Origin of the sequence: Roseomonas elaeocarpi, assembly GCF_042433915.1 — a bacterium.
Lineage (GTDB): Bacteria > Pseudomonadota > Alphaproteobacteria > Acetobacterales > Acetobacteraceae > Roseomonas > Roseomonas elaeocarpi.
In genome coordinates, this window is sequence record NZ_JBHLUN010000005.1 from 56,245 (window position 1) to 169,226 (window position 112,982).

96 protein-coding genes and 1 tRNA gene (2 of these 97 only partly in view) are annotated in these 112,982 nt (G+C 71.2%); 47 read left to right on the plus strand and 50 right to left on the minus strand.

The genetic code is table 11. From position 1 onward, the window contains the following. The 11 genes from ACFFGY_RS05780 to ACFFGY_RS05830 all read right to left on the minus strand — a co-directional run. On the minus strand, positions 1-196 hold the start of the coding sequence (locus ACFFGY_RS05780; protein ID WP_377043479.1) for an LLM class flavin-dependent oxidoreductase. 935 nt of this gene lie to the left of the window's left edge; 196 of the gene's 1,131 nt are visible here — the first part of the coding sequence; its start codon is at positions 194-196; the stop codon falls past the left edge of the window. 37 nt (positions 197-233) lie between these two features. Then, the gene (locus tag ACFFGY_RS05785) at positions 234-1,001 is read right to left on the minus strand and encodes an alpha/beta fold hydrolase (RefSeq protein ID WP_377043480.1); all 768 of its coding nucleotides are present in this window, start codon (positions 999-1,001) and stop codon (positions 234-236) included. 241 nt (positions 1,002-1,242) lie between these two features. Next, positions 1,243-2,166: a LysR family transcriptional regulator gene (locus tag ACFFGY_RS05790; protein ID WP_377043481.1), complete on the minus strand. Its 924-nt coding sequence runs from the start codon at positions 2,164-2,166 to the stop codon at positions 1,243-1,245. A gap of 268 nt (positions 2,167-2,434) precedes the next feature. Next, positions 2,435-3,598 carry an ABC transporter substrate-binding protein gene (locus ACFFGY_RS05795; protein WP_377043482.1) on the minus strand — a complete coding sequence of 388 codons (1,164 nt, stop codon included), beginning with the start codon at positions 3,596-3,598 and terminating at the stop codon, positions 2,435-2,437. Between the two features lie 147 nt (positions 3,599-3,745). After that, a complete protein-coding gene (locus ACFFGY_RS05800; protein ID WP_377043483.1) occupies positions 3,746-4,867 on the minus strand; it encodes an ABC transporter ATP-binding protein in 1,122 nt (373 codons plus the stop codon). A gap of 57 nt (positions 4,868-4,924) precedes the next feature. Next, positions 4,925-6,682 (minus strand): ABC transporter permease, encoded by a 1,758-nt coding sequence (locus ACFFGY_RS05805; RefSeq protein ID WP_377043484.1) that lies wholly within the window; start codon positions 6,680-6,682, stop codon positions 4,925-4,927. Positions 6,683-7,091: 409 nt separating this feature from the next. Next, the gene (locus ACFFGY_RS05810) at positions 7,092-7,838 is read right to left on the minus strand and encodes an ABC transporter permease (protein ID WP_377043485.1); all 747 of its coding nucleotides are present in this window, start codon (positions 7,836-7,838) and stop codon (positions 7,092-7,094) included. Next, the gene (locus ACFFGY_RS05815; protein ID WP_377043486.1) at positions 7,835-8,584 is read right to left on the minus strand and encodes an ABC transporter permease; all 750 of its coding nucleotides are present in this window, start codon (positions 8,582-8,584) and stop codon (positions 7,835-7,837) included. Before ACFFGY_RS05815 ends, ACFFGY_RS05810 begins: the two co-directional genes overlap by 4 nt. Continuing rightward, positions 8,581-9,375, minus strand: a complete 795-nt coding sequence (locus ACFFGY_RS05820; protein ID WP_377043487.1) for an ABC transporter ATP-binding protein — start codon at positions 9,373-9,375, stop codon at positions 8,581-8,583. The genes ACFFGY_RS05815 and ACFFGY_RS05820 overlap by 4 nt, the downstream gene beginning before the upstream one ends. Beyond that, on the minus strand, positions 9,375-10,778 hold the full coding sequence (locus ACFFGY_RS05825; RefSeq protein WP_377043488.1) for an amidohydrolase family protein: 1,404 nt from the start codon (positions 10,776-10,778) through the stop codon (positions 9,375-9,377). Before ACFFGY_RS05825 ends, ACFFGY_RS05820 begins: the two co-directional genes overlap by 1 nt. Positions 10,779-10,780: 2 nt before the next feature. Beyond that, entirely contained in the window at positions 10,781-11,701 is a 921-nt protein-coding gene (locus tag ACFFGY_RS05830; RefSeq protein ID WP_377043489.1) for an ABC transporter substrate-binding protein, read from the minus strand. A gap of 522 nt (positions 11,702-12,223) precedes the next feature. On the opposite strand from ACFFGY_RS05830, the gene ACFFGY_RS05835 reads away from it, so the two are divergent. Next, positions 12,224-13,618, plus strand: coding sequence for a M20/M25/M40 family metallo-hydrolase (locus ACFFGY_RS05835; protein ID WP_377043490.1), 1,395 nt, complete (start codon positions 12,224-12,226; stop codon positions 13,616-13,618). Positions 13,619-13,919: 301 nt separating this feature from the next. Then, positions 13,920-15,083, plus strand: a complete 1,164-nt coding sequence (locus tag ACFFGY_RS05840) for a sensor histidine kinase (RefSeq protein ID WP_377043491.1) — start codon at positions 13,920-13,922, stop codon at positions 15,081-15,083. 37 nt (positions 15,084-15,120) lie between these two features. Here the strand turns inward: ACFFGY_RS05840 and ACFFGY_RS05845 are convergent, their stop codons facing one another. Continuing rightward, the gene (locus tag ACFFGY_RS05845) at positions 15,121-16,176 is read right to left on the minus strand and encodes a DUF808 domain-containing protein (protein WP_377043492.1); all 1,056 of its coding nucleotides are present in this window, start codon (positions 16,174-16,176) and stop codon (positions 15,121-15,123) included. Positions 16,177-16,552: 376 nt separating this feature from the next. On the opposite strand from ACFFGY_RS05845, the gene ACFFGY_RS05850 reads away from it, so the two are divergent. Next, complete coding sequence (locus ACFFGY_RS05850; protein ID WP_377043493.1) at positions 16,553-16,783, plus strand: MarR family transcriptional regulator; 231 nt, start codon at positions 16,553-16,555, stop codon at positions 16,781-16,783. 15 nt (positions 16,784-16,798) lie between these two features. Here the strand turns inward: ACFFGY_RS05850 and ACFFGY_RS05855 are convergent, their stop codons facing one another. After that, entirely contained in the window at positions 16,799-17,089 is a 291-nt protein-coding gene (locus ACFFGY_RS05855; protein ID WP_377043494.1) for a hypothetical protein, read from the minus strand. Positions 17,090-17,558: 469 nt separating this feature from the next. On the opposite strand from ACFFGY_RS05855, the gene ACFFGY_RS05860 reads away from it, so the two are divergent. From ACFFGY_RS05860 to ACFFGY_RS05890, 7 genes are all read left to right on the plus strand, one after another. Then, complete coding sequence (locus ACFFGY_RS05860; RefSeq protein ID WP_377043495.1) at positions 17,559-18,287, plus strand: SAM-dependent methyltransferase; 729 nt, start codon at positions 17,559-17,561, stop codon at positions 18,285-18,287. Positions 18,288-18,458: 171 nt separating this feature from the next. Beyond that, positions 18,459-19,121: an aspartate/glutamate racemase family protein gene (locus ACFFGY_RS05865; RefSeq protein ID WP_377043496.1), complete on the plus strand. Its 663-nt coding sequence runs from the start codon at positions 18,459-18,461 to the stop codon at positions 19,119-19,121. A gap of 517 nt (positions 19,122-19,638) precedes the next feature. Further along, a complete protein-coding gene (locus ACFFGY_RS05870) occupies positions 19,639-20,103 on the plus strand; it encodes a hypothetical protein (protein WP_377043497.1) in 465 nt (154 codons plus the stop codon). Positions 20,104-20,114: 11 nt separating this feature from the next. Then, positions 20,115-20,972, plus strand: coding sequence for an EF-hand domain-containing protein (locus tag ACFFGY_RS05875; RefSeq protein ID WP_377043498.1), 858 nt, complete (start codon positions 20,115-20,117; stop codon positions 20,970-20,972). A gap of 215 nt (positions 20,973-21,187) precedes the next feature. Then, a complete protein-coding gene (locus ACFFGY_RS05880; protein ID WP_377043499.1) occupies positions 21,188-23,224 on the plus strand; it encodes an NAD(+) synthase in 2,037 nt (678 codons plus the stop codon). Positions 23,225-23,303: 79 nt separating this feature from the next. After that, a complete protein-coding gene (locus ACFFGY_RS05885; protein ID WP_377043500.1) occupies positions 23,304-24,824 on the plus strand; it encodes a sensor histidine kinase in 1,521 nt (506 codons plus the stop codon). A 54-nt stretch (positions 24,825-24,878) separates the two neighbouring features. Next, positions 24,879-25,244 (plus strand): response regulator, encoded by a 366-nt coding sequence (locus ACFFGY_RS05890; RefSeq protein WP_377044024.1) that lies wholly within the window; start codon positions 24,879-24,881, stop codon positions 25,242-25,244. Positions 25,245-25,376: 132 nt separating this feature from the next. Here the strand turns inward: ACFFGY_RS05890 and ACFFGY_RS05895 are convergent. After that, a tRNA-Val gene (locus ACFFGY_RS05895) sits at positions 25,377-25,451 on the minus strand. A gap of 127 nt (positions 25,452-25,578) precedes the next feature. On the opposite strand from ACFFGY_RS05895, the gene ACFFGY_RS05900 reads away from it, so the two are divergent. Beyond that, on the plus strand, positions 25,579-26,388 hold the full coding sequence (locus ACFFGY_RS05900; RefSeq protein WP_377043501.1) for a DUF3108 domain-containing protein: 810 nt from the start codon (positions 25,579-25,581) through the stop codon (positions 26,386-26,388). A 170-nt stretch (positions 26,389-26,558) separates the two neighbouring features. Here the strand turns inward: ACFFGY_RS05900 and ACFFGY_RS05905 are convergent, their stop codons facing one another. Then, complete coding sequence (locus ACFFGY_RS05905; protein WP_377043502.1) at positions 26,559-27,218, minus strand: HAD family hydrolase; 660 nt, start codon at positions 27,216-27,218, stop codon at positions 26,559-26,561. Positions 27,219-27,410: 192 nt separating this feature from the next. Here ACFFGY_RS05905 and glmU point away from each other — a divergent pair, with 192 nt between their 5' ends. The 7 genes from glmU (at position 27,411) to ACFFGY_RS05940 (ending at position 38,870) form a co-directional block, all read left to right on the plus strand. Continuing rightward, positions 27,411-28,742, plus strand: a complete 1,332-nt coding sequence (gene glmU / locus ACFFGY_RS05910; protein WP_377043503.1) for a bifunctional UDP-N-acetylglucosamine diphosphorylase/glucosamine-1-phosphate N-acetyltransferase GlmU — start codon at positions 27,411-27,413, stop codon at positions 28,740-28,742. Positions 28,743-28,746: 4 nt separating this feature from the next. Continuing rightward, positions 28,747-30,570, plus strand: coding sequence for a glutamine--fructose-6-phosphate transaminase (isomerizing) (gene glmS / locus ACFFGY_RS05915; protein WP_377043504.1), 1,824 nt, complete (start codon positions 28,747-28,749; stop codon positions 30,568-30,570). A 189-nt stretch (positions 30,571-30,759) separates the two neighbouring features. Next, a complete protein-coding gene (locus ACFFGY_RS05920) occupies positions 30,760-31,938 on the plus strand; it encodes an AbrB family transcriptional regulator (RefSeq protein WP_377043506.1) in 1,179 nt (392 codons plus the stop codon). A 139-nt stretch (positions 31,939-32,077) separates the two neighbouring features. Then, the gene (gene gorA, locus ACFFGY_RS05925) at positions 32,078-33,478 is read left to right on the plus strand and encodes a glutathione-disulfide reductase (RefSeq protein ID WP_377043507.1); all 1,401 of its coding nucleotides are present in this window, start codon (positions 32,078-32,080) and stop codon (positions 33,476-33,478) included. A 254-nt stretch (positions 33,479-33,732) separates the two neighbouring features. Next, positions 33,733-35,115: a class II 3-deoxy-7-phosphoheptulonate synthase gene (locus ACFFGY_RS05930; protein WP_377043508.1), complete on the plus strand. Its 1,383-nt coding sequence runs from the start codon at positions 33,733-33,735 to the stop codon at positions 35,113-35,115. A 211-nt stretch (positions 35,116-35,326) separates the two neighbouring features. Further along, positions 35,327-36,460: a beta/alpha barrel domain-containing protein gene (locus ACFFGY_RS05935; protein WP_377044025.1), complete on the plus strand. Its 1,134-nt coding sequence runs from the start codon at positions 35,327-35,329 to the stop codon at positions 36,458-36,460. 91 nt (positions 36,461-36,551) lie between these two features. After that, complete coding sequence (locus ACFFGY_RS05940) at positions 36,552-38,870, plus strand: methyl-accepting chemotaxis protein (RefSeq protein WP_377043509.1); 2,319 nt, start codon at positions 36,552-36,554, stop codon at positions 38,868-38,870. Between the two features lie 133 nt (positions 38,871-39,003). Here ACFFGY_RS05940 and ACFFGY_RS05945 read toward each other — a convergent pair whose 3' ends face one another. Next, positions 39,004-40,044 (minus strand): 2OG-Fe(II) oxygenase family protein, encoded by a 1,041-nt coding sequence (locus tag ACFFGY_RS05945; protein WP_377043510.1) that lies wholly within the window; start codon positions 40,042-40,044, stop codon positions 39,004-39,006. Between the two features lie 227 nt (positions 40,045-40,271). Here ACFFGY_RS05945 and ACFFGY_RS05950 point away from each other — a divergent pair, with 227 nt between their 5' ends. The 8 genes from ACFFGY_RS05950 (at position 40,272) to ACFFGY_RS05985 (ending at position 48,574) form a co-directional block, all read left to right on the plus strand. After that, positions 40,272-41,195, plus strand: a complete 924-nt coding sequence (locus ACFFGY_RS05950; RefSeq protein WP_377043511.1) for a DMT family transporter — start codon at positions 40,272-40,274, stop codon at positions 41,193-41,195. Between the two features lie 44 nt (positions 41,196-41,239). After that, positions 41,240-42,847: a nitrilase-related carbon-nitrogen hydrolase gene (locus ACFFGY_RS05955; protein WP_377043512.1), complete on the plus strand. Its 1,608-nt coding sequence runs from the start codon at positions 41,240-41,242 to the stop codon at positions 42,845-42,847. Then, entirely contained in the window at positions 42,844-43,224 is a 381-nt protein-coding gene (locus tag ACFFGY_RS05960; protein WP_377043513.1) for a hypothetical protein, read from the plus strand. The genes ACFFGY_RS05955 and ACFFGY_RS05960 overlap by 4 nt, the downstream gene beginning before the upstream one ends. After that, positions 43,221-44,549, plus strand: coding sequence for a glutamate--tRNA ligase (gene gltX / locus ACFFGY_RS05965; RefSeq protein WP_377043514.1), 1,329 nt, complete (start codon positions 43,221-43,223; stop codon positions 44,547-44,549). Before ACFFGY_RS05960 ends, gltX begins: the two co-directional genes overlap by 4 nt. Before the next feature lie 12 nt (positions 44,550-44,561). Then, entirely contained in the window at positions 44,562-46,001 is a 1,440-nt protein-coding gene (gene cysS, locus ACFFGY_RS05970; RefSeq protein ID WP_377043515.1) for a cysteine--tRNA ligase, read from the plus strand. A gap of 123 nt (positions 46,002-46,124) precedes the next feature. Beyond that, on the plus strand, positions 46,125-47,123 hold the full coding sequence (locus ACFFGY_RS05975; RefSeq protein WP_377043516.1) for an SMP-30/gluconolactonase/LRE family protein: 999 nt from the start codon (positions 46,125-46,127) through the stop codon (positions 47,121-47,123). Between the two features lie 128 nt (positions 47,124-47,251). Then, positions 47,252-47,620, plus strand: a complete 369-nt coding sequence (gene copM / locus ACFFGY_RS05980) for a CopM family metallochaperone (RefSeq protein ID WP_377043517.1) — start codon at positions 47,252-47,254, stop codon at positions 47,618-47,620. Between the two features lie 105 nt (positions 47,621-47,725). Further along, entirely contained in the window at positions 47,726-48,574 is an 849-nt protein-coding gene (locus tag ACFFGY_RS05985; protein ID WP_377043518.1) for an RNA methyltransferase, read from the plus strand. A gap of 103 nt (positions 48,575-48,677) precedes the next feature. On the opposite strand, the gene ggt is transcribed toward ACFFGY_RS05985, so the two are convergent. Continuing rightward, positions 48,678-50,372: a gamma-glutamyltransferase gene (gene ggt, locus ACFFGY_RS05990; protein WP_377043519.1), complete on the minus strand. Its 1,695-nt coding sequence runs from the start codon at positions 50,370-50,372 to the stop codon at positions 48,678-48,680. A 167-nt stretch (positions 50,373-50,539) separates the two neighbouring features. Here ggt and ACFFGY_RS05995 point away from each other — a divergent pair, with 167 nt between their 5' ends. Continuing rightward, a complete protein-coding gene (locus tag ACFFGY_RS05995) occupies positions 50,540-52,894 on the plus strand; it encodes a xanthine dehydrogenase family protein molybdopterin-binding subunit (protein WP_377043520.1) in 2,355 nt (784 codons plus the stop codon). A gap of 128 nt (positions 52,895-53,022) precedes the next feature. Here ACFFGY_RS05995 and ACFFGY_RS06000 read toward each other — a convergent pair whose 3' ends face one another. The 12 genes from ACFFGY_RS06000 to ACFFGY_RS06055 all read right to left on the minus strand — a co-directional run bounded on the left by ACFFGY_RS06000 (position 53,023) and on the right by ACFFGY_RS06055 (position 64,940). Beyond that, on the minus strand, positions 53,023-53,319 hold the full coding sequence (locus ACFFGY_RS06000; RefSeq protein WP_377043521.1) for a hypothetical protein: 297 nt from the start codon (positions 53,317-53,319) through the stop codon (positions 53,023-53,025). 144 nt (positions 53,320-53,463) lie between these two features. Continuing rightward, the gene (locus ACFFGY_RS06005; protein ID WP_377043522.1) at positions 53,464-55,110 is read right to left on the minus strand and encodes an ABC transporter permease; all 1,647 of its coding nucleotides are present in this window, start codon (positions 55,108-55,110) and stop codon (positions 53,464-53,466) included. Between the two features lies 1 nt (position 55,111). Further along, positions 55,112-56,125, minus strand: coding sequence for an ABC transporter substrate-binding protein (locus ACFFGY_RS06010; protein ID WP_377043523.1), 1,014 nt, complete (start codon positions 56,123-56,125; stop codon positions 55,112-55,114). 197 nt (positions 56,126-56,322) lie between these two features. Next, a complete protein-coding gene (gene gltA / locus ACFFGY_RS06015; protein WP_377043524.1) occupies positions 56,323-57,630 on the minus strand; it encodes a citrate synthase in 1,308 nt (435 codons plus the stop codon). 114 nt (positions 57,631-57,744) lie between these two features. Beyond that, positions 57,745-58,236 carry a thermonuclease family protein gene (locus ACFFGY_RS06020; RefSeq protein ID WP_377043525.1) on the minus strand — a complete coding sequence of 164 codons (492 nt, stop codon included), beginning with the start codon at positions 58,234-58,236 and terminating at the stop codon, positions 57,745-57,747. A gap of 207 nt (positions 58,237-58,443) precedes the next feature. Beyond that, positions 58,444-59,022, minus strand: a complete 579-nt coding sequence (locus ACFFGY_RS06025; protein ID WP_377043526.1) for a DUF3035 domain-containing protein — start codon at positions 59,020-59,022, stop codon at positions 58,444-58,446. After that, the gene (gene lspA / locus ACFFGY_RS06030) at positions 59,019-59,528 is read right to left on the minus strand and encodes a signal peptidase II (protein ID WP_377043527.1); all 510 of its coding nucleotides are present in this window, start codon (positions 59,526-59,528) and stop codon (positions 59,019-59,021) included. The genes ACFFGY_RS06025 and lspA overlap by 4 nt, the downstream gene beginning before the upstream one ends. A gap of 11 nt (positions 59,529-59,539) precedes the next feature. Continuing rightward, complete coding sequence (ileS, locus tag ACFFGY_RS06035) at positions 59,540-62,422, minus strand: isoleucine--tRNA ligase (protein WP_377043528.1); 2,883 nt, start codon at positions 62,420-62,422, stop codon at positions 59,540-59,542. Positions 62,423-62,711: 289 nt separating this feature from the next. Then, a complete protein-coding gene (locus tag ACFFGY_RS06040; RefSeq protein ID WP_377043529.1) occupies positions 62,712-62,834 on the minus strand; it encodes a hypothetical protein in 123 nt (40 codons plus the stop codon). 92 nt (positions 62,835-62,926) lie between these two features. Then, the gene (locus tag ACFFGY_RS06045) at positions 62,927-63,049 is read right to left on the minus strand and encodes a hypothetical protein (RefSeq protein WP_377043530.1); all 123 of its coding nucleotides are present in this window, start codon (positions 63,047-63,049) and stop codon (positions 62,927-62,929) included. 314 nt (positions 63,050-63,363) lie between these two features. Next, the gene (locus ACFFGY_RS06050) at positions 63,364-64,278 is read right to left on the minus strand and encodes a bifunctional riboflavin kinase/FAD synthetase (RefSeq protein ID WP_377044026.1); all 915 of its coding nucleotides are present in this window, start codon (positions 64,276-64,278) and stop codon (positions 63,364-63,366) included. A gap of 62 nt (positions 64,279-64,340) precedes the next feature. Beyond that, on the minus strand, positions 64,341-64,940 hold the full coding sequence (locus tag ACFFGY_RS06055; RefSeq protein WP_377043531.1) for an LOG family protein: 600 nt from the start codon (positions 64,938-64,940) through the stop codon (positions 64,341-64,343). A 167-nt stretch (positions 64,941-65,107) separates the two neighbouring features. On the opposite strand from ACFFGY_RS06055, the gene ACFFGY_RS06060 reads away from it, so the two are divergent. Next, a complete protein-coding gene (locus ACFFGY_RS06060) occupies positions 65,108-66,235 on the plus strand; it encodes a M20 family metallopeptidase (RefSeq protein ID WP_377043532.1) in 1,128 nt (375 codons plus the stop codon). Between the two features lie 48 nt (positions 66,236-66,283). Here the strand turns inward: ACFFGY_RS06060 and ACFFGY_RS06065 are convergent, their stop codons facing one another. Next, a complete protein-coding gene (locus ACFFGY_RS06065) occupies positions 66,284-66,718 on the minus strand; it encodes an NUDIX hydrolase (protein ID WP_377043533.1) in 435 nt (144 codons plus the stop codon). A 274-nt stretch (positions 66,719-66,992) separates the two neighbouring features. On the opposite strand from ACFFGY_RS06065, the gene ACFFGY_RS06070 reads away from it, so the two are divergent. Together ACFFGY_RS06070 and ACFFGY_RS06075 are read left to right on the plus strand one after the other, a co-directional pair. After that, positions 66,993-67,616: a DUF47 domain-containing protein gene (locus ACFFGY_RS06070; RefSeq protein ID WP_377043534.1), complete on the plus strand. Its 624-nt coding sequence runs from the start codon at positions 66,993-66,995 to the stop codon at positions 67,614-67,616. Positions 67,617-67,637: 21 nt separating this feature from the next. Then, a complete protein-coding gene (locus tag ACFFGY_RS06075; protein WP_377043535.1) occupies positions 67,638-68,639 on the plus strand; it encodes an inorganic phosphate transporter in 1,002 nt (333 codons plus the stop codon). 97 nt (positions 68,640-68,736) lie between these two features. Here the strand turns inward: ACFFGY_RS06075 and ACFFGY_RS06080 are convergent, their stop codons facing one another. Continuing rightward, positions 68,737-70,422, minus strand: coding sequence for a M28 family peptidase (locus tag ACFFGY_RS06080; RefSeq protein WP_377043536.1), 1,686 nt, complete (start codon positions 70,420-70,422; stop codon positions 68,737-68,739). Between the two features lie 227 nt (positions 70,423-70,649). On the opposite strand from ACFFGY_RS06080, the gene ACFFGY_RS06085 reads away from it, so the two are divergent. Continuing rightward, on the plus strand, positions 70,650-72,080 hold the full coding sequence (locus ACFFGY_RS06085; protein ID WP_377043537.1) for a M20 family metallopeptidase: 1,431 nt from the start codon (positions 70,650-70,652) through the stop codon (positions 72,078-72,080). A gap of 249 nt (positions 72,081-72,329) precedes the next feature. Here the strand turns inward: ACFFGY_RS06085 and ACFFGY_RS06090 are convergent, their stop codons facing one another. Further along, positions 72,330-73,436 (minus strand): M20/M25/M40 family metallo-hydrolase, encoded by a 1,107-nt coding sequence (locus tag ACFFGY_RS06090; protein WP_377043538.1) that lies wholly within the window; start codon positions 73,434-73,436, stop codon positions 72,330-72,332. A 90-nt stretch (positions 73,437-73,526) separates the two neighbouring features. Between ACFFGY_RS06090 and ACFFGY_RS06095 the strand changes: the two genes are divergently transcribed. Beyond that, positions 73,527-74,654: a threonine synthase gene (locus tag ACFFGY_RS06095; protein WP_377043539.1), complete on the plus strand. Its 1,128-nt coding sequence runs from the start codon at positions 73,527-73,529 to the stop codon at positions 74,652-74,654. 173 nt (positions 74,655-74,827) lie between these two features. Continuing rightward, positions 74,828-76,162: a dicarboxylate/amino acid:cation symporter gene (locus tag ACFFGY_RS06100; RefSeq protein WP_377043540.1), complete on the plus strand. Its 1,335-nt coding sequence runs from the start codon at positions 74,828-74,830 to the stop codon at positions 76,160-76,162. A gap of 169 nt (positions 76,163-76,331) precedes the next feature. Here the strand turns inward: ACFFGY_RS06100 and ACFFGY_RS06105 are convergent, their stop codons facing one another. From ACFFGY_RS06105 to ACFFGY_RS06115, 3 genes are all read right to left on the minus strand, one after another. Then, positions 76,332-78,125 (minus strand): putative bifunctional diguanylate cyclase/phosphodiesterase, encoded by a 1,794-nt coding sequence (locus tag ACFFGY_RS06105; protein ID WP_377043542.1) that lies wholly within the window; start codon positions 78,123-78,125, stop codon positions 76,332-76,334. A 348-nt stretch (positions 78,126-78,473) separates the two neighbouring features. Further along, positions 78,474-79,286 carry a DUF2076 domain-containing protein gene (locus ACFFGY_RS06110; RefSeq protein WP_377043543.1) on the minus strand — a complete coding sequence of 271 codons (813 nt, stop codon included), beginning with the start codon at positions 79,284-79,286 and terminating at the stop codon, positions 78,474-78,476. A 126-nt stretch (positions 79,287-79,412) separates the two neighbouring features. Further along, positions 79,413-79,865, minus strand: coding sequence for a CoA-binding protein (locus tag ACFFGY_RS06115; protein WP_377043544.1), 453 nt, complete (start codon positions 79,863-79,865; stop codon positions 79,413-79,415). 74 nt (positions 79,866-79,939) lie between these two features. Here ACFFGY_RS06115 and ACFFGY_RS06120 point away from each other — a divergent pair, with 74 nt between their 5' ends. Beyond that, complete coding sequence (locus ACFFGY_RS06120) at positions 79,940-81,604, plus strand: glycoside hydrolase family 17 protein (protein WP_377043545.1); 1,665 nt, start codon at positions 79,940-79,942, stop codon at positions 81,602-81,604. A 16-nt stretch (positions 81,605-81,620) separates the two neighbouring features. On the opposite strand, the gene ACFFGY_RS06125 is transcribed toward ACFFGY_RS06120, so the two are convergent. Further along, positions 81,621-82,055 carry a hypothetical protein gene (locus tag ACFFGY_RS06125; protein WP_377043546.1) on the minus strand — a complete coding sequence of 145 codons (435 nt, stop codon included), beginning with the start codon at positions 82,053-82,055 and terminating at the stop codon, positions 81,621-81,623. Positions 82,056-82,198: 143 nt separating this feature from the next. Here ACFFGY_RS06125 and ACFFGY_RS06130 point away from each other — a divergent pair, with 143 nt between their 5' ends. After that, entirely contained in the window at positions 82,199-82,960 is a 762-nt protein-coding gene (locus tag ACFFGY_RS06130; RefSeq protein ID WP_377043547.1) for a S49 family peptidase, read from the plus strand. Here ACFFGY_RS06130 and ACFFGY_RS06135 read toward each other — a convergent pair. After that, positions 82,957-83,361 (minus strand): ketosteroid isomerase-related protein, encoded by a 405-nt coding sequence (locus ACFFGY_RS06135; protein WP_377043548.1) that lies wholly within the window; start codon positions 83,359-83,361, stop codon positions 82,957-82,959. The two genes, ACFFGY_RS06130 and ACFFGY_RS06135, sit on opposite strands and share 4 nt — an antisense overlap. 37 nt (positions 83,362-83,398) lie before the next feature. Here ACFFGY_RS06135 and ACFFGY_RS06140 point away from each other — a divergent pair, with 37 nt between their 5' ends. From ACFFGY_RS06140 to ppdK, 3 genes are read left to right on the plus strand one after another with little or no spacing between them, the layout of a single operon-like run. Next, a complete protein-coding gene (locus ACFFGY_RS06140) occupies positions 83,399-84,277 on the plus strand; it encodes a glycine--tRNA ligase subunit alpha (RefSeq protein ID WP_377043550.1) in 879 nt (292 codons plus the stop codon). A 58-nt stretch (positions 84,278-84,335) separates the two neighbouring features. Continuing rightward, entirely contained in the window at positions 84,336-86,510 is a 2,175-nt protein-coding gene (gene glyS / locus ACFFGY_RS06145; protein ID WP_377043551.1) for a glycine--tRNA ligase subunit beta, read from the plus strand. 12 nt (positions 86,511-86,522) lie between these two features. Next, entirely contained in the window at positions 86,523-89,192 is a 2,670-nt protein-coding gene (gene ppdK / locus ACFFGY_RS06150; RefSeq protein WP_377043552.1) for a pyruvate, phosphate dikinase, read from the plus strand. Positions 89,193-89,266: 74 nt separating this feature from the next. On the opposite strand, the gene ACFFGY_RS06155 is transcribed toward ppdK, so the two are convergent. Continuing rightward, complete coding sequence (locus tag ACFFGY_RS06155) at positions 89,267-89,851, minus strand: DNA polymerase III subunit epsilon (protein ID WP_377043553.1); 585 nt, start codon at positions 89,849-89,851, stop codon at positions 89,267-89,269. Between the two features lie 88 nt (positions 89,852-89,939). Next, positions 89,940-90,761 (minus strand): CAF17-like 4Fe-4S cluster assembly/insertion protein YgfZ, encoded by an 822-nt coding sequence (gene ygfZ, locus ACFFGY_RS06160; protein ID WP_377043554.1) that lies wholly within the window; start codon positions 90,759-90,761, stop codon positions 89,940-89,942. A gap of 63 nt (positions 90,762-90,824) precedes the next feature. Between ygfZ and ACFFGY_RS06165 the strand changes: the two genes are divergently transcribed. From ACFFGY_RS06165 to ACFFGY_RS06180, 4 genes are all read left to right on the plus strand, one after another. Next, positions 90,825-91,742 carry a glycosyltransferase family 9 protein gene (locus ACFFGY_RS06165; protein ID WP_377043555.1) on the plus strand — a complete coding sequence of 306 codons (918 nt, stop codon included), beginning with the start codon at positions 90,825-90,827 and terminating at the stop codon, positions 91,740-91,742. A gap of 142 nt (positions 91,743-91,884) precedes the next feature. Next, the gene (locus ACFFGY_RS06170) at positions 91,885-92,907 is read left to right on the plus strand and encodes a glycosyltransferase (protein ID WP_377043556.1); all 1,023 of its coding nucleotides are present in this window, start codon (positions 91,885-91,887) and stop codon (positions 92,905-92,907) included. Further along, positions 92,907-94,661, plus strand: coding sequence for an asparagine synthase (glutamine-hydrolyzing) (gene asnB, locus ACFFGY_RS06175; RefSeq protein ID WP_377043557.1), 1,755 nt, complete (start codon positions 92,907-92,909; stop codon positions 94,659-94,661). Before ACFFGY_RS06170 ends, asnB begins: the two co-directional genes overlap by 1 nt. A gap of 213 nt (positions 94,662-94,874) precedes the next feature. Next, entirely contained in the window at positions 94,875-96,038 is a 1,164-nt protein-coding gene (locus ACFFGY_RS06180; protein WP_377043558.1) for a mechanosensitive ion channel family protein, read from the plus strand. A gap of 15 nt (positions 96,039-96,053) precedes the next feature. Here the strand turns inward: ACFFGY_RS06180 and ACFFGY_RS06185 are convergent, their stop codons facing one another. After that, entirely contained in the window at positions 96,054-97,091 is a 1,038-nt protein-coding gene (locus tag ACFFGY_RS06185; protein ID WP_377044027.1) for an NAD(P)-dependent alcohol dehydrogenase, read from the minus strand. A 170-nt stretch (positions 97,092-97,261) separates the two neighbouring features. On the opposite strand from ACFFGY_RS06185, the gene ACFFGY_RS06190 reads away from it, so the two are divergent. Continuing rightward, positions 97,262-98,611, plus strand: coding sequence for a dihydroorotase (locus ACFFGY_RS06190; protein WP_377043559.1), 1,350 nt, complete (start codon positions 97,262-97,264; stop codon positions 98,609-98,611). A 49-nt stretch (positions 98,612-98,660) separates the two neighbouring features. On the opposite strand, the gene ACFFGY_RS06195 is transcribed toward ACFFGY_RS06190, so the two are convergent. From ACFFGY_RS06195 to ACFFGY_RS06215, 5 genes are all read right to left on the minus strand, one after another. Continuing rightward, positions 98,661-99,047, minus strand: coding sequence for a VOC family protein (locus tag ACFFGY_RS06195; protein WP_377043560.1), 387 nt, complete (start codon positions 99,045-99,047; stop codon positions 98,661-98,663). Positions 99,048-99,153: 106 nt separating this feature from the next. Next, complete coding sequence (locus ACFFGY_RS06200) at positions 99,154-99,516, minus strand: hypothetical protein (RefSeq protein ID WP_377043561.1); 363 nt, start codon at positions 99,514-99,516, stop codon at positions 99,154-99,156. Positions 99,517-99,592: 76 nt separating this feature from the next. Further along, on the minus strand, positions 99,593-100,186 hold the full coding sequence (locus ACFFGY_RS06205) for a PqiC family protein (protein WP_377043562.1): 594 nt from the start codon (positions 100,184-100,186) through the stop codon (positions 99,593-99,595). Further along, positions 100,183-101,910 carry a PqiB family protein gene (locus ACFFGY_RS06210; RefSeq protein WP_377043563.1) on the minus strand — a complete coding sequence of 576 codons (1,728 nt, stop codon included), beginning with the start codon at positions 101,908-101,910 and terminating at the stop codon, positions 100,183-100,185. The genes ACFFGY_RS06205 and ACFFGY_RS06210 overlap by 4 nt, the downstream gene beginning before the upstream one ends. After that, on the minus strand, positions 101,907-103,253 hold the full coding sequence (locus tag ACFFGY_RS06215) for a paraquat-inducible protein A (protein WP_377043564.1): 1,347 nt from the start codon (positions 103,251-103,253) through the stop codon (positions 101,907-101,909). The genes ACFFGY_RS06210 and ACFFGY_RS06215 overlap by 4 nt, the downstream gene beginning before the upstream one ends. A gap of 267 nt (positions 103,254-103,520) precedes the next feature. Between ACFFGY_RS06215 and ACFFGY_RS06220 the strand changes: the two genes are divergently transcribed. From ACFFGY_RS06220 to der, 3 genes are all read left to right on the plus strand, one after another. Continuing rightward, the gene (locus ACFFGY_RS06220; RefSeq protein WP_377043565.1) at positions 103,521-104,171 is read left to right on the plus strand and encodes a tetratricopeptide repeat protein; all 651 of its coding nucleotides are present in this window, start codon (positions 103,521-103,523) and stop codon (positions 104,169-104,171) included. Positions 104,172-104,179: 8 nt separating this feature from the next. Further along, entirely contained in the window at positions 104,180-105,523 is a 1,344-nt protein-coding gene (locus ACFFGY_RS06225) for an outer membrane protein assembly factor BamB family protein (protein ID WP_377043566.1), read from the plus strand. Positions 105,524-105,812: 289 nt separating this feature from the next. Beyond that, on the plus strand, positions 105,813-107,192 hold the full coding sequence (der, locus tag ACFFGY_RS06230; RefSeq protein WP_377043567.1) for a ribosome biogenesis GTPase Der: 1,380 nt from the start codon (positions 105,813-105,815) through the stop codon (positions 107,190-107,192). A gap of 78 nt (positions 107,193-107,270) precedes the next feature. On the opposite strand, the gene ACFFGY_RS06235 is transcribed toward der, so the two are convergent. From ACFFGY_RS06235 to ACFFGY_RS06245, 3 genes are read right to left on the minus strand one after another with little or no spacing between them, the layout of a single operon-like run. After that, positions 107,271-108,074, minus strand: coding sequence for an SDR family NAD(P)-dependent oxidoreductase (locus ACFFGY_RS06235; RefSeq protein ID WP_377043568.1), 804 nt, complete (start codon positions 108,072-108,074; stop codon positions 107,271-107,273). Further along, on the minus strand, positions 108,071-109,567 hold the full coding sequence (purF, locus tag ACFFGY_RS06240) for an amidophosphoribosyltransferase (protein WP_377043569.1): 1,497 nt from the start codon (positions 109,565-109,567) through the stop codon (positions 108,071-108,073). The genes ACFFGY_RS06235 and purF overlap by 4 nt, the downstream gene beginning before the upstream one ends. 10 nt (positions 109,568-109,577) lie before the next feature. Continuing rightward, on the minus strand, positions 109,578-110,138 hold the full coding sequence (locus ACFFGY_RS06245) for a CvpA family protein (protein WP_377043570.1): 561 nt from the start codon (positions 110,136-110,138) through the stop codon (positions 109,578-109,580). 246 nt (positions 110,139-110,384) lie between these two features. On the opposite strand from ACFFGY_RS06245, the gene ACFFGY_RS06250 reads away from it, so the two are divergent. Beyond that, positions 110,385-111,599, plus strand: a complete 1,215-nt coding sequence (locus tag ACFFGY_RS06250; RefSeq protein ID WP_377043571.1) for an MFS transporter — start codon at positions 110,385-110,387, stop codon at positions 111,597-111,599. 146 nt (positions 111,600-111,745) lie between these two features. On the opposite strand, the gene corA is transcribed toward ACFFGY_RS06250, so the two are convergent. After that, positions 111,746-112,732 carry a magnesium/cobalt transporter CorA gene (corA, locus tag ACFFGY_RS06255; protein WP_377043572.1) on the minus strand — a complete coding sequence of 329 codons (987 nt, stop codon included), beginning with the start codon at positions 112,730-112,732 and terminating at the stop codon, positions 111,746-111,748. Between the two features lie 84 nt (positions 112,733-112,816). Continuing rightward, positions 112,817-112,982, minus strand: partial view of an acireductone synthase gene (gene mtnC / locus ACFFGY_RS06260; RefSeq protein WP_377043573.1) — the 3' portion only. The gene runs 563 nt beyond the window's last position; the window shows 166 of its 729 coding nt (coding positions 564-729); its start codon lies beyond the right edge, outside the window; its stop codon occupies positions 112,817-112,819.

The following is a 112,982-nucleotide window of genomic DNA, read 5'->3' on the forward strand; positions in this document are numbered from 1 at the left end:
TGTCGGAAATCAGCGTGGCCAGGAACAGCAGGCTGTTGGTGATGGCCTCGACCCTGTCGGTCAGGTGCTCGCCGATAAAGGCGTCGTGAAAGCCGAGACGGTCGGCCAGGATCACGGCCTCACGATCCTCCCGCAGCGTGTCGCGCCAGGGTCGCTCGGCCGGGTGCATCGGCATGGCGAAGTAGCCCAATCTCATCACGCAGCCTCCAACACAGAAATTCCGGTGCGAAGCGTCATGACGCGTGTCCCGTCTGCCGCTCGATCAGGGCGCAGAACTCGTCGGGTGCGTCGACCATGGGGAAGTGACCGGAGCCACGCATCACCTCGACACGCGGCGCGCGCATGGGACCGATGAAGGCCTCCATGTTGCCGATGGTAGGGCCACGATCGCCGAAGACGACCACCGATCCCTCGGGCACCCGGGCAAGGTCAGACGCGGCGTCGTACTCCCGCAGGGCCCACATCACGTCGACCATGGTTTTCGCGCCTGCCTTGCTGCGGTCGATGTTCCAGCGAAGCAGGAATTCCTCCGACACCTCGCGCAGGCGGGGCGCGACGGCATCGCGCGTCTGGATCGGCAAGGCGAAGTTGGCTTCGATGCGTGGCCACTGCTTCTGCCACTCCGCTTCCGATCTGTAGGGACATTCCACGATGAACAGCTTGTCGAGCCGGTCGGCGTGATGCGCCCCCATCCGCACGCAGATCGCCCCGCCGATGGAAACGCCGAGCACGGAGGCCCGGCGCAGCCCCAGTGCATCCATGAAGGCGATCGCGGCATCGGTGTAGTCGGCAACGGAGACGTGTCGCGTGATAGGGTCGGAATCCCCCTGGCCAGGCATATCCCAGGCGAAAACCTCGAAGCGGCTCGAAAGCCGCTCCGTCACCGCTTCGAAGTCGTAGGCCGAGCCGCCGTTGCTGTGCAGCAGCAGCAGCGGTGAGCCGGAGCCTCCGTGATGGAAGTGGATGCGGCCGTGGGGCGTGGAGATGAAGCGTTCCTGCATGGTTGCCGGTGTGCCCGATCCTCTTGAACACCCCGGAGCCTAGCAGCGGCCCCCCGTGCCATCAGCCTGAGTGCGGAGAAGAGCGTTTTTCCGTTTGCTCAATAGTGCCGCCGCTCTGCCGGATGGCCTGGGGCTGGAAGATGGAACGCGACAAATTCTTCCGGGTCCAGGCTGCGCAGCAGCAAGGTTGGCAAACAGCTGATACCGAGCTTGCCAGGTGTCCGGACCTGCCGCCTGCCTTTCAGGCGCCCGCGGCGAGCACCGGCAGAGGGGTGTCCTGTTCAGATCGTGTGCGGGTGATCTCGCTCAGGAACTGGATCAACGAGGTCGTCTTCTTGGGCAGGTAGCGCTTGGCCGGGTAGAGCACCGAGACCGGCAGGCCAGGTCGCTGGTAGTCGGCCAGCACCGGCACGAGGCGCCCTCGCTCCAATTCTTTGCGGAACAGCCACCAGGTCGATTGTGCGACGCCCAGGCCCGCAACCGCCGCCTCCAGCACCGCATCGCCGTTGTGCAGCGTCACGGCGCCGCGCACCTGAACCACGGTGTCGCCGCCGTCCGCCGTCCGGAACTTCCACTCGTCGCCGAAATTGCCGATGATGCAGTCGTGCTCGATGAGGTCGAGCGGCGTGTGCGGCACGCCGTGTTCCTCAAGATAGCGCGGCGCGGCTACCGTGACCTCAGGCCCTCGGTGAAGGATGCGGCGGATCAACCTGCTGTCGTCAAGGTCACGTGCCAGAACAGCCAGGTCGAAGCCTTCGCGTATCAGGTCCACCGGGCCGTCGCTGAAATGCACGTCGAGATCGATGGCCGGAAAGCGCCGGCGGAATTCCGGCAATTCGGGCACGAAGGTCACGCGTCCGAAGGAGTAGGGCATGATGACGCGCACGCGCCCCTTCGGGACGGCATTGCGGTCCCGCATCGCCTCCTCGGCCGTGTCGAGGGCGGCCAGGATCTCACTGCAACGCTCGTAGAACTCCTGGCCAATATCGGTCAGCGCGATGCTGCGCGTGGTTCGGTTGAAAAGCTGCACGCCCAGTTCGCACTCCAGCGCCGCCACGTTCTTGGTGACGGCAGAAGGCGACATATCAAGCTTGTTGGCCGCGACCGTGAAACCGCCGCGCTCGGCGACCGTGGTGAAAATCAGCATGGCCTGGAACTTGTTCACGGCTGAACTTTTCCTCTTGCCTCCCGGTTTTCGATCCGGGTTCAGGCAGAACATAGCCTGTCACCGGCTCCATTCCGGGGGAAGCCGGGAAGTTCCGTGCCGCCGCGAAAGAGCGGCGCCCCAAGACGGAGTGGCGCAGGACCGGTCAGTTCCGTAGCGACTTCCCGAGAACACCGGTGGTGCCTGATCGTGAAGCAGGCTCACGATCGGCTCTAGGACGAATTCCCCGTCACCCCCTATCGCCGCCCACTCCGTCCTGATCAGCTCATCAGGGATTGAAAATGCTGATCCACTCCTGCTTCGCCTTGTCCAGGTCGGCGGCGGAGACGCTCTTCCAATCGATGGGGATGACCTTCACTTGGTCGATCGGTGGCGCGTATTCCGGATAGGGGCTGGCGAAGCCGTCGCGGCCGGAACTCAGGATCTCGCGCTTCGCGATGATGGATTGTCCCTCCTCCGAAAGAACGAAGTTCAGCCACAGCTTCGCAGCGTTGGGATGCGGCGCGGCCTTGAGGATGAACATCTGCTGAGGGATCAGCGGTACGCCCTCCTCCGGGTAGTAGACCTTCAGGTTCACGCCCTTTTGGTTGTACTGCCAGGCGCGGTTGGGCTGGCCCGCGAAGTTGATCAGGTCCTGCCCGCTGATGAGGCGGTCGGTCACCTGCTGCGAACGATTGGCGAAGAAGGGCTTCATCTCCGCGATCTTGCGAAAATACTCCGCCGGCAGGATGCGTCGCATCATGGTGTAGGCGGCCAAGTGAGCGGCGGACTGCGACACGTCGGAATAGCCGAAGCGGCCAGCCGGAACGCTGCCGATCAGGTCCTGCCACGAACGACCGTTGAACTTCAGCGCATCGGCGTTCCACATCGGCGTGAAAATGTAGGCCCCGTTGAAGGCGAAATAGGGACGCAGACCGAGCCCCATGTCGAAGCTGCGCCCGTAATGCGCATATTCCGGCGCATCGTAGGCCAGGAAAGCCCCTTCCTGTGCCTTCTGAAAGCACCAGGAGGGCGTGCCCACGGCCGCCACGTCGATCGTCACGCGGTTGGCGCTGATCTCCTGCTCAACCCGCGTGATCAACGCGAGCGAACCCGCCACGGAGTAGTTCACGCGGAAGCTGCCGGGCAGGCCGTAATGCTTGCGGAAGGCAGCGGCCAGCTCGTCATTGCTGTCGGGCTGGATGATGGTGTCCCAGTAGGTGAGGCTACCCTCCTTCTTTGCGCCCTCGACCAGCGGCTGCAAGGCTTCCCGGCTGACGGGATCGGCGAGGCCCGGGGGTGTCTGCGCGCCGGCACCGCGTCCGACCAGCGGCATGCCGAGCGCCGTGACACCGAGGAACCCGGCCACCTGGCGGCGTGAAATCATGCGTTCCTCCCACATCCTGCGGCCCATCGCTCCGTGGACCGTTTCTCGTTGACGCGAAGGCGACACTGTCGGGACGGCCGCCCCCCTCGCACAGGCAAGTCTAGGCGGGCACATGGGGCTGAAGGCGTGCCGGAGGCGACGATGTCATTTTCCCGATCCTCAACGATCGGGATCATCAGCCGCCAGCATCAGCCGTCAGCATCCTCGGGACGATCAGGCTCCACGCCCGTCCTCGGCCGGGAAGATGAAGACCTCCTCCGGCTTCAATCGCACGGGCACGGTGTCGTTGACCCGGAGGTTTGAAAGCGGCTGCACCGCCCGCAGCTGGTGCTGACCCAGCGTGATCACCAGCTCCTCGCTCAAGCCCTGAAACGAGGTTGCCCGAACGCTGCCGCTGTAGCTGTCCGGCAACTCGCTGCCGGCCGAAGGCGCCGTCACGCGGTCACCCAGGCGGACGTGTTCCCGCCGGATGCCCAGGATGGCGTCGTCGCCCTGCCGCAGCCGTCCCTCGCCCGTGCCGAGACGGCCGCGCACGCGGATGCCCTGCCCGAGGTCGATCTGAGCAAAGGGTGGATCGACACGTTCGATGCGGCCGGGCGCCAGGTTGAGACCGAAGAAGCGTGCGGAGAAGGCGGAACCCGGTGCACCGAAAATGTCGCGTGCGGCGCCGGCCGCCTCGATCCGGCCGCGGTTCATCAGCACCACGGTTTCCGCCAGCCCGAAGGCTTCGGCCTGATCGTGGGTCACGTAGATGGCGGTGAAGCCCAGCTTCTGCTGCAGGAGCTTGAGCTCCACCCGCATGTGCTCGCGCAGCTGGGCGTCGAGGTTGGACAAGGCCTCGTCGAACAAGACGAGCCTGGACCGGTGGACCAGGGCGCGGGCCAGCGCCACGCGCTGCTGCTGTCCGCCGCTCAGCTGCGTGGCGGAACGGCCACCGAACCCCGCGAGGCCCACGACGTCCAGGAGCTCGGCCACCCGGTGGTCGCGCTCCGCCTTCGGCACGCCGCGGATGCGCAGCGGAAAGCCGACGTTCTCGGCCACCGTCATATGGGGCCAGATCGCGTAGGACTGGAACACTACGCCGAGCTCGCGCTTCTCGGGCGCCAGGTTGATGCCGGCCTGGCTGTCGTAAACCACGTGGCCGCCGATGCTGATGAAGCCGGAGTCCGGTGTTTCCAGGCCCGCGATGCAGCGCAGGATGGTGGTCTTGCCGCAGCCGCTCGGTCCCAGGAGGCCCAGCGTATGACCTTCCGCGACCCTGAAACTCACATCCCGCGTCGCTGCATAGGAGCCGTAGGATTTGTTGAGGCCCCGGACTTCGATCACGCCCGTCATGTTTTCCGCCCTTCCGATCCCGCGTCGTGGATGATCTTGAGAAACTCAGGTTCCGCGTCAGCTCTGCGCCATCGAAGCTCGCAGGAGGCGGCTGACGACGAAGGCGGCGAGCAGCAGCACGAGCTGCACCATCGACAGGGCTGCGACGTAGCCGGTGCCGCGCTCGGCCAGCAGCACCAGCGCCACGCTGATGGTCTCGGTTCCTTGTGCGTAGAGCAGGATCGTGGCGCCGAGTTCGCGGATCGTCATCACGAACAGCATCAGCCAGGCAGCGGCGATGGCAGGGCGGAGCAGCGGCAGCATGATCAGCCGCATCGTGGTCCACCAGCCGGCACCGCTCACTCGGGCGCTGTGCTCGAGTTCCGGGTTGATCGCCAGGAACATCGAGGAGATGGCGCGGGTGGCGAAGGGGTAGGAGCGCGCGACATAGGCGATCAGCAGGATGCTCAGCGTGCTGTAGAGCGGCGTGCGCAGGGCGATGATCAGGAAGCCCAGCCCCAGGATGATGCCCGGAATGCCCAGCGGGATCGACACCACCGCTTCCGCCAGCCCGCGCCTGTGGGGCTTGCCGCGGTTCAGGTAGTAGGCCTGCAGCACGCCCACCACGACGGCGGCGCTGGCCGTCAGCACGGCGAGGATGAGGCTGTTGCTGATGGCGTCGCGCGTCAGCGGGTAGCTGAACAGGATGTAGCGGTAGTTCTCCAGTGACAGGAATGAGGGGTTGAGCCGGCCGGTCCAGATGGGCGAAACGCTGACCATCATCAGGGCTACGATCGGCAGAGCCACGGCGCAGAGAACGTAGAAGAGTTCAGCCGCCATGGCGAAAGCCCTGGGCACTCCGCGTAGGTGGATGAGACGCGGCTTGTAGCCCTTGCCCGACACGATCTCGTAGCGGTGCCGCGCGAGGTAGGCGCGCTGTGCCAGCGTCAGGATCAGCGTCACCGCCATGATGATGACGCCGTAGCTGGCCGCGGCGCCGAAGTCGGCAGGGTACTGGACGGCAGCGTAGATCTCGGTGGGCACGGTACGGATGCGGACCGGCGACGCCAGGGCCAGCGGCACGTCAAACAGGCCCGCGCTGGTGACGAAGACGATCACGGCACCCGCCAGCAGGGCCGGCATCACCAGGGGCAGCGTGATGTGACGTAACGTGCTGAGCAGCGAAGCACCGTGCACGCGGGCGCTGTCCTCGAGCGATCCGTCCATCTGCCCCATCGGGCCACTGACGAAGAGGTAGATGTAGGGCGTGTAGAACAGCGACAGCACCCAGATGACCCCGCCGCGGCCGTAGATGTCGAGGAAGTCCAGCGAAATACCGAACCAGTCCCGCGCCGTGGTCTGAACCAGCCCGCTGTGCGGAGCCAGCAGGTACATCCAGCTGAGCGCACCGACGTAGGGCGACAGGAAAAAGGGCACGACGTTGAGCGTTTCGAACCAGGAGCGCCCGGGCAGATCGGTGCGCAGGGTGATCCAGGCCAGACCCAGTCCGAAGACGCAGCTGAGCAGCGTCGCAGCAACGCCGCACAGGAGGGTGTTGCCGACGGCCGAGAAGAAGCGGGGGCTGGTCAGCAAGGCCGCGAAATTCGCGAGCGTGAGATGGAACAGCGGCCCGTCCCACAGGACCAGGCTCTGTACCAGGGTGGCCAGGAAAGGACCGATGCTCAGGGCGCAGCCGATGAGCACCCCGGCCGCCGGCAGCAGCGTCTGCCAGTTCCAGCCGAGCGAGAGCAAACGGCGCGGTGCCTCAGACGGGAAGGGCCGGTACTTCGGCAGGCGACCGTCCAGTTCTCCCTCGAAGCTCATCATCTCCCCCATGCATTTTCTTGCTTGCCCCGTTCCGGGATGAGTGATGCCGAGGCTACAGCCTGGAGCGGTGGGGGGAGACCACCGGCAGGGAAAAACAATTTTGCACAAAAGGGACGGGATCGCGCCCTGCGGCAGGGCGGTGGCGGGTCACAGGGCCGGTCCGGCCGGGCCGGCCCAGACCGCGACCTCCTGGCCGGCGCCGCGCCGATCGGTCCTGGCGCGGTGTATCAGCAGGCGCAGCCCGCGGCCCGGCGGCACGGCAACATTTCCCCGGAGCAGCCCCACCTCTCGCTCTGCCGCCCCGGAGCCCGGCGGCAGCGCCCTCAGCGCACCGTAAGGCAACGTGCCGGACGTGGCCTCAAGCCTTGCACCCTCGCGACCTCGAAGTCGGGCCGAGGCACCGCTCGGGGCCTATCGCCTAGCGCCAGCTATCCCGTACCCGCTTCTCGAAACGGGAGGCCGTCAGGAAGGCCACCACCGACACCAAGGTCGCAATGGCGCTGGCGCCCAGCGCCTTTTCCATGTCGAAGTCGCTCCGCGCGGCAGCGAAGAGGTAGCCCAGCCCGCTCGTGCCCATCAGGAACTCCGCCACCATGGCGGCGAGGATGCTGTTGGCGGCAGCCAGCCGCAGCGCCACCGACCAGTCCGGGACCGCTGCCGGCAGGGCCAGTAGCCAGAGCCGGCGGCGTGTGGGGGCACCCAGCACGCGGAAAAGGTCCTCACTGCCCGCGGGCAATGCACGCAGCCCCGTGGTCGTGAAGACGAAGGCCGGGAAGAAGCAGATGATCACGACGATCACCAGCACCGTCCGCACGTCGTAGCCGAAGATGCGCGCGAGGACCGGGATCAAGGCCACCACGGGCACCGAGGCGAACACGATGCCGAGCGGCGTCAGGAGCCCCGCCAGGAAGCGCGAAAGCCAGGTCAGGATCGCGAGGCCGGTTCCCAGTGCCACCCCGAGAACCATTCCGACGAGCGCCAGCAGCACCGTCTGTGCCGCGTTGGCGGCGTAGAGCCAGGGGTCGGCGGCAAGGCTCCTCAGCATCGCCGCGGGGCTCGGGAGCACGATGCTGTTCACGCCGCTCAAACCCACCCAGACCTGCCAGCACAGCAGGATCGCGAGGATACCCCAGGAGGCTCGCAGGGCCCGCAGCACGTTGCTCATCGCAGTCGCGCCACGACGCCGCGATGCAATGCGCCGAAGAGCCCGAAGAGGCTGAGGGACACCACTACCGCCAGCAGCACCGCACTCCACAGGAGGGGGATCTGGAAGTTCTGCATCGCATTGATCACGAGCACACCGAGGCCACGCGGCGCGCCGAACCATTCCCCGATGATGACGCCGATCAGCGCCCCGGGCGCGGCCAGGCGCAGTCCGCTGACGATGGTGGGCAGCGCCATCGGCAGGTCCAGCCGCAGAAGGCGCGTCCAGCGCCCGCCGCCGAGCACCTGCACGAGGTCGCGCAGCGCGGGTGGCGTGACGGCCAGCCCCGAGGCGGCGGAAACATAAAGGATGAAGAAGGTGTTCAGCGCCGCCAGCGTCGCCGGGGTTCCCTCGCGTCCCACCACCAGGATCAGCAGCGGTGCCAGCGCCACGGACGGGATGGCATGGATAAAGGCATTGGTGCGGTCCAACCCCGCATGCAGCATCGGCAGCAGATGCGTCACCACGGCCGCCAGCAGGCCGATCACCCCACCGATCGCGTAGCCGGTGCCGAGCGAGGAGAGCGTCGCCCCCAGAGCGCGCGCAAAAAGCGGCTGGCGGTTCGGATCGGCCAGCATGGCGAGCACGGTTGAGAGCGGCGGCCAGCTCAGGCCCAGCCAGCGCTCCTGCCCCACCACCTCCCAGGCCGCGAGGAAGGCGAGGGTCCCCAGCGCCCCCAGCAGCCAGCCACGCCGCGTCTCGCTCATGCCAGCCTCGCGACGTTCAGCCCTGCGGTGGGAACGAGCGCATCCGTCAGGTCATCCGCCATCTGGTGGAACAGTTCGGTGCGCATGATGGAAGGATCGCGCGGCCGTTCGAAGGGCACTTCCACGACGCGCGCAACGCGCCCGGGGCGGCCGCTGAGAACGATGATGCGGTCCGACAGGAACAGCGCTTCCCCGACATCGTGCGTCACCAGCAGAGTGGTGGTGCGCTGCTCGGTCCAGATGCGCTGCAACTCGATGTTCATGCCGCGCCGCGTCACCGCATCCAGCGCGCCGAAGGGCTCGTCCAGCAGCAGCACGTCGGGCTTCAGCACCAGGGCGCGGGCGATGGCCACGCGCTGGCGCATCCCGCCCGAGAGCTGGCGCGGACGGGCTTTCTCGAAGCCGGACAGGCCCACGAGCCGGATCAGCGAGGCAACGCGCGCGGCATCCACCCGCATCCCGGCGACCTTGAAGGGCAGGGCGATGTTGGCGGCCACGTCCAGCCAGGGCAGCAGCGCGTGGTCCTGAAAGGCGACGCCGAGGCGGTGACGGCGGGAAAGCTCGGCCGGCGGGCGGCCCTCCACCGTCACCCGTCCGGCACTCGGCTCCTCCAACGCGGCCACGAGGCGCAGGATGGTGCTCTTGCCGCAGCCGCTGGGCCCGAGCAGCGTCACGAACTCCCCCTCCGCCAGGGATAGGGAAACGTCGTCGAGCGCGGTGAACTGTCGCCCGTCGTCCAGTCGGAAGTTCTTGGTGACGCCCTCGACGGCAATAGCCGGTTGCGACCCCATCAGGACGTCACGGCAGCATCGAAGCGCGCCATGATCTCCGGCCGGCGCTGCTTCAGCCGGGCGCGGATCTCCTCCAGGTCCACCGTCAGCAGGCGGCGGTCCTTCACCACCAGCGCACCATCGACGATGACGTCCTGCACGTCGCGTCCCACGATGCAGGAGGACGCCAGGAAGAGCGGGTCCTCCGCCCCCATCTGGTCGGGGTCGGTGGTCTGCACGAGGATGAGGTCGGCGCGCTTGCCGACTTCCAGGCTGCCGATCTCGTCGCCCAGGCCCAGCGAGCGCGCTCCGCCGCGGGTCGCGATCTTCAGCAGTTCCTCGGCGCTCATCGGCACGCGCTGGTGGTAGGGATGGCCGATCTGCGCCGCCTGGCCGACGCGTGCCGCATGGGCCACCTGGAAGATGTCCATCGTGTTCGCGCCGGCCGCGCCATCCGTGCCCATCCCGATCGGCACGCCGCGCCGCCACATGTCCTGCAGCCGCGGAACGCCGATGCCGTAGTTGCCCCATGCGCAGTGACAGGCCGAGAGCTTGTGCTCGACGTAAAGGTCCACCTCTTCGGCCGAAAGGGTGACGGAGTGGGCGCAATGCAGGTGGGAACCGAGCACGCCCAGGCTGTCGAGGTACTCCGTCGGGCGGCGGCCGAAGTTCTCCAGCGCGTAGTCCACCTCGTAGGTGCCCTCGCCGAGATGGGTGTGGATCTTCACCCCCTCGGCCTTGGCGGCGTCGGAAAGCGCGCTGATCAGCTCGGGCGTGCAGACGATGATCTGGCGCATCGACATCCAGGCCTGCACGCGGCGGCCGTCGCCCTTCCATCGGCGCACGAGGGCAAGGTTGCGATCGAAGGCCTGTTCCGTCGACATCAGCATGGAGCCCGGCACGGTGCGCCCGGCGAAGGCCGTGTTCTGGTCCACCGTGGAAAGCGCGACGTAGCCGCGGATGCCGATCTCCTCCGCCGCGCGGGCCATCTCGTCGGGATGCGGGCCACCGGCTTCGGCGAAGCAGGTCGTGCCGCACAGCAGCATGTTGGCGTAGGTGACCAGGCCGCTGAGGTGGACGTCCTCCGGCTCCAGCAGCCCCTCGAAGGGGATGTAGTAGTTCTTCCAGGGCGGGTTGCGCAGCGGCCCCTTGCGGCTGAGCTCGGAAAGCTTGCCGCGCAGGAGCTGCTGGGCCGTGTGCACGTGCCCGTCGATCAGGCCCGGCATCGCGATGCGCCCGCGGCCGTCGATCACGGTGCTGGCCCGGATCTCCCCGGCCATGGCGTTCGGGCCGATCCAGGCGAGGCGGCCGCCGGCCACCGCGACGGCCCCGTCGCGCAGCACCGTGCCCGCATCATCCATGGTCACGACGTCGCAGCCGCGGACAAGGATGTCCACGGTGCCGGCAGGTCGTTCGGTGGTCATGCTCACAGCCCCTGATGCGCCTCGGCGACGATGGAGAAGTCGGCGACACGGTCGATGTCCGGCAGGTTGGTGCGCCCCGTGGCCCGGGCGGCGTCATACATGGTGCCGCGCATCAGGTCACGGTCGAGCGAGAGCAGCGGCTTGTTCGGCTCGTCATAGTGCGTGAGCGGGATCTGCAGGACGTTCTGCCGGGCCTGCTGCTTGGGGTCGAGGCCGAAATCCACGCCGTAGCGTTCCACCGCGAGCTTCGGCGCCAGGGTCGGGTCGCGCTCGTTCTCGGTCATTCCCTGGATCAGCCCGCGAACGAAGCCGACCGCGAGCGGCCGGCTGCGCTCCAGATAAGCGCGCGGCGCGGCGAGCACGGCGCCGTAGGAGCGGAAGCCGAGATCGTCGAAGCTCGTGAAGAAGAAGTCCTTGTTCAGCGTCATCCCCATGTTCTCGAGCGTGATGACCTGATTGGTGCTGAAGGCCGTGTAGCCATCGCCCTGGCCACTCAGCAGCGGCTCGGGCGAGAAGCCGGCGGGCACCTGCGTCCAGCGCGGCGGCAGCTTGGCAATGGCGAGCGTCGCATCAATTGCCGTCTTTTCCGGCGCACCCTGGGCGAGGATGCGGGCATCGACGAGGTCGGCCGGCGTGCGGATCGGCCGCTTGGGAAGGGAGATGATGCCGAGCGGGTTCTTCGCGAAGACCGCGGCGATCATGACGAAGTCGTTGCCCCGCCCAACCGCGTCCAGGAAGGGGAACCAGCTCGTGTAGCCAAGATCGGCGCGTCCGGCGGCGAGCACGACCGGGGCGGCGGGGGCATTGGGGCCGCCCGGGGCCCAGTCGAGGTCCACCCCGTTCTTCAGGAACAGGCCCTTGTCCAGCGCTACCCACTCACCGGCGTACTGGACGTTAGGGATCCAGCCCAGCTGCAGCCTCACCTTCGTCGCCGTCTGGGCGCTGGCGCTCCGAACCAGTCCAGGGACGGCCAATCCGGCCAGAGCGAGGCCGGATAGGAATTGGCGGCGGTGAGGAAGCATATCACGGACCCTGGAGTTCTATGAGGTTCGACCCCTTCTCTCCGAGAAGCGGCCTGAGCGGGGGCGCGAGGGATGATGCGCCCTCGAACCCTACGGCAAACCCTACAGCAAAAATCAGACCGCGCTCACCGGCCCGACGGGTGGTAATGGCCGTTCGGAGATCCGGCACGCTGGCTGGGCCTGGCGGCCTCGATCGGCAGGGTGCTGAACCCAGTGGCAAGAGGTTCTTTGCCGCCCTTCGAACACCCGAGGAGGCGTGGATCGCGCCCGTCGAGGGGCACGCCGGCCGTTCAATGAGCAGTCTGAATGGCGGCCAGGTGCACGCGCGGGCCAGCGATGGTGAAACCCCGGCCCGACCGGCACCCGGATTGGACAGCCGGCCGCACCCGCCGCATCCTCGGTGCCGTGATCAGGAGGTCGGGTATGGCTAGTCGTGAAGCTGCGCTGGAGCGTGCGTACCGGAGCTTCGACGAGGGTTTCCGGGAGCGCCTCGCCGCGCTGGTGGCGATCCCGTCGACCTCGCAGGACGAGGGGCACCTCGATGACTGCCGCCGCTACCTGGCCGACGCCTTGCAGCCCTGGCTGAAAGGGATGGGCTTCACGGTGGCGGTCCACCCCAACCCGGAACCCGGCTTCGGCCCGATCCTCACCGGCGCGCGCATCGAGGACCCGTCGCGTCCCACGGTGCTGCTCTACGGCCACGGCGACACGGTGCGCGGCCTGGACGACCAGTGGTCCGAAGGGCTCAAGCCCTGGACGCTGACGGAGCGCGACGGGCGCTGGTACGGGCGCGGCACGGTGGACAACAAGGGCCAGCACGCCCTCAACCTCGCGGCGCTGGAAGCGGTGCTGGCCGAGCGCGGCGGCCGCCTCGGCTTCAACATCAAGGTACTCATCGAGACCTGCGAGGAGCGCGGCTCGGCCGGCCTGCGCCGGTTCGTGTTCGACCATGCCGATGAACTGGCGGCCGACGTGCTGATCGCCTCGGACGGCCCGCGCGTGGAGCCCGAGCTTCCCACCGTCGCCACCGGCACGCGCGGCACCTGGCACTTCGACCTCACGGTGCCGCTGCGCCAGGGCGGGGTGCACAGCGGCCACTGGGGTGGCCTGACGCCCGACCCGGCGGTGATCCTGAGCCACGCGCTGGCCTCGATCTGCGACCGCCGCGGCAAGATCCTGGTGCGCGGCTGGCTGGCCGGCGACACCGTGCCGCCCGCGATCCGCGAGGTCCTGCGCGGCTGCCCCGTGGGCGGCGCCGGCGAGGCCGCCACGATCGACGAGAACTGGGGCGAGCCCGGCCTCACCTCGGCCGAGAAGATCTATGGCTGGAACAGCTTCATCGTGCTGGCGATGATCTCCGGCCGCCCGGAGAACCCGGTCAACGCCGTGGCCCCCGACGCCCGCGCCACCTGCCAGATCCGCTACACCGTGGACACCGATCCCTCGACCTTCGAGGCGGTGCTGCGCCGCCACCTCGATGAGCACGGCTTCCCCGAGGTCCGGATCGAGAAGGCCGGCCTGCGCATGCCCGCCAGCCGCACCAGCCCGGACCACCCCTGGGTGCAATGGGCGGTGCGCAGCATCGGCTCGGCGCTGGACAAGCGCGTGCAGGTCATCCCCAACACCTCCGGCGGCCTGCCGGGCGACGTGTTCGTGGACGCGCTGGGCGTGCCGCTGGTCTGGGTGCCGCACTCCTACAACGGCTGCAAGCAGCACGGCCCGGACGAGCACGCCATTCCCGCCACGCTGCGCGAGGGCATCGGCGCCTTCGCCGCGATGTACTGGGACCTGGGCGAGGCGGGCACGCCCAACCGCTGAGCCGCACGGCCGGCCGCGGTGGAAACGCCGCGGCTCTCCTCCGCGGCGAGGGCGCGTCTCGCGACGGCTGCCGCCGCGTGGCGCGCACCGGGGGTCTGCCCGTGCCGGGAGGGAGCGGCAAGGGGGGACCAGGGCAGAATGTGACATTATCGGAACATTCCGTGTGTCAAAACTGCAACGACGGTACATACCCCGGTTGCACCGGGGCGGTTTCCTGCCACCCGTCCATGAAATGATATAGCCGGCCCGCAACGGTGGCGGCAGGAATGGCGCAGCGATCACCACCGGATGGAGCTGGCGCATGTCACCGCATGGGGGCGATGATCATGACCCGCCGGCCAGCAAGGCGCCCTTCGCGGCGCGCCCCCGCTTTGCCAGCGACGACGACGGCCAGCGCCCGCTTCTCCCGGGCGACCTCGGCCTTCCCGACGACGAGGCGACGGGCTGGCGCCTGCGGGAGCTGGAGGCCGAGAACCGGACTCTGCGGGCCGAGGTCGAACAGCTCCGTCATCTGTTGAACAGCGCCACGGACTACGCCGTGATCACTATGAACCTGGGCGGGCGGATCACCGGCTGGAACGCCGGCGCCCGCGTCATCCTGGACTACGCCGAGGCTGAGATCCTCGGCCGTTCCGGCGAGGTGTTCTTTCCCCCGCAGGAGCGTGCCGACGGCGTCTTCGTGGGCGAGCTCTGCCGCGCCATGGAGGAAGGGCGTGCCGTCAACGAACGCTGGCACCTCCGCCGCGACGGCAGCCGCTTCTGGGCCAGCGGCTCGATGATGCCGCTGCGCGACGGCGACGGGCGGGTGAAGGGCTTCCTCAACGTGTTTCGCGACAACACCGCCGCCCAGGCCGAGGCGGAGCGCCGGGCGCTGCTGCTGGCCGAGATGGGCCACCGCGTGAAGAACACCCTGGCCACGGTGCAGGCGGTCGCGGCGCAGACGCTGCGCCAGTCCGGCGTGCCGGCCGAGGTGCAGCAGGCCTTCAGCGCCCGGCTGCTCGCCCTGGCCCGCTCGCACGAGCTGCTGACCCGCGGCGACGGGGAGGGCGCCCGGCTGGCCGAGGTGGTGGAGCGCGCGCTGCTACCCTACGGCGGCAGCGATCGCGCGGCGCTGAGCGGCCCGTCGGTGCGGCTGCCGGCGAACGCGGTGGAGATGTTCGGGCTGGCCTTCCACGAGCTCGCGACCAACGCCGCCAAGTACGGCGCGCTGTCGGTGCCGGAAGGCCGCGTCGAGGTCCGCTGGAGCCTGCGCGAGGCGCGGAGCGGCGGCTGGCTCGTGGACGTGACCTGGCGCGAGCACGACGGGCCCGCGGTGGCGCCGCCGCAGCGCCAGGGCTTTGGGTCGCGACTGCTGGAACACGGCCTGGTGCGCGACCTCGGCGGCACGGTGAAGCTCGACTTCCGCCCCGAGGGGCTGGAATGCAGCATCTGCCTGCCGGTCGCGGCGGAAGTGGACGGGACCTAGCGCCTCCGGGCCGGGAACCCGGCGCCGCGTCGCTGCGTCAGGCCACCCGTCCGGTCGCCCGTCCGGCCGCGCGCCGGCCCCGTACCGCCCGTAGCACCGGCGCCACGAGGAACTGCACCACCGGGATCAGCACCGCGCCCAGCACCAGCCCGACCACGCCGGAACCCGCCGCCGTCACGAACCATTCCACCGCACCCGCCACCGCCGGCAGGGCGCCCGCCGCACCCACCGCCGCGTCGTGGATCACGTGCTCGGGCCCGGGCACCCCGTAGCCCGCCAGCGCGTGCACGATGATGCCGCCGCCCACCCACACCATCGCCGCCGTGCCGACAACCGCCAGGGCGCGCAGGAACCACGGCATCCCCACCACCAGCCCGCGCCCGACCGCCTGCGTCAGCGGCCGCACCGCGCGGTCGGCCCCGTTGGCGGTTCCCGTCCCGCGGAAGATGGCCGAGACCGGCCGCTCGCCCCGGGCCATCGCCACCCCGGCGTCGTCGGCCTTCACGATCAGCGCCACGGCGCCGTAAACCACCAGCGTGATGCCGATCCCCACGATCGCCAGCACCACCGCCTGTTCCCACAGCGGCACGCCGGGCAGGGTGCCCAGCGTGATCGCCATGATCTCGGCCGACAGGATGAAGTCGGTGCCGATGGCGCTGCGCACCTTGGCATCCTCCAGCGCCCGCGGGTTCTCCGGGGGTGCGAGCACCGCGGCCTCGTGCTGCCCGGCACCGTGCGGCGCCAGGGCGTGCCAGACCTTCTCGGCACCCTCGTAGCAAAGGTAGGCGCCGCCCAGCATCAGCAGCGGCGTGATCGCCCAGGGCGCCACGAGGCTCAGCACCAGCGCGCCGGGCAGAAGGAACAGCAGCTTGTTGCGCAGCGAGCCCAGCGCGATCCGCGCCACGATCGGCACCTCGCGCGCCGCCGAGAAGCCCACCACGTAGCGCGGCGTCACGGCGGCATCGTCGATCACCACGCCCGCCGCCTTGGCGCCGGCCTTGGTTGCCTGCGCCCCTACGTCGTCCAGCGACGCCGCCGCCACCTTGGCCAGGCCGGCGACGTCGTCCAGCAGCGCGATCAACCCTGTGCTCACCCGTGATCCTTTCCGACGTCGCGGCGATTATGGACGATCTGTAAGGCGGGGGCGACCTGGGGGTTTCCCGTCCCGCCTGTTCCGGGGGCGGGCGCGCTGCACGCCGGACGGCCGGCCCCGACATCGATCGCAGGATAAACGATCCCGGTGCGAGGCGCAGGCACCAGGTGGCGACATGCATCGGGCGGAAGCTAGGGAAACACTTGTGTTCGAGCTACAGCCTGAGATATAGGAATATGATCATAGACCTGGTTCCTGCCTGCGCCGCCGGCAGCCAGCTGCAGATCCTCCGGTAACGGATTTGTGAGTTTAATGCACCGCACATTGCATGCAGTAGCGCGACCCAACTCTTATCGCGGCTGCGAAGCTTTCCCCGATGACAGAAGAAGAAGCCAAGGGCTGCCAGGGCTCCCGATGGCAGCGGGCCGAGCAGGTGGTCGGCCTGTTGATGATCCAGTTCCAGGGGCATGATCTCCCGCTCAGCCTGGCGGAACTCGCCGAGCACACGGGGCTGAGCAAGAGTGCGCTGCTGCGTGCGCTTTCCCTGGCGGAGCAGCGGGGCGACCTCGTGCGCGTGGATGACTTCGCCTGGCGGCGCGGGGCCTGAGCCGCGAGGCAGGCACTAGATCGGCTCGGGCGATCCCAGGTCCTTCAGGGGGGAGCGCAGTTTGCTGCCGCGCAGCCTTCCCCACTCCTCCTGCCACAGCCCTTCATCGTCGAGCACCGCGATGGCATTCGGGTCCGGATTGCGGTCGAGGGCAAACAGGATCGCGCCCGGCATCACCGCGACGGCATTGCCGCACTCCTGCGGCCCGATGATCTCGGCCATGACCCGACCAGCTTCGCTGAACAGTATGAGGGTCACGCCATCCTTGAGGAGATCGCGCGTCGTCCGGAATTCCAGCCCAGCCATGCTCATCCAGAGTAACAGTTGGATTACCTGACGTTGTATCGGCTGTAATGTCGCGTCAACCGAGCTCGGCCGATTTAGTCGCATACCTCAGCGAGGAGGTTTGCTCCAGGCCCATGACTGGCGCAGGCCTGACCGTCGCCCCGGGACGCTACGCCCACAGCCCCGGTAGGCAGGTTCAGGCAGGCAAGGTCGGGTAGGCAGGGTCGGGCAGCCGCGCAGGAGCCGGTGCAGCTGGCCGGTTGATCAGCCTGCCAATAGGGAAAGGATAAAGGCTGCCGCAGCACCGGAAAGCCAAGGCGGCTCTGCCCGAACGCGGGCTGGCCGGGGATGAGGCACCGTGACGGTGCCGCGCCCTGCGGGGCAGGCGGGGTGCTGATGGGCGGTTGCCAGGGCTGCAACGCCGTCACGGGCTCGACGCGACGCCCGGCGTGCGGTGGAAGCTGAACCTCCGGAACAGGAGTCGCCCCGCATGTCGTCAACCGCCGCCGCGCAGAAGTTCGATCCGGCACGGGCCGGCGAGTACCAGGCCCAGAGCCGCATCGCTCTCGCGGGCTACGACGCGTGCCACGAGCTGAGCGCCTGCATGTTGTCGGCGACGCTCGGAGGCGAAGGTGCCGCCCATGTCCTGGTCGTGGGAGCGGGGGGTGGCGCGCAGGAGATCGTCGCGGCAAGCAGGCTCGCGCCGGAATGGCGCTTCACGGCCGTCGATCCGTCGCGGCCGATGATGGAGATCGCCGTGGCGGAGGTCGCCCGGCAGGGCCTGGCTGCGCGGACCGACTTCCACCTGGGCTACGTCGATGATCTTCCCGCCGACCGGCGGTTCAGCGCCGCAACCCTGATCGGGGTTCTTCATCACCAGCCGGGGCAGGAGGCCAAGCGCCAGCTCCTGAACGCGATCGCCAGCCGCCTCGCGCCGGGCGCCCCGCTCATCCTCGCGGGCAACCGCTACGCCTATGCCAGTCAGCCGCTGCTGCTGGCGGCATGGGGTGAGCGCTGGCGCATGCAGGGTGCGACGGCGGAGGAAGTGCGGGCCAGGCTCGGCAAGATCCTGGAAGGCGCCGACCCGCCCGCCTCGGAGGACGCCGTGGCCGAACTGCTGGCCGATGCGGGATTCGAGCCGCCCACCTGGTTCTTCTCGAGCCTGTTCTGGGGAGCGTGCCTGGCCCGGCGCATTGGTGACGATGCCCAGGGCGCCTGACCACCTCCCGGCCGTCATGGTCCGCCATCCCGCCGCGTCGCCGACATCGCCCTGGTGCTTGCCCCGCAGGCTGCCTCGAACGCGCGAAGTGCCGATCAGCCCGGCGCCGCGACCAGCCATCCCATGTGCCGGGTATAAGGCCGGGTACGACGGGCAGGTCCGTGAGGAAACATGAGCAACAGCCGAATCCTGGTTCTCAACCCCAACAGCGACCGGGGCTGCACCGAAACCATCCGCGCCTCGCTGCGCCCCTTCGCGCTGCCGGGCGGCCCGCGTCTCGAGGTGGAAACCCTCCACGACGGCCCGCCCGCGATCCGCACCTGGCGCGACTGGCACGCCGTGGCCGAGCCGCTGGCGCAACGCGTCGAGGCCGCGGAAGCGGAAGCGGAGCCGCCGGCCGCCTACGTGATCGCCTGCGTTTCCGACCCGGCGATCGACCTCCTGCGCTCGCTCACCCGGCGCCCGGTCTTCGGGGCGCTGCGCTCGGGCATCGCCGCGGCGGTGGCGCGCGCCGGGCGCTTCGGGCTGGTGGCCTTCGTGGAGGCCAGCGTGCAGCGGCAGGAACGCGTGCTCCAGGCGCTGGGCCTCGAGGCGCGCTCGGTCGGCAGCATCCCGCTCAACCTCGCCATGGCCGAGCTGCTGGACGAGGACGCGCCGCGCGCCCGGCTGGTGGAGGTGGCGCGCGAACTCCGCCGCCGCGGCGCCGAGAGCGTGGTGCTCGGCTGCGCCGGCATGGCCGGGCACCGCCGCTTCCTGGAGGAGGCGGTGGGCCTGCCGGTGATCGAACCCTGCCAGGCGGCGGCGGCGCAGGCGGTGCTGAGCTGCGCCGGCTGAACCGGCTGCCCTGACCGCGGCACGGTTCCCCGGCGCGTTTTTTCGGGACGCTCCCGAGGCCAGCGCACCGGAAGGTGCGCCGGGTCGTCGCCCCGCTGCCCGCCAGCAGCAGCGGACGCCGCCTCGCATGGTCCACCAGCCGGCGCGGGAGCAGCGTGCCGACCACGCCGATCACCCGATGGGTGCCGTGGCCAGCCGCGAGGCGGAGGCATCGCCGGCCGATCCGGGCCTCGCCACCGGAGCGCGCCGTCCCACGACGGCCCGCTTCCACGCGGGCCTGAGGGCCCAAGGCGGCCAACCCCGCGCCGAACCCGGCCGGAAGCGCCACGCCGCCGACCGCACCGCACCGGTCCGCGCGGGCGAAGCGGTCCCGTCGCCCTGATTTCACCACGGGAACGCCCTGGCGCTGCCCGGCGACGGCGGGAGCCTGCTGCCTGAACCATCCTTATCCCCCCCTCCGCGCGTTGGGAGGGGCGGTAAGGAAGTAAGATAGTAAGATGGTAAGGGAGTAAGGCGAATGCTTCACCTCCGCACCGCGCTGCGCCCCGGCTCGCGTCGGTGGCTGCTGCTCCTGGCGGCCCCCGTCCTCGGAACGCTGCTGCTGGGCACCGGACCGGCGGCGGCCTCGCCCTGGGACGAGGCGCAGAACCGGGAACGCGACAACTACAACCGCTACCTGGATGAGCAGAACCGCCGCCGCGCCGACGAGGACCGCTGGCGGGCCGAGCAGCAGCGGCGCGAGGTCGAGGCCGACCGCCAGCGCATCGAGGCCGATCGCCGGCGCGACGAGTGGCAGCGCCGCCAGGCCGAGGAACAGCGCCGGCAATGGGACGAGGCCCGCCGGCAGCAGGACGAGCAGCGGCGCCAGTGGGACGAGGCCCGGCGCCGCGACGAGGAAGCCCGCCGCCGCTGGGCGGAGGAGCAGCGCCGCCAAGCCGAGAGTGACTGGCGCTTCCGCGACACCCAGTGGCGATCCTGGTAGAGGCGGGCGGCATGCGGTTCCTGCGCTCCGGCCGGACCCTGATCGGCGAGCGACAGTGGCGCCTGTTCTGGACCGGGCGGAACTGGATCATGCGCGCCTGCGTCCTGCGGCTGACGCTGCGCGTCGTGGGCCGGGTCCGTCACTCTTCCTCACGCGCCGGCGGGGTTGCCGGTTACATGGGCGGGCCACCTCTGCGGGGTCGTGACTTCGAGGGAGGATTTGAGATGGCCCGCATGAACTTCCGCTCCGCCGCCGTGGCCGCCCTGCTGGGACTGGCCGTCCTGCCGACCGCCGGCACCGTCGCAGGGCACGCCCAGACGGCCGGCACGCCGGGGGCCGGCACCTCTGCGGCCGGCAGTCCGGCCGCCAGTGCGCAGCCAGGCGGCGCCCAGGCGAACGGTGCCCGGGCGACCGGGGCGCAGGCCACCGGCTCCGGCACCCCTGCGGCGGCCGGCGCGGGGAACACCGCGCCGCGCCGTCCGACCCGGCTCTTCGATCAGGCCGATGCCAACAAGGACGGCCTCGTCACCTGGGACGAGGCCTGGGCGCTGATCACCGCCCGCTTCAACGCCGCCGACAGTAACAAGGACGGCGCCGTGACCGAGGAGGAGCTGCGCGCCTACGTGCAGAGCCAAGCCCCGCGTCGCCGCGCCGGCGCCCCCGCCGCGACGGGCGGCCCCGACCGCCGCATGGACGGGCTGTTCCGCGCCGCCGACAGCAACCGCGACGGGCGCGTGACGCTGGCGGAGCTGCAGCCGGTGGGCGAGGCGATGTTCCGCATGTGGGACCGCAACGGCGACGGCGCGATCGCGCGGGACGAACTGCCGACCCGCCGCGCCCCGCGCGGGGCCGCGCCCGCCAGCCGCTGATCCGAGGGGCCGCCCCGCCGGATCGGCGTCCGGCGGGGGCCTCCGTGCTGAAGCGATCGGCCGGCAGCGCCGTTTAAGGAGCGGCGTGGCGCCGGCATCGGCGGGCTTGCGGGCCCCCGGCGCTGGCGCCAAGTCTCGGCGCAACCGCTTTCCACGGAGAACCCGCGCGTGGCCCATCGCTGTCCGACCTGCCGAGCCACCGCGGAGCGCGGGCGATGAGCTTCCGCTCCCTCTACCGGCACGGCTTCGTCCGCGTCGCCGCCTGCACCACCCGGACCACCCTGGCCGACCCGGCCCGCAATGCCGAGGCCATCCTCGCCGCCGCCCGCGACGCCGATGCGCAAGGAGCGGTGCTGGCGGTGTTTCCGGAACTCTCGCTCAGCGGCTACAGCATCGACGACCTGCTGCTGCAGGACGCGATGCTGGATGCGGTGGAAGCGGCGGTCGCCACCGTGCGCGACGCGTCCGCCACGCTGCGGCCGCTGATCCTGCTGGGCGCGCCGCTGCGGCACGCCGGGCGCCTCTACAACACCGCCGTGGCGATCCAGGGCGGGCAGGTGCTGGGCGTGGTGCCCAAGACCTACCTGCCGAATTACCGCGAGTTCTACGAGCACCGGCACTTCGCCTCCGGCCAGGGGCAGCACGGCACGATCACGCTGCTGGGCGCCGAGGTCCCCTTCGGCAATGACCTGCTGTTCCGGGCCGAGGACCTGCCCGGCCTCGTGGTGCATGCCGAGGTCTGCGAGGACCTCTGGGTGCCGGTGCCGCCCTCGGCCGACGCGGCGCTGGCCGGCGCCGTGGTGCTGGCCAACCTGTCGGCCTCCAACATCACGGTGGGCAAGGCCGACACCCGTGCGCTGCTGTGCCGGGCGCAGTCGGCGCGCTGCCTTGCCGCCTATATCTACGCCGCGGCCGGGGTGGGCGAATCCACCACCGACCTCGCCTGGGACGGCCAGGTCTCGATCTTCGAGAACGGCGCCGCGCTGGCGGAGTCCGAGCGCTTCCCGCGCGCGGCTCAGACGGTGCTGGCGGATATCGACCTCGACCTGCTGCGCCAGGAACGCGCCCGCCAGGGCACCTTCGACGACAACCGCCGCCGCCCGGGGCAGGGGAGCTTCCGCGAGCTCACCTTCCGCGCCAGCCCGCCCGACGCCGACCTCGGCCTCAAGCGCCAGGTCGAGCGCTTCCCCTTCGTGCCCGCCGACCCGGCGCGGCTGTCGCAGGACTGCTACGAGGCCTACAACATCCAGGTCTCCGGCCTGGTGCAGCGGCTGGAAGCGGCGCGCATCAAGCGGCTGGTGATCGGCGTGTCGGGCGGCCTCGACTCCACCCAGGCGCTGATCGTGGCGGCCCGCGCCTTCGACCTGCTGGGCCGGCCGCGTTCGGACATCGTCGCCTTCACCATGCCGGGCTTCGGCACCAGCAAGGGCACCAAGACCAACGCCCACGCGCTGATGGAGGCACTCGGCGTCACGGCGCACGAGCTCGACATCCGCCCGGCCGCCAAGCAGATGCTGACCGATCTCGGCCATCCCTTCGGGCGGGGCGAGCCGGTCTACGACATTACCTTCGAGAATGTTCAGGCGGGGCTTCGCACCGACTACCTGTTCCGCGCCGCCAACTTCCACGACGGCGTGGTGCTGGGCACCGGCGACCTGTCGGAGCTCGGGCTGGGCTGGTGCACCTACGGCGTGGGCGACCAGATGTCGCACTACAACGTCAATGCCGGCGTGCCCAAGACGCTGATTCAGCACCTGATGCGCTGGGTGATCGCGTCGGAACAGTTCTCGCCCGAGGTCGGCCGCACGATCCAGGCGATCCTGGACACCGAGATCTCGCCCGAGCTGGTGCCCGCCGGCGAGGACGAGGAGATCCAGAGCACCGAGGGCAAGATCGGACCCTACGCGCTGCAGGACTTCAACCTGTTCTATACGCTGCGCTACGGCTTCCGCCCCTCCAAGATCGCCTTCCTGGCCACCCATGCCTGGAGCGACGCCGCGGCCGGGCGCTGGCCGCCGGGCTTCCCGGAGGACCGGCGCCAGAGCTACGACCTCGCCGCGATCCGCCACTGGCTGGAAGTGTTCATCGGGCGCTTCTTCGGCTTCAGCCAGTTCAAGCGCTCTGCCCTGCCCAACGGGCCCAAGGTTGCGGCGGGCGGATCGCTGTCGCCGCGCGGCGACTGGCGCGCGCCGTCCGACGGCAACGCGGCCGCCTGGCTGGAGGAGCTGCGACGGAACGTTCCGGCGGAGTAGTACCGGAGCGTATGGCTGATCCTCTGGACGGGCCAACGGCCTTCCAGCCTCCCCGTGCTCGCGGTAAGGTGAGCACGGAATGACGATGCTTCCCGGGACAGAATCAACCGACGAGCTGTCGCTGCGGCGGCGGCAGCAGGAACTGGCTGCCCACTTCGCCACCTTTGCCCTGCGCGCCAGCGAGCTGCAGCCCACGCTGGACGAGCTGTGCCGCGTCGTGGCGGCCGGGCTGCGGACCGACCACGCCAAGGTGCTGGAATGGCAGCCCGCGACGGGCAGGCTGCTGGTGCGCGCGGGCGTCGGCTGGCGCCCTGGGGTGGTCGGGCACGCGACGCTGGGCGCCGACGACCTGAGCCCCGCCGGCTACGCCTTCCAGACCGGTCAGGCCGTGATCTCCGACCACCTGGAGGATGAAACGCGCTTCCGCACCCCCGCGCTGCTGGCCGAGCACGGCATCCACTCGGCGATCAACGTGCTGGTGGGCGACGAGGGCCGCCGCTTCGGCGTGCTGGAGGCCGACGCCTCCGAGCGCAAGCGCTTCACCCAGGTGGACAGCGACTTCCTCCAGGGCCTGGCCTCGACGCTGGGGCTGGTGGTGGAGCGGCTGCTGCAGACCCAGCGCCTGCGCGACAACGAGGCTTTCCTGGCCAGCGTGCTGAACGCGAGTCCCGACGTGATCAAGGTGATCGCGGGGGACGGCCGGGTGGAGATCATCGGCGCCGGGGCGGCCGAGAAGCTGGAAGCGGGCAGCACTGCCCTTCTCGTGGGTCGCCAATGGGAAGAGGCCTGGCCCGCGGAGGAAGCGGTCAAGGTCCGCGCCGCCGTGGCGGCGGGCGCCGCCGGGCAGTCCTCGCGCTTCGAGGCTTTCCGGATAACGCCGCTGGGCAACCCCCGCTGGTGGGACGTCCGCGTGGCGCCGATCCCGGGGGAGCCGCCGCGGCTGGTGGCGGTGCTGCGCGACATCACGGCGCTGCAGGACAACGTCCGGCAGAAGGACCTCCTGATGCTGGAGGTCCACCACCGGGTGAAGAACTCGCTCCAGCTGGTGCAGAACCTCCTCAGCCTCCAGGCGCGGGGTGCGGCCACCGCGGAAGCGGCGCAGCAGCTGACCGAGAGCGCCAACCGCGTCCTCACCATCGGCGCCATCCACGACCAGCTTTACCGCACCGGCGCGGCGCTGGAGGTGGACGTGCCGGGCTACCTCGCGGGCCTCATGGCGCATGTCCGTTCCGGCATGGCCTCGACGCTGGAGCGCGCGGTGGTGGTGGACTGCGACCCGCTGGTCTGGCCGGCCGCCGAAGTGACCACGCTCGGCCTGGTGGTGACGGAACTGCTGACCAATGCCCTGAAATACGGCGAGGGCGCCATCCGGATCACGGTGCGCGACCGCGACGGCGACCAGATCGAGCTCACCGTGGACGACGAGGGACCGGGCGTTCCGGCCGACTTCGACCCGGCCCGCAGCAAGGGCCTCGGCATGCGGCTGATCCGCGGCCTGTTGCGGGGCGGAACCATCGAGGCTGACCGGTCTGTTCCCCACACTCGCTTCATTGTGCACATCCCTCACCCCAGGCAGGGGATTGTGCCGCCAGTGGAGTGATGGCCTTAGTGTCGCCCGGACCAAGCACGGGCGCCAGGAGGCCGGTTGAGTACGATGTGCGACGTGCTGGTGGTCGATGACGACAGCCTTGTGCGCGAAACGCTCGTGGCCCTCCTGGAAGAGGAGGGCTGGAACGTGGTCGGCGTCGATGGCTACGACACGGCCCTGGCCGCGATCCGGCAGGACAACGGCTGCCGGCTGCTGGTGACGGATATCAACCTCGGGACGCCGGCGGATGGCTTCGAGGTCGCGGCCAGCATTCGCCGCCTGCGTCCCGACCTTCCGGTCCTCTACATCACGGGGCGCCCATGGGTGTTCTGGGGGCGGGAGTTCCATGAGCGCGAGCGCGCCCTGAGCAAGCCCTTCCGCGCCGATCAGCTGCTGCAGACCGTGGGCGAACTGATCACCGCCGAGCGCTGAACAGGCGCCCTCGCGGCGGCGGATGCCGTGGAGGGAGTGTGTCCCTTGAAGGCAAGGGACCACGCGAGACGGCTTGCCACCCGCCGGGCCGGTACGCGGGCATTGCAAGGATCTGTCAGTCTGGAAGGTCGGTGGTGGGTGCGACAGGGATTGAACCTGTGACACCTGCCGTGTGAAGGCAGTGCTCTACCGCTGAGCTACGCACCCGAACCGTGGGCGCTCAACTATCCCCGCCGCGCGGGGGTGTCAACGGGGGGTGGCGACAACACATGCCCGATATCCCCCGGAGGTTTGCTGAATGCCCTTGTGTCCCCGCTCCAGAGGTTCCGCCGTCGTGTCGCGAAGCGCTGTTGCGCCCGCGGCCTCGTTCCCGAGGGGGGCGCTGCTCGGTGGGGTGCTGCTGGGGCTTGCGGGTTTCGCCAGGGGCGCGGAGGCGGCCCCGATCCTGGCCACCTACGAGGTGCGGGCCGCGGGGATCACGGTGATGGAGATCGAGGCGCGGGTCGATCTCGACGCGCCGCCCGGCTACGCGGTGGAGGTGCGGGCGCGGATGCGCGGCGTCGCCTCGGTGTTCCGTTCCGGCGACATGACCACGCGGGTGCAGGGCGCCTGGTCCGGCAGCCGGCCGCAGCCGTCGCGCTACGCCGCGCAGGGGATGTGGGCCGGTGAGCAGCGTTCCACGGTGCTGGACTACGTCGGCGGCCAGCCCGCCATCCGGCAGCTGATCCCGCCCAACGACGAGGAGCGCGAATCCGTGCCGCCGGAGGCGCAGCGCAACACCGTGGACACGCTGACCGCCGTGGCGCAGCTGCTGCGCCAGGCGCAGGACAGCGGCCGCTGCGAGGGCCGCGCCAACCTGTTCGACGGCCGCCGCCTGACCGCGATGCAGGCGCGGACCGTGGGGTGGGAGATGCTGACCGACGCCAACTGGAAGGGCCGCAGCCTCCATTGCCGCTTCCAGGGCCAGCTGATCGGCGGCTTCCGCAAGGATGACGGGCCGGACGACCACAAGCCGCAGGAAGGCAATGCCTGGCTCGCGCAGCCGGTGGAGGGCGGGCCCTTCCTGCCGGTGCGCCTCGAGGCGCCGAGCCGCTGGTTCGGCGCCACCACGATCACGCTGGTGCGGGCGCGGCCGGCCTCCTGAGGGTCCGCGGCCGGGTGTGGGCCGTGCCGGCGGCCGGTGCGCGGTGGCTCCGCTCCGGGCCGGCAGGTGGCCCTCTACGCTGCCCGACAGGTGCCCGGTCGCGGTATCCCGCAGGCCAGACCGGTCGACCTTGACCGGAAGCCCTAGCTTGGCAGGCCTAGGCTGGGGGCTCAGCGCGGCGCGAGGCCGCGCAGGATCGCCGGCAACTCGGCGGGCGTTTGCGCCACCGGCGCGCCCTCGGCCATCTCGGGCGGGCCGTAGCCCCAGGCGGCGAAGACCGGCCGCACGCCGGCCGCCCTGGCCGAGCGCACGTCGTTGCTGTGGTCGCCCACCATCACCGCCCCGCCTGCGGCCTCGGGCGGCAGTTCCAGCATCGCCAGCGTGCCGATCAGGTGTCCGGGATCGGGCTTGCGCACGGCGAAGCTGTCGCCCCCCGCCACGGCGTCGAGCAGCGGCAGCAGCCCGCAACCCTCCAGCACGATCCGCGCGGCGCGAACCGGCTTGTTGGTGCACACCGCCAGGCGCCAGCCCTCGGCGCGCAGCGCCTCCAGCGCGTCGAGGACGCCGGGGAAGGGGCGGGTCTCGTCGCTGGCGTGGGCTTCGTAGTCGGCGACGAAGGAGCTCAGCAGCGCCTCCTCGAAGGGGCGGTCGCGGGCGGCGAGGGCCTGTTCCACCGTCACCTTCACGCCGTTGCCGATCATCCGGTGGACCTCGGGCAGGGTGAAGCCGGCCATGCCGTGTCGCTCCATCAGCCGGTTCAGGGCGCCGCGGATGTCGGGCGCGCTGTCCAGCAGCGTCCCGTCGAGGTCGAGGAGGCAGATCCGTTCCATGCCGGATGCCTAGAGCGGATCGGCCGGAGGCTCCATGCCCCGGGCACGGGATTTCGCGCGTCCGGAGCGAGGCCCGGATCTCCGGCGGGCCGCCCTGGCCTTCCCCGCGTCACGCCCGGCAATACGAGTTGAAGCGGACCGGTGCTGGTCATGCTGGACGGGGCGGGGAGGGCGGGCTAGGCCGAGGACACGATGCCTTCCGCCGCCATCCTCCTCGCCGCCGGCCTTGGAACGCGCATGCGTTCCCGCCTGCCCAAGGCCCTGCACCCCCTCGCCGGGCGCCCCATGCTGTCGCACCTCATCGCCGCCTGCGAGGACGCCTTCGACCACATCGTGGTGGTGGTGGGCCCCGGCATGCACGCGCTGGAGGAAGTGGCCGCCCCTTATCCTTCGGTGGTGCAGGAGGAACGGCTCGGCACCGCCCATGCCGCCTTGCAGGCCGCCACGGTGCTGGACGGCTTCGAGGGCGACGTGGCGGTGCTCTACGCCGACAACCCGCTGATCACGGCCGACACCATGCGCCGCCTGCGCGAGGAACGGCCCGAGGGCGCGCTGGCGCTGCTGGCGATGCGCCCGGCCGATCCCGCGCGCTATGGCCGTGTCCTGCCGCACGCCGATGGCGGCATCTCGCGCATCGTGGAATGGAAGGACGCCACCGAGGCCGAGCGGGCCGAAGGGTTGTGCAACGCGGGCGTCGTCTGCGCCGACGGGCGGGACCTGTTCCGCTGGCTGCGGCAGGTCGGCAACAGCAACGCCGCCGGGGAATACTACCTGGGCGACCTGGTGGAGATCAGCCGCGCCGATGGCCGCCGCGCGGTGTCGGTGGAGGCGAGCGAGGCCGAGTGCCGCGGCATCAACAGCCGCGCGGAGCTGGCCGAGGCCGAGGCCGCCGTGCAGACCCGGTTGCGCCGCGCGGCGCTGGAGAACGGCGCCACGCTGATCCGGCCCGAAAGCGTGACCCTCTCCTACGACACGGTGCTGGGCCAGGACGTGACGGTGGGGCCCGACGTGGTGTTCGGCCCCGGCGTCACGGTCGAGGACGAGGCCGAGATCCAGGCCTTCTCGCATCTCGAGGGCTGCACCGTCCGGCGCGGCGCCACGATCGGCCCCTTCGCGCGGCTGCGGCCCGGCGCGGTGATCGAGCCGCGCGCCCATGTCGGCAACTTCGTCGAGCTTAAGAACGCCGTGCTGGGCGAGGGCGCCAAGGCCGGGCACCTCAGCTACCTGGGCGATGCCACGGTGGGAGCCGGGGCCAATATCGGCGCCGGCACGATCACCGCGAACTACGACGGCAGGAACAAGCACCGCACCGAGATCGGGGCGGGGGCATTCATCGGCTCCGGCACGGTGATGGTCGCGCCCGTCCGCGTGGGCGCGGGCGCACTGGTGGCGGGCGGCAGCACAGTGACGAGCGAGGTGCCCGACGACGCGCTGGCGATCGCGCGCGGGCGGCAGGAAACCAAGCCGGGGCGCGGCATGCGGTCCAGGGCGCAGGCCAAGGGCCAGACCGGGGGGAAGCGGTAGAACCATGTGCGGGATCGTCGGCGTCGTCGGGACGCAGGAAGCCGCGCCGCGGCTGCTGGAAGCGCTGCGCCGGCTGGAATACCGGGGCTACGACAGCGCCGGCATCGCCACGCTGGTGGACGGCCACATCGAGCGCCGCCGCGCCGAGGGCAAGCTGAACAACCTCGCCACGGTGCTGGACCGGGAGCCGCTGGACGGCACCACCGGCATCGGCCACACGCGCTGGGCCACGCACGGTGCGCCCACGGAGCGCAACGCCCACCCGCACGGCACGGCGCGGGTGTCGGTGGTCCATAACGGCATCATCGAGAACCATGCCGAGCTGCGGGCCGAGCTCGAGGCCGGCGGCGCGGTGTTCGAGACCGAGACCGACACCGAAACCTTCGCGCGGCTGCTGGACCGCAACCTGGCCGAAGGCATGGAGCCGGAGGCCGCCTTCGCCGCGGCGCTGCGCCGGGTGCACGGCGCCTTCGCGCTGGCCGCCGTCTTCGCCGGCCACCCGCGCAAGCTGCTGGCCGCGCGCCAGGGGGCGCCGCTGGCGGTGGGCTTCGGTGAGGGCGAGATGTTCATCGGCTCCGACGCGCTGGCGCTGGCGCCGCTGACCCGCCGCATTGCCTACCTCAACGAGGGCGACTGGACCGTGCTGACCGACACGGGCGCGCAGTTCTTCGACGCGGCGGACCGGCCGGCGGAGCGCCCGGTCCGCGTCACCGCCTTTTCCGGCGCGGTGGTGGGCAAGGGCAACTACCGCCACTTCATGGAAAAGGAGCTGCACGAGCACCCGATCGCGATCGGCGACACGCTGCAGCAGTATATCGACGCCGGCACGCGCGTGGTCGGGCGGCCGCCGCTGCCCTTCGATCCCGCGACGCTGCCGCGGCTGACGCTGAGTGCCTGCGGCTCCGCCTTCCTGGTGGCGCAGGTCGCGCGCTACTGGATGGAAGCGCTGGCGCGGCTGCCCACGGATTGCGACGTGGCCTCGGAGCTGCGCTACCGCGATCCGCCGCTGACCCCGGGTGGGGCGGCGATGCTGATCAGCCAGTCGGGCGAGACGGCCGACAACCTCGCCGCGCTGGCCATGCTGCGCGCCGGCGGGCAGTCCACCGTGTCGCTGGTCAACGTGCCGGAATCGAGCATGGCGCGGCAGTCCGACGCGGCGCTGCTGACCGTGGCGGGGCCGGAGATCAGCGTGGCCTCCACCAAGGCCTTTACCGCGCAGCTCTCGGTGATGGCGTGCCTGGCGATCAACTTCGCCCGCGCGCGCGGCACGATCGACGAGGCCGAGGAAGCGCGGCTGACCGCGGCGCTGCTGGAAGTGCCCGAGCACGCGGCGCGGCTGATGGAGCGCGGAGGCGAGATCGAGTCCGTGGCGGCCGAGGTGGCAGGGGCGCGCGACGTCCTCTACCTCGCACGCGGGTCGCTGTTCCCGATCGCCATGGAGGGCGCGCTCAAGCTCAAGGAGCTGAGCTACATCCACGCCGAGGGCTACGCCGCCGGCGAGATGAAGCACGGGCCGATCGCGCTGATCGACCCCTCGGTGCCGGTGATCGCGCTGTGCCCGTCCGGGCCGCTGTTCGAGAAGACGGCCTCCAACCTCCAGGAAGCGGCGGCGCGCGGCGGGCGGATCATCGCCTTCACCGACGCCGCCGGCGCGCCCGCGCTGCGCCGCTTCGCCGAGCGGGTGGTGGAGTTGCCGACCGTGGACCCCTTCGTGGCACCGATCCTCCACGCGATCCCGGTGCAGATGCTGGCCTATCACGTGGCAGTGCTGAAGGGCACCGACGTGGACCAGCCGCGCAACCTCGCCAAAGCCGTGACCGTGGAGTGATGCGGCCCCGCGCCGGCAGGGGTTCCGCCGGAGGGTATTGCGCGGGAGAACGGCGGGGCCCTGAGCCGCGACGGTGACCGGCGGCGGTGCGATGCCGCCCGTCCGGGAGCCCGGTCACGGCGGGGCGACCAGCGTCGCGGGGGCACGGTGCCCCGGCCGGCAGCGTAGCGATCGAGAGGAGGCCGGCGGTTGAGCGAAACACCGGGTGCGACCAAGCCGGCCGAGGCGGCCACCGCCGAAACCAACCCCGCGGACGCGCTCCATCCCGCCAGCCTGCCGAAGACCTCCCGGGGCTGGATGGCGCGCCAGCCGGCGCCCTTGCAGTGGGGGCTGCTGCTGCTCGGCTCGGCCGCGCTGGGCGGCCTGCTGTTCCGGGCCGGGCTGCCGGCCGCCCTGCTGCTCGGGCCGATGGTGGTGGGCATCGTGGCGGGCGTGAACGGCGCCACGGTGCGGGTGCCGAAGCTGCCCTACGCCGCGGGCCAAGGCATCATCGGCTGCCTGATCGCGAGCTCGATCACCGCCGGCATCCTCCACACCTTTCTCGGCGCCTGGCCGGTTTTCCTCGGCGTGGTGCTCTCGACCCTGGTGGCCAGCAGCGTGCTGGGCTGGCTGATGAGCCGCTGGCAGGTGCTGCCCGGCACCACCGCCGTCTGGGGTTCCTCGCCGGGCGCGGCCACGGCGATGATGCTGATGGCCGAGGCCTTCGGCGCCGACGCCCGGCTGGTGGCCTTCATGCAGTACCTGCGCGTGGTCTTCGTGGCGCTGGCGGCCTCGATCCTGGCGCGGCTCTGGGTCGATACCTCGGGCGCGCATGCCGAGGCGGTCCACTGGTTCCCGCCGATCCTGCCGGTCCCCTTCGCCGAAACGCTGGCGCTGGCCTTCGGCGGCGCCTGGCTCGGGCAAAGGCTGCGCCTCCCGGCCGGGTCGCTGCTGCTGCCGATGGTGCTGGGGGCCGCGCTGCACATCGCGGGCCTGATCCGCTTCGAACTGCCGGAATGGCTGCTGGCGATGAGCTACGCGGTGCTGGGCTGGCGCATCGGGCTGGGCTTCACCCGCGCGGTGCTGGTCCATGCCTCCCGCGCCCTGCCGCGCATCGTGCTGTCGATCCTGGTGCTGATCGGCTTCTGCGGGGCGCTGGCCTGGGGCCTCCATCACTGGATGGGGATCGATCCGCTGACCGCCTACCTCGCCACCAGCCCGGGCGGCATCGACTCGGTCGCGATCATCGCCGCCACCTCGGGCAACGTGGACCTGCCCTTCGTGATGGCGCTGCAGACCGTGCGGCTGTTCATCGTCATGGCGGCCGGCCCCAGCCTGGCGCGGATGATCGCGCGGCATGGCCGCCGCGACGTGCCCGCCGCCGGCTGAGCGGCGGCCGGGCCGGAGGGAGCCGGGGCAGCGGCCTGGGGCTACGGGAAGTCCGGCCTGCCGCGCGGCGGCGGGGCTTGCCGGAAGCGCCGGGAGGCCCGACCTAGGGCTGCGAAACGCATCGCTGCCGGGGACCCGCATGGCCGACTACGACTTCGACCTTTTCGTGATCGGTGGCGGCAGCGCCGGCGTCCGCTGCGCGCGCATCTCCGCGGGTCATGGCGCGAAGGTGGGCATCGCCGAGGAACGCTTCTGGGGCGGCACCTGCGTCAATGTCGGCTGCGTGCCCAAGAAGATCATGGTGCAGGCGGCGGAATACGGCGGCTGGGCCGACGACGCCCCGGCCTTCGGCTGGGACATCGAGAAGCGCGGCCACGACTGGAACGTGCTGCGCCAGGCGCGCGACGGGGAGGTGGCGCGGCTGTCGGGCATCTACCGCCGGCTGCTGGAGGGCGCCGGCGTCACCGTCTTCGAGGCGCGCGCGACCTTTATCGACGCCCATACGCTGGATGTCGGCGGGCAGCGGGTGACGGCCGCGAACATCGTGATCGCGGTGGGTGGCAAGCCGGTGCGGCCCGACATCCCGGGCGTCGACTGCGGCATGATCTCGGACGACCTGTTCACGCTGGAAAAGCGGCCCGAGCGCATCGTGGTGGTGGGCGGCGGCTATATCGGCGTCGAGTTCGCCTGCCTGCTGCACGCGCTGGGCTCCGAGGTCACGCTGGTGTACCGCCAGAAGCTCCCGCTGCGCGGCTTCGACCTGGAGTTGCGCGAAGGCCTGGCCGAGGCGCTCACCGCGCAGGGCATCCTGCTGCACCCGGGCGAGGACCTGGAAAGCCTGGGCTCCGCCGGCGAGGACGGGCGGGTGGTGACGCTCAAGTCCGGGCAGATCCTGGAAACCGAGGCGGTGATGCTGGCGCTCGGCCGGGTGCCGCACACCGAGGGGCTGGGGCTGGAAAAGGCCGGCATCGAGGTGGACAGGAAGGGCGCCGTCCTGGTGGATGAGGATCAGGCCACCAGCCAGAAGCACGTCTTCGCCATCGGCGACGTGACCGACCGGGTGAACCTGACGCCCATGGCCACCAACCTGGGTCATGCCCTGGCTGACACGCTGTTCGGAAACAAGCCGCGCCACGCCTCCTACGAGAACGTGCCCAAGGCGGTGTTCTCCTCGCCGCCGATCGGCAGCGTCGGCATGACCGAGGACGAGGCCGACGCCCGTGGCAAGCCGGCCGAGGTCTTCGTCAACCGCTTCACGCCGATGCGCCACGCGATCACCAAGCGCGACGGCCGGCGCTCGGTGATGAAGGTCATCGTGGACTGCGAGACCCGGGTGATCCTGGGCATGCACATGCTGGGCGAGGACGCGCCCGAGATGATGCAGGGCTTCGCGGTGGCGGTGGTGAACGGGCTGACCAAGGAACAGCTCGACCGCACCATCGGCATCCACCCCACCGCGGCCGAGGAATTCGTCACCCTCCGCTCCCCGGCCCGCCGCGTCGGCGACCCGCAGGCGGCGGAGGAGGACGAGGCGGCCTGAGCCGCAAGGCGCCCGCCGCGTCAGGGTGGGCGCGCGACGGCGGCCGGGACCGGTGGCGTGGCGGGGGTGCAATCTCTGCCGGTCAGCCCATATCGTCCCGGTAGGGGTGCCGTCCGCGAGGCTCTGAATTGCCACCTTTCGCCGGGCCGCCCTGCGACCAGGGCTGACCTGCCCGGCGAAGCTCGTATCGGGGTTTTCCCCGCCCAGCTTCCCCCGCTATGGTCCCCGACCTTTTCCACGGACGCGCCAATCAAATGAGCAGCAAGACCTGGCGCCCCGGATCCTGGCGTGAAATGCCGATCCGGCAGGTGCCCGACTACCCTGACCAAGCGGCCCTCCAGTCGATGGAGGAACGCCTCGCCTCGTTTCCCCCGCTCGTCTTCGCGGGCGAGGCGGACCGCCTGACCGCGCGCCTCGCGGATGCGGCCGAGGGCCGCGCCTTCGTTCTCCAGGGTGGTGACTGCGCTGAGTCCTTCGGCGACTTCCGGGCCGATACCATCCGCGACACCTTCAAGGTGCTGCTGCAGATGGCGGTGGTGCTGACCTTCGGCGCCTCGCTGCCGGTGGTGAAGCTGGGCCGCATGGCCGGCCAGTTCGCCAAGCCGCGCTCCTCCGACGTGGAGAAGCGGGGCGAGGAGGTTCTGCCTTCCTATCGCGGCGACATCGTCAACGGGCCGGAATTCACCGCGGCCGCCCGCGTGCCCGACCCGTCGCGCATGGAATTCGCCTACCTGCAGTCCGCGGCGACGCTGAACCTCCTGCGCGCCTTCGCGACCGGCGGCTTCGCCGATCTCCATGAGGTGCATCGCTGGAACCAGGGCTTCGTGGCGCGCTCGCCGCTGGCGGAACGCTACCAGGACTTGGCGGCGCGCATCGACGAGACGCTGCGCTTCATGGCCGCCTGCGGCATGTCGGAAGCGCCGCAGGTGCGCGAAACCGAGTTCTACACCTCGCACGAGGCGCTGCTGCTGGGCTACGAGCAGGCGCTGACGCGCGAACCGTCCACGCATCGCGGCCGGCACTACGCCTGTTCCGCGCACTTCCTGTGGATCGGCGACCGCACGCGCCAGCCCGACGGCGGTCATGTCGAGTTCCTGAGCGGCGTGGCGAACCCGATCGGCCTCAAGGTCGGGCCGACCACCAGCATCGACGACCTGCTGCGCCTGACCGAGCGGCTGAACCCCGGCAACAAGGCCGGGCGCCTGACGCTGATCACCCGCATGGGCGCGGGCAAGGTCGAGACGCTGCTGCCGCCGCTGCTGCGCGCGATCAAGGCCGAGGGGCGCAAGGTCACCTGGATCACCGACCCGATGCACGGCAACACCGTGCCGGCCGGCTCCTACAAGACGCGCTCCTTCGACGCGATCCTGCGCGAGGTCCGCTCCTTCTTCGACGTGCACCAGGCCGAGGGCACCTGGCCCGGCGGCGTCCATGTCGAGATGACGGGCAGCGACGTGACGGAGTGCCTGGGCGGCGCTCACCGGCTGACGGAAGCGGACCTGAGCCGCTCCTACGCCACGGCCTGCGACCCGCGCCTCAACGCGGAGCAGTCGCTGGAGCTCGCCTTCCTGGTGGCGGAGGAGCTGAAGGCCCGCCGCCCCAACGCGCCCGCCCTGCCGATGCAGGCGGCGCAGTAGCGAACGGTCCGGCCGGGCCTTCCCGGCTTGGCCAGCGCGGCGCCCTTGCCGGGCGCCGCCGCGAGCGGAGCGCGGGGCAGGGGTCCCGCTTCCGGTCTGGCTGGGCGGGCGGGACCGTGCCGTGATCCCGCTGTTGAAGCGGAACGCAAGGAGCATCAGAGCGGTGACGGACGAAGCAGCTGCGCCGACCGACCCAAGGACCGGCGCCTGGATCCGGCGGGGCGTGGTGCAGGCCACGCCGGAAGCGGAGATCACGGCCCGCACCGACAGCTACTTCAACCGCACCAAGGCCGTGGTGGCGGCGCATGGCGACTGCCGCGTCACCTACGCGGTGTTTCTGCGCCGGCCGGTGATCTCGGCGCCCTGCCTCGCGGTGGACTGGCTCACGGCGGTGGCGGCGCAGCGCAACACGCAGTTCGAGATCGACGTCCTGCACCCTGAAGGGGACTGGGTCGGCGCGGGCGACCCGATCCTCAATATCTCCGGCTCCTTCGTGGCACTGGCCGACCTTGAAACCCTGCTGCTGCAGAAGCTCGGTGCCGCCTGCGTGGCAGCGCAGAACGCCTATCAGGCCTGCCTGGAACTGCCCAAGGTGGCCTTCCTGGCCATGGAGGCCCGCCATTGCGCCGGCGCCGAGATGCAGGAGATGATGGCCTATGCCGCCTCCGTCGGCTCGCGCGCCGCGCAGCGCGAAGGGGCGGTGGGCTTCATCGGCAATTCCAACGACGCCACCGCGCACTGGTTCGGACAGGCGAAGGGGCGCGGCACCATGCCGCACGCGCTGATCGGCTACGCCGGCTCGACGCTGCGCGCGGCCGAGATGTTCCGCGAAACCTATCCCGACGACGACCTGACGGTTCTCACCGACTATTTCGGGCGCGAGGTGACGGACGGGCTGGAGGTGTGCCGGCGCTTTCCCGACCTCGCGGCGGCCGGGCGCATCGCGGTGCGGCTGGACACGCATGGCGGCCGCTACCTCGAAGGCCTCGACCCGGCGCAATCCTACGCGGTGCTGGAAATGCACGTCCCCGGCGCGCTGCGCCGCTACCGCACCGAGGCGGAGCTGCGCACCCTGGTCGGCACCGGCGTGTCGGCGGCTGCGGTGTGGCGGATGCGCGACGCGCTGGACGAGGCCGGTTTTCCGCGCGTGCGGATCATCGCCTCCTCCGGCTTCTCGGTCGCCAAGTGCCGCGTCATGGCGGAAGCGCGGGCGCCCGTGGACGTGGTGGGCACGGGCTCCTTCATCCCCGACCTGTGGACCGAAACCTACGCCACGGCCGATATCGTGGCCTATGACGGCGTGCCGCGCGTGAAGGTCGGGCGGGAGTTCCTGCTGCGCGGCTGAGGGCCCGCATCCTTATCTTTCGCGACGTTCACCCGGGCTTCACCTCTTCCCCCGATCCTTTCGCGAAACTGCGTGGGGAAGAGTTGTCGCGATGCGGATGTTCCGGAACCTGTCCGTCGGTCGGAAGCTGGCTGTTTCGGCCGCTCTCGCCGCCCTGCTGATCGCAGCACTGGTGCTGCTGGTGCGGCGCGAGGTGCAGCTCATCGTGGGTGAGGAAGCGGTGCTCACCCGCACCATGGACCTCACGCGCCGCCTGGGCGGCCTGTCGGCCAGCACCGCCGAAACCCCCATGGTGGCGCGCGACATCGCGGCGGCGCAGAGCACCGGTGCCGTCGCCACCGGGCAGAACCGTGCCGAACTCGCCCTGCGCAACGGTGCCGAGATCGCCACGGCCATGGCCGAGGAAGCCCCGGCCGGCCTGCGCGAGGATTTCGCCGCCCTGCCGGCGCTGCTGACGGATTACGCGGCGGGGATCGCGCAGCTGGCCGACGAGCGCACCAAGCTGCTCCGTGCCCGCGACGAACGCTTCTACGCCGCCAGCGCGGAATTCGATCAGGCGCTGGAGATCATCCTGGGCTCGGTGGAGTTCGAGACGCAGAGCAACTCCGCGGCGACCGAGCTTCGTGACCGGTTGCTGGGCTTCCAGTCGGCGATCAACGATGTCCGCTTCGGCCTCCAGCGCTTCCTGGCCACCGGCGATGCCGACCAGGTACGCCGCGTCCGTCGCGCCGTGGCGCTGCAGCGCGTCCAGCTGCGCGAAGGGCTGAACGTGCCGATGTCGGACCGTATTAAGAACGACATCGAGGCGGCGGGCAAGATGGCCACCACCATGATCGACGGCGCGGTGGAGGTGCTGCGCGCCGGCGAAGCGATCACGGCGCTCGACGCCAATGCGCTGAGCACCGCCCGCACCAAGCTGATGGAAACCACCGACCGCCTGTCGCGGGTCCTCGCGGGCAACGTGGCCGAGGCGGACAGCCGGGTGTCCGAGGCGACGCGGCGGTTGCAGATGCTGCTGCTGGTGATCGGCGGCGTGGCGGTGCTGCTGCTGGTGGTGTCGAGCTGGCTCACCGCGCGCACTATCAGCCTGCCGCTGCGCCGGCTGGCGGCCAGCGTCGCCGCGATCGCCGAGGGCAACGCAGGTGAGGTGGTACGCGACACCGAGCGTCGCGACGAGATCGGCACCATCGCGCAGGCGCTGGAACGCCTGCGCGGCGTGGTCGGGCGGGCCTTCGCGCAGGGCCAGATGATCGAGCAGCTGCCGCTGGGCATCATGACGGCCGATCCGCGCGACGAGTTCCGCATCACCTACCTCAATGCGGAGATGCAGGACATCCTCGGGCGCGTGGCCGGCAGCCTGCCCTGCGCGCCGGGAGAGGTGATCGGCCAGAGCTTCGATATGTTCCACGCCCATCCCGAGCGGCAGCGCGAGCTGCTGTCGGACCCGTCGCGCCTGCCCTTCCGCACGCGGATGAACCTCGGCGGGGAGGTGATGGAGCTGCGCGCCACCGCGATCACCGACGGCGCGGGGCACTACGTGGGCCCCATGGTGACCTGGGGGCTCGTCACGGAGCAGGTGCGCCTGGCCGACACCTTCGAGGCCGAGGTCGGGCAGTTGGTTGAAGGCGTGGCCGACCGTGCCATGGAGCTGCGCCGCGCGGCCGGTGAGGTGTCCACCGCCGCCGCCGGCTCGGGCCAGCAGGCGCGGCAGGTGGCCCAGGTGTCGCAGCAGGCGAGCGCCGACGTTCAGGCGGTGGCGGCCGCGGCCGAGGAAATGGCGGTCAGCGTCGCCGAGATCACCGAGCGCGTCAGCGAGGCCGCCGCCGTCGCGGGGCGCGCGGTGCAGGAGGTCCAGTCCACCGACGCCACGGTGCGCAGCCTGAGCGAGAGTGCTTCTCGCATCGGCGACGTGGTGCGCATGATCAGTGACATCGCGGGACAAACGAACCTGCTGGCGCTCAACGCCACGATCGAAGCCGCGCGGGCCGGCGAGGCGGGCAAGGGCTTCGCGGTGGTGGCGTCGGAGGTGAAGAGCCTCGCCTCCCAGACGGCGCGTGCCACCGAGGAGATCGCGGCGCAGATCCAGCAGATGCAGGGCGCCACCGCGGCCGCGGTGACGGCCATTCACGGCATCGGCGCCACGGTGGAGCGCACCAGCGAGATCGCCACCGCCATTGCCGCGGCGGTGGAGGAACAGGGCAGCACCACCCGCGAGATCGCGCGGTCCGCGGCCGAGGTGGCGCGCGGCACCGACGTGGTGACGCAGTCCATCGGCGAGGTGCGGCAGGCGGCCGAGGACACCGGCGCCGCCGCGGCCGAGATGCTGGGCGCGAGCGGCGACCTGTCGGACCGCGCCGGGGCGCTGCAGCAGAAGTCGGCGGCCTTTCTTCAGGCCGTGCGCGCGGCCTGAGGAGACGGCCGGGGCGGCAGGGTGGCCGCCCCGGCCTTGGACGTCCCGGCGCCGGAAAACCCGGCTCCGGACACCCGTGGGCCGGACAGGCTGGCGCCGGACGCCTTGGCGCCGCCCACCCCGGTCCCGGCGGTCAGCGCAGGGCCATGCCGCCCTCGCCCGCGGCGGTGCGGCTACGGATCAGCGCCTGTTCCGCCTGGGCGCCCTCCGCATCGGTGAAGAAGGTGAAGATCGCGAAGCGCCGGCCGCGCGTGACGGGCTGCGCCTCGTGCAGCAGGTCGCAGCAGAACACCGCGCCGCCGCCCGCTTCGGGCGCGTAGCGGTCCGGGCCGAACTCCGGGAAGCACAGAGTGCCGCCCTCGTAGTCGCTGCCATGGGTGTTGAGGTTGAGGCTGAGCGCGAAGCGGCGATGGCGCGTGAAGGGCGTCCGGTTGTCTCGGTGCGCCCCGAAGGCCCCGGCATCGGCGGCGTCGTAGCAGCCGATGCGCGGCGGCTCGAAGCTCGCGGCGCGGAAGCGGAAGGCGCGCATCATCTCGGGCAGGACACGGCGCTTCAGGCGCTCGGCAAAGGTCTCGTAGAGGGTACGGTCGTCGAGGCCGACATCGGTGCGCCGCTTGATGCCCGAACCGGTGGCGGCGGCACCCTCGGCGCTGGCCACCCGGTCGCGCGTCTTCTCGCCCTTCTGCCAATGGCGCAGCAGCGTCGAGACCAGGGCGGGCTCCAGGATCTCCGGGATGATCAGCACCGGCGCCGGCACCGAGCGCAGCACCGATGGTGCCACGGGCGGCAGGGACTCCAGCGCTTCCTCCAGCGCCTCCGGCCCGTCGCCCACGAAGCCGATCTTGCCGCGCGCGGTCAGCACCGCGCAGCCGCCGCGGCTCAGCCCCAGCATCTGGCTCAGCTGCGACTCCGGGTCGAAGAGGCGGGGCGGGGCGGCGTCGGGGCCGCCATCGGGGGCGGCGGCCAGGATCAGCACCAGCATGGCGCCGTTCTCGCGCGCCCGCGTCTCGGCGGCGGCCAGCGCCGAAGGGTCGGGCAGGGGCGAGAAGACCAGCACCCGGTGCAGGTGCGCGATGGATTGCTGGGACAGGTCCCAGCTCTCGCCCGCCGCGTCCGGCAGGGACAGGGCGGCGACGAAGTCACCGGTGGACAGGCTGGGACGGCTGGCGCTCATGCGCGCCATCTCAGGCACCCGGGGCGTGTGAGGCAAGGGGGGCGGTGTTGCGGCCGCGCCGGACGCCGCGTGGTCATGGACTGAGCGACGGCGTGCTGGGTGAGGCAAAGGGTCCGTGCCGTGTCCGCGCCGGACGCCGCGTGGCGAAAGGCTGAGCGACAGCGTCCCGGGTGGTGCCGGGGTGCGCCGGTGGACAGGCGCGCCCGGGCTGCGCAGTGTGCCGCCCGATGCCTGACCAGACCGTGACCCAGCCCCCGCCCGACGAGGCCGCCGCGCGGGAGCGGCGGATCGGGCTGCTCTGCGCGCTGGGCGTGCTCGTGGCCTGGACGGGCTTCCTCCTGTCCGGACGGCTGGCGACGCGGCAAGCCCTGACCTCCTGGGACATGGCGGCACTGCGCTTCGCTGGCAGTTTCCTGGGCGCCCTGCCGATCGTGCTGCTGCGGGGCTGGCCTCGGCTGCCAGTCCGGCGCGGCCTGGCGTTGGCGGCCTCGGCGGGCCTCGGCTACGCGCTGCCGGTTTATGCCGCCTTCCACTGGGCGCCGACTTCGCATTCCGGGGTGATGCTAATCGGCATGCTGCCCTTCGTCACCGCGGCGCTGGCCGCCGTCGTGCTGGGGGAACGCTGGGGCGCGCGGCGCCTGATCTCGCTGGCGGTGGTGGCCGCGGGCATCGTGCTGCTGGCGGCGGCCACGCTGGGCGATCATCTGGGGGCCTGGATCGGCGACGGGCTCTTCGTGCTCGCGGCGGTGTTCTGGTCCGTCTACACGCTGCTGGTGCGGCACTGGCGGGTGCCGGCGCTGACGGCAGTGCTGTCGGTGGCCCTTTGGCCGGCCTTCTTCTACCTGCCGATCTGGTGGCTGCTGCTGCCGAGCCGCGTGGCGGAGGCCGGGTCCGGCGCCGTCGCGCTGCAGTTCGTGTACCAAGGCTTCGTGGCCGCGCTGCTGGCGAGCTTCCTGTTCACCCGCGCGGTGAACGCGCTGGGCGCCGGCACCGCCACCACGGTCACCGCGCTGGTGCCGGCGCTCGCCACGCTGGCGGCCTGGCCCCTCCTGGGGGAGCCGCCGGGGCTGGCCGGCCTCGCCGGGGTGGCGCTGGTGTCGGCGGGGATCCTGTTCGGGGTGCTGGGCAGCTTCGGCGCCGCCCGGCGCTGAGGCCGCGAATTCCGGCCGGCGGCGGAGTGTTCTAAACCCGTCCCATGGTTGTTGCCCGCAGGCTCCGCATCGCGGTGGCGCAGTTCGATCCGCACCTGGGCGCCATCGAGGCGAACACCGACAGGCTCCTGACCCTGCATGCCGAGGCCACGGCGGCTGGGGCGGATCTGCTGCTGACACCGGCGCTGTCGGTCACGGGCTTTCCGCCCGAGCCGCTGCTGTGCCGGCCCGATCTGCTACGGCGGCGCGAGGCCGCGCTGGAGCGGCTCGCCGCCGCCACCGCGGGCGGGCGCCCGGGGATCGTGGCGGGCGCCCCCTGGCGCGACGCGCCGGCCGGGTCGGCGCGGTCCGCGGGAAGCCCTGTTCGGGGGGATGCTCCCGGCGGAACCGGCCGCGATCGTGACGGATCGGGCTCGCTCGTCGGGTCAGTCTTCGATGCCGCCTTCCTGCTGGATGGCGGGGAGGTCCGGGGGCGACGGCTGCGCCACGAATTCCCGCCCGCCGCCCTGACCGACGAGCGCCGCTTTCTCGTCGCCGGCCCCGCCCCGGGGCCGTTGAGCTTCCGGGGCATCCGGCTCGGCCTGATGGTGGGTGCCGACGCAGCTTCGGTGGCCGTGGCGGAAACCCTGGCTGAGAGCGGGGCGGAGATCCTGCTGGGGATGGAAGCACGCCCCTTCCTCGGCCGCGCCGCGACCGAGCGGCGGATCGACGAGGCGGTGCCGCCGGTGGTGGAAAGCGGGTTGCCGATGCTCGTGGCGGCCGGGGTGGGCGGGCAAGACGGGCTGGTTTTCGCCGGCGGCTCCTTCGCGCTGGACGCGGACCGGGCGCTGCGCTGGCGCCTGCCGCTGCTGCGCGAGGCGCTGGGGATCACCGACTGGGTGGAGGAGGGTTCGGGCTGGCGCGTCCTGCCGCATCCGCTGCCGTCCCTGCCGGCTGAGGAAGCGCTGTGGTGGGAGGCGACGGGAACCGCGCTTCTCGGCCACCTCCGCAAGAACGGCTTCCGCGGCGTGCTGCTGCCGCTCTCGGATCGGCCGGCCGACCTGCTGCTGCTGCTCCGTGCGGTCGAGGCGCTCGGGGCGGAGGCGGTGGCGGCGCTGCGCTTCGCCCCGCCCGCGGCGCCGGAGAACCGGGGCGAGGCGATGGCGCGGGGGCTAGGCATCGCGGTGCGGCGGCGCCATGCCGGGTTGCCGGGCCTCGATCCCGCGGCGCTGGAGGCGCTCGTGCTGGAGGGCGAAGCCGGGGCGGAAGGGCGGCTCCTGCTTACCGGGCGCAGCAAGACCGACCTGGCGCTGGGCACCGGGCCGGCGGCGGGCGGCTTCGACCTGCTGGCGGACCTGCTCGACGCGGATCTGCGGGCGCTGGTCCGCTGGCGCGACCCCGAGGGGACGCTGGTGCCGGAGACGAGCCTCGCCACGCTGGTGCCGGATGCAACCGACCGGCGGCTGCGGGCGATGATCGAGGGCGGGGCAGGGGTGGACGCGCCGGCGCGGGACGGGCATGAGGCGGCGGAAGTGCAACGGCTCTGGCGCGCGCTGGACCGGGGCGCCTACAAGCGCCGCACGGCGCCGCCGGGGCTGAAACTCGGTCCGCATGCTTTCGGGCACGACTGGCGTTCCCCCATCACCAACGGATCCACGACCGCTTTCCCATGAGCGACCTTTTCTCCCCCGAGGGCGGCTACGCCGTCCGCATCCGCGACCTGTCGGGCGGCAACGGCGCCGAACCGGTCGAGACCGTGCGCGGCTTCGAAAGCCTGACCCACGCCAACGCCTTCGCGCGCCGCTACGTGCGGGATTCGGTGGAACGCTGCCGCTCCCCCGGCATGTCGGCCGACGACGTTCTGGCCGCCTGGTTCGCCTTCGGCGAGGATGCGGATGTGCTGGGCGCCGGCGGCGAGGGCTGGACCAGCGGCGCCGAGGTGCGGTCCTTCAGTGAGCGTCGCCCCACGGATGCCGAGGAGCGCAACTGGCGCGCCCTCGACCCGCGCCGCATCAACGCCGAGGATGACGAGGAGGACGGCGAGGCATGAAGGTCCGCTTCGCACCCAGCCCCACGGGCTACATCCACGTCGGCAATGCCCGCGCCGCGCTCGCCAACTGGCTGGTGGCGCGCAAGGCGGGCGGCCGCTTCGTGCTGCGCCTCGACGACACCGACACCGCGCGTTCCAAGCCGGAATACGCCCGCGCCATCGAGGAGGACCTGCGCTGGCTGGGCCTCGACTGGGACCAGTCCTTCCGGCAGTCCGACCGCACCGCGAACTACGCCGCGGCCGCCGAGAAGCTGAAGGCCCAGGGGCGGCTCTATCCTTGCCTCGAGAGCGAGGAGGAGCTGGAGTTCAAGCGCGAGCAGCGCCGCCGGCAGAACAAGCCGCCGGTCTATGACCGCGCCGCGCTGAAGATGACGGCGGAGCAGCTGGCCAAGGCGGAAGCGAACGGAAAGCAGCCCTACTGGCGCTTCAAGCTGTCCAACGGCGAGGTCAGCTGGAAGGATGGCGTGCTGGGCGACCGGCGGGTGAAGCTGCCCGCCATCTCCGACCCCGTGCTGGTGCGCGCCGACGGGACCTTCCTTTACACCTTCACCTCGGTGGTGGACGACATCGAGACCGGGGTGACCGACATCATCCGGGGCGAGGACCACGTCACCAACACCGGCATCCAGCTCGACATCATGGCGGCGCTGGGCTTGCGGCGGGAGATGCGCTTCGCCCACCTGCCGCTGCTGGTGGATGCCGAAGGCTCGCCGCTGAGCAAGCGGCTCAACAGCGTGTCGCTGCGCCAGTTCCGGCGCGACGGGATCGAGCCGGCGGCGCTGGCGGGCTACCTCGCCACCCTGGGCACCTCCACCGACCCGGTGCCGGCCATGCCGGCCGATCTGGTCCAGGTGTGGGACATGGGGCGCGTGTCGCGCTCCGCCGCGCGCTTCGACCCGCGCCAGATGATGGCGCTGAACCGCAAGTACCTGCACGGGCTGGACTTCGCCGCGGTGCGCGAGCGCCTGCCTTCGGGTGCCACGGAGCGCTTCTGGCTGGCGGTGCGCGGCAACCTCGATACCCTGGCCGAGGCGCAGGATTGGCTGGATATCGCCGAAGGCGATGTTGTACCACCGGTTCAGGCGGAGGAGGCGGCGTTCCTGCGAGACGCCATTGCCACCCTGCCGGAGGAGCCCTGGGGCGATGACACCTGGTCGCGATGGACGGCGGCGCTGGCGGAGCGGACGGGGCGCAAGGGCCGCGTGCTGTTCTGGCCGCTGCGCCGGGCGCTGACCGGCGAGGAACACGGGCCCGACCTCAAGGCCCTTCTGCCGCTGATCGGGCGCGAGCGCGCCCTGACGCGGCTCACCGCCTCTGCGGGTTGAGTTTCGAGAACGATGCAGATCCAGCTTCACGACAGCGCCCGCCGGCGCAAGGTCGAGTTCACGCCGATCGACCCGGACAACGTGCGCGTCTACGTTTGCGGCCCCACGGTCTATGACCTGGCGCACCTGGGCAACGCGCGTCCGGTGGTGGTGTTCGACGTGCTGACCCGCTACCTGCGCCGCGTGTTTCCGCGCGTGACCTACGCCCGCAACATCACGGACGTGGACGACAAGATCAACGCGCGCTCCCGCGAAACGGGAGAGCCGATCTCGGCGATCACCGCGCGCACGGCCGCGGATTTCCACGCCGACATGGCGGCGCTGAACTGCCTGCCGCCCGACCACGAGCCGCGCGCCACCGAGACGATCCCGGAGATGATCGCGATCATCGAGCGGCTGATCGCCAACGACTACGCCTACGTGGCGGAAGGGCACGTGCTCTTCGCCGTGTCCGCTTTCGCCGAGTACGGCAGGCTGTCGGGCCGCGATCCGGAGGAGATGCTGGCCGGCGCCCGCGTCGAGGTCGCGCCCTACAAGCGCAACCCGGGCGACTTCGTGCTGTGGAAGCCCTCCGACAGCGAGACGCCGGGCTGGGACAGTCCCTGGGGCCGTGGGCGGCCGGGCTGGCACATCGAGTGCTCCGCCATGTCGTGGAAGTTCCTGGGCGAGGAGTTCGACATCCACGGCGGCGGGCAGGACCTGCTGTTCCCGCACCACGAGAACGAGCTGGCGCAGAGCTGCTGCGCCTTTCCCGGCAGCCATTTCGCGCATTTCTGGATGCACAACGGCATGCTGCGCGTGAACGGCGAGAAGATGTCGAAGTCGCTCGGCAACTTCCTGACCGTGCGCGACATCCTCGCGCACGGTGCCTGGGCGGGCGAGGCCTTCCGGCTGGTGCTGCTGCGCACGCATTACCGCTCCGAGATTGACCACTCGCAGGAACGGCTGGAAGAGGCGCGGGCCGAGCTCGACGACTTCTACGCGCTGTTGGCGCGGGTGCCGGCGGGGGCGCCGCTCGACGACCTGGACGAGGTGAAGTCGCTGGCCGACTGGGCGCTGGAGCCGCTGGCCGACGACCTGAACACGCCGCTGGCGCTGGCCCGGCTGCGCGACCTGCGCACGCTGGCCAATATCGGTGCCGTCGGCGGTTCCGCCACCGTGGTGCTGGGGCGGATGGGGCGCGCTGAGGCGCCTTCCGCCGCCGTGGCCGCGGCGGCGCTGCGCGAGGCCGCGGGCGTGCTCGGGCTGCTCTCCGCCGATCCGGTGGCCTGGCGCCATGGCGGCGACGGCGGCGTGGACGACACGGCCGAGATCGAGGCCGCCATCGCCGCGCGCCTTGCCGCCCGCAAGGCGCGCAACTGGGCCGAGGCCGACCGCATCCGCGACGAGCTGACGATGCGCGGCGTGGTGCTGGAGGATGGCGCCGGCGGCACGACCTGGCGCCGGTCCTGAGGCGTCAGCCGGCGCGGTGCGTCGGGTAGCGGACCGGGCGGTTTCGGGGACAACTCCCCGCCGCTGCGGCGTTTACGTCGGCAGGGCAGCCGGTGCTGCCCGACCGACCGACCGGAGACGCCGATGCCCCTCGATCGCAGACACCTTCTCGGAACGGCGCTGGGTTCCGGCCTGTTCTACAGCACCGCCTCGGCGCAGGGATCGTCCCCATCCTCGCTGCAGCCGCGGATCGAGGATGAGCGGCTGCGCGCCCTGCTGCGGCCCGACGCGCGCCTGCTGGTGCTGGCCGAGGGTCTGAAATGGGCGGAAGGGCCGGTCTGGGTTCCCGGGCAGGGCCTCGTGTTCAGCGACGTTCGGGCCGACGCCGAGATGCTCTGGCAGCCCTCCGGGGTGCGGGTGCGGCGATCGCCCGCGGCGCACAGCAACGGCCATGCCCTGACGCCCGATGGCCGGGTCGTGTTGGCCGAGCACGGCACGCGCTGCATCAGCCGCACCGAGGCCGACGGCAGCAACCGCGCCGTGCTGGTGGAGCGCTACGAGGGCAAGCGGCTGAACTCGCCCAACGACCTGACGGTGAAGCGCGACGGCACGATCTGGTTCACCGACCCGGTCTATGGCCTGACCCAGGTGGAAGAAAGCTATGGCAACGCGCTCGAGCTCGCGCATAGCTACGTGTACCGCTTCGACCCGGTGACCGAGGCGCTGGAGGTCGTGAGTGGCGATTTCATCCAGCCCAACGGCATCGCCTTCTCGCCGGACGAGAGCGTGCTCTACGTGTCCGAGAGTGCCGGCGGCGACGGGCCGGGGCCGCTCGGCGTCTTCGCCCATACGGTCGGTTCGGACGGCAAGCTGCGGGACCGCCGCTTCCTGTTCAAGGCCGAGCACGGGATGGTGGACGGGTTCCGCGTGGACCGTGACGGCAATCTCTGGTGCTCCTCCGGCGTCGGGATCGAGGTGCGGGCGCCTGACGGCAAGCGGCTGGGCCTCATCCCCGTGGGCGAGGGCAAGCAAGGGCTGGTCGGCAATCTCGCCTTCGGCGGCGAGGATGGGTCGCGCCTGTTCATCTGCGCGAGCACGCGGCTGCTGGCGCTGGACACCGCGACCCGCGGCGCGGCGGGCTGAACCTGCGCCTCGCGCTGGGTTGAGCGCCGTTCCGCGCGCCGGCGGACAGGGGCTGCGGGAAGCCTCTTGCCTTCCCTGCGCGGGAAGGATGCCACATCCCGGAAGCTTGGTTCCGGGAGAGATGCGCCATGAAACCCTCGACGCTGATGCTGGGCGGCCTGCTGCTGGCTGCGCCGGCGCTGGCGCAGCACGCCGACCACGGCACGATGGAGCCGATGGGAAGCGCGCCCGCGCCGGCCGGCGAGGCCCCGAGCACCCGCGCCTATCGCGAGGCGGCGGCCGAGATGCACGGGATGATGGAGATGCCCTATACCGGCGACCCGGATAAGGACTTCATCGCTGGCATGATCCCGCACCACCGCGCGGCGGTGAAGATGGCGCGGGTCGCCCTGCAATACGGCAAGGACCCGGAGGTCCGGCGCCTGGCGCAGGAGGTCATCGCCGCCCAGGAACGCGAAATCGCGGAGATGGAGCGTATTCGCCAGCGCCTGCCCTGATCCCTCGATCTCCTCTTGCTTCGTGGGCGGCGCGGACGCATGGACGCGCGCCAACCGTCACCGCCGCCGGATGACGGGGGCGACTGCGTGAACGAGGTACGAGAGATGACGGGACGAGACGGCGGCGCCGATCTGCAACCCTTGCCGGGCGAAACGCCGATCGTGGTGCTGGTGCGGCCGCAGCTGGCCGAGAACATCGGCGCCGTGGCGCGGGCCATGGCCAATGGCGGGCTGTTCCACCTCCGCCTCGTGGCGCCGCGCGACGGCTGGCCGCAGGAGCGCGCCTGGATCGCCTCCTCCGGCGCCGCGCGCATCCTCGACGCCGCCACGATCCACCCGACCGTGGCGGATGCGGTGGCCGACTGCCAGCGCGTCTTCGCGACCTGCCCGCGGCCGCGGCACATCGTGGTGCCGCTGCGCACCGCCCGCGCCGCCGCCGAGGACCTCCATGAGATCAACGGCCGTGGCCTGCGGGCCGCCGTGCTGTTCGGGCCGGAGCGCGCGGGCCTCGACAACGAGGATATGGCCCATGCCGACACGCTGGTGCGCTATCCGCTGAACCCGGCGCACATGTCGCTGAACCTGGGCCAGGCGGTCATGGTGCTGGCTTACGAGTGGTGGACGGCGCGCGAGGAAACGCCGCCGCGCTCACTGATGACCAACGAGACGCACGTCGCCACGAAGCGGGAGCTGGAGATTTTTCTTGATCGCCTGACCGGGGAGCTCGACGCGGCGGGCTTCCTGGACAACCACCAGAAGCGGCCGGTGATGGTGCGCAATCTCCGCCACTGGTTTCAGCGCGGCGAGGTGACGGAGCAGGAGCTGCGCACCCTGCACGGCGTGGTGACGGAGCTGTCGCGCGGCCGGATGCGCCGGGGGCGGCCCGATCCGGAGGAAGCCGGGGAGGTGCCGTCCGGCGCGGCGGGCGACGAGGCTTCCGCCCGGGCCGAGTAGTTCCGCCGGCGGAAAGCCATTGCGTCGGGCGGCCCTTTACCGCCGGCGCCGGCCCGGGTGGGACGGGCGCAGTCCCCTTCCACCCGGCCCCCGGGATCGCGGCTCAGCGGCGCGCCTGTTCCAGCACGAAGCGCACGCCCGGCCGCGCCAGGCCGCCGGCCATGCCCATCGGTGTGCCGTCGGCGCGCCAGCAGGCGGCGCCGGTCAGCGTGCTGCCCTCGAAGCTGACGGCGTTCATGCCGCCGCCCACGGTGGGAACCGTCGCCACGCGGTGGCCCATGGCTTCCAGCGCCTCGCGCACTTCGGCCGGGACGCCACCCTCGACCTCCAGCGCCAGCCCCTGCGTCCAGATGCGCGGGGCTTCCACGGCCTCCTGCAGGGTCATGCCGTGGTCGATCATGTTGATCACCGCCTGCATGGCGGAGCCGAAAATCTTCAGGCCGCCGGGCAGCCCCAGCGCGAACCAGGGCGCGCCGTCGCGCAGCACGATCGTCGGCATCATCGAGGTGGTGACCCGCTTGCCCGGCGCCACCGACAGGGCGCGGCCCGGATGCGGGTCGAAGTTGGACATGTAGTTGTTGGGCGTCAGCCCGAGGCCCGGGATGCGGACCCGGGCACCAAACAGCCCGTTGATGGTCTGCGTCATGGTCACCACGATCCCCGAGGCGTCGGCGGTGGTGACGTGGGTGGTGTCGTTGCTCTCGTAGGGCAGGGGCGCCACGCCCGGCGCCCAGTCGCGTGCCCGGGCAGGGTCGAGCTCGGCCCGGCGCTCGGCGGCATAGGCCTTCGAGGTCAGCCGTTCCACCGGGATTCGGAGAAAGGCCGGGTCGGCCGTGACCATGGCGCGGTCGGCGAAGGCGAGCTTCAGCGCCTCGGCGATCAGGTGCAGCGTGGCGGGCGTGCCGGAGCCCGAGGCGCCGAGGGCGAAGCCTTCCAGCAGGTTCAGCATCTGCGCCACGTGCATCCCGCCGGCGGAAGGCGCGGGCGGGCCGATGACCTCGTGACCGCGATAGGAGGCGCGGATCGGCTCGCGCTCCACCGGATGGGTCGCCGTGAAGTCCGCCATGGCAAGGACGCCGCCGTTTTGGGCGAACCAGTCGCAGGCGAGTCGCCCCAGCGCGCCGCCGTACAGGGCATCCGGCCCTTCCGCGGCGATCGTGCGCAGGGTTTCGGCGGTGTCGCCCTGCACCAGCCGCGCCCCGGCCGCGAGCGGTGTGCCGCCGGGCAGGAAGACGCGCGCCATCTCGGGATCACGCCCCAGGTCACCCGCCGCGTCGGCGATGCAGTCGGCGAGGTAGGTCGTGACCGTGAAGCCCTTTTCCGCGTGGCGGATGGCGGGCGCCATCACGTCGCGCAGCGGCAGCGTGCCGTAGCGGGCGAGGATGTCGCACCAAGCCCGCAACGCGGCCGGCGAGGCCACCGCCAGTGCGCCGATCTCGTTGGCGCGCCCTTCCGCCAGCAGACGCCGCGCGGGCTCATCCGAAATGGGCGTGTACATGGTGGGCGAGCCGCCGAGCGGGGCCGCGGAAAGACCATCCACGATCACGTGCCGGCCATCGGGCGTGCGGATATGGGCAAGACCGCCGCCCAGCAGCCCCACCATCATCGGCTCCACCACCGAGAGGGTGAAGAAGGTGGCGATCGCGGCGTCCACGGCATTGCCGCCGGCGGCCAGCATCTCGGCCCCGGCGGCGGAGCCGAGCGGGTGGTTGCTCACCACCATGCCGCGGCTCGCGGTGGCGGGGGCCTTCTGCGTGGTGAAGGGGGCGCCCGCCCGTGCACGCCAATCGCGATCCATCACTTTTCCCCGGAGCCGTTCGGGCGCAACATCCTCCGCAACGGCGGTCCCGCCAAGCCTGGGTGCTCGCATCCGGGTGGCGGAGGCCGAAGGTCGTTCCGGTTGGCAACGCGCCGGACCGACCCACCTGACCCCGAAGCCGACCTGCTGCCGGAGAGCCTCGTCCCATGCCCGATACCAACCTTGCCGACCCGACACGCATGCGCTTCGCCGTGGGCCAGCCGGTCGCCCGGCGCGAGGACCCCGTGCTGCTGCGGGGCGAGGGTCAGTACACCGATGACCTTCAGGTGGCGGGCCAGGTCCATGCCTGGATCGTCCGCTCGCCCTACGCCCACGGCGTCATCCGCGGCATCGACACGGCCGCGGCGCGCGAGATGCCGGGCGTGCTGGGCGTCTACACCGCGGCCGATCTCGGCGCCTACGGCGTGATCCGCTGCGCCATGCCGCTGAAGAACCGCGATGGCAGCCCGCTGAAGTCCACGGAGCGTCAGGCGCTCGCGGCCGACAAGGTGCGCTTCGTGGGCGACCCGGTGGCCTTCGTGGTGGCCGAAACCTCGGCGCAGGCCCGCGACGCGGCGGAAGCGGTGGAGCTGGACGTGGAGCCGCTCGATGCCGTGACCGAGGCTTCGGATGCGGTGAAGCCCGATGCTCCGCAGCTCTACGACTCGGTGCCCGGCAACGTGGTGCTCGACTGGCACCACGGCGATGCGGAGAAGGTGGCGGCCGCCTTCGCCACCGCCGCGCACCGCGTGAAGCTGCCGATCCGCAACAACCGCGTCGTGGTGGCAGCGATGGAACCGCGCTCCGCCATCGCGGAATACGACGTGGCGGAAGGCCGCTTCACCTTCCACACCTGCTCGCAGGGCGTGTTCGGCTTCCGCCGCGGCCTGGCCGAGGACATCCTGAAGATGCCGGTGGACAAGGTGCGGGTGCTGACCGGCAATGTCGGCGGCTCCTTCGGCATGAAGGGCAACATCTCGCCCGAGCACGTCTGCATCCTGCATGCCTCGCGTGAGCTCGGCCGCCCGGTGAAGTGGACCGACGAGCGCTCCGCCTCCTTCGTGGCCGACTGCCAGGGGCGCGACCACGAAACGGTGGCGGAGCTGGCGCTGGACGCGGAAGGCCACTTCCTGGCCGTGCGGCTGACCTCGCTTGCCAACATGGGTGCCTACCTGACGGCGGTGGGGCCGCTGATGGGCACCATGGGCTTCGTGAAGAACATCCAGTCGAACTACGCCACGCCGCTGATCGAGGTGGACACCAAGTCGGTGTTCACCAACATCACCCCGACCGCCGCTTATCGCGGCGCCGGGCGGCCCGAGGGCAACTATTACATGGAGCGGCTGATCGAGGCCGCGGCCCGCCAGATGGGCGTCGACCCGCTGGAGCTGCGCCGGCGCAACCACATCCGCCCCGAGCAGATGCCCTACACCGCGGCCTCCGGCTCGACCTATGACGGCGGCGAGTTCTCGGCGCTGCTGGACGAGGCGGTGCGCCGGGCTGACTGGGAGGGCTTCGAGGCCCGCCGCGCCGATAGCGAGTCGCGCGGACTGCTGCGCGGACGTGGGGTGGGCAACTACCTCGAATGCACCGCGCCCGTGGGCAAGGAGATGGGTGGCATCCGCTTCGACGAGGATGGCGGCGTCACCATCGTCACCGGCACGCTGGACTACGGCCAGGGCCACTGGTCGCCCTTCGCGCAGCTGCTGAGCTCGCGCCTCGGCGTGCCCTTCGACAAAATCCGGCTGCTGCAGGGCGATTCCGACCAGCTCGTCTTCGGCGGCGGCACCGGCGGCTCGCGCTCCATGATGTGTTCCGGCACCGCGATCATCGAGGCCTCCGACCTCGTGATCGAGAAGGGGCGCGAGGCGGCCTCGCACATCCTGGAAGCGGCCGCGGCCGATATCGAGTTCGACGCCGAGGAAGGGCGCTTCACCATCGCCGGCACCGATCGCGGCCTGGGCATCCTGGAGCTGGCCTCCCGGATGCGCACGGCGCCCGAGCTGCCGGAGGAGATGCGCTCGCTCGACGTGACGCACGTCACCGGGGAAAAGCCGATGGCCTTCCCCAATGGCTGCCACATCGCCGAGGTGGAGGTCGATCCTGAGACCGGCCAGGTCCAGCTGGTGCGCTACCTCGCGGTCAGCGACTTCGGCGTCGAGGTGAACCCGATGATGGTGCAGGGCCAGATCCACGGCGGCATCGCCCAGGGCATGGGCCAGGCGCTGATGGAGCGGGTGAGCTACGACGAGGGCGGCCAGATCCTGTCGGCCTCGTTCATGGACTACGCCCTGCCGCGCGCCGAGGACCTGCCCGCCATCGTCACGGCCTCGCGCCCGGTGCCGGCGCGCACCAATCCGGTGGGGGCCAAGGGCTGCGGCGAGGCGGGCTGCGCAGGATCGCTGCCGGCGGTGATGAACGCGCTGAACGACGCGCTGGGCCATGCGGGTGCCGCGACGGTGGAGATGCCGGCGACGCCCGAGAAGGTCTGGATGGCGCTGCAGGGCGCGAAGCGGGGCTGAAGCCCGCCGGGGGAAGGTGGCTCAAACCATCTTCCCCGCCGCTGCCGGGTCTGGCAGCGGCTCAGGCCAGGAACACCGGGCGTCCTGGCCGGAAGCGCCGTCCCGATGGGACGGCGTCGGTCCTCAGCTCAGCGGCTGGAACGGCTGCGCGCGGCCGGACGGCTGCTGCGCGTGGTGGTGGCAGGCTTGCTCGGCGTCGCGGCGGCCGGCGTCGCGGCAGGCGGCTCGGCGTCCACGGGCGGCAGGCCGTTCTTGGTGTCGAGCTGTTCCTGCGCGCACTTCTCGATGGCGTAGGTGGTGTGCCAGCGCTCCTTGCAGGCCGGGCGATAGGCCTCGAGCGGGTCGACCGGCGCGGGGGGCGCGGGCGGCTTGGGAGTGGCGCAGCCGGCCAGCGCAACCAGCAGCGCGAACGCGATCTTCTTCATCGACATCTCGTCAGGAAACTCGGAGCCACCTCATAATCCGTCTCAAGGCAAGGCGGCAATCCGCTGCATTCGCTTCAATCCACGATTGATCGAAGCCGTGGGGGCCGGGACACGCTTTCCGCGAAACACCGCGCGGGCCCGCCATCATGGATACCAGGGGAGGGTTCCTTGCGGCAGCCGCTTGCCCAGCACGCTGGCCAGCGCCATCAGCCCGCCCACGAGCAGCAGCGCCACCAGCGACACGGCCGCCGCCTGCGGTCCCTCGCCGCCGTCCTGGAGGTTGAACACCAGCACCCCGAGCGTCTGCGTGCCGGGCCCGTGCAGCAGGGTGGACATGGTGACCTCGTTCACCGCCTGCAGCGCAACCAGGATGGCGCCGGCGGCCAGGCCGGGCGCCAAGGGCGGCAGGTGTACCTCTCGCAGGCGCTGCCAGAGGCTGGCGCCCAGCCCGCGCGCCGCGTCGTCGAGCGAAGGGTCCAGCCGCGCCGCCGCGGCGGCCACGGGCCGCAGCGCCATAGCCTGGAACCGCGCGAGGTAGGCGAACAGGATCAGCCCGATCGTGCCGTAGCTCCAGGCGCCCAGCGGGGTCGAGAGCGCCAGCAGCAGCACCGCCACGGCCGTGCAGGCACCCGGCAGGGCGTAGGAGAAGTCCACGCTGGCCGCCCCGAGCCGCACCGCGCGCCCGCGCAGGGCCAGCGCCACCGGCAGCGACGCCGCGGCCAGCGCCAGCGCCGCCCCGGCCGAGAGCAGGAGGGAGTTCCGCAGCGCCGCCAGCGTTTGCGAGCCAGGCGCGAAGGCGGCGCGCCAGTGCTGCGCCGTGGCGCTGTTGCCCGAAATCGGCACGCCCAGCGCCGGCACGAGCGAGGAGGCCAGCAGCGACAGCAGCGGCACCAGCAGGACGATGGCCAGCGCGAGCCAGAGCAGCGCTGCCAGTGCTCGCGCCAGACCACCTGCGGGGAGCGGGGCAAAGGGGCGGCCACTGGGCAGCGGCAGGGCGCGGGTCGCCAGGCGCTGCGCCACGAGGCCCGGCACCGCCAGTGCCGCCAGCAGCAGCGACAGCGAGGCCGCGGTGGCGAGGCCGGAGGCCCCGGCGCCGGACAGGCGCTGCCACACCAGGATCGGCAGCGTCACCCAGCGGGCGGGAATGCCCAGGAGGGCCGCGATGCCGAAGTTGCCCAGTGCCGAGATCCAGGCCAGGCCCGCCCCGGCGAGAACGCCCGGCAGCAGCAGCGGCCAGACGACCTCCCGCAGCGCCCGGTGCGGCGAACTGCCGAGGCTGCGGGCCGCGGCTATGCTTTCGCCGGGAACCCGCCGGAGCACGGCGGAGATGGCCAGCAGCACCAGCGGCGCGCCCTGCAGCCCGAGCAGGGCGATCATCCCGGCCGGGCCGTAGAGCGGGTTGGGCGTTCCCAGCGGCGGTGCGAGGTCGAGCGCCAGCAGCAGCGGCGAGGAAGGCCCGGTGGCCTGCGAGGCCGCGAGCGCCAGGACCTGCGGCGGGATCAGCGCGGGCAGGATGCACAGGAACAGCAGGGCCCGGCGCCCCGGCACGGCGTGGAGCAGCAGCAGCGAGCACAGCGCCATGCCGAGCACCACCGCGACCGCGCAGGCGCCCGCGGAGACCATCAGCGTCCGGCCCGTGGCGCGCCACACGGCCGCGTCGCCCGGCAGCAGGCTGACGGCCGGTCCGGACACCTCGGCCAGCAGGCGCAGCAGGGGCGCCGCGCCGATCAGCAGCAGCCAGGCGAGGGCGAAGATCGCCAGCCCCCGTGGGGGCGACGCGGCCAGGTTCAACTCAGCGCTGTTCCAGGAGGTCGTTGAAGCGGCGCAGCGTCGCGTCGTTCTCGCGCAGGGCGCGCGCGGCATCCAGCGGCATCACCTTGATCGAGGCCGGGTCGGGGAAGCCTTCCGGCGGCGCGACCTTGGGGTCGGCCGGCAGGAAGCCCTGGCGCGAGGCCAGCTCCTGCCCGTCGCGCGACAGCAGGAAGGATACGAAGGCGATCGCCGCCGGGGCGTTCTGCGTGGAGGACAGGATGGCCGCGGGCTCGGTCACGGCGCTGACGCCGTCCTCGGGAAACACGAAGCGCACCGGGGCGCCCTTCGCGGCAGCGCGGATCGCGAGGTAGTCCACCACGATGCCGTAGGGACGCTCACCGGTGGAGATGGCCTGCATGACCTGACCGTTGCCGCCGCGCGCCTGCACGCCGTTCTCCACCAGCTTGTTCAGGTAGTCCCAGCCCAGCGCGCCGTCCTGCGCCGTGGCCGACAGGTGCAGCGCCGCGGCGCCCGACACGGCGGGGGAGGGCATGGTGACGAGGTTGCGGGTGCGGGCATCCACGAGGTCCGCCCAGCGCTTCGGGGCGAAGGGCGCGCGGGTGTTGTAGGCGATGCCGGTGGTGATGAGCTTGGTGGCGAAGTAGCGGCGCTGGCCGTCGATCTGCGCCGCCGGAACGTTGCCGATCTGCACCTCCGGGCTTGGGCGCAGGCGGTTCTCGGCGGCCAGGCTTTCCATGGTCAGCGCGTCGGCCAGCAGCAGGACGTCGGCACGCGGCGTGCCCGAGGCGATCTCGGCCCGCAGGCGCGGCATGATGTCGTTGGTGCCGCCGCGCAGCCAGTCCACCTGCACGTTGGGGTAGCGCTTGCGGAAAGCCTCCACCGTCTGGGCGGCGTCGGCCTCGAGCTGGCTGGTGTAGAGCGTCAGCTTGCCGCTGACCGCCGCCGGGTCCGTCCCCTGGGCCCGTGCCATGGCGGGCAGGCCGGCGGCACCGAGGGCAAGCGGGAGACCGAGAAGCAGGGAGCGACGGCGCATGGCGGAACCCGATGGAAACTACGTTGCGCCGCCTGATGGAACCTGCGGCCGTGGTTGGGAAGGGGAGAAGCGTGAAACCTGCGTGACACACATTCGAAACGAAGCGGCCGGAACAGGAACGGCCCTGGGGCGTGCGCACGCCCCAGGGCCGTCCTGCTGATGCCCGGGGCCCGGAACACGGTCCGGGCCCCGCTCTCTCAGCCGCGCTCGGCGATCGGCTTCACGTCGCGGTTGACGGCGCCGGTGTAGACCTGACGCGGGCGGCCGATGCGCTGCGTCGGGTCCTCGATCATTTCCTTCCACTGGCTGACCCAACCCACGGTGCGGGCCACCGCGAAGAGCACGGTGAACATGCTGGTCGGGATGCCCATCGCCTTGAGGATGATGCCCGAATAGAAGTCGACGTTCGGGTACAGCTTGCGGGAAATGAAGTACTCGTCCGACAGCGCGATGCGCTCCAGCTCCACCGCCAGGTCGAGCAGCGGCTCGTCGGTGATGCCGAGCTCCTTCAGAACCTCGTGGCAGGTCGCCTGCATGATCTTCGCGCGCGGGTCGAAGTTCTTGTACACGCGGTGCCCGAAGCCCATCAGCTTCACGCCCGAGTTCTTGTCCTTCACCTTCTCGATGAAGGCGGGGATGTTCTCGACCGTGCCGATCTCGCCCAGCATCTTCAGCACCGCCTCGTTGGCGCCGCCATGGGCGGGTCCCCACAGGGCGGCGATGCCGGCGGCGATGCAGGCAAAGGGGTTGGCGCCCGTCGAGCCCGCGAGACGCACCGTCGAGGTCGAGGCGTTCTGCTCGTGGTCGGCGTGCAGGACCAGGATGCGGTCCATGGCGCGCGACAGGATCGGGTTGACCTTGTACTCCTCCGCCGGGACGGCGTTGAGCATGTACAGGAAGTTCTCGGCGTAGCTCAGGTCGTTGCGCGGGTACACGAAGGGCTGGCCGATCGAGTACTTGTAGGCCCAGGCCGCGATGGTCGGCAGCTTGGCGATCAGGCGGAAGGCGCTGATCTCGCGCTGCTGCGGGTCGTTGATGTCCAGGCTGTCGTGGTAGAAGGCGGACAGGGCGCCGACCACGCCGCAGATGATCGCCATCGGGTGGGCGTCGCGGCGGAAGCCGTCGTAGAAGCGGCGAAGCTGCTCATGCAGCATCGTGTGCATGGTCACGCCGCGCTGGAATTCCTGCAGCTGCTTCTGGGTCGGCATCTCGCCGTGCAGCAGCAGGTAGCAGACCTCCACGAAGTCCGACTTCTCGGCCAGCTGCTCGATCGGGTAGCCGCGATACAGCAGGACGCCCTCATCGCCGTCGATGTAGGTGATCTTGCTTTCGCAGGCCGCGGTCATGCCGAAGCCGGGGTCGAAGGTGAAGATGCCCAGATCCGCGTAGAGCTTGCGGATATCGGCCACGGCCGGCCCGATGGAGGCCTCGACCAGCGGCGCGGTGCTCGATCGGTTCGAGCCCTCCAGCGTGATCGTGACCGATCCTTTGGCGCTGCTGCTCATCGGCTGGCTCCTCTTCGGGGTCGACCCGTCCGGGGGGTGACGGGCGCCCTCATGTTGCGGCGCAAATATGCTCCGGTCGTCAGGCTTGTCCACTGCCCCGCCGGATTGGGTGACTTAACGACGCTCCTGCCATTCCGCCGGGGGCACCACGCCGCTGGCCCAAAGGCCCAGGCGCCGGCTACGTGCCTGATCTTCCTTGGCTAGCAGGGTTTCGCCACTCGCCAGCGCCCAGCCTTCCGCGACCAGCTGGGCGTTCACCTCGGTCTCGGCACTGCGGCAAATCCCGAGGGAGCGGCTGAACGCATCGCTGCCATGCAACTGACAGTCAACAGCGTGATGGGCCACGAGGCTGGCCAGCTTCTCGGCCGCCGCGGCCCCGCAATCGAAGCTCCGGCCCGCGGCGTCCACGCAGGTTTCCCCGCGCGGCGGCGCCTGAACGCCATCGAGGCGCACGACCTGATCGCCCAGGCGTAGCGTATCGCCGTCCACCACGTGAACCTCGGAAGGAGGAACGTCCCGTTGCTCGTCAGGATGTTCCGGCCGGGCGGAGGGATGCAGGAAGGCGGTCAGCCGCGACAGGTCCAGTCCGCCCGGAACACCGGACACGGAGAGCCACGCCCCTGCTCCGACGAGCAGGAGGACGAGTAGGAACAGCGGCCATACGGGAAACCGGCTCCGCCGCGCTGCATGGGCGGAGCGGAAGATTTTTCTGGAGCGGGGCACGCGGCGGGTGCCTATCAGATGCGTCCCGCCGATGACAAGCAGCGAATGGGTGGCCGTCCGCTAGCGGCCGCGCCACCCCGCCAAGCGGCCTCAGAAGAGGCCGTCGAAGATCCCGCGCTCCTTGCGCTGGATGATCGGCGTGTCGCCCTGGGTTTCCGGCCGGCCGAGCGCCGCGTTCTCGCGGATGCGCTGGCTTTCGCGCTGCGGGTCCACCGCGACGCCGGGGGCCGGCGGGTCGCGCCAGAACATCAGCCGGTCCACCAGGGTCTGGCTCGGGCGGTTCACCCGCAGGCTTTCCTCATCCACCTGGCGGCGGATGTCCGAACTGACCGGCGCACCGCCGGTGGCCTGCGCCACGAGCGCGCTCTCACCGCTGGACTGGCGGGCGGGCGCCTGGCCCCGGCCGAGGGCGGCCGTCGGCACCAGCGTGCTTTCGGCCTGCTGGCGCGCCGACAGTTCCTGCGGCCGGGTCGCGCCGGGGCGCGGCACGGGCAGGTTGTTCATGTCGGGCGGAACGGACAGGGGCGCGCGGGTGACCACCTGGAACTCGTCCGGGGCATCACGCGTGAAGCCCAGGGTGCGAGCGGTGTCGCCACCGCAGGCGGTGAGCAGTCCGAGGGGAACCATCGCTGGAATCACCAGGGCTGCGATCGGGAGGCGCTTCCTCATGACGGCTCCTTAGCCACACGGCGGTCGCCGGTCGAGGGGGAACGAAACAGGGCATCGGCCGCCAGTGTTACGACGCCCAGCACGATGGCGGCGTCGGCCACGTTGAAGACGTACCAGTGCCAGCCCCAGGCCGAGGCATCCACGAAGTCGAACACCGCGCCGAAGCGCAGCCGGTCGATGACGTTGCCCACCGCGCCGCCCACGATCGCGCCCAGCGCCACCGTGACGGCGCGGGTCTCGGCCCGCGACATCCAGCGCAGCAGCACGATCGCGATCACCAGCGCGAGACCTGCCAGCAGCCAGCCATGCCAGGGCGCCTCGCCCGCCAGCAGCCCGAAGGTCACGCCGTGGTTCCACACCATGGAAAAGTTGAGCCCGAAGGGGCCGGCCGAGAAGACCGGAACCTGGCCGACGGCGGGCAGGTTCAGCCCGGCCGCCATCCACCACTTGCTGAGCTGGTCGGCCACCAGCACCAGCACGGCGGCGGTGAGGCCGAGGGGAAGCATGGCGCGGCGCATCAGCCCACCGCCGCGTCGCAGCGCAGGCACAGGTCGGCGTGGCGGGCCGTGCCGACTTCCTCCAGCACGCGCCAGCAGCGGGCGCACTTGGTGCCGGGCGCGACGGCGGTGGTGGCCAGCAGCGCCTCATCGGCCGCGGCCGCCATGCTGCCCTCCAGCGGCGGCGGGGCGGCGACCGTGACCTGGGACACGATCAGAACCTCCTCCCAGATCGCGGGCGAAAGCAGCTCCGCGGCCTCGCCCGAAGCGCCGAGCTGCACCGAGGCCTGCAAGGAGGAGCCGATTCGCCCTTCGCGACGGTCCGCTTCCAGGAGCTGGGTGATCAGGCCGCGCTCGGCGCGCACCTTGGCCCACTTGGCCGCCAGCGAATCGTCGCGCCATTCCGGCGGCAGGTCCGGGAAGCGCTGGAGGTGCACCGAGCCGTCCTCCGACGGGAAGCGGGCGAGCCAGGCTTCCTCGGCGGTGAAGGGCAGCACCGGGGCCAGCCAGGTCGTCAGGCAGCGGTGCAGCGCGTCCAGCACGGTGCGCGCCGCGCGGCGGCGGTCGCTGTCGGCGGCGTCGCAGTAGAGGCTGTCCTTGCGCACGTCGAAGTAGAAGGCCGACAGGTCGGTGGCGCAAAAGGCGTGGATCTCCGGCACCACGCCCGACCAGTCGTAGGTTTCCACCGCGCGGCGAATTCGGGCATCCAGCTCGCTCAGGCGATGGAGAACCCAGCGCTCCAGCTCGGGTAGGGCCGCGTGCTCCACCCGCTCGGCCTCGGTGAAGCCGTCGAGGTTGCCCAGCAGCCAGCGCAGCGTATTGCGCAGGCGGCGGTACAGTTCCGCCGTCTGCTCCAGGATGCGCGGGCCGATCCGCTGGTCCTCGGTGGTGTCGGCGTTCATCACCCACAGGCGCAGGATGTCGGCACCGTATTTCTTGGTGACTTCCTGCGGCGCCGTGACGTTGCCCAGCGACTTCGACATCTTCCGCCCGGTTTCATCCAGCGTGAAGCCGTGCGTCAGCAGCGCCTTGAAGGGGGCGATGCCGCGGGTGCCGATGGATTCCAGCAGCGACGAATGGAACCAGCCGCGGTGCTGGTCCGATCCTTCGAGATAGAGGTCGGCCGGGAAGGGCAGGTCGCGCTCGGGCGTCAGCGTGAAGGCGTGCGTCGAGCCGGACTCGAACCACACGTCCACGATGTCCATCACCTGCTCGTAGTCGTCCGGGTTGCGACCGTTGCCCAGGAAGCGGGCGGCGGCACCGGGCTTGTACCAGGCGTCGGCGCCTTCCTCGCGGAAGGCGGCGGTGACGCGCTCCAGCACCTCCGGGTCGCGCAGCGGCTCGGAGGTGGTCTTGTTCACGAAGACCGGGATCGGCACGCCCCAGGCGCGCTGGCGGGAGATGCACCAGTCCGGCCGGGCGGCGACCATGGAGGTGATGCGGTTGCGCCCGACCTCGGGCACGAAATGCGTGACGGCCAGCGCGTCCAGCGCCTTGGCGCGGATCTGGTTGCCATCGTCCATGGCGATGAACCACTGCGGCGTGGCCCGGAAGATCACCGGCTTCTTGGAGCGCCAGGAATGCGGGTAGGAGTGCCGCAGCGACCCCTTGGCCGCCAGTCTGCCGGTAGCCTCCATCGCAGCCCAGACCGGCTCGTGCGCCTTGAAGACGTGGATGCCTGTGAAGCCCGGCGCCTGCACCGTGTAGGTGCCGTCATCCGCCACCGTTTCCGGCACGGGCAGGCCGAACTGCCGGCCCAGCGCGAAGTCGTCCTCGCCATGGGACGGGGCGATGTGGACGAAGCCCGTGCCGGCATCGGCGGTCACGAACTCGCCCGGCAGCATCGGCACGTCGAAGTCGTAGCCGCCCTCGCCGCCGGCCCAGCCGCGCAGCGGGTGTGCCAGCACCGTGCCGGCGAGCTCGGCGCCCTTGAGCACGCGGCGGATGCTGTGCGCCTCCAGACCCGTGTCGCGGCAGAAGCTTTCCACCAGCGGCAGCGCCACGATGAGGTTGTCGCCCACCCGCAGCAGCGAGCCTTCCGCCACCGTGTCGACGTGGATCAGCGCGTAGTCGATCTCCTCGCCGTAAGCGACGGCGCGGTTGGCCGGCATGGTCCAGGGCGTGGTGGTCCAGATCACCACGTCGGCGCCGAGCGCCTCCTCCACGGGGGAGCGCAGCACGGGGAAGCGCGCGTGCAGCGTCGGGCTGGTGTGGTCGTGGTACTCGATCTCGGCATCGGCCAGCGCGGTCTTCTCGACCGGGCTCCACATCACCGGGCGCAGGCCGCGATAGAGCGAGCCGTTCAGCAGGAACTTGCCGATCTCGCCCGCGATCGTCGCCTCGGAGGAGAAATCCATCGTGGCGTAGGGGTGCTGCCAGTCGCCCAGCACGCCCAGGCGCCCGAACTCCTCCCGCTGAACGTTCAGCCAGTGCGCGGCATAGGCGCGGCACTCGGCGCGGAAGTCGAGGATCGGCACCTGATCCTTGTCGACGCCACCCTTATACTTGCCCTTGGGGTTGCGGTATTCTTCCTCGACCTTCCACTCGATCGGCAGGCCGTGGCAGTCCCAACCCGGAACGTAGTTCGCGTCGCGGCCCGACATCTGGGCAGCGCGGTTGATCACGTCCTTCAGGATCTTGTTCAGCGCGTGCCCGATGTGCAGCGGCCCGTTGGCGTAGGGCGGGCCGTCATGCAGCACGAATTTCGGCAGCCCGGCGGACTGCGCCCGCAGCCGGTCGCGCAGGCCCTGCTGCTCCCAGCGCTCGAGCCAGCCGGGCTCGCGCTTGGGCAGGTCGCCCTTCATCGGGAAAGGGGTGCGCGGCAGGAAGACCGTGCCGCGCCAGTCCACGGCGCTGCCCGTGGCGGGGGCCGCGGTGCTGGCGTCTTGCGGGGCGTCGTTCATGGGGATCGTGTTCCGGGCGTCGGGCGCCAGATGCGGTGGCGACCGCGGGCAGGGGGATGGGTGAAGCGCGAAATCCCGGCTCTCAATCGAGGGCCGGGCGGATAATTCGCGCCTGTGTCCGCCTGAACATGCCGGCGTTATGGGGAGGGCGGGCGTTCCCGGTCAAGCGGTCGCATCCACCCTGGCAAGCCGCTCACGTCCCTGGGTCCGCTCCGGCGGTGATCCGGCGAGCCTGATGTGGCTCAAGCCAAAATCGCAGCGCCGTCCGCCGGACCGCGACGCGGCCCGGTTACTCCGCGGCAGGGAGACTGTCGGCGGCGACGTCGCGTTGCGGGCCCGCCAGGGCGACGCGGAGCACGGTGCTCAGCGCGACGAAGATGGCGAGAGCAATCACGAAGCTGATCTGGTGCATCGTTTTATTTCCCCTTCGTGTTCGATTACTCGGACAACGCCTGCGGCAATTCTGCGCCGGGGCGTGAGCGCCCCGTCGGCGCAGCCGTGGCCTCAGTCCGCCAGGCGGGCGCTGCGCGGCAGGCCGTGCGGGTAGATGGACTTCATGACGACCTGCGCGGCCACGTTGCCGACGGCAACCAGGGCGATCACAGCGATAAAGGCGGTCTCGATCATGAAACAAACTCCTCGGGATCAGTTCCCGTCAACGAGGAGAATATGGGGCGTTGCGGCGCAGCGTCGCAAGCATAGAACGAGTGAATAGCCGCGCTTCGGAGGAATATCTGGACGACGGCCAAGTCAAAATGCTCCGCATCTTATGTAAGACTTGGGCTGTTTATCTTATGCAAGACCTGCAAGGGGGGGCGACGACACCCCCCTCGACAGCACGGCACTGGCTGCTTCGACTGCCCGAAGTCTGGATCCGCGGCTCGGAGCATCACGGGGAAGAGTGTGTGAGGCGGGGCAGCGGGAGCCATCGCTCCCGGGCGTCAGTCTAGGACGCGGCGTGCCTGTCGGGCGTCCTCGGCGATCGCGTCCTTCAACTCCTCCAGCCCCGCGAAGGTCGCGTCGGGACGCAGGAACTGATGCAGCCGCACGCCGATCTCCTGGCCGTAAAGGTCGCCCTGCCAGTCGAACAGGTGCACCTCGAGGCGGGTCTGCGGATCGCCGCCCAGCGTCGGGCGGCGGCCGACATTGGCGACGCCCTTCACCTCGGTGCCGTCGGGCAGGACCACGGTCACGGCGTAAACGCCGCGCGCCGGCTCGATATGCCGGCCGAGCCACAGGTTGGCGGTGGGCCAGCCGAGCACCCGGCCGAGCTTATCGCCGTGCACCACCTCGCCCCGGATTTCCCAGGGGCGGCCGAGATCGGCGGCGGCGCGCTCCGGATAGCCGTCCTGAAGGTTGCGGCGGATGCGGGTGGAGGACACCGTGCCCTCCGCGTCGGTGACGGGGGGCACGACCGTCAGGCCGATGCCGCGCCGCTCCGCTTCCCGGCTCAGCAGCGCCACGTTGCCGCCGCGGCGATGGCCGAAGGCGAAGTCCGCGCCGCAGGCCAGGTGGCGGGCGCCGATGCCGCGATGGAGAACCTCCTCCACGAAGGCTTCCGCCCCCATCGCCGCCAGCTCCGCCCCGAAGGGCAGGGCATAAACCACCCGGCAGCCGGCATCGCGCAGGGCGGCGCACTTGGCGGGCTGCGGGGTCAGACGGAAAGGCGGGTCCTCGGGCCGGAAATGCTCGCGCGGGTGCGGCTCGAAGGTCAGGGCGGCCAGCGGCAGGTCCGGCCGTGCGCCGTGCGCCGCGCGCAACACGGCGCGGTGGCCGATATGCACGCCGTCGAGGTTGCCCAGCGCGACCGTGGCGCCGCGCGCCGCGGCCGGCACGTCGCGCCAGTCATGGACCACGGTGAAGCCGCCGGGCTGATCGCCGCTGCCAGCGCAAACGGCGGAGGTGCTGGGGAAGCTCGTCACGCCTGGGCCGGGCTCTCGATCCACTTCGGCACCGCCGGGGCCCGGAAGTTCCGCAGCATGCTGATCGCCTGCTCGGGCGTGTCCGCGCGCATGGCCAGCAGCCGGTGCTCGGGCTTGAGGAAGCCTTCCCGCTGCATGGAATCCAGCAGCGTCATCATGCCTTCCCAGTAGCCCTCGACGTCCAGGAACACCGCGCCCTTGCCGTGGAGGCCGAGCTGCGACCAGGTCAGGACCTCGAAGACCTCCTCCAGCGTGCCGAAGCCGCCGGGCAGGATCACGAAGCCATCCGACAATTCCGCCATCATGGCCTTCCGCTCGTGCATGGAACGCACGACGTGCAGGCGGGTCACGGAACCGTGTCCGACCTCGCGCTGCATCAGCGCCTCGGGGATCACGCCATCCACCTCCGCACCGGCCTGCATCGCCGCGTCCGCCACGACGCCCATCAGCCCGACCTTGCCGCCCCCGTAGACGAGGTCCATGCCCTCGGCCGCGATCTGCTGACCCAGGGCGCGCGCGACCTCGGCATAGATCGGGCGGGCGCCCGGATTGGCCCCGCAGAACACGCAGACGCGCTTCATTGTCTTGTCTTCCATACCGTTGATCTAAGGCCATCACGGTCCCGAGCGATAGCGACCGGCCGGGAAAGACAGTTTCGCGTCGCGAGCCTGCTGCGCCGCTTCGGAATGGCTGAGCATGGACAAGCCGCTCCCCCAGCGCGACACCGGCCTTCCTGCGACGAGCGCGAAAGAAAGGATGGGGCATGGCGTCGATCGACCTGGGCACCAGCGAGAAGCTGCTGGCGGAACTCCGTGGCTGGGTGGAGATCGAGACCCCCACCACCGACGCGGCGGCGGTGAACCGGCTGCTGGACCGGGCCGAGGCTGGCCTGCGCGAGGTCGGCGCCGCGCTGGAGCGCATCCCGGGGCAGGGCGGCTACGGCGACAACCTCCTCGCCCGCACGCCGGGGGAGGGCGCGCCGCTGCTGGTGGTGGTGCACCTGGACACAGTGTGGAACCACGGCACGCTGGCCGGCCCGATGCCCTTCCGGGTGGAGGGCGAGCGCGCCTACGGCCCCGGGATCTACGACATGAAGTCCGGCTCCTTCCTGGCCTTCCACGCGGTGCGCGAGATCCTGCGCCAGCGGGTGCCGACCCGGCGGCCCGTGACGCTGCTGTTCACCCCCGACGAGGAAGTGGGCTCGCCCACCTCGCGCGCGATCATCGAGAACGAGGCGCGCCGCTCCGCCGCCGTGCTGATCGCCGAGCCCGCGGGCGGGCCGCAGGGCGCCTGCGTCACTGCGCGCAAGGGCGTTGGCCGCTTCGACGTGAGGATCCACGGCGTGTCGGCCCATTCCGGCGGCAACTGGACCGAGGGGCGCAGCGCCGTGGTGGCGCTGGCCGAGCTGATCCGCACGGTGCACGGCATGGTCGACCTCGAGCGCGGCACCACCACCAACGTGGCCCCGGTCTGGGGTGGCACGCGGCCCAACGTCGTGCCGCCGGAAGCGGGCTGCGAGATCGACCTGCGCGTGGCGACGGCGGAGGATGGCAAGGCCGCCGAGCGCGCCATCCTGGCCCTGGCCGGTGAGCGCGACGGCATCCGCATCGAGGTTTCGGGCGGCATGAACCGGCCGCCGATGGTGGAGAGCGCCGAAACCCTGCGCCTGTACGAGGCGGCGCGCGCCCTGGCGCGGGAGGTCGGCTACGACCTGCCCAAGCAGCACCGCGGCGGCGGCTCGGACGGCAACTTCACCGCGGCGCTGGGCATCCCGACGCTGGACGGGCTGGGCTGCACCGGGGCTGGCGCCCACGCGCCGCACGAGCACATCCTGTGGCGTGACCTGTTGCCGCGCGGGCAGGTGCTGGCGAGGCTGATGCAAACGCTCTGAAATGCGTGGCCGCCATTCCGGAAAGGGAATGGCGGCTGGGCCGCTGCCTCAGCTGGCGGGGACGGCGAGGCCGAGCAGAAGGGTCACCAGCTCGGCTTCCTCGACCTCCAGCGCCGCCTGGGCCGGGGTGAACCAGCGCGTTTCCCGCTCCCGCCGCTCCGGCCAGTTCTTGACCTGCCGCTCCACCCGCAGCGGAAACACCGCCACGTCGCAGGGGATCTCGCGACCGCTGCGCAGCCGCTTGTTGTAGTGGTAGCTGCCGATCGACCTGTCCGACACCGCCCCGAGGAGCCCGGCCTCCTCGAAGGCTTCCTTGGCCGCCAACTCGTGCGGGGCGAGGTCCTTCTCGGCCCAGCCCTTGGGCAGCACCCAGCGATGCGTTTCGCGGCTCGTCACCAGCATCACGCGCATTTCGCCGTCCACTTCGGCGTAGGGGAGGGCCGCATACTGCCGGCCCAGCCGCTTCTTCAGCTTGTTAGTCATTCGGAACTGTCTTTCTTGACAGCTCAATTCAAGAAAATGGCCGCTGTCCACCGAGTAAATGGGGAAAAATTCCGCCTGCGGCAAGGATTCGTTGCCAACCTTCCTCTGCTGTCCAACTGGCGTGACACCGTGGCCATGTTGTGCCGCCCCCGCTAAGAAGGACCACCTGGCCATCACTGCAGGGCCAGGGCTTTGTTGTGCCCGATTCCGGTGCCCTCGCGGCCGGGCCGGGTCGTTGAAGGGTTCTTGTTTGATGCTGAGTTGGTTCCGCCGCATGCTCCCGCATGAGGAGCGCTTCTTCGATCTGTTCGGGCAGCATGCGGACGCCATCGTCGTCGGGGCGGAGGAACTGCGGGCCATGCTCGAAGGCGGCGAGGCCGTGGTGCGGCACTATCCCCGCGTGCTGGACGCCGAGGACCGGGCCGACGCCATCACCCGCGAGGTCGTGCAGGCGGTGCGCCGGACCTTCGTGACGCCCTTCGACCGCGGCGACATCCAGGACCTGATCGGCAGCATGGACGACACGCTGGATCAGATGAAGAAGACCGCCAAGGCCATTTCCCTGTTCGGGATGACGGAGTTCAGCCCCGATATGCGGCGCATGGGCGATGCGATCCTGCGCTGCGCCCGGCTGCTGCGGGAGGCCGTGCCGCAGCTGTCGGACATCAACCGCAATGTCGGCAGCATCAACGCCTTGTGCGAGTCGATCCGCCAGACCGAGGGCGAGGCCGACGACATCCACGACGCCGGCGTCACGACACTGTTTCGCGAAACGCCGGACGGGCAGGCAATGCGCTTCATCGCGGTGCGCGAGGTGTTTGACCTGCTCGAGCGGGTGGTGGACCGCTTTGACGACGCGGCGAACCAGGTCGAAGGCATCGTGATCGAACACGTCTGAGCCGACGGACCCGATAACCCCGTGGAAACCCTGGCCTTTCCCCTGCTCGCCGGCCTCGTGGCCGTGGCGCTGCTGTTTGACTTCCTCAACGGGCTGCACGACGCCGCCAATTCCATCGCCACCATCGTCTCGACGCGGGTGCTGCGCCCGCAATACGCCGTGCTCTGGGCCGCCTTCTTCAACTTCATCGCCTTCGGCATCTTCGGCCTGCACGTGGCGCAGACCGTGGGCGTGGGGATCGTCGACGCCTCCGTGGTGGATGCGCGGGTGATCTTCGGCGCGCTCGCGGGCGCCATCGTGTGGAATCTCGTCACCTGGTGGCAGGGTATCCCGTCGAGCAGCTCGCACGCGCTCGTGGGCGGCATCGTGGGCGCCGGAACCGCCAAAGCCGGCTTCGGAGCCATCGTCTGGTCCGGCCTGGGGCAGACGATGGCCGCGATCGTGCTGTCGCCGCTGCTGGGGCTGTTGCTGGCGCTAGTGCTGGTGCTGGCGGTGTCGTGGATCTTCGCGCGCTCCACGCCCTTCGCCGTGGACCGCACCTTCCGGACCATGCAGTTCCTGTCGGCCTCGCTCTACTCGCTGGGCCATGGCGGCAACGACGCGCAGAAGACCATGGGCATCATCGCCGTGCTGCTCTACTCGCAGGGGCTGCTGAGCGGTGGCTTCCACGTGCCGCTCTGGGTGGTCTTGTCGTGCCAGTCGGCCATGGCGCTGGGCACGCTGCTGGGCGGCTGGCGGATCGTGCACACCATGGGCTCCAAGATCACGCGCCTGACGCCGGTGCAGGGGTTCTGTGCCGAAACGGGCGGGGCGATCACGCTGTTCCTGGCGACCGCGCTGGGCATCCCGGTGTCCACCACCCACACCATCACCGGCGCCATCGTCGGCGTGGGCGCCGCACGCCGGACCTCCGCGGTGCGCTGGGGCGTGGCGGGCAACATCGTGGTGGCCTGGGTGGTGACCCTGCCGGCGGCGGCCATCATCGCCGCCCTGGCCTACGAGGCCGTCGGGCTCCTCGGCTGAAGGAGCGGCGGGAGCCGTCGCGGCGGGCCGGGCGTTCCGCCACCGCCCGCCGGGGCTGGCGGCGGCCTGCCCACGGCGAGGCGCCGGGCGCGCCCGGCTAGGTCACCTGCTTCAGCGCCGACACGGCGGTGCCCAGGGCGTGCAGCAGCCGGTTGCGCGCCCGCGTGGCGCTGACCGTGGCCAGCTTCGCCGCGTCGCTGCCATCCTCGGTGGTGGCCAGGTGACGGATCGGGTCCAGCACGGGCCAGGGCCGCAGCGGCAGCGCCGGATCATGCGCGAAGCGGTCGCCGGTGCCGTAGTCCAGCGGCACCAGCGCGCGGGAGGCCTGCATCAGCGCGCGGTTCACCTCGCCGGCCGCGCCGGCGCTGGCGGTGCTGCCGGTGATCAGGGCGCTCTGCCGCTCCAGCTCCGTCAGGGCGGCCAGCACCGCGTCGAGGCTCAGCCGGTTGCCGATCGCCTTTGCCAGAGGGGCGACCTCGGCGCGCAGCTGCCGGGCATGGGCGGTGTAGTCCAGCGGCAGGATCGGGGTGGTCAGGAGCTCCCACACCGCATGGAGCAGGACGCGGGTGTCGCGCACCTGATTCGCGGGGTCGATCTTGTCGATCAGGTCGTCCGGCGTGTGCCACCACCAGCCCAGCGGGTTGCGCATCGCCACCGGCCCGGGCGGCTGCCCGCTGATCGAGCCGAACATCGAGGGGATGCCGATGCCGGGAAAGGACTCGTCCGAGTTCCGCGTCTTGCGCTTCGCGGCGTAGTTCTGGCCCGAGCCCGCCTTCACCGCGGCCGCACCCAGCGGCGATAGCTCGGCGGCGGCCGCGGCATTTTCCAGCACCGTGGCGCCGATGCCGCCGGGGCTGTCGATGTTCACGTGCGCGACGCAGAACCGGTCGAGCTCCGCCCAATGGTTGTCGGCGTACCAGCTGGAGCCCGAGTAGCGGCCGTGCGAATGGCCCGACCAGAAGCAGATCCGCAGCCCCCGCTGCCACGTGGCGCGGGCCTCGGCGCAGAGGCGCGCGACCTCCAGCATCGCGGCATTGGCCGAGCCGTTGTCCATCACGCCGTAGTGCCAAGTGTCGTGGTGGCCGCTGAACAGCACGAAGGGGGCGTCGGGCCCTTCCGGCCCGTCGAGCTCCGCCACCAGGATCGGTGTCTTGCGCCAGCCGGTGTCGACGGCGGCGTGCAGCACGACCTCGGGTGCCTCGCCGCGCCCCAGCTGCGCCCGCAGCGCCGCGCCGTCGCTGTCCGAGATGGTGCAGGAGGCGATCGTGGGAAGATTCGCCACCGTCTCGGGCGACGGGCTGCCCCAGACCGGCGAGATGCACATCTCGTGCAGGTGCTGGTGGTTGCTGACGTGCAGCGTCGCGGCGGCCCCGGCAGCGGAGGCGCGCGCCGCCATGTCGGGCGTGGACATGCCCTGCACCAGCAGGATCGCGCCGCGCAGGTCGCGCTCCGCGAGGTCGGCCTCCTTGCCATCCCCGACATCCACCAGCGGTGCCCGCAGCCCGCCCGGTGGCGTCGGGCGTGCCATGGAATGGGTGATCGCGCGCAGGGCGCACCCGTCCACCGTGACGGAGGCTTCCCCCGGCAGGCTGATGAAGGCGTCGTGCTCGATGATCCGGGTGCGGTAGCCGGCCTCGTCGAGGCGGGTGCGGACGAAGTCGAGGCTTTCGCGCTCCTCCGGGGTGCCGGACAGCTTCACCCAGCGGGCGAGCTCGGCCAGGTCGGCCATCATCCGGGCGCCGTCGACCGCGTCGTGTGGCGGGGGCAGGGGGGCGTCGGTCATGGCTGTTGCTCCGCAGCAGGGCAGGAAAGGCCGGCGGCTTGGCATAGTCCGGACCGGCCGGGCATCTTCGCGCGCAGAAACAGCCGGTCAACCGCTTTGACCATCGTGGCGGCGGTTGCATACTGCGCGCTCATCCCGGCGTGCCCCCTTCCGCAGGGCGCAGCGCCGTGCCGCTTTTTGTTGCAGTGCCGCGGCGGCCGCCACGGTGTCCCACTAGGAAGCATCCCATGCAGAACAGCGAACCCATCTGGCAAAAGGTCGAGAACAAGAAGGACGACTACATCGCGCTGGCCGACCGGGTCTGGGGCACGCCGGAGCTGGCCTATGGCGAGCACCGCTCGGTCGCCGAGCACATCGCGCAGCTGGAAAAGGAAGGCTTCCGGATCACCAAGGACGTGGCCGGCATCCCGACCGCGGTGATGGGCGAGGCCGGCGAGGACGGTCCGGTGATCGCGATCCTGGGCGAGTACGATGCGCTGCCCGGTCTTTCGCAGGAAGCCGGCATCGCCGAGCCGCGCATGGTCGAGGGCCAGAACGGCGTGGGCCACGGCTGCGGCCATAACCTCCTGGGTTCCGCCGCCCTGCTGGCCGCCACCGCGGTGAAGGACTGGCTGGCCGAAAACGGCTTGAAGGGCCGCGTCCGCTACTACGGCTGCCCGGCCGAGGAAGGTGGCGCCGCCAAGGGCTTCATGGTGCGTGACGGTGCCTTCAAGGACGTGGACATCGCCATCTCCTGGCACCCGGCGCCGCTGTCGGGCGTGAACGAGGCAGTCAGCCTCGCCAACACCCGCATCGACTTCACCTTCGCCGGCCGTTCCTCGCACGCTGCCGCGGCGCCGGAGCTCGGCCGCTCGGCGCTCGACGCGGTGGAGCTGATGAGCGTGGGCGTGAACTACATGCGCGAGCACATGCCCGACAACGCGCGCGTCCACTACGCCTACCTGAATGCCGGCGGCATCGCGCCCAACGTCGTTCAGGGCGAGGCCAAGGTCCGCTACCTGATCCGCGCCGGCAACCTGGTGGAGCTGAACGCCCTGGTGGCGCGGGTGCGCAAGATCGCCGACGGCGCCGCGCTGATGACCGAGACCACCGTCAGCACCAAGGTGGTCAGCGCCGTGTCCAACCTGATGGGCAACACGCCGCTCGAGCAGGCGATGTTCGACAACTTCCAGCGCCTGGGCCCGCCGCAGTTCGACGAGGAGGACCGCGCCTATGCCGAGCAGATCCGCGCGACGCTGAGCGACGAGGACATCGCGGCCGCCTTCAAGCGTTCCGGCATGCCGGTGCAGAAGGACAAGCCGCTGTGCGACTTCATCGTGCCGCTGGAGTCCAAGGGCAAGGGCGGCAACGGTTCCACCGACGTGGGCGACGTGAGCTGGGTGGTGCCGACGGTGCAGGCGCGCGGCGCGACCTATGCCATCGGCACGCCGGGCCATTCCTGGCAGCTGACGGCGCAGGGCAAGTCCGGCATGGCGCACAAGGGCCTCGCGCATGTGGCCAAGGTGATGGCGGGAACGGCGGTGGACGCGCTGCGCGACCCGAGCCTGATCGAGAAGGCCAAGGCGGACCTCGCCAAGCGGACGGACGGTAACCCCTATGTCTGCCCGATCCCGGATGACGTGGAGCCGCCGATCCTGGCCATGAGCAAGGGCGTCTGAGCACCCGGAACGACGCCGGGATGCCTTCAGGGCGTCCCGGAGCTCGCTTCGGCATTTGTGAGCCGAGCTTTCTTGGTTCTTCTGGGCAGCGGAGCTCGGCGCCTTAACCAGGGCGGGAAAGCCCCGGCTCGCTCGGGCATCAGTCATGCCATTGAGAATGGTGGGCCACGGTGTTCGTCGTCCCGGCACCCAGGCTCATCCTGCCTTCGTCAACGGCGCGCTCTTCGTGGCGCACCGTGCGGCTCTCCGTCAGCCGGCGGTGAGCAGTCGGCGGAACAGCGGCACCGCGGCGGCGAGTTCCGCCAGCGACACGTGCTCGCCCGGTGCGTGCGCCACGCCGATGCTCCCCGGCCCCAGGATGACGCAGGGCGCCAGCGCCTGGAGTTCCGTCGCGTCCGTGCCGTAGGCGGCGGTGCGGGCCGGCTGCCCGCTCTCGCGCACCGCGGCCTCGATCAGGGGATGCTCGGGCGGCAGTTCCGGCGCGCCGGGATCGGCCCGCTCCCGCAACTCCAGCCCCGCCCGCGCCGCCGCCTGGCGAACCTTCTCGATCACCGGCCGGGGGTCGATGCTGCGGGAATAGCGGAACTTGATCGTGGCCGTGGCGCGCGGAACGGTGACGTTCACCGCCGTGCCGTGGTTGTCCAGGATCAGGTTGAAGTCCGAGAAGGGCGGCTCGTAGGCCGGGTCCTGCATGGCCTCGTCGCTGCGCAGCCAGCCGAAGATCTCGCGCATCTCGGCGAGATAGGGGACCAGCGCCCAGTTGGCATTCACGCCCGAGCGTCCGGAGGAATGCGCCTGCACGCCGGTGGCGACGGCGGTGAACTCCACGTTGGCCCGGTGGCCGCGAACGGGGATGAGGCTGGTCGGTTCCGCCACGATGATGCCGCGCGGGGCCGCGCGCCGCGCCAGCTCCGACTGCTGGGCCACGATTCGCGCGCCCTGCTTCGTGGTTTCCTCATCGGTGGTGAGCAGCAACGTCACCGGCACGTCCGCGGGCAGGCCCTGGGCCGCGACGATGGCGGCCGCGACCGGGCCCTTCATGTCGGCCGAGCCCAGCCCGTGCAGCACCCCGCGCTCGTCCACGCGCGCCGCCCAGGGGTCCTCGGTCCAGCCGGTGTCGGGCACCGTGTCCATGTGGCCGGACAGGGCGATGCCGCCGCCGGTCAGTGGGCCGCGATGGGCGACCAGCGCGCGCTTGGCGGTGCCGGTCGCGTCCTCGAAGTCGAGTCGCTCGACTTCGAAGCCCGCGAGCTCCCGCTCGATGCGATCCGCCACGGGCAGGTTCGACAGGCGGGACCGGCTGTCGATCCGCACCAGCGCGGCGGCCAGCGCGGCCACCTTCTCGGCATCATCCACGGCGCGTTCCTCCATTGAAAGGGCAGGGCGGCCCGCGCCGCCGCAACCCTGTCTTGCCGCGCGGCGCCGCGCGCGCAAGCCTGCGCCCCCATGACAGAGAACGTTGCCTACCTCGATCCACGCACGGGCCGGACCTGGCCGCTGGCGGAGCCGCGCTGGTGCGGCGACGGCGGGGAGCCGCTGCTGCTCACGGACCTGCCCGGCATCGGCCGCGACGACATCGACCGGGGCCGGCGGTCGATCTGGCGCTACGCCGCCGCCCTGCCGTTCCAGCCGGCAGAGCCGATCACCATGGGCGAGGGCTGCACGCCGCTGATCGAGCGCCGGATCGGCGGGGGCACAGCGCTGCTCAAGTGCGAATGGTTCATGCCCACGGCCTCCTTCAAGGACCGCGGCGCCTCGGTGATGCTGTCGCTGCTGCGCGACCAGGGCGTGCGCTCGGTGCTGGAGGATTCGTCGGGCAACGGTGGTGCCGCCATCTCGGCCTATGCCGCGGCCGGGGGGATGGAAGCGAAGATCCTGGTGCCAGCCTCGACCTCGCCCGCCAAGACGGTGCAGTCGCGGGCGGCCGGCGCCACGATCGAGCTGGTTCCCGGCAGCCGGCAGGACTGCGCCGACGAGGCGGTGCGGCAGGCGGCGAGCATCTTCTACGCCTCGCACAACTGGCACCCCTTCTTTCTCCAGGGCACCAAGACCCTGGCCTACGAACTGTGGGAGGATCTGGGCTTCCGGGCGCCCGACAACGTGGTGATCCCCTGCGGGGCGGGCTCCAACGTCCTGGGCCTCGCGATCGGATTCGGGGAACTGCTGCGCTCCGGCGGGATCGACCGCATGCCGCGCCTCTTCGCGGCGCAGCCGGCGAACTGCGCCCCGATCGCCCGCGCGGCCCTGGGGCTGCCGGCGGCCGAGGTGAAGCCGACGATGGCGGAAGGCACCGCCATCGCGCAGCCGATCCGGCTGCCCGAGCTCCTGGCGGCTCTGAGGGTCAGCGGCGGCGGCGCGGTGATGCTGACGGAGGAGGAGATCGGCGCCGCCACGCTTTCGCTGGCGCGCCAGGGGCTCTACGTCGAGCCGACCTGCGCCCAGGCGGCCGCGGGTTTCGGCCACCTGCTGCAGGGGGGGCAGATCGCGGCCCGCGAAACAACGGTGCTGCTGCTGACGGGCACCGGGCTCAAGGCGACGCCGCGAATTGCCGAGCTGCAAGGTCTGACGGTCTGACGGGCACGGACCGGATGCGCCATCGGGGGAGGGCGGACCGCCGACCCTCGGGGGTGCATCCGCAAAGCTGTGGTAGACACTGACCGGTTCTTCTATAATTCATCGCCCAGCCGCTTTCGCGGATTTCATCTTTTCCCGCGCCTTTGGCGCTCCGCCCGGGAGATCGTCGCCTCATGATCAGGCGCTGGCTTTCATTACTTTATGTTCAGGTTCTGCTCGCGATCGTCATCGGCGTGGCGGTGGGCGCCATCTGGCCCACCACCGGCGCCGCGATGAAGCCGCTGGGCGACGCCTTCATCAAGCTGATCAAGCTGGTGATCGCGCCGGTCGTCTTCTGCACCGTGGTGCACGGCATCGCCTCGGTCAGCGACGCCAAGAGCGTCGGTCGCGTCGGCGTCAAGGCGCTGGTCTATTTCGAGGTCGTCTCGACCTTCGCGCTGATCATCGGCCTGCTGGTGGCGCGTACCTTCCACACGGGCAGCGGCTTCAACATCGACCCGGCGCAGATGAACGCCAACGCGATCCAGAGCTTCACGCAGAGTGCGGCCAAGGACAGCGTCACGGCGCACCTGATGGCGATCATCCCCGACACCTTCTTCGGCGCCTTCGTGAACGGCGACCTGCTGCAGGTGCTGTTCCTGGCGGTGATCACCGGCTTCGCCATCAACGCGCTGCCGACCCGGGCGCGCGAGGCCGCCTCGGGTGCCGTGGACTCGCTGTCGCGCATCTTCTTCGGCGTCGTGGCCATCGTGGTGAAGGTGGCGCCGATCGGTGCCTTCGGTGCCATGGCCTTCACCATCGGCGCCTACGGCGTTCGCTCGCTGCTCTCGCTGGGTGAGCTGGTGGCGACCTTCTACCTGACCTCGGCGCTGTTCGTGCTGATCGTGCTGGGCTTCATCGGCTGGATCTGCGGCTTCTCGATCCTGCGCTTCATCGCCTACATCCGCGAGGAGCTGCTGATCGTGCTCGGCACGTCGAGCAGCGAGAGCGTGCTGCCGCAGATCATGCGCAAGATGGAAGGGCTGGGCTGCTCGCCCAAGGTCGTCGGCATCACCGTGCCGCTGGGCTACAGCTTCAATCTCGACGGCACCAACATCTACATGACGCTGGCCACGATGTTTCTGGCCTACGCCACCAACACGCCGCTGACCCTTTATCAGGAGCTGGTGATCCTGCTGGTGGCGATGCTGACGTCGAAGGGCGCCTCGGGCGTGACTGGCGCCGGCTTCGTGACGCTGGCCGCCACGCTGTCGGTGATCCCCGACATCCCGATCGCCGCGCTGGCGATCCTGATCGGCATCGACAAGTTCATGAGCGAGTGCCGCGCGCTCACCAACCTCGTCGGCAACGGCGTCGCCTGCGTCGCCATCAGCCGCTGGGAAGGGGAGCTGAACCCGGCGCAGCTGCGTGCCGCCCTGCACGGTCAGCCCGTCGCGGGCGCCGGCGTGGCCATCAAGGACAGCGTGCCGCTGCCCGAGCCCCGCGCGTCGCACCGGCCGGCCGAGTAAGGCCAGCCGAGCCACGAATCGCTGCGGCCGCCCCCACCCGGGCGGCCGCAGCACCTTTCGGGCGATGGCCGATCCGTCGGCCCGCCACGCTCCGCCTCCGGCCCGACGCGGATCGCATGGCCTTTCGGCCAACCCTTGTCACCGAAGCCCTGCCGGCCCGGACGGGCTCTCAGCCGCCGGTCAGGTCGCTCCAGTGCTCGATGGGCATGGGCCGGCCGATCAGCCAGCCTTGGATCTCGCTGCAGCCCTGTAGGCGCAGCTGTTCCCGCTGCTCCTCGGTTTCCACGCCTTCCGCCGTGACCGGCAGGCCGAGCCGCCGCGCGAGATCGAGTGTGCCCCCGACGATGGCAGCCGAAACTTCATCCTCCGTCATGGTCGCCACGAAGCCGCGGTCGAGCTTCATGCGGTCGAAGGGAAAGGCCCGCAGCGTCGTCAACGACGAGTAGCCGGTTCCGAAATCATCCAGCGTGATGGCCACGCCGAGCTCGCGCAGCGAGGTCAGGGCCGCCTTGGCCCGGCCCACATCGCGGATCACCATGCCTTCGGTGACCTCGAGCTCGAGGCGGTGGGGCGGCAGGCGCGAGGCCAGCAGGGCACTGCGGACGCTGGCCACGATGTCGCCGCGCTGCACCTGGGTGGGGGACACGTTGACGCCGACGCGCAGCGGCCGGGCCCAGCGCATCGCTTCCTGGCAGGCGGCGTTGAGCACCCATTCGCCGATCGCCACGATGTCGCCGGAACTTTCCGCGACGGGGATGAAGACGTCGGGGCTGATGAGCCCTTGCTCCGGGTGGCGCCAGCGCAGCAGCGCCTCGAAGCCGACGACCACGGTCTCGCCGGAAGGTTCCAGGGCGGCCTGCGGCTGCCAGGCCAGGGTGAACTCGTTGCGCTCGATGCTCTGCTTCAGGTCCTGGTCCAGGGCGCGGTTGTGCTGCGCCTTGCGGTCCATCTCGAAGGTGTAGTTGAGCCACTGGTCACCGCCTGCGGATTTCGCGCGGTGCAGCGCCGTATCGGCGCATTCCACCAGGGCCTCGCTCACGGAGGCGTCGGTCGGGAACACCGCCAGGCCGATCGAGGCGGTCAGCTGCCCCTGGCGCTCCTCCGCTAGGTCGTAGGGGCGCGACAACAGCCGCAGCAGTTCGGCCGCGCGCCGCTGTGCCGCGTCGGAGGCGCGTGCCGCGTCGGCGGGCAGGCCGCTCTGGACCAAGACGAACTCGTCGCCCCCGAGCCGGGCCAGGAAGTCCCCCGGCGCCATCCTGCTGCGCAGCCGCTCGGCGACGTCCTGCAGCAGCCGGTCGCCGGCGCGGTGGCCCCAGCGGTCGTTGATGCCGCGAAAGCCGTCGAGGTCGAGGCATAGCAGGGCCAGGCGCTGACCGGACGCACGCGCCTGCTCCAGCATCTCCGACAACTGCCGCCGCAGCGAAAGGCGGGTCGGCAGGCCCGTCAGGACATCCTGCTGCCCCGCCTGCGCGAGCTGTTCCTCGAGCCGGCGCTCGCGGCTCGCATCGCGCGCGATCACGCGCACGCCGGTGGGGTGCCCCTGCGCGTCGCGGCTCGCTTCCCAGCACACGTCGATCCAGCCGACGCTGCCGTCCTGATGCAGCACCGTCCAGCTGTCCCAGCTCGGGACGGCGTCGGCGGACAGCGCGCGCTCGTAGGCCGCCTCGGCCCGCACGCGGTTGCTGGGGTGCAGGCGGTTCAGCAGCTGCGGCAGTGTCGCCGGCGGCTCGTCGCCCTCCAGCCCGAACAGGTGCAGCGCCTCGGCGCTCCAGTGCAGGCTTCCGCCGGGCAGGTCCTGCCGGACCTCGCCGACCTGCAGCAGGCTTTGCAGGCGGTTCCGGTCCTGCTCGAAGGCCGAGACCCGTTGCTGCATGCGCCGTCGCCAGCGCCAGGACAGGAGGCCCAGGAACAGCAGGAAGGCGACCCCGAGGGCCAGGAACAGCGGAACGACTGGCTCGCTCATCACCGGGAGCACCGGGCGAGGGGGCGGCCCGCCGGGCTGCCGCAGGGCGGCTCAGCTCCGTGGAGGGAATGGCGGCGGGAACGTGGAAGCGCCGGCACGCCTGGGCCTGGGCCAGGGGTCCGTCTTTCTTGTCTCCACGTCTTGAGCCAGACCAGCACCGTAGGCGTCCCGGGTAACGCACCCATGCGCTACCTTGCGGCCCACAGTGCCGCAAGTGGTGCCCGCGATGAAAGGCGCTGCCTCCATGCCGGGGCAGCGCCGCATCATACCGAGTCGCGACCGAGCAGGGTCGCGGTCACCGGGGACGGAACCCCGCGGCGCGACCCGCGGGGAGCTTGGCTTGGAGCTTCAGACGTCCTCGTCGAAGCCGCCGTCATCGGCGCCGTAGTCGACGCCGGTGGCATCATCCTGGCCCCAGCCGGCATCCTGCGCGGCGCCGGCATCGTTGCCCCAGCCGGCGTCCTGCACGCCCACGGCATCGTTCTGCCCGCCCGGATCGGTCCAGGGTGAGGAGGTCGGGGTGGAGATCTGGTCCTGCCCGAAGCTCCCGACATCGTTGAAGCCGGTGTGTTCGGCCACGCTGCTGGCGGCATGCGCCGCGCCGCCCGAGAACATGCCCATCAGCGCGTTGCCCAGGACCATGCCGCCGGCGACGCCCGCCGCGGTGGTCAGGGCGCTGCCCAGGAAGCCCGAGCCGCGTCCGCCCTGCAGCACCTGCTGCGGGGCGTAGCCACCCGGCACCTGCATGGGCTGCGGCGGCGGCGTCATCGGCGGCATCACGCCGGACTGGCGCTGGCCGCCGCCGAACATTCCCCCGAACAGCCCGCCGCGCTGCGGCGCCTGCTGCTGCTGCATCGCCTGGGCCTGCCGCTGGGTGTTCTCCAGCTGCCATTCCAGTTCCTGGATGCGGTTCTGGGCCTGGACCAGCGCGGCTTCCTGCACGAAGGCCGTCTGCGTGATGCGGTAGCGTGCCTCGGGGTAGCGGGTGAACAGATCGCTCAGGAGGCGGTCGGCCTCGAGATCGACCGGTGGCAGGGCCGGGTTCGGCCGCGTGGCGGGCACGCTGCCGCCCCAGGGGCTGGCCGGACGTGCGGCACCGGCCTCCGCGCCGGATACCCGGGTCACGAACTCCGTGATGATGCGCCGCTCTTCCTCGGTCATCGTCTTCTTGCTCCGATCTGCCGCGCGGGAACGAGGTGCCCCGGCGAACACAACAACGCCGAGGTAGCCAGGAGGCGCGGCGCTTTCAATGCCATAATTACAGAACGTTAATTTTGAGATGTTCCGTCATGTGCCGGCCGCGGCCGCGCCGACCTTGGGCGGCAGGCCAAGGCGGCCCCACTCGATCGCGGGGCAGCGGTCCATTACGCAGATGAGGCCGGCGGCCCTGGCCCGCTCCGCCGCGGCTCCGTCCACCACGCCCAGCTGCATCCACACCGCGCGGGCGCCCAGCGCGATCGCCTCGTCCACCACGGCGCCCGCTTCCTCGGAGCGGCGGAAGATGTCCACCATCTCCAGCGGCGCCGCCTCGGCCAGGCTGGCCAGGGCCGGCACCCCGTGCACCGGCCGGCCCGACAGCGCCGGGTTCACCGGCACCGCCGCGTAGCCGCGGTCGAGCAGGAAGCGGAACACCCCGCCCGAGGGCCGGCCCGGCTTGTCGGAGGCCCCCACAACCGCGATCCGGTGCACGCCCAGCAGCAGCGCGCGCACCGCTTCGTCCGTCATTCCGTCCGCCGCCATGGATCCGCTCTCCTTCCGGAAGAGGCCGTCCCTGGTCTTCGTTTCGCCACGGGCGGCCTGTAGAAGTTCAAAACATGCGACGCGCGAACTGGTTGACCCTGGGACCGGCCTGGCTGGCCGGCCTTCTGGCCACACTGCTGGTCTGGTGGCTGCCCAACCGGGCGCAGCTGCGGCAGCTCGCCATGCCGGTGGAGCGCCTCAACAGCGTGTCCTTCGCGCCGTTCCGCGACGGCGACAGCCCCTTGCGCAACATCTTCCCCACCGCCGCCGAGGTGGAGGAGGACCTTCGGCTGATCGCCCCCCGCGTGCGCGGCATCCGCACCTATGCCAGCATCGAGGGCGACTACGAGATCGCGGAGCTTGCGCAGCGGCATGGGCTGCGCCTGTGGAAGGGCGCCTGGCTCGGCCGCGACCTCGCGCAGAACGATCGGGAGCTTGCCCGCCTGATCGACGCTGCCAACCGCTTTCCCGACACGGTGGAGCGGGTGGTGGTCGGCAACGAGGTGCTGCTGCGCCGCGACCTGCCGCCCGAGGCCCTGGCCGCGGCGCTCGACCGCGTGCGCGCCGCGGTGCGCCAGCCCGTGACCTACGCCGACGTCTGGGAGTTCTGGGAGCAGTTCCCGGAGATCGCCCGGCACGTCGACATCATCACGATCCACATCCTGCCCTACTGGGAGGACCAGCCGCTCGACGTCGAGAGTGCCATCGCCCACACCCGCGACATCTACCGCCGCATGCACGCGCTGTTCCCGGACAAGCCGATCGCGATCGGCGAGGTCGGCTGGCCCTCGCACGGGCGCTGGCGGGAAGGGGCGGCGCCGTCGGTGGTGAACCAGGCGCGCTTCCTGCGCGAGTTCGCGGCGCTGAGCCGGTCGGAAGGCTTCGACTACAACGTCATCGAGGCCTTCGATCAGGGCTGGAAGTACAAGAACGAGGGTACGGTCGGTGCCGCCTGGGGCCTCTGGACAGCGGACCGGCAGCCGAAATTCGCCCTGTCCGGCCCGGTGCGGGAAAACGCCGACTGGCCCTACTACGCAGCTGCTGCGGCGCTGCTCGGCCTCGTCCTCGCGCTCCTGACCCGTCGCGCCTTTCCCGAGGCCGGGCCGGTGCCGCTGGTGCTCCTGTCGCTGGCGCTCGGCAACGCGCTGGCCTTCGCCTGGTGCGGCGGCGTGCCCTATGCCTTCGACGAGCACCTGCTGCTGGCCGTGGCCGTGAATCTCGCCGGACAGGGGATGCTCGCGGCGCTGCTGCTGCGCCGGGCCGGGCAGCGGCTTTCCGGCCTGCCGGTGGAGCCTGCCCGCAACGGTGCCCATGCCACCGCCACGGTGCGGGACCTGCTTCGCCTGCGGCTGCGCTGGCGCGACTGGCGCGGCTTCGCGCTGGACGACCTCGGCTTCGTGTTTCTTTGGACCGCGGCAGCGCTGGAACTGATGCTGCTCTTCGACCCGCGCTACCGCGACTTCCCGTTTCCCACCTTCGCGGTGCCGCTCGTGGCGGTGGTGACGCGGGCGCTGCTGCGCGACCTGCCGCGCGCCGGCGGCGGCTGGGCGGAGTGCTGGGCCGGCGGGGCGCTGGCGCTGGCTGCCCTGGCGGGCGCGGTGAACGAGGGTGGTGCGAACATCCAGGCGCTGGGCTGGAGCGCCTGTGCGCTGGGCCTCGCGGCGCCGGCACTGCTGCGTCTGCGGCGCCCCGTGCCCGTCGCGGCCATGCATCCCGCCTCCCGCCCTGCGTCGCGCTGAGCGCCGCGGGGAGCGCTCAGCCGGGGCGCGGCCGCTCGCCCACGGGCCGGAGACCGCCGGGCCGACCGGCATCGTCGCGCGCGGCGCGCGCCTCGGCGCCGATCCAGGCCCAGGCCCCCAGCATCGCGCCCAGCATCCCCCAGGTCGCGTTGAAGTTCAGCGTGGCGATGATCCCCAGCGCCACGGCGGCGACGCGAACCGCGTGCGGACTGCCGAGGAAGCTCCAGAACCCGAGCAGCAGCGCGCCCAGGCCCCAGAGCTGCCAGTGCTGCAGCCACAGCAGCGCCGCGCGCGGCGTGCAGGCGAAGGGCGCCTCCGTCATGTCGAGGCAGGCGGCCCCCCATTCCCGGGGCTCGACGTAGAAGGCCCGATAGGCTGCCATGGCGCCCACCAGCAGCACGACGGCAAGGAGGCCCGGCAACTGCCGGCGAAGGAGGCGAAGCGGCGACATCACCGCTGGATCGCCCGTTCCCGGCCCCGGTGCAAGCGGCGGCCAACCGGGGTGTGGGCTTGACCGTGCCGGCCCGCCGACCCTCCATGTGGCCCATGCGCTTTCCTTTTCTTGACCGCCGCCCCCAGGTGGCCGTGGTCCGCATGGCCGGGGTCATCGCCGCGCGCGCGCCCGGCCTCGGCGGCCCCACCATGAACGCCGCCTCGCTGGCACCGGCGCTGGAGCGTGCGTTCCGGCTGAAGCGGCTGTCGGCGGTGATGCTGGCCATCAACTCGCCCGGCGGATCGCCGGTGCAGTCCTCCCTGATCGCGGCCCGCGTCCGCAGGCTGGCCGAGAAGCATGCCGTGCCGGTGATCGCCTGCATCGAGGATGCCGGCGCCTCGGGCGGCTACTGGATCGCCTGCGCGGCCGACGAGATCGTCTGCGACGCGGCCTCAGTGGTGGGCTCGATCGGCGTCATCTCGCAGGGCTTCGGCTTCAACGAGGCGCTGGAAAAGCTGGGCGTCGAGCGGCGCGTGGTGACCTCGGGGGAGAACAAGTCCTTCCTCGACCCCTTCCTGCCGGCCGACCCGGAGCACCAGGAACGCCTGCGCGACCTGCTGTCCTCGCTGCATGAAGAATTCAAGAACTGGGTGCGCAGCCGCCGCGGCGACCGGCTGAAAGGGAGCGAGGCGGAACTGTTCAGCGGCCGCTTCTGGACCGGCCGCGAGGCCGTGGCCCAGGGTCTCGCGGACGGCATCGGCGACCTGCACGGGGAGGTCCTGCGCCGCTTCGGCGAGGATGCCCGGATCACCGTTCTCGACGCCCGGCGGCCCCGCTGGCCCTGGCGCCTCTTCGCCGCGGCCACGGGCGCCGCCTTCTCGGTGCTGGAGGAACGCGCGGCGCGCGCCCGTCTCGGGCTTTAGCCCCCGACCTGCCGCGTCCAGTCGGCGAGGTTGTAGCTCATGGACAGCCGGGTGATGCGGCCGTCCCGAACCTCCAAGAAGGCGCCGGCCGGCAGGGTGTAGCGCTGGCCGCTGGCCGGCGGCAGCCCTTCGTCGGTGTTGAGGTATTCGCCCTCCACCACGAACTCCGCCGCGGCGCGGCTGCCGGTGGCATCCACCATGACCACGATGTCGCGCAGCTGTTCGCGGTAACAGCGCTCCATATGGAGAAGAAAGGCCCGGAAGGCCTCACGCCCCGTCTGCCGCCCACCTTGGTTGATGTCGTGCGCCACGTCGGGGGCCAGACAGTCGAGCATCTCGTCCCACCGGGCGAGATTGAAGGCGGAATAATAACGCCGGATCAGCGTCTCGGTGGGATGCATCCGGGCAGGGGCCTTCCTGTGCGTGGGAGCCGCCCTTATGGTGCGCCCCGTCATGCTCGCCAAGCCGCCCTCCTTCCAGGACATCATCCTGCGCCTCCATAGCTACTGGAGCCGCCAGGGCTGCGTGATCCTCCAGCCCTACGACATGTCGGTGGGGGCAGGGACCTTCCATCCCGCCACGACGCTGCGCGCCCTGGGGCCCAAGCCCTGGAACGCCGCCTACGTGCAGCCGTCCCGTCGCCCCTCCGACGGCCGCTACGGCGAGAACCCGAACCGCCTCCAGCACTACTACCAGTATCAGGTCATCATGAAGCCGAGCCCGGCCGCGGCGCAGGACCTGCTGCTGGCGAGCTACCGCGAGATCGGCCTCGACCCACTGAAGCACGACTTCCGCTTCGTGGAGGACGATTGGGAAAGCCCGACGCTGGGCGCCTGGGGCCTGGGCTGGGAAGTCTGGTGCGACGGCATGGAGGTCGGCCAGTTCACCTATTTCCAGCAGGTCGGCGGCATCCCGGTGGTGCACCCCTCCTTCGAGATGACCTACGGCCTCGAACGGCTGGCGATGTACGTGCAGGACGTCGAGAACGTCTACGACCTCGACTTCAACGGCGCCGGCGTGACCTACGGCGACGTGTTCCTGCGCGCGGAGCGCGAGTTCAGCGCCTTCAACTTCGAGCACGCCGACGTGCCCCGGCTGTTCCAGCACTTCGCCGACGCCGAGGCCGAGTGCAACGCGCTGGCCGACCGTGGCCTGGCGCTGCCGGCTTATGACCAGTGCATCGCCGCCAGCCACCTGTTCAACCTGCTCGACGCGCGCGGCGCCATCAGCGTGACGGAGCGCGCCGCCTTTATCGGCCGCGTCCGGGCGCTGGCGAAGCGCTGCTGCGAAGGCTGGGTGGCGGGAGAGGCGGCATGAGTGCCGTGCCCTCGATTTGCCACGTTGATCCGCGATCCGGCCGGAAGCATGCCCGCTGATGTCTGAACTTCTGCTCGAACTCTTCTCCGAGGAAATCCCGGCGCGCATGCAGGCGCGCGGTGCGGAGGATCTCGCGCGCCTGCTGACCGAGGCGCTGAAGCCGGCCGGTCTCGTTCCCGCCAACCTCCGCACCTTTCACGGCCCCCGCCGCATCGCGCTGGCGGCCGAGATCCCGGCCGCGACGGCGCCCGTGTCCGAGGAGCGCCGTGGCCCCCGCGCCGACGCCACCGGCCCGGCGCTGGAAGGCTTCCTCCGTTCCACCGGCCTCACCCGCGACCAGCTGGAGGAGCGCGAGGTCAAGGGCGCGTCCTACCTTTACGCGGTGATCCGCCGCGAAGGGCGTGCTTCGTCGGACGTGCTGGCGGAGGTCATTCCCGCGCTGATCCGCCGCTTCCCCTGGCCGAAATCGATGCGCTGGGGCGGCACCTCCACGATGACCTGGGTGCGGCCGCTCAAGCGCATCCTTTGCGTCCTCGACGGTGAGGTCGTGCCCTTCGACCTGCGCCAGGGCGAGGATGACGGCCATGGCCTCACCTCCGCCGACCAGACGGAGGGGCACCGCCTCCTGGCACCTGGCGCCTTCGCGGCGCGCACGGTGTCGGAATGGGAGGCCGGGCTGCGTGCCCGCAAGGTCATCCCCGAAGCCGCCGAGCGCGAGGCCGCGATCGAGAGCGGTGTCGCCAGGCTGGCCGCCGCGCAGCAGCTCGAGGTCGTGCCCGACCGCGGGTTGCTGACCGAGGTCGCGGGGCTGGTGGAATGGCCGGTGCCGCTGATCGGCCGCATCGACGACAACTTCATGGACCTGCCGCCCGAGGTGATGCGCACCACCATGCGCGTGAACCAGCGCTACTTCGCGCTGCGTCACCCGGACGGTCGCGCCGCCAACCGCTTCGCCCTGGTGGCCAATATCGAGGCCACCGACGGCGGCGCCACCGTGGTCGCCGGCAATGAGCGCGTGCTGCGCGCCCGCCTGTCGGATGCCCGCTTCTTCTGGGATGGCGACCGGCAGTCGCCGCTGGAATCCCGCCTGCCGCGCCTCGACAGCGTGGTGTTCCACGCCAAGCTCGGCACCCAGGGCGAGCGCGTCGCGCGGCTGGAACGCCTCGCGCGGATCCTGGCGCCGATGGTGGGGGCGGACCGTGACCTCGCCGCGCGCGCCGGCCGGCTGGCCAAGGCCGACCTCGCCACCGGCATGGTGGGCGAGTTCCCCGAGCTCCAGGGCCTGATGGGCCGCTACTACGCGCTGCACGATGGCGAGGCGCCCGAGGTGGCCGAGGCGATCGGCGCGCATTACCGCCCGCTCGGCCCGGGCGACGAGGTCCCGCGCGAGCCGGTGGCGGTCGCGGTGGCGCTGGCCGACAAGCTTGACCAGCTGGTGGGTTTCTTCGCGGCGGATGAGCGCCCGACCGGCTCGGGCGACCCCTACGCGCTGCGCCGCGCGGCGCTGGGCGTGATCCGCATCATCCGCGAGAACGGCCTGCGCCTGCGCCTGATCGACGTGATTGCGGAGGCCTTCTTCGGCTACGCCGCTGCCCAGGGCACCACGGCCGAGCCGGAGTTCGGCATGGCGGTGGCGACCGAGAAGCGCAATGCCGGCTTCCAGCCTTCCTCGACCTCCCGCCATCCGCCGATGGTGGAGGCCTTCGCCGCCGGCCTGCTCGACTTCCTGAACGAGCGCCTGCGCGTGCAGCTGCGCTCCGAGGGCGCGCGGCACGACGTCCTCGCCGCCGCGGCCGGGTCGCAGGGGGGCGACGACGACCTGAATCGGCTTCTCGCCCGGGCCGACGCGCTGCGCGACTTCCTGGCAACCCCGGAGGGCACGGACCTGCTCGCCGCCTATCGCCGCGCCGCCAACATCCTGCGCATCGAGGAAAAGAAGGACGGCCCGCATCAGGCGCAGGTCGAGCGCATGCTGCTGCTCCTGCCCGAGGAGCGCGCGCTGGCCGAAGCCCTGCAGGCGGCGTCGCCCGCGGTGCGGGAGGGTTTGGAATCCGAACGCTTCGCGCGGGCTATGAACGTGCTCGCGACCTTGCGCGGACCGGTGGACGCGTTTTTCGATAAAGTCGTGGTGAACGACCCCGATCCTGCGCTGCGGCGCAACAGGCTCGGCTTGCTCAAGACACTCCGCGCGGCGATGGATCGCGCCGCGGACTTCCAACGAATCGAAGCTTAAAGGGACGTGCCTATGACCAAGTGGGTTTACGGTTTCGGCGCCGGTCGCAACGACGGCAAGGCCGACATGCGCAACCTGCTCGGTGGCAAGGGTGCGAACCTCGCCGAGATGGCGTCGATCGGGCTGCCCGTGCCGCCGGGCTTCACCGTGACCACGGAAGTCTGCACCTACTATTACGACAACGGCCGGCAGTACCCGCCCGAGCTGAAGGCCCAGGCCGACGAGGCCCTCGCCCGCATCGAGGAAGCCGTCGGCGCCAAGTTCGGCGATGCCACGAACCCGTTGCTGGTGTCGGTCCGCTCCGGTGCCCGCGTGTCGATGCCGGGCATGATGGACACCGTGCTCAACCTCGGCCTGAACGACGACACGGTGCAGGGCCTGGCCAAGCGTTCGGGCGATGAGCGCTTCGCCTGGGACAGCTACCGCCGCTTCGTGCAGATGTACGGCTCGGTGGTGCTGGGCGTGGACCATCACCGCTTCGAGGAGATCATCGAGGAAGCCAAGCACAGCTCCGGCGCCGTCGAGGACACCGAGCTGACCGCCGCCGACTGGCAGAAGGTCGTGGCCGAGTACAAGGCGATGGTGGCGCAGGCCATCGGCAAGCCTTTCCCGCTCGACCCGCAGGACCAGCTCTGGGGCGCGATCGGCGCCGTGTTCGGCTCCTGGATGAACCCGCGCGCCAACACCTATCGCCGGTTGCACGACATCCCCGCCAGCTGGGGCACCGCCGTGAACGTCCAGGCCATGGTGTTCGGCAACATGGGCAATGACTGCGCGACCGGCGTCTGCTTCACGCGCGACCCGTCCACCGGCGAGAACATCTTCTACGGCGAGTACCTGATCAACGCCCAGGGCGAGGACGTGGTGGCGGGCATCCGCACGCCGCAGCCCATGGCGAAGGAAAAGGCCAAGCCCGGCGAGCGCAGCATGGAAGAGGCCATGCCGGAAGCTTATGCCGAGCTCTGCAAGGTGCGTGAGACGCTGGAGCGTCACTACACCGACATGCAGGACATCGAGTTCACCGTGCAGAGCAACAAGCTCTACATGCTGCAGACCCGCAACGGGAAGCGCACCGCCGCCGCCTCGCTGAAGGTCGCGGTGGACATGGCCGAGGAAGGTCTGATCGACCGCACCGAGGCGGTGAAGCGCGTTTCTCCCGGCTCGCTCGACCAGCTGCTGCACCCGACGCTCGATCCCAAGGCGCCGCGCAAGGTGCTGACCAAGGGCCTGCCCGCCTCGCCGGGCGCTGCCTGCGGCGTGGTCGTGTTCTCGGCCGAAGAGGCCGAGGCGCGCGCCAACAAGGGCGAGGCCGTGGTGCTGGTGCGCATCGAAACCAGCCCCGAGGATATCGCCGGCATGCACGCGGCGAAGGGTATCCTGACCACGCGCGGCGGCATGACCAGCCACGCGGCGGTTGTGGCCCGCGGCATGGGCCGTCCCTGCGTCGCCGGTGCCGGCGGCATCGTGGTGGACTACGCGGCCGGCACGATCTCGGCCGGTGGCCAAGTGGTGCGCGGCGGTGAGACCATCACCCTCGACGGCGCCACCGGCGAGGTCTTCCTGGGCGCGGTGCCGATGATCGAGCCGAAGCTTTCGGGCGACTTCGCGACGCTGATGGGCTGGGCCGACGAGGTGCGCCGCCTGAAGGTGCGCGCCAATGCCGAAACCCCGCTCGACGCCGACACCGCGCGCAAGTTCGGCGCCGAGGGCATCGGGTTGTGCCGCACCGAGCACATGTTCTTCGACGCCGACCGCATCGGCTCGGTTCGCCAGATGATCATGAGCGAGACCGAGGGCGGCCGCCGCGCTGCGCTGGAGAAGCTGCTGCCCTTCCAGCGCTCCGACTTCGTGGAGCTGTTCCGCATCATGGCGGGGCTGCCGGTGACGATCCGCCTCCTTGACCCGCCGCTGCACGAATTCCTCCCCCACAAGGACGAGGAACTGGCCGAGGTGGCGGAAAGCCTGGGCGCCGACCTCGCCACCATGAAGCGCCGCGCGGCCGACCTGTCGGAAGCCAACCCGATGCTGGGCCATCGCGGCTGCCGCCTGGGCGTGACCTTCCCCGAGATCTACGAGATGCAGGCGCGCGCCATCTTCGAGGCGGCGCTGGAGATCGCGGAAGAAACCGGCAAGCCGGTGGTCCCTGAGATCATGATCCCGCTGGTGGGCATGAAGAAGGAGCTGGAGATCACCCGCGCCCAGGTCGACAAGGTCGCCAAGGAGGTCTTCGAGGCCAAGGGCAAGTCGGTCGAATACCTGGTTGGCACCATGATCGAGCTGCCCCGCGCCGCGCTGACGGCCGACCGGATCGCGGAGAGCGCCGACTTCTTCTCCTTCGGCACCAACGACCTGACGCAGACCACCTTTGGTCTTTCGCGCGACGATGCCGGCAAGTTCCTGCCCTACTACGTCGAGAAGGACATCCTGCCGAAGGACCCCTTTGTCTCGCTCGACGTCGAGGGCGTGGGCGCGCTGGTGGAGATCGCGGCCGAGAAGGGCCGCAAGACCAAGGACAAGCTGAAGCTCGGCATCTGCGGCGAGCACGGCGGCGACCCGGCCTCGATCCAGTTCTGCGAGACCGCCGGCCTGGATTACGTCAGCTGCTCGCCCTACCGCGTGCCGGTGGCGCGCCTGGCGGCGGCGCAGGCGGCGCTCTCGGGCGGCAGCGACCGCACCGCCTGAACCCGCGCAGTTCGTGACGGGAAGGGGCCTGCTCCGGAAGGGGCGGGCCCCTTCCGCGTTTCAGGGCCGCTGCTTCAGCCGGCCGGCGCCGAACCCAGCAGCCGCGCGAGCAGCCGGCCGTAGCCGCGCGCATCGTCCAGGGCGCGGTGGTTGTGCGGATACTGCCCGAGCCATTCGGCCGGGTAGTTTTCCGCCCGGCAGCGATGCGGCGGCCAGCCCAGCCGGCCGGCGGCGAAGGCATGGAGGCAGAGCGGCGCGTCGTGGAACAGCGGCGCCTCGGCGCGCGGCACCGGCATCACGCGATCGCCGGTGAAGCGGAGGAGGTAGTGGTCGATCCAGGCCGCATCCACCGCCACCGGATGGGCGGCGAAGACCGGATCACCCGGCAGCGACCGCACCCAACCCGCGAAGCGTCGCATCACCGCCTCCGCCGGCTGCGGGTCGCGCGTCGCGGCGGCCCAGGCCTCCGGCTCGGTGGCGAACCAGCGCAGCGTGCCCGGGTCCGCGCTGGCCTCGGGGAGGGGTTGCAGCACGGCCTCGAAGCACCCGACCTCCGTGCCGTGCTCATCCACCGCGGCGGCGCCGATCGAGAGGAGCGAGTTCCGGCCAGGCACGGGCCCGTCGAACTCGGTATCGGTCACCACGTAGATCGGCTGCACGGCAGGTCCTCGCTCCGGAAGCTCCCCGCATCGCAGGCCGAAACGAAGAAACCGTGTATGCCGGGTGTCGGCGTCGTGACGCGGCGCGTCAGGCTGCCTTTTCGGGCAAGCGCATCCAGTCGGGCACGTGCGGCCGCAGCACCGCCTCGCCGCAGCGCAGCTCCGCGCCGTCTTCCAGCGCCGCCAGCCGCAGCAGCGCCAGCCCATGCGTGCCGAGGCCGGAGCGCATCTCGCCCACCTCCGCCTCGCCACGCAGCACCGGTGCGCCGTGCTGCGGAAGCGGCCCGTCCACCGCCACCGGAACGAGGCGCCGCTTGACCAGCCCGCGGTAGCGCGTGCGGGCGGTCAGCTCCTGCCCCATGTAGCAGCCCTTGCTCCAGCTCACGCCATGGAGCTCGTCGAAGCCGGCCTCCAGCAGCACCGACTTCTCGCTTTCCATGTCGCGCGACCCGTCCGGCAGGCCGAGCTCCAGCCGGTGCAGGTCATAGGCCTCGGCCCCGTGCGCGGCGTGCAGCGGCGCCGGCGCCAGTACCCGCCAGCCCGCTGCCGGCAGGCGCGGGTCGTCGAAGGCGATCCCGCCCGAGGGTGCGGCGCAGCTCCAGCCCGCATGGACCGCAAATTCCGCCGAAGCATCGCGCAGCGCCACCTTGGAGCGCAGCCGGAAGCGGCCGAGCTTCGCCACCAGGGCTGCGGCCTGTTCCCGCTCGCAATCGATCAGGAGACGCTCGCCCTCCGCGACCACGAAGAAATCCGCCACCCACTTGCCCTGCGGCGTCAGCAGCGCGGCCCAGACGGCCTTGCCCGCCGCGGTGGCGGCGACGTCGTTGGACACGAGACCCTGCAGGAAGCTGATCCGGTCATCCCCGGAGAGTTCGACGACGCCGCGATGCGGCAGAAAGGCGATCGGCATGCATCAGCACTTGGCTCGCCGGGGGCGGCGCTGCAACCGGGATCGTGGTATGGGGCGCCCAACATGCGCGTCCTCTTCGTGTCCTCCACCCGGATCGGCGATGCCGTCCTGTCCACGGGGCTGCTCGATCACCTGCTGCGGCACCATCCGGAGGCCCGCTTCACGGTGGCCTGCGGCCCGGTGGCGGAAGGCGTCTTCGCCCGTATGCCCCGGCGCGACGAGACGATCGTGCTGCGCAAGCGGGCGCTGTCGCTGCACTGGCTCGACCTTTGGCGCCGTGTGGCGCCGCATCGCTGGGACCTGGTGGTGGACCTGCGCGGCTCCGGCCTCGCCTGGACGCTGCGGGCCCGGCGGCGCGCGGTGATGCGGGGCGGCCGGCGCGCCGGCCATCGCATCGGTCACATCGCGGAAACCTTGGGGGTCACCCCGCCGCCCGCCCCGGTCGCCTGGACCGCCCCGGCCGACGAGGCGCGGGCCGAGGCCATCCTGGGCGCGCCGCGCCCGTTCCTGGCACTCGGCCCCACCGCGAACTGGTCAGGCAAGGTCTGGCCGGCCGACCGCTTCGTCGCCCTGGCCCGCCGCCTGACCGAAGGGGCCGGATCGCTGCGCGGCGCGCCGGTGGTGCTGCTCGGCGGCCCCGGCAGTTCGGAGCGGGAGGCCGCGGCGCCGGTGGCCGCGGCGCTGGCCGCGACGCCGGGCGGGCTGATCGACCTCGTGGGCCAGTTATCCCTGCCGGAAGCGGCCGCGGTGCTCGGCCGGGCAGCCCTCTTCGTGGGCAATGATTCCGGGCTGATGCACCTGTCGGCCGCCACCGGCGCCCCGACGCTGGGCCTGTTCGGCCCGACGCCGGCCAGCGAGTACGCCCCCGTGGGCCGCGCCGCGCGGGCCGTCGTGGCGGGCGACGGCAGCATGGCCGGCCTCACTGTGGGGGAGGTGATCGAGGCGGCGCAGGCCCTTCTGCCACAGCGCGTGGCGGCTTGAGCCCTCGGCCGCGCCCGGCCGTGCCCCCCTTGTGCCGGGCGGAGCAGCCATGGCAGGACCACGCGATGCCTGTTGCGCGCCGCTGCCTTTCCGGTCCGACCGCGGCCTCCCGCCGGGGTTTCGCGTGAAGGTGGCGCAGGTCATGGCCGGCGCGAAGCTGGGCGGGGCCGAAACCTTCTTCGAGCGCCTTTGCGCCGGGCTGCACGCCGCCGGCGAGGATGTCCTGCCGGTCCTGCGCCGCGAACCCGACCGCGAGACCCGCCTCCGGCAGGCCGGCCTCGCCCCGGTGGCGCTGGGCTTCGGCGGTCCGCTCGACCTGCTGACCGGACCGCGCCTAGGCCGGGCGCTGCAACGCTTCGCCCCGGCCGTGACGGTGGCCTGGATGAACCGCGCCGCCCGCTTCACGCCGCGTGGGTCCTGGACGCTGGTGGGCCGGCTCGGGGGCTATTACGACCTGCGCCATTACCGCCGCTGCGACCACCTGGTCGGCAATACCCGCGACCTGGTGCGCTGGATGGTGGCCGAGGGCTGGCCGGCGGAGCGCGCCCACCACGTTCCGAACTTTTCGCCGGACCTTCTCGGTGTCACCCCGGCCGCGCTGCCGCTCCCGCCCGGTGTGCCGGTCCTGCTGGCCATGGGGCGCCTGCACCGCAACAAGGGCTTCGACACCCTGCTTCGCGCCCTGCCCAGGGTGCCAGGGGCGCAGCTGATCCTGGCGGGTGAGGGGCCGGAGCGGGCGGCGCTGGAAGCCCTGGCGCGGGAGCTGGGTGTGGCCGATCGCACCCACTTCCTCGGCTGGCGCACGGATGCCGGGGCGCTGCTCGCCCGGGCGGACGTCTTCGTGTGCTCCTCACGGCATGAGCCGCTGGGAAACATCGTGCTGGAAGCCTTCTCGGCCCGGCGCCCCGTGGTGGCCTGCGCGTCGCAGGGGCCGCGCGAACTGATCCAGGATGGAGAAAACGGTCTGCTGGTTCCCACCGATGCCCCCGAAGCCCTCGCAGCCGCCCTGTCGCGCCTGCTCGCGGACCACGCCCTGCGGGAACAACTCGCCGCGGCCGGACGGCGCGCCTTCGAGTGGGAGCACGCCGAGGCGCCGGTGATCGCCCGCTGGCAGGGTTTTCTGCGCGACGTCGCGCCGGCGGCCGCGATCGGGAGGGCTGGCTGATGTGCGGCATCGCGGGCCTGGCCCTGCGTCCCGGGCAGTCGCCCGACTCCCGCGTGCTGGACGGGCTGACGCGCGCCCTGGCGCATCGCGGGCCGGACGGGCAGGGGCATCACGTCCTGGGCAACGTGGCGCTGGCGCATACCCGGCTCGCCATCATCGATCTCGCCGGCGGCGACCAGCCGCTCTTTGCCGGGCCGGCGGCGCTGGTGGCCAATGGCGAGGTCTACAACAACCCCGAGCTCCGCGCCGCCCACAGCTTCTCCTGCGTCACCGGCTCGGACTGCGAGCCGCCGCTGCACCTGTGGCGCCAGGACGGGATCGGCTTCGCGGACGGGTTGCGCGGCATGTGGGCCATCGCCATCCACGACCGCTCGGCCCGGCGGCTGGTGCTGTCGCGCGACCCTTTCGGCATCAAGCCGCTCTACCTGGCCGAGGTCGCGGGCGGCCTCGCCTTCGCCTCCGAACCGCAGGCGCTGGTGGCCGCCGGCCTCGTGGCACCGCGCGTCCGCGCCGCGGCGCGGGATGAGCTGCTGCAGCTGCAGTTCACCACCGGCCGCGACACGATCTTCGAGGGCATCCGGCGGGTGCTGCCCGGCGAAACCCTGGCGATCTCCGACGGCGCGGTGGTGGAACGGCGCCAGCGCTCCGCCCTGCCCGAAGGCGGGCCGGAAGAGATCGGCGAGGACGAAGCGATCACCCGCTTCGGCCAGGCCTTCACCGAGGCGGTGGAGTTCCACCAGCGCGCCGACGTGCCCTACGGCATGTTCCTGTCGGGCGGCGTGGACAGCGCTGCGGTGCTTTCCGCCATGTCGCACCTGAACGAGCGCCCGGTGCTGGCCTTCACCGCTGGCTTCGACGTCGGCGGCAAGGATGAGCGCGAACAGGCCGCCGCCGCCGCTGCGGCCGCGGGCGCCCGCCACGTTCGCGTCGAGGTGAGCGAGGCCGAGGTCTGGCGCCACCTGCCCGAGATCGTGGCGGCCATGGACGACCCGGCCGCCGACTACGCCATCGTGCCCACCTGGTTCCTGGCCCGCCGCGCGCGGGAAGAGGTCAAGGTGGTCCTGTCCGGCGAAGGCGGCGATGAGATCCTGGCCGGCTACGGCCGTCACCGCTCGGCCATGCGGCCCTGGTGGCTCGGCGGCAAGGCGATGCGGGCGCACGGCACCTTCGACCGGCTCGACGTGCTGCGGGAGGAGCCGCGCCTGTGGCGGGACGGCCTTGAAGCCTCCGAAGCCGCGGCGGCCCAGCCGGGGCGCACCCGGTTGATGGCGGCGCAGGCCACCGACATGGCGGACTGGCTGCCCAACGACCTGCTGCTCAAGCTCGACCGCTGCCTGATGGCGCACGGGATCGAGGGGCGCGTGCCCTTCCTGGACCCTGGCGTGACGGCGGCGAGCTGGCGCCTGCCGGACGGGCTGAAGGTTCGCCGCGACACCGGCAAGTGGTTGCTGCGGCAATGGCTGTCTCGGGAGTTCCCGGCCTGCCAGCCCTTTGCCCGCAAGAAGGGCTTCACCGTGCCGATGGGCCGCTGGATCGCCGGCGCGGCGGAACGGCTGGCCCCGCTGGTCGCCGCCCAGCCCGGTGTGGAGGAGATCGTCCGGCGCGACCGCGTGCTGCCGCTGTTCCGCGCTGCGGCCGGCAAGCGGGAAGGCTTCGCGGCCTGGCACCTGCTGTTCTACGCCCTGTGGCACAGCCGCCATGTCGAGCGTCGCCCGGCGGGCGGCGACGTCTTCGAGGTGCTGTCGCGCGGCTGAAGCCCCGCCTCACCATCAAAAGTTACATTGTGCGTTGCAGCAGAAGCGGTGCTGCGGCGTTGTGCTCCCCGTGAAAGACCCGCGCCTGCCGTTTCGGCGGCAGGCCAGCCTCCACCGCCCGGACTGAGACGCGGGGCTGGTGGTCGTATCGGTCCCCCTCACCGAGGTCCCTTGCCGGACAACGGTGCGGCCGGACGCGACCGGGAGAGATGCATGCCGCACGACGCTCTTGCCGAGGTGATGCGACACCTCCAGACCGCCTTCGCCTTTCTGCCGGACGGGCTGCTGGGAAGCCTGCTGCTCCTTGTTGCCGCGGCGGTGCCGCTGGCCGCGACGCGCTGGTTCCTGCGGCAGTTCTACCGGCTGGCGGGGCGCTTCAACCAGACCTTCCTCCAGGTGCTGGTGACGCGCAGCCAGCGGCCGCTGACGACCTTCCTGGTGATCGCCGCGGTGGGCCTGGCCCTGCCGGCGGCGGGCTTCTCCTACCGCACCACGGTGACCCTGGCGCAGATCCTGCTGTTCGCCTTCGTGCTGGTGGTGGGCTGGAACATCATCACCGCCATGAACCTCGGCGCCGAGGTCTACCTGCGTCGCTTCCGCCTGGACGTGGAGGACAATCTCCTCGCCCGCAAGCACGTCACGCAGGTCCGCATCCTGCTGCGCACGGTGCAGACGCTGCTGGTGCTGATCACGGTGGCGGCGGCGCTGACCAGCATTCCCAGCGTGCGGCAGTACGGCGTCAGCCTTTTCGCCTCGGCGGGTGCGGCGGGCCTGGTGCTGGGTCTCGCGGCGCGGCCGCTGCTGAGCAACATGCTGGCCGGCATTCAGATCGCCATGACCCAGCCGATCCGCGTCGAGGACGCGGTGGTGCTGGAGGGCGAGTGGGGCTGGATCGAGAACATCACCGGCACCTACGTCGTGGTGCGGCTGTGGGATCTGCGCCGACTGATCGTGCCGCTGTCCTACTTTATCGAGAAGCCGTTCCAGAACTGGACGCACGAGAGTTCCGACCTGATCGGCACGGTGTTCCTGCGCGTGGATTATTCCGTGCCGCTGGACCGGCTGCGCGCCAAGCTGCGCGAGGTGGTGGAGGCCGATCCCCTGTGGGACCGCAAGACCTGCGTGCTGCAGGTGACCGACACGCCGGGCAACATGGTGGAGCTTCGCATCCTGGTCAGCGCGCGGGGCGGCGGCGCCACCTTCGACCTGCGCTGCCACGTCCGCGAGGCGATGATCAGCTTCCTTCAGCGCGAATACCCCGAAGCGCTGCCGCGCCAGCGCAACGAGATCAACGTCAACAACATGGGCAACAGCCTCGACGGGCTGCTGTCGGTGCGCGACGGCCGCGACCCGGCGGAGCTCCGGCGGGTCGCCTGACGCCGCGCCGGCGGCTCAGGGTTCCAGGCTGATCTGGGTCTTGATCACGTCGGGCCGGTTCTCCGCGGCGAATTCGAAGGCTTCCACCGACTGCTCGAAGGAGAAGGTGCGCGAGATCAGCGGCTTCACGTCGATCTTGCCCGAGGCCAGCAGCGCCACCGCCTTGGGAAAGACGTGGGCGTAGCGGAACACGTTCTCGAAGCGCAGCTCCTTGGCCTGGGCCGCCGCCACGTCGAAGGGCACCGGCGCCGGCGGGATGCCCACCAGCACCACCACGCCGCCGGGCGCCGCCAGTTCGGTCATGCCGGCGAAGGCGCGCGGGCTGCCGCTCGCCTCGAAGACGCAGTCCGCGCCCCAGCCGCCGGTGATCGAGCGCACCGCCTCCGGCGCGCTCGCCTCCGCCACGTTCACCGGGCGCAAGCCGGGATAGCGGCCGGCGATCGCCAGCTTCTCTGGCTGCACGTCGGTGATCACCACCTCGGCGCAGCCCGCCGCCAGTGCCGAGAGCGCCGTCAGCACGCCGATCGTCCCGGCGCCCAGCACCACGCCCACCTGGCCCGGGGTGATGCGCGCCTTGACCGCCGCCTGGAGGCCCACCGCCAACGGCTCCACGAAGGCGCCCTCGGCGAAGCTGACATTGTCGGGCAGGGGAAAGCACAGGTTCGCGGGATGCACGACCTCGGGCATCAGGCAGCCATGCACCGGCGGCGTCGCCCAGAAGCGCACGGCGGGGTCTAGGTTGTAGATCCCTTCCCGCGAGGCGCGCGAAGCCCAGTCCGGCACGCCGGGCTCCATGCAGACCCGGTCGCCCGGCTTCAACGTGGTCACCGCGCTGCCCACCGCCGTCACCACGCCGGAAGCCTCGTGGCCCAGCACCATCGGCTCGCGCACCACGTAGGGGCCGATCGCGCCGTGTAGGTAGTAATGGAGGTCGCTGCCGCAGATGCCGACGCTTCGCACGGCGATGCGGACATCCCCAGGCCCCATCGTCGCATCGACGTCGATGTCGCGCAGCCGCAGCTCGCGCGTCCGTTCCAGCACCAGCGCCCGCATGATCGTTCCTCCGTTCGCCACCATCTGACGGCCATGCCCCGCGCTGTCCAGGGCGTGGCGAGACACCCCCTCCCGGTCCGGTGCCCGTGGTGCGATAAGGTGGCCGGATCGCCCCTGTTCTCCGGGCTTCGCTCTTCCGCCTGTTCTACCGCAGCAAGGAACATCTCCCCATGGCAGCCTACGACCTGATCCTCCGCGGTGGCACCTGCGCGCTTCCCTGGGGGCTGGAGATGCTGGACGTCGGCGTCCGCGACGGGCGGATCGCCACCATGGGTGACCTGAGCCGCGACGAGGCGGCGGAGGTGATCGACTGCACCGGCCTGCACGTGCTGCCCGGCCTGATCGACCCGCACGTCCACCTGCGCGATCCCGGCCAGGCGGGCGGCCCCGACATGACGGTGGAAAGCATCGAGACCGGCACGCGCGCCGCGGTGCTGGGCGGCCTCACGGCGGTGTTCGACATGCCCAACACCAATCCCGCCATCACCACGCGGGAAGCGCTGGACAACAAGCGCGACTACCTGCGCAGCCGCGCCTGGTGCGACATGGGCCTCTACGTCGGCGCCACGCGCGACAACATCGGGGAACTCGCGACGCTGGAGCTGCAACCCAACGTCTGCGCCATCAAGGTCTTCGCCGGCTCCTCCACCGGCAACATGATGATCGAGGATGACGAGACGCTGGAAAAGGTGATGCGCTCCGGCCGTCGTCGCATCGCCTACCATTCCGAGGACGAGTACCGCCTGCAGGAGCGCAAGCCGATGTTCGCGGCCGGCGGCCCGCACGCGCTGCACGCCGAGTGGCGCGACGTGGAATGCGCGTTCCTCGGCACGCGGCGGCTGATGGCGCTGGCGCACAAGACCAACCGGCCCGCCCATGTCCTGCACGTCTCCACCGCCGAGGAGCTCGACTACCTGCGCGAGTTCCGGGCGCTGGCCACCGTGGAGCTGCTGGTCAACCACCTGACGCAGGTGGCGCCCGAGGCCTATGACAAGCTCGGCCCCTACGCCGTGATGAACCCGCCGATCCGTGACCAGCGGCACATGGACGCGGCCTGGGCCGCCGTGCGCGAGGGTGGGGTGGACTGCATCGGCTCCGACCACGCGCCGCATTCGCGCGAGGCCAAGGAGCGCCCCTGGCCCGCCACCGCCGCCGGCCTGACCGGGGTGCAGACGCTGGTGCCGGTGATGCTGAACCACGTGGCGGAAGGGCGCCTGTCGCTCAGCCGCATGGTGGAGCTGATGAGCGACGGCCCCGCCCGCGTCTACGGCGTCAGCGGCAAGGGACGCCTCAGCACCGGCTACGACGCGGACTTCACCGTGGTGGACCTGAAGCGCAGCCGCACCATCGAGGAAAGCTGGATCGCCTCGCCCTGCGGCTGGACGCCCTTCGCCGGCTTCCGCTGCACGGGCTGGCCGGTCATGACGATCATCCGTGGCGAGGCGGTGATGCGCGAGGACCAGCTGATCGGCAGCCCCCGCGGCGCGCCCGTGCGCTTCATCGAAGCTCGGGGCGCCTGACGCGCCGGGGGCGCGGGGCGCCTGACGCGCTGGAGCGCGGCGCGTCTCCTCAGACGGCGCTGCGCTCCAGCAACTCGACGCGGGCGCCGTCGGGCGCCTGCACGAAGGCCATGCGAAGGCCAGGGCGCGGCGAGTTCGGCTCCATGGTGAAGGTGGCGCCCTTGGCGCGCAGCGCCGCCGCCGTGGCCTCCAGGTCCGCCACGCGCAGCCCGATATGCTCGAAGCCGAGATAGGGCGGGCTGGGCGGGGCGCCGGTGCCCTCGGGCACCTGTTCGATAAACAGCGGAATGCCGCTCAGCGACAGCACCACGCGCAGGGCGCCGTTGTTTTCCACGCGCGAGGTTTCGGTGGCCCCGAACATCTCGACGTAGAAGCGCGCCGCGGCCACCGGATCGGTGCTGCGCAGGTGAAGGTGGTCCCAGGTGAAATCGGCCATGCGTCCTGTCCTCGGGCGTGTTCCCGCCGGCATCTGAGCCTCCCGCTGCCGCCGAGGCCAGCCCCCGGGCGGCAGAATCCGGACGGCCGGCGCGCCGCCCGCGCTGTCAGAAGCTGTTGAACGGCCAGCGCTCCGGCGCCCGTTCCGGCGGTGCCGGCGGCGCGTCACCCACCAGGCGCGTCGGCAGCGCACCCGGCGGCGGTCCGGCCCAGCAGTCGATGCTGCCCAGCGAGCGGGTGCAGACCGGCGCGGGCGAGGGCAGGGGATCGCGGCGGCAGTAGTGCTTCTCCCCGTCGTCGAGATGCGCGATCGAGCAGTCGCGCCCCGTGACGCCCGACACCACCAGGTCCGGCACCGCGCGGCCGGTCACCGTCAGCGACACCACGTTGGCCGCGGCGAAAGGCCCCCAGAAGGCGTCGCAGCCGCCCAGCAGCGGCACGAGGATCAGCAGGGGAAGCGGGAAGCGCACCCCCGCATCCTGCCGGCGTTCGCGTTAACGCCGGGTTCATGGCCCGACGTGGTGCTGCCGGCCTACGCTCCCGACGCTACGCCCTGCCGGGGAAGCGCCCGACCATCGCGGCCAGCGCATCCGCCGCCTGCGCCAGCGCCGTGCTCATCGCCGACACCACGGCCGGAACATCGGGCGAGGGCAGCGGCACCTCGGAGCGCAGGGGCTGCACCGCCAGCGTCGCCGCCTCGTTGCGCCGGCGCAGCCCGGCCTGACCCTGCAGCAGCACGGAGCCGCCGCCGGTGGCCTCGAAGTGCCCCAGCTCCACCTCCAGGATCAGCGCGCCGGCGAGGTCGACCGCGCTGCCCTCGGCGATCACCGCCGTACCGGGCAGCCGCAGCCGCAGGTCCTCGGCCAGCACGCGTGTCACCAGATCCCCGAAGGGTTCGGCCCAGAGATCGTCCTCCGCCACCAGCAGGCGGGCGCCGTCGCCGCCGCGCACGATGGCGGCCCGGTCGAGGCTGCCCGGGATGCCCACCCGGCGCAGCTGCAGGCTGGCGGGACCCGCGCCGGATGGCGCCGCACCGGGCATGGCGCGCAGCTGGTAGTAGCGCGACGGCGCGGAGGCGCAGGCCGAGAGCAAGCCCAGGCCCGCCAGGATCGCCGGCCGCCGGCCTATGCGAGGGCTCATCGTTCCGATCCTCCGTTGACGCGGCCGCGCACCAGGGCCTCGGGATGACGCGACAGGTAGTCGGACAGGAGGCGCACCGAGCGCGCCGTGTCGGTCGCCTGGTCCAGCAGCCGGCTCATCTCGCGGTTGACCTCCGAATCCTTGCCGTAGCCTTGCTCGATGGAGCCCACCGCGGCGTTGGCGCGCTTCACGGCCTGGTCGAGGTTGTCGGCGATCCCCGGCAGCCGCCGCATCAGCGGCCCCAGCCCCGCATTGGCGTTGCGCGTCAGCTCCTGCACCGAGGCCAGGGCGCTGGACAGGGCGCGCACCGCGTTGCGCACGTCCGGCCCACCCACGAGCCCGTTCACCGAGGCCAGCGCATTGTTGAGGTTGCGGCCGATCTCCTCGATCGGGAAGCGCTGCAGCTTGCCCGCGACCTCGCTGGCGGCCGCCATGATGTTGTCGGTGCCGCCGCCGACGCTGGGCAGCACGATCTCGTCGCCTTCCATCCGCACCTGGGCGGGTTCGGCATCCGGCAGGAAGTCCAGCGCCACCAGCATCTGGCCCGTCAGCAGGCTGGCGCTGCTCAGCTGCGCCCGCAATCCCTGGCGGACCGCCTCATCCACGAAGGCGCGCACCTCGGTGGCCGGCCGTCCCGCCGGAAAGGAAATGCGGTCCGGCTCGATCGCGATATGCACCGGCACCCGGAACTTCGCGGAGTTCTTGTCGAATTCGAGATGCACATCCTGCACGCTGCCGATGCGGATGCCGCGCATCGTCACCGGGGCACCCGGCGCCAGCCCACGCACCGAGCCCTCGAAGTAGACCAGGAAGGTCAGCCGCTCCGGCGAGGTCGCGGAAATGGCGTCGTTGAGGTCGTCGTAGAGCGTGTACTCCGCGCTGTCGGGTGCCCTGGGCTGGTCGCGCATCGAGGGCGGCGTGTCGAAGGCGATGCCGCCCGACAGCAGCGCCCGGGCGCTCTCCAGCTCCAGCTTGATGCCTTCCGCGCCGAGCTTCACCTGCACGCCGGAGGTGTTCCAGAAGCGCGAACCTTCCCGCAGGTAGCCGTCATAGGGCGCGCGCACGAAGGCGTGCAGCGTGATCTGGCCGTCGAGCGCCGGCGGGTCGTAGCTCAGGATCTCACCCACGTTCACGTCGCGGAAGAAGACGGGCGAGCCGCGGTTGAGCGATCCGATCCGGCGTGCATGCAGGGTGAAGACGCGCCCCGGCTCGTCGGAGCGCACCCCGGGCGGGTTCTCCAGCCCGGTGAAAGCCCCCAGATCATTGCCTTCGGCGGGGCCGGGGTCGAACTCGATATAGGCGCCCGACACGATGGTCTCGAGGCCCGAGATGTTGCCCGCCGTCAGCCGCGGCCGCACCACCCAGAACTTCGCGCCCTCCGTCAGCCGGTCGCTGACCGCGTTGGTCATGCGGATGGCGATCCGCACGCGCTTGAGGTCGCCCTCCAGCGACACGCGCTCCACCGTGCCCACCTGCACGGCCTTGTAGCGGACCGGCGTCTGGCCCGCGGTGAGGCCGTCGGCCGACTGGAAGGTCACCTCCACCAGCGGCCCACGGTCCGAGAAGGTGCGCCAGCCCAGGTAGCCCGCCACCAGCACCGCCACGATCGGGATCAGCCAGACGAAGCCGAAGCGGCGGTGATGGCGCCGCGCCACGAGCGCCGGGGCGCCGCCGTCGCGCGGGGCCTCGTCGCCGCCCGATCCGTTACCTTGCGCGGGGCTCATGGTGCTGCTCCTGCCGGCAGGTCCGGACTTGGTTCACGGGCGGCCAGCTGGTCGCCCGGCTGGTTCGCGGCATCCCACATCAGGCGTGGGTCAAAGGTTTCGACGGCCACCATCGTCAGCAACACCACGCCCGCGAAGCACATGGCCCCGACCTCGGCGTTGATGCTGGCCAGCACGCCGAAGCGCACCAGCGCGATCAGCACCGACACCACGAAGACGTCGATCATGGACCAGCGGCCGATCACTTCCACCAGCCGGTACAGCCTGGTCCTGTCGCGCAGCCGCCAGGGGGAGCGGCGCTGCACGCCCAGCATCATCACCACGAGGCCCACCAGCTTGAGCATCGGCACGGCGACGCTGGCCAGGAACACGATCAGCGCCAGCGGCCAGAAGCCGGACTGGATGAATTCCACCACGCCGCCCAGGATGGTGTGCGGTCCGCCGCGGCCCAGCGTGACGATGGTCATCACCGGATAATAGTTCGCGGGAACGTAGAGAACCGCCGCGGCCAGGCACAGCGCCCAGCTCCGCTGGAGGCTGTTGCGCTTGCGGTGGTGCAGCGCCGCGCCGCAGCGCCGGCAGGCTTCCCCCTCGGCGGCCTCGCTCACCAGCCCGCAGCAGTGGCAGCCCAGGGCGCGCGGCGCCCCGCCGTGCGGAGCGGCCGCGGCGGGTTTCGCGGCCAGGGACGGGCAGCGCTCGTCCAGCGCTTCCCAGATCGTGGGCGGGTCCAGCGCGGCGTCGGTGGCCACGGTGAGCAGCGCCAGCCCCGCCAGCAGGAAGGCGCCCGGCCCGATCGTCACCTCGGCCAGGTCCACCAGCCGCGTGTAGGAGACCAGCGCGCCGAACAGGAAGACCTCCACCATGCCCCAGGGCGCGAGGTGCCGGTACCAGCGGAACAGCGCGCGCAGCGCTGGGGGCGGGTTGGCAAAACGCAGCCCCAGCAGCACCGAGAGGAGCAGCAGCAGGCGGACCAGCGGCACCAGCACCAGCGTGGCCAGAACGATGCCTGTCAGCCCCCAGAACCCGTCGGCCAGAAAGGAGTAGGCGCCCGACTCAACCTGGCTGGAACGCGTCCGGCCCAGGAGGTTGAGGCTCAGGAACGGCGTGCTCAGCGTCATGACGTAGAGCAGCAGCCCCGCGATGCTCAACGCCAGCGGCGCGTCGAAGGGGCTCTGGCGGAAGCGCTTCAGGACGGAATCGCAGCGCAGGCAGCGCGCCTCGGCGCCGGGGCGCAGCCGGGGCAGGAACTGGAACTGTCCGCAGTCGGGGCAGGCATGTTGTTCCGTGCCGTGCGCGCGAATCGTGCCCTGCGCTGTGTCTTGCGCCGTCAGCTCAGCCGCCATCAGCGCGGGCTCAGGATGGCGCGCCCGCCGGTTGGGCCGGACGGAACGCCGTGGCGAGGCGGAACGCCATGGTTGCTCCTCAGGACGCGGGTTCACGGCTCGGAATCCCCGCAGGGCTATCGCAGGGCTCCGACCCCTGTCCAGGGCGGCGGCTATGACGACTGCGTGGGGCGGGATCGGTGGGAAAGCAGGGATTTGCCGGCTGGGCTTAACGACCCGGTGCAGGCCCGCTATGGTCCGCCGCCTTTGGAGGGGGACCGGGCTGCCTTGGCCGACATCTACGACGAGCTTCAGGAGGAAATGCGCGCCGAGCGCATGCGCCGGCTCGCGAAGCGCTGGGGCGGCGTCTTCGCCGTGGCGGCGCTCGTTGTTGTGGCGGGCGTCGGGGGTTGGCAGGGGCTTCGCTGGTACCGCGGCAACCAGGCGGAGCAGACGGCGGAGATGTTCCTGGCGGTCAGCCAGTCCGCTGAGCAGCAGGGCGGCGAGCTCGGCCCCATCGGCGACCGCTTCGCGGCCATGGTTCCCAAGGCGCCGGAAGGCTACCGCATCCTGGCCCGGCTGCGCGCCGCGGCGCTGAAGGCCGAATCCGGCGACCGCGACGCCGCGCTGCGCCTTTGGGACGAGGTCGCGCAGGATCGCGACGCACCCCCGCTCTACCGCGACCTCGGCTCCCTGATGTGGGTGCTGCACGGCCTCGACACGCAGGACCCGGCGCTGCTGAGCGGCCGCATCGCGCCGCTGGCGGCGATCGACAGCCCGTGGCGTTCCTCGGCGCGGGAGCTTCAGGGCCTCGTCTCGATCCGCCAGGGGCAGCGCGACGAAGCGCGCCGCACCTTCCAGGCGCTGGCCGCCGACATCACCGCCCCGCAGGGGATCCGCGACCGTGCCGCCCGACTCGCGGCAGGACTGGAAGGATAAGAGCCCCCGTGCAGACGACGACCCGACGCGCAGCGCTGCTGGGCCTGACCGGCCTGCTGGCGGGCTGCGACACGCTCGACAGCATCTTCAGCACCCGCAAGGACAAGCTGCCGGGTGAGCGCCGCTCAATCCTCGCGGCCGAGAAGGGCGTGGACGTCGATCCCGCCATCTCGGCCCGCGCCGTCGACCTGCCGCCCGCGGCACCGGTGACCCAGTGGCCGCAGATCGGCGGCAACCTGGCCCACGCCGCGGGCAACGTCGCCCTGCCGGCCGGCACGCTGCGCCCGGCCTGGACGGCCTCGGTGGGCACCGGTTCCGCCTACCGCCGTCGCCTGACCACCGGCCCGATCTGCAGCGCCGACACCGTGTTCGCTTCCGACGCCTACGGCGTGCTGGGCGCCTGGGACCTCGGCACCGGCCGCCGTCGCTGGAGCTTCGACACCAAGCCCGAGAAGGACGACGTCGGCGCGCTCGGCGTCGGCGCCGCGTTGGACGGCGACACGCTCTACATCGCCAGCGGCATGGCCGAGATCCTGGCGGTCGAGGTCGCCACCGGCAAGCTGCGCTGGCGTGCCGCGGCGCCGGCCCCGATGCGCGGCGCCCCCACCGTGTCGGACGGCCGGATCTTCGTGATCACGCTGGACAACAACGTGGTGGGCTTCTCGGCCGAGGACGGCCGCAAGCTGTGGAACTTCCAGGGCCAGTCGGTCAGCGCCGTGCCCTACGGCCTCGCGGCGCCGGCGGTGTCGGGCGACAACGTGGTGGCCGGCCTGCCGACCGGCGAGGTGGTCTGCCTGCGCCCCGATGACGGTCGCACGGTCTGGACCGAGGCCCTGGCGCCGTCGCGCAACGCGCTGCGCAGCGGCATCGCCGACCTGTCCGGCGTCCATGCCCTGCCGGTGGTCGCGGGCGAGCAGGTGATCGTGGTGGGCGAGAACGGCACCACCATGAGCGTGGACCTCCGCTCCGGCCGCCGCCTGTGGGAGCGTGAGGTGGGCGGCTCCGTCACCCCGGCGGTGGCGGGCGACTGGATCTTCGTGCTCTCCACCGACCAAGAGCTGGTGGCGATGACCCGCACCACCGGTCAGATCCGCTGGATCACCCCGCTGAACGCCCCGCCGCCGCCCGGGCAGAAGCCGCGCGAACCCGCGCGCTTCGCGGCCCCCATGCTGCTGGGCAGCCAGATCCTGGTGCCGGGCAGCGGTGGCGAGGCCCTGGTGGTCGATCCCAGCGACGGCGCCGTGACGCGCCGCATCCCCTTGGGCGGTTCGGTCACCCTGCCGGGCGCCGTGGCCGGCGCGACGCTGGTGCTGCTGAGCGACGAAGGGTCGCTGATCGCCCTGCGCGGCTGAGCAGGGTTGCCGGTCGGGCGACCAGCCGGGGCGGGTGATCGGGCGCGTCACCCGGCCGCGGCGGGCTGACGCCAGCGTGGCCCGGCGGCTGCTTTGTGCCGGACCGGGCCGATCGCCACCCGCTGCTGCTCCCGTCCCGGGCTGCGCTCCCATGCGGAAGCCGGCCCGCACAGGGCCGCGCGGATGTGCTACAGGGCCACCCCATCACAGCTATACCCCGCGGCGTCGCAACCTGACGCGCGGCGGAACGCTGGCCCGCGCTGAGGGCCGGCACGAGAGGACCCGCGGCATGAAGCCCCGCATCGCCATCCTGGGCCGGCCGAACGTCGGCAAGTCCAGCCTGTTCAACCGCCTGACCGGCCGCCGCACCGCCATCGTGGACGACACGCCCGGCGTCACCCGCGACCGCAAGGAAGGGGACGCCCGCATCGGCGGCCACGACGTGGTGCTGGTGGACACCGCCGGCCTCGAGGAAGCGCCGCCCGACACCATCCCCGGCCGCATGCGCGCTTCCTCCGAGACGGCGTTGCGCGAGGCGGACCTGATCCTCTTCGTGGTGGACGCGCGCTCGGGCCTGACACCCTCCGACCACGCCTTCGCCAGCTGGCTGCGCAAGCACAACCGCCCGGTGATCCTGCTGGCCAACAAGGCCGAGGGTCGCACCGGGGCCGCGCGCTCGCTGGAAGCCTACGAGCTCGGCCTCGGCGCGCCGCTGCCGGTCTCGGCCGAGCACGGCGACGGTTTCGGCGAGCTGCACGACGAGGTGGCCGAGCGCCTCAAGGCCGACGTGGCGCCGCACCTGCTGGAAGAGGACGACGAGGAAGAGCTCGACACCGAGGAGAAGCGCCGCCGCCGCCCCTTGCGCCTCGCGATCGTGGGCCGCCCCAATGCCGGCAAGTCCACGCTGCTGAACGCCCTTCTGGGCGAGGAGCGCATGATCACCGGCCCCGAGCCCGGCCTGACCCGCGACGCGGTGGCGGTGGAATGGACCGACGAGACCGGCGGCAAGGTCCGCCTCGTGGACACCGCCGGGCTGCGCAAGAAGGCCCGCGTCCATGAGGGGCTGGAGCAGATGTCCACCGGCGCCACCATCGCGGCGCTGAAGGAATGCGAGGTCGCGGTGCTGGTGCTCGACGCCAATCTCGGCATGGACGAGCAGGACCTGCGCATCGCCCGCCTGGCGGAGCGCGAAGGCCGCGCCGTGGTGATCGCGCTGAACAAGTGGGACGCGGTGGAAGACCGCAACGCCGCGCGGCGAGGGCTGGAGGACGTCCTGACCGCCTCGCTGGCGCAGATGCGCGGCATCACCGTGGTGCCGCTTTCGGCCGCCACCCGCAAGGGCGTGGACCGGCTGATGCCCGCGGTGCGCGAGGTCTATGCCCGCTGGAACAAGCGCGTCCCGACCGGCGAGCTGAACCGCTGGTTCGAGAACGCGCTGACCCGGCACCAGCCGCCGCTCGTGGGCGGCAAGCGGCTGAAGCTGCGCTACTGCACCATGCCCAAGGCGCGGCCGCCCACCATCGCCATCTTCGGCACCCGGGCGGAGCTGCTGCCCGAGGACTACCGCCGCTACCTGGTGAATCTGTTCCGCGACACCTTCGACATGCCGGGCGTGCCGGTTCGCATCAACCTGCGCGGCACCACCAACCCTTACGAGGACGCGGACTGACGCTGCGGGACGGGCCCGTTCCCCGGGCCTGCCGCTGTTGAGCGACGCCTTTCCCCGGCAGCGTGGCCGGGGAGGGGGTCAGACTGGCGCGGAGCCCTTGCGCGGCACGCGGATGATCTCGCCGTTGCGCGTCTCGCCCGGCAGGCACAGCGCGACGATCGCGCCCGCCGCCTCGGCCGGCTGGGTGATGCTGTCCGGGTTCTCGCCCGGATAGGCGGTGGCGCGCATCCGCGTCGCCACGGCACCCGGGTCCACCAGGTTCACGCGCAGCGCCGCCGTCGCGGCCTCCTGCGCCCAGGTCAGGGCGAGGTGTTCCATGCCCGCCTTGGTGGCGCCGTAGGCACCCCAGTAGGCCTTGGGCTCCGGCACGCGGTTGGTGGTCAGCAGCACCGCACGGCCGGCATCGGAGGCGCGCAGCACCGGGTCGCAGGTGCGGATCAGCCGCCAGGTGGCGGTCAGGTTGACGCCGATCACGTCGTCCCAGTCGCGCGGCGTGATGTGCGCCACGGGCGTCAGCGTGCCCAGGGCGCCTGCCGCGTGCACCAGGATGTCGAGCCGTCCGAAGCGCTCGTAGATCGAGGGACCGATCGCGTCGATCCGCTCCGCGCCCTTGCCCAGGTCGAAGGGCAGCAGCGTCGCGCCCTCGCCCCCGGCCTCGCGGATGGCGTCGTCGGTTTCTTCCAGCCCGCCCTGGGTGCGGGCCACCAGCACGCAGCGCGCGCCCAGCCGACCGAGTTCCACCGCCACCGCCGCCCCGATCCCGCGCGAAGCGCCGGTCACCAGCGCCACGCGTCCGCCGAGCGGCTTGCTGCCGCCCGCCAGCGCGGGGCTCGGCGGCAGTTCCGTGGGCGGCGGCAGATCCTCGATCGTGCCGCTGCTCATGCGCCGTTGGCCGCGATCAGCGCCGGGGCCCGCTCCGGCGCCTCTTGGATGTCGGTCAGCGGGATGGCGTAGTCGCCGGTGAAGCAGGCGTCGCAGTAGCCCGGGTTGCGCGCGTCGCGCCCCTGGTGGCCCAGCGCCCGGTACAACCCGTCGAGCGAGATGAAGGCAAGGCTGTCGGCGCCGATGAAGCGGGCCATCTCCTCCACGCTGTGGTTCGCGGCCAGCAGCTTGTCGCGGTCGGGCGTGTCGATGCCGTAGAAGCACGGGTGCGTGGTCGGCGGCGCCGCGATGCGCATATGGACCTCGGCGGCGCCGGCGGCGCGCACCATCTCCACGATCTTGCGGCTGGTGGTGCCGCGCACGATCGAGTCGTCCACCAGGATCACCCGGCGCCCCTCGATCATGGTGCGGTTGGCCGAGTGCTTCAGCTTCACGCCGAGGTTCCGGATCTGGTCCGTGGGCTCGATGAAGGTCCGGCCGACATAGTGGTTGCGGATGATGCCGAGTTCGAAGGGAACGCCCGATTCCGCGGCGTAGCCCATGGCGGCCGGCACGCCGGAGTCCGGCACCGGCACGATCACGTCGGCCGGCACGGCGGACTCGCGCGCCAGCTCCTGCCCGATGCGCTTGCGCGTGTTGTAGACCGAGGTGCCCTCGATCACGGAGTCCGGCCGCGCGAAGTAGATGTACTCGAAGATGCAGAAGCGGCTCTGCTGCTTGCCGAAGGGTCGCACGGAACGCAGGCCGCGGTCGTCGGCGATCACCACCTCGCCCGGCTCGATGTCGCGCACGAACTCGGCGCCCATGATGTCCAGCGCGCAGGTCTCGCTGGCCAGCACCCAGGAATTGCTGTCCGGCCCGCCCAGGCGCCCCAGCACCAGCGGCCGCACCCCCAGCGGGTCGCGCGCGCCGATCAGCGCGCCGTCATGCAGCGTCACCAGCGAGTAGGCGCCCTGGACCTGCTTCAGCGCGTCGATCAGCCGGTCCACCACGGTGGAATACAGGCTGATGGCGATGAGGTGGACGAAGACCTCGGAATCCGTGGTGCTCTGGAACAGGCAGCCCCGGCGCACCAGCGCGCGCTTGAGCTGGAAGGCGTTCACCAAGTTGCCGTTATGCGCCACCGCCAGCCCGCCGAACTCGAAATCGGCATAGAGCGGCTGCACGTTGCGCAGCGCGGACTCGCCCGTCGTGGCGTAGCGGTTATGGCCGATCGCGGCGCGGCCGGGCAGGGCGCGCATCACCTTGGCATCGCTGAAGTTGTCGCCCACCAGGCCACGGCCCTTGTGGGAGTTGAACTGCCCATCCTCGGAAAGCGAGGTGATGCCCGCCGCCTCCTGGCCCCGGTGCTGCAGCGCATGGAGGCCCAGCGCGGTCAGCGCGGCCGCGTCCTGGGCATTCCAGATGCCGACGACGCCGCATTCCTCGTGGAAGCCGTCATCCTCGGCATTGCCAGCTTGGGCAGGGTTCAGGGGATTGGTCGAAAATTCCATGCGGCGGTCCTCAGGTCCGGCTGCGCGCCGGCGGGCGCAGCAGGTCCTCCATGGGCGGCAGCGGACGTGACGGGGCATCCGGCACGCGCAGACGGTATTCAGGCGGAAGACTGCCGACCACCCACCTCGCGCCGTCGGCCACGTAGGGCAGGGCGCGGGCATCGCGCACCGGCTCGGGCCAGCGGTCGGTGGAGGGCAGCAGCTGTCCGGCCACGATGTAGGCCAGCACGGCCAGGAATGCACCCCTTGCCAGGCCGAACACCGTGCCCAGGGCGCGGTCCAGACCACCGAGAATCGAGGATTGCACTCGCCGCGCGACGAAGGCGATCGCGATCTTCAGCACGATCAAGGCGATCACGAAGATCGAGCCGATCGCCACCACGTCGGTCAGCCAGGCCGGCTGCACCGCCTGGCCCAGCGCCTGCCGCATCTCGGGCAGCACCGTGAAGGCGAGCAGCAGAGCACCGACCCAGGCGCCGATGCCCAGCACCTCCCGCACCAGTCCGCGCGAATACGCCAGGGCGGCCGAAACGGCGAGGATAAGAAGGATGACGCCGTCGACCCAGGTCATTCGCGCCCTCTAGCAGCCCGTGATGCGCCGCACCACGGGGAAACTGCGATCTTCTATTGTGGTACAGGAGCTTGGCGGCCGGAAGGGCCCGGTCGCAGCCTTCGGTGTGTCCCGCTCGTTTCCGATACGGCGCTGCCGCCGGCGGGAAGGTGCCCTGCGCTGCGCGTCCTCCCCCACTCTGCTGCGTTGCAGCACAGTGCCGCACCCGGCGGGCCCCACCCCGCCGCGACGCAAAGGAAGCCGCCGATGTCCGAAGCCGCCACGCTGCCCGTTTTCATCGAGCACGGCACCCCGGCCTTTCGGCGCATCAACCTGGCGATGCTGGCGGCGGGCTTCTCCACCTTCGCGCTGATGTACGCGGTGCAGCCCCTGATGCCGGTCTTCTCGGCCGAGTTCGGCATCAGCGCGGCCCAGAGCAGCCTTTCGCTCTCGCTCACCACCGGCCTCCTCGCGGTGGCCATGCTGTTTGCCAGCACCCTGTCGGAGGCGCTGGGCCGCAAGCCGGTGATGCTGTTCTCGCTGGTGGTTTCGGCGGCGCTCACGGTGGTCTCGGCCCTGGTGCCGGGCTGGAACAGCTTTCTCGTGCTCCGCGCCCTGCAGGGCCTGACCTTTTCCGGCCTGCCGGCGGTGGCCATGGCCTACGTGTCGGAGGAAGTGCATCCGCGATCCTCCGGCTACGCCATGGGCCTCTACATCAGCGGCAGCGCCATGGGCGGCATGGGCGGGCGCGTCATCACCGGCCTCGTCACCGACGTCGCAGGCTGGCGCTGGGCCATCGCGGCGATCGGGCTGCTCGGCCTCGTCTCGGCCGCGGTGTTCTGGCGGCTGCTGCCGCCGTCGCGCAACTTCGCGCCGCGGCCGCTGCGGATCCGGGCGCTGCTGGGCAATTTCGCGCTGCACCTGCGCGACCCGGGCCTGCCCTGGCTCTTCGCGGAAGGCTTCCTGCTGATGGGTAGCCTCGTGACCATCTACAACTACGTCGGCTATCGCCTGCTCGGCCCGCCTTTCGGGCTGAGCCAGGCGGTGATCGGCATGATCTTCACCGTCTACCTCGTGGGCATCGTCAGCTCGACCGTGGTGGGGCGGCTGGCGGACCGGTTGACCCGGCGGCGCATCTTCTGGGCCATCGTGCTGCTGATGCTGGCGGGCGTGCTGCTGACGCTGCTGGACTCCCTCGTCGCCACGATCCTGGGCCTGGCGGTGATGACCTTCGGCTTCTTCGGCGCCCATTCCGTTGCCAGCTCCTGGGTGGGACGCCGGGCGCGGCACGCGCGGGCCCAGGCCTCCTCGCTCTACCTGTTCTGCTACTACATGGGATCGAGCGTGGTGGGCGCGCTGGGCGGCCTGCCCTGGGCCAGCCACGGCTGGAGCGGCGTGGTGCTGACGGTGTCGGCGCTGCTGGTGGTGGCGACGCTGGTGGCCTTCCGCCTCGCGGCGCTGAAGCCGCTCCCGACGGACTGAGTTTCGGTGGGAGGGGCGGGGCAGGGTTCCCGCTGTCGCGCCCCGGGCTGGGTAATCCAAGTCTGGGTTAATCCAGGGCTCCGTGAATCCAGGCCACGTTGGCCGTGGCGGCGTTTACCCCGTGGCTGCGCCGAGCCGAGGCGGTTCTAAAGCCAGCCTTTCCGCTTGAAGTAGAACACCGGCAGGATGGCGCTCACGATCATCACCAGGATCGCCAGCGGGTAGCCGAAGTGCCAGTCCAGTTCCGGCATGAACTTGAAGTTCATGCCGTAGATGCTGGCGATCAGGGTCGGCGGCATCATCGCGACCGAGGCCACGGTAAAGGTCTTGATGATGCCGTTCTGGTCGATGCCGATGATGCCCAGGATGGCGTCGAGCAGGAAGTTCGCCTTGTTGCTCAGGAAGTTGGCGTGATCCACCAGCGACCGGAGGTCGCGCACCAGGGTCTTGATGGCGACGGCGTTCTCCTTGCGGATCAGCGCGTCCTTCTCGGTGCCCAGGAAGGTCAGGATGCGCGACAGGCCCAGCAGGGTTTCGCTGGCCCGGCTGGTGACCTCGCCGACCTGGCCCAGCGCCAGCAGGGCGGTGCGCAGGTCGGCGTCGCGCCGGTCCGCCCGTGCCTGCCCCTTGGCGGAGCGGAAGGCGGTGCGGCTCGCGCTGTCCATGTCGCCGCCGACGCGCTCCAGGATGTCGGCCAGGCGGTCCACCACCATCTCGAACAGCCCCAGCATCACGTGGTCGGCCGATCGCAGCAGCGTCGGGGGATGCTTCTGGCAGCGGGTGATGAAGCCCAGGAAGGCGCGCGGCGTGGCGTAGCGTACCGTGACGAGGTTGTGCTGCGACAGCACGAAGGTGATCGGCGTCGAGCCGAACTCGCCCTCCTCAACGCCGTACAGGAAGTTGGCCGTCAGGAAGAGCGCATCCTCCTCTCGGTAGAGGCGCGAGGAGCTTTCGATCTCCTGCATCTCCTCGCGCGTCGGCACTTCGAGGCGGAGCGCGTCCTGCACGGCGCGCTCTTCCTCGGCGGTCGGGTTCAGGAGGTCGAGCCACACCGCGGCGCGCAACGCCTCGTGCTCCTGCACGCCGTTGCGCACCGCCAACCTGCCCTCCACCACGGTATAGGTCGTCAGCATTTCGGAAGGCCCTTCGCCGTGGTCCGCAACGCCCGTTCTTCTAGCGGGTGAGCGGAACCGCGGACATCCGGCACTCCATTGTATTCACGTAAGGTTCCGCATCTCGGCGCCGGGCAGGCCGAAACGGGCCGCGACCTCGGGAAAGCTGCTCGCCTCGGCATGCCGGCCGGAGGGGCGTGTACCGTCCTCCGCCCGCACCAGCTGGCAGCACTGCATCCCGGCCTCGCGCGCGGCGTCGAGCTCCTCCGCC

Excerpts from the sequence above, each read along its gene's own strand:
- ACFFGY_RS05785 (WP_377043480.1), bottom strand. The coding sequence starts at position 1,001 with ATGCAGGAACGCTTCATCTCCACGCCCCACGGCCGCATCCACTTCCAT.
- ACFFGY_RS05800 (WP_377043483.1), bottom strand. The coding sequence starts at position 4,867 with ATGACGGGCGTGATCGAAGTCCGGGGCCTCAACAAATCCTACGGCTCC.
- ACFFGY_RS05805 (WP_377043484.1), bottom strand. The coding sequence starts at position 6,682 with ATGGGGGAGATGATGAGCTTCGAGGGAGAACTGGACGGTCGCCTGCCG.
- ACFFGY_RS05810 (WP_377043485.1), bottom strand. The coding sequence starts at position 7,838 with ATGAGCAACGTGCTGCGGGCCCTGCGAGCCTCCTGGGGTATCCTCGCG.
- ACFFGY_RS05815 (WP_377043486.1), bottom strand. The coding sequence starts at position 8,584 with ATGAGCGAGACGCGGCGTGGCTGGCTGCTGGGGGCGCTGGGGACCCTC.
- ACFFGY_RS05820 (WP_377043487.1), bottom strand. The coding sequence starts at position 9,375 with ATGGGGTCGCAACCGGCTATTGCCGTCGAGGGCGTCACCAAGAACTTC.
- ACFFGY_RS05825 (WP_377043488.1), bottom strand. The coding sequence starts at position 10,778 with ATGACCACCGAACGACCTGCCGGCACCGTGGACATCCTTGTCCGCGGC.
- ACFFGY_RS05835 (WP_377043490.1), top strand. The coding sequence starts at position 12,224 with ATGGCTAGTCGTGAAGCTGCGCTGGAGCGTGCGTACCGGAGCTTCGAC.
- ACFFGY_RS05840 (WP_377043491.1), top strand. The coding sequence starts at position 13,920 with ATGTCACCGCATGGGGGCGATGATCATGACCCGCCGGCCAGCAAGGCG.
- ACFFGY_RS05850 (WP_377043493.1), top strand. The coding sequence starts at position 16,553 with ATGACAGAAGAAGAAGCCAAGGGCTGCCAGGGCTCCCGATGGCAGCGG.
- ACFFGY_RS05855 (WP_377043494.1), bottom strand. The coding sequence starts at position 17,089 with ATGGCTGGGCTGGAATTCCGGACGACGCGCGATCTCCTCAAGGATGGC.
- ACFFGY_RS05860 (WP_377043495.1), top strand. The coding sequence starts at position 17,559 with ATGTCGTCAACCGCCGCCGCGCAGAAGTTCGATCCGGCACGGGCCGGC.
- ACFFGY_RS05865 (WP_377043496.1), top strand. The coding sequence starts at position 18,459 with ATGAGCAACAGCCGAATCCTGGTTCTCAACCCCAACAGCGACCGGGGC.
- ACFFGY_RS05870 (WP_377043497.1), top strand. The coding sequence starts at position 19,639 with ATGCTTCACCTCCGCACCGCGCTGCGCCCCGGCTCGCGTCGGTGGCTG.
- ACFFGY_RS05875 (WP_377043498.1), top strand. The coding sequence starts at position 20,115 with ATGCGGTTCCTGCGCTCCGGCCGGACCCTGATCGGCGAGCGACAGTGG.
- ACFFGY_RS05880 (WP_377043499.1), top strand. The coding sequence starts at position 21,188 with ATGAGCTTCCGCTCCCTCTACCGGCACGGCTTCGTCCGCGTCGCCGCC.
- ACFFGY_RS05885 (WP_377043500.1), top strand. The coding sequence starts at position 23,304 with ATGACGATGCTTCCCGGGACAGAATCAACCGACGAGCTGTCGCTGCGG.
- ACFFGY_RS05890 (WP_377044024.1), top strand. The coding sequence starts at position 24,879 with ATGTGCGACGTGCTGGTGGTCGATGACGACAGCCTTGTGCGCGAAACG.
- ACFFGY_RS05905 (WP_377043502.1), bottom strand. The coding sequence starts at position 27,218 with ATGGAACGGATCTGCCTCCTCGACCTCGACGGGACGCTGCTGGACAGC.
- glmU (WP_377043503.1), top strand. The coding sequence starts at position 27,411 with ATGCCTTCCGCCGCCATCCTCCTCGCCGCCGGCCTTGGAACGCGCATG.
- glmS (WP_377043504.1), top strand. The coding sequence starts at position 28,747 with ATGTGCGGGATCGTCGGCGTCGTCGGGACGCAGGAAGCCGCGCCGCGG.
- gorA (WP_377043507.1), top strand. The coding sequence starts at position 32,078 with ATGGCCGACTACGACTTCGACCTTTTCGTGATCGGTGGCGGCAGCGCC.
- ACFFGY_RS05930 (WP_377043508.1), top strand. The coding sequence starts at position 33,733 with ATGAGCAGCAAGACCTGGCGCCCCGGATCCTGGCGTGAAATGCCGATC.
- ACFFGY_RS05940 (WP_377043509.1), top strand. The coding sequence starts at position 36,552 with ATGCGGATGTTCCGGAACCTGTCCGTCGGTCGGAAGCTGGCTGTTTCG.
- ACFFGY_RS05945 (WP_377043510.1), bottom strand. The coding sequence starts at position 40,044 with ATGAGCGCCAGCCGTCCCAGCCTGTCCACCGGTGACTTCGTCGCCGCC.
- ACFFGY_RS05950 (WP_377043511.1), top strand. The coding sequence starts at position 40,272 with ATGCCTGACCAGACCGTGACCCAGCCCCCGCCCGACGAGGCCGCCGCG.
- ACFFGY_RS05955 (WP_377043512.1), top strand. The coding sequence starts at position 41,240 with ATGGTTGTTGCCCGCAGGCTCCGCATCGCGGTGGCGCAGTTCGATCCG.
- ACFFGY_RS05960 (WP_377043513.1), top strand. The coding sequence starts at position 42,844 with ATGAGCGACCTTTTCTCCCCCGAGGGCGGCTACGCCGTCCGCATCCGC.
- gltX (WP_377043514.1), top strand. The coding sequence starts at position 43,221 with ATGAAGGTCCGCTTCGCACCCAGCCCCACGGGCTACATCCACGTCGGC.
- cysS (WP_377043515.1), top strand. The coding sequence starts at position 44,562 with ATGCAGATCCAGCTTCACGACAGCGCCCGCCGGCGCAAGGTCGAGTTC.
- ACFFGY_RS05975 (WP_377043516.1), top strand. The coding sequence starts at position 46,125 with ATGCCCCTCGATCGCAGACACCTTCTCGGAACGGCGCTGGGTTCCGGC.
- copM (WP_377043517.1), top strand. The coding sequence starts at position 47,252 with ATGAAACCCTCGACGCTGATGCTGGGCGGCCTGCTGCTGGCTGCGCCG.
- ACFFGY_RS05985 (WP_377043518.1), top strand. The coding sequence starts at position 47,726 with ATGACGGGACGAGACGGCGGCGCCGATCTGCAACCCTTGCCGGGCGAA.
- ggt (WP_377043519.1), bottom strand. The coding sequence starts at position 50,372 with ATGGATCGCGATTGGCGTGCACGGGCGGGCGCCCCCTTCACCACGCAG.
- ACFFGY_RS05995 (WP_377043520.1), top strand. The coding sequence starts at position 50,540 with ATGCCCGATACCAACCTTGCCGACCCGACACGCATGCGCTTCGCCGTG.
- ACFFGY_RS06000 (WP_377043521.1), bottom strand. The coding sequence starts at position 53,319 with ATGAAGAAGATCGCGTTCGCGCTGCTGGTTGCGCTGGCCGGCTGCGCC.
- ACFFGY_RS06010 (WP_377043523.1), bottom strand. The coding sequence starts at position 56,125 with ATGCGCCGTCGCTCCCTGCTTCTCGGTCTCCCGCTTGCCCTCGGTGCC.
- gltA (WP_377043524.1), bottom strand. The coding sequence starts at position 57,630 with ATGAGCAGCAGCGCCAAAGGATCGGTCACGATCACGCTGGAGGGCTCG.
- ACFFGY_RS06025 (WP_377043526.1), bottom strand. The coding sequence starts at position 59,022 with ATGAGGAAGCGCCTCCCGATCGCAGCCCTGGTGATTCCAGCGATGGTT.
- lspA (WP_377043527.1), bottom strand. The coding sequence starts at position 59,528 with ATGCTTCCCCTCGGCCTCACCGCCGCCGTGCTGGTGCTGGTGGCCGAC.
- ileS (WP_377043528.1), bottom strand. The coding sequence starts at position 62,422 with ATGAACGACGCCCCGCAAGACGCCAGCACCGCGGCCCCCGCCACGGGC.
- ACFFGY_RS06040 (WP_377043529.1), bottom strand. The coding sequence starts at position 62,834 with ATGCACCAGATCAGCTTCGTGATTGCTCTCGCCATCTTCGTCGCGCTG.
- ACFFGY_RS06045 (WP_377043530.1), bottom strand. The coding sequence starts at position 63,049 with ATGATCGAGACCGCCTTTATCGCTGTGATCGCCCTGGTTGCCGTCGGC.
- ACFFGY_RS06055 (WP_377043531.1), bottom strand. The coding sequence starts at position 64,940 with ATGGAAGACAAGACAATGAAGCGCGTCTGCGTGTTCTGCGGGGCCAAT.
- ACFFGY_RS06060 (WP_377043532.1), top strand. The coding sequence starts at position 65,108 with ATGGCGTCGATCGACCTGGGCACCAGCGAGAAGCTGCTGGCGGAACTC.
- ACFFGY_RS06065 (WP_377043533.1), bottom strand. The coding sequence starts at position 66,718 with ATGACTAACAAGCTGAAGAAGCGGCTGGGCCGGCAGTATGCGGCCCTC.
- ACFFGY_RS06070 (WP_377043534.1), top strand. The coding sequence starts at position 66,993 with ATGCTCCCGCATGAGGAGCGCTTCTTCGATCTGTTCGGGCAGCATGCG.
- ACFFGY_RS06080 (WP_377043536.1), bottom strand. The coding sequence starts at position 70,422 with ATGACCGACGCCCCCCTGCCCCCGCCACACGACGCGGTCGACGGCGCC.
- ACFFGY_RS06085 (WP_377043537.1), top strand. The coding sequence starts at position 70,650 with ATGCAGAACAGCGAACCCATCTGGCAAAAGGTCGAGAACAAGAAGGAC.
- ACFFGY_RS06095 (WP_377043539.1), top strand. The coding sequence starts at position 73,527 with ATGACAGAGAACGTTGCCTACCTCGATCCACGCACGGGCCGGACCTGG.
- ACFFGY_RS06100 (WP_377043540.1), top strand. The coding sequence starts at position 74,828 with ATGATCAGGCGCTGGCTTTCATTACTTTATGTTCAGGTTCTGCTCGCG.
- ACFFGY_RS06105 (WP_377043542.1), bottom strand. The coding sequence starts at position 78,125 with ATGAGCGAGCCAGTCGTTCCGCTGTTCCTGGCCCTCGGGGTCGCCTTC.
- ACFFGY_RS06110 (WP_377043543.1), bottom strand. The coding sequence starts at position 79,286 with ATGACCGAGGAAGAGCGGCGCATCATCACGGAGTTCGTGACCCGGGTA.
- ACFFGY_RS06115 (WP_377043544.1), bottom strand. The coding sequence starts at position 79,865 with ATGGCGGCGGACGGAATGACGGACGAAGCGGTGCGCGCGCTGCTGCTG.
- ACFFGY_RS06120 (WP_377043545.1), top strand. The coding sequence starts at position 79,940 with ATGCGACGCGCGAACTGGTTGACCCTGGGACCGGCCTGGCTGGCCGGC.
- ACFFGY_RS06125 (WP_377043546.1), bottom strand. The coding sequence starts at position 82,055 with ATGTCGCCGCTTCGCCTCCTTCGCCGGCAGTTGCCGGGCCTCCTTGCC.
- ACFFGY_RS06130 (WP_377043547.1), top strand. The coding sequence starts at position 82,199 with ATGGCCGGGGTCATCGCCGCGCGCGCGCCCGGCCTCGGCGGCCCCACC.
- ACFFGY_RS06135 (WP_377043548.1), bottom strand. The coding sequence starts at position 83,361 with ATGCATCCCACCGAGACGCTGATCCGGCGTTATTATTCCGCCTTCAAT.
- ACFFGY_RS06140 (WP_377043550.1), top strand. The coding sequence starts at position 83,399 with ATGGTGCGCCCCGTCATGCTCGCCAAGCCGCCCTCCTTCCAGGACATC.
- glyS (WP_377043551.1), top strand. The coding sequence starts at position 84,336 with ATGTCTGAACTTCTGCTCGAACTCTTCTCCGAGGAAATCCCGGCGCGC.
- ppdK (WP_377043552.1), top strand. The coding sequence starts at position 86,523 with ATGACCAAGTGGGTTTACGGTTTCGGCGCCGGTCGCAACGACGGCAAG.
- ygfZ (WP_377043554.1), bottom strand. The coding sequence starts at position 90,761 with ATGCCGATCGCCTTTCTGCCGCATCGCGGCGTCGTCGAACTCTCCGGG.
- ACFFGY_RS06165 (WP_377043555.1), top strand. The coding sequence starts at position 90,825 with ATGCGCGTCCTCTTCGTGTCCTCCACCCGGATCGGCGATGCCGTCCTG.
- ACFFGY_RS06170 (WP_377043556.1), top strand. The coding sequence starts at position 91,885 with ATGGCCGGCGCGAAGCTGGGCGGGGCCGAAACCTTCTTCGAGCGCCTT.
- asnB (WP_377043557.1), top strand. The coding sequence starts at position 92,907 with ATGTGCGGCATCGCGGGCCTGGCCCTGCGTCCCGGGCAGTCGCCCGAC.
- ACFFGY_RS06180 (WP_377043558.1), top strand. The coding sequence starts at position 94,875 with ATGCCGCACGACGCTCTTGCCGAGGTGATGCGACACCTCCAGACCGCC.
- ACFFGY_RS06185 (WP_377044027.1), bottom strand. The coding sequence starts at position 97,091 with ATGCGGGCGCTGGTGCTGGAACGGACGCGCGAGCTGCGGCTGCGCGAC.
- ACFFGY_RS06190 (WP_377043559.1), top strand. The coding sequence starts at position 97,262 with ATGGCAGCCTACGACCTGATCCTCCGCGGTGGCACCTGCGCGCTTCCC.
- ACFFGY_RS06195 (WP_377043560.1), bottom strand. The coding sequence starts at position 99,047 with ATGGCCGATTTCACCTGGGACCACCTTCACCTGCGCAGCACCGATCCG.
- ACFFGY_RS06205 (WP_377043562.1), bottom strand. The coding sequence starts at position 100,186 with ATGAGCCCTCGCATAGGCCGGCGGCCGGCGATCCTGGCGGGCCTGGGC.
- ACFFGY_RS06210 (WP_377043563.1), bottom strand. The coding sequence starts at position 101,910 with ATGAGCCCCGCGCAAGGTAACGGATCGGGCGGCGACGAGGCCCCGCGC.
- ACFFGY_RS06215 (WP_377043564.1), bottom strand. The coding sequence starts at position 103,253 with ATGGCGGCTGAGCTGACGGCGCAAGACACAGCGCAGGGCACGATTCGC.
- der (WP_377043567.1), top strand. The coding sequence starts at position 105,813 with ATGAAGCCCCGCATCGCCATCCTGGGCCGGCCGAACGTCGGCAAGTCC.
- ACFFGY_RS06235 (WP_377043568.1), bottom strand. The coding sequence starts at position 108,074 with ATGAGCAGCGGCACGATCGAGGATCTGCCGCCGCCCACGGAACTGCCG.
- purF (WP_377043569.1), bottom strand. The coding sequence starts at position 109,567 with ATGGAATTTTCGACCAATCCCCTGAACCCTGCCCAAGCTGGCAATGCC.
- ACFFGY_RS06245 (WP_377043570.1), bottom strand. The coding sequence starts at position 110,138 with ATGACCTGGGTCGACGGCGTCATCCTTCTTATCCTCGCCGTTTCGGCC.
- ACFFGY_RS06250 (WP_377043571.1), top strand. The coding sequence starts at position 110,385 with ATGTCCGAAGCCGCCACGCTGCCCGTTTTCATCGAGCACGGCACCCCG.
- corA (WP_377043572.1), bottom strand. The coding sequence starts at position 112,732 with ATGCTGACGACCTATACCGTGGTGGAGGGCAGGTTGGCGGTGCGCAAC.